The 110,615-nt window shown below is 69.4% G+C and carries 115 protein-coding genes and 1 tRNA gene (2 of these 116 only partly in view); 59 read left to right on the forward strand and 57 right to left on the reverse strand.

Annotated features, from left to right (window positions below):
- The 6 genes from OS889_RS08865 to OS889_RS08890 form a co-directional block, all read right to left on the reverse strand.
- On the reverse strand, positions 1–963 hold the 5' portion of the coding sequence (locus OS889_RS08865; protein ID WP_372389152.1) for an NADH-quinone oxidoreductase subunit D. Its footprint begins 708 nt before the window's first position; 963 of the gene's 1,671 nt are visible here — the first part of the coding sequence; the start codon lies at positions 961–963; the stop codon falls past the left edge of the window.
- On the reverse strand, positions 960–1,670 hold the full coding sequence (locus tag OS889_RS08870; RefSeq protein ID WP_372389154.1) for an NADH-quinone oxidoreductase subunit B: 711 nt from the start codon (positions 1,668–1,670) through the stop codon (positions 960–962). The genes OS889_RS08865 and OS889_RS08870 overlap by 4 nt, the downstream gene beginning before the upstream one ends.
- A complete protein-coding gene (locus OS889_RS08875; protein ID WP_372389155.1) occupies positions 1,667–2,080 on the reverse strand; it encodes an NADH-quinone oxidoreductase subunit A in 414 nt (137 codons plus the stop codon). The genes OS889_RS08870 and OS889_RS08875 overlap by 4 nt, the downstream gene beginning before the upstream one ends.
- 162 nt (positions 2,081–2,242) lie before the next feature.
- The gene (gene purE / locus OS889_RS08880) at positions 2,243–2,893 is read right to left on the reverse strand and encodes a 5-(carboxyamino)imidazole ribonucleotide mutase (protein ID WP_372389157.1); all 651 of its coding nucleotides are present in this window, start codon (positions 2,891–2,893) and stop codon (positions 2,243–2,245) included.
- A 16-nt stretch (positions 2,894–2,909) separates the two neighbouring features.
- Positions 2,910–4,076: a 5-(carboxyamino)imidazole ribonucleotide synthase gene (locus tag OS889_RS08885; protein ID WP_372389159.1), complete on the reverse strand. Its 1,167-nt coding sequence runs from the start codon at positions 4,074–4,076 to the stop codon at positions 2,910–2,912.
- An 88-nt stretch (positions 4,077–4,164) separates the two neighbouring features.
- Positions 4,165–6,177, reverse strand: a complete 2,013-nt coding sequence (locus tag OS889_RS08890) for a flippase activity-associated protein Agl23 (protein ID WP_372389160.1) — start codon at positions 6,175–6,177, stop codon at positions 4,165–4,167.
- Between the two features lie 143 nt (positions 6,178–6,320).
- Between OS889_RS08890 and ribH the strand changes: the two genes are divergently transcribed.
- From ribH to rbcL, 4 genes are all read left to right on the forward strand, one after another.
- Positions 6,321–6,725, forward strand: coding sequence for a 6,7-dimethyl-8-ribityllumazine synthase (gene ribH / locus OS889_RS08895; RefSeq protein WP_372389162.1), 405 nt, complete (start codon positions 6,321–6,323; stop codon positions 6,723–6,725).
- A complete protein-coding gene (locus OS889_RS08900) occupies positions 6,722–7,870 on the forward strand; it encodes a pyridoxal phosphate-dependent aminotransferase (protein WP_372389164.1) in 1,149 nt (382 codons plus the stop codon). The genes ribH and OS889_RS08900 overlap by 4 nt, the downstream gene beginning before the upstream one ends.
- Positions 7,871–8,084: 214 nt before the next feature.
- Positions 8,085–10,046: a DEAD/DEAH box helicase gene (locus tag OS889_RS08905; RefSeq protein ID WP_372389165.1), complete on the forward strand. Its 1,962-nt coding sequence runs from the start codon at positions 8,085–8,087 to the stop codon at positions 10,044–10,046.
- A gap of 45 nt (positions 10,047–10,091) precedes the next feature.
- Positions 10,092–11,363: a type III ribulose-bisphosphate carboxylase gene (gene rbcL / locus OS889_RS08910; protein ID WP_372389167.1), complete on the forward strand. Its 1,272-nt coding sequence runs from the start codon at positions 10,092–10,094 to the stop codon at positions 11,361–11,363.
- 21 nt (positions 11,364–11,384) lie between these two features.
- Here the strand turns inward: rbcL and OS889_RS08915 are convergent, their stop codons facing one another.
- From OS889_RS08915 to OS889_RS08935, 5 genes are all read right to left on the reverse strand, one after another.
- Positions 11,385–12,062 (reverse strand): DUF2238 domain-containing protein, encoded by a 678-nt coding sequence (locus tag OS889_RS08915; RefSeq protein ID WP_372389169.1) that lies wholly within the window; start codon positions 12,060–12,062, stop codon positions 11,385–11,387.
- Positions 12,063–12,126: 64 nt separating this feature from the next.
- Positions 12,127–13,089, reverse strand: coding sequence for a ribose 1,5-bisphosphate isomerase (locus tag OS889_RS08920; protein ID WP_372389172.1), 963 nt, complete (start codon positions 13,087–13,089; stop codon positions 12,127–12,129).
- Between the two features lie 82 nt (positions 13,090–13,171).
- Complete coding sequence (trxA, locus tag OS889_RS08925) at positions 13,172–13,609, reverse strand: thioredoxin (protein WP_372389174.1); 438 nt, start codon at positions 13,607–13,609, stop codon at positions 13,172–13,174.
- A gap of 96 nt (positions 13,610–13,705) precedes the next feature.
- A complete protein-coding gene (locus OS889_RS08930) occupies positions 13,706–13,999 on the reverse strand; it encodes a DUF7521 family protein (protein WP_372389177.1) in 294 nt (97 codons plus the stop codon).
- A gap of 1 nt (position 14,000) precedes the next feature.
- Entirely contained in the window at positions 14,001–14,375 is a 375-nt protein-coding gene (locus OS889_RS08935; RefSeq protein WP_372389179.1) for a helix-turn-helix domain-containing protein, read from the reverse strand.
- Positions 14,376–14,459: 84 nt separating this feature from the next.
- Between OS889_RS08935 and OS889_RS08940 the strand changes: the two genes are divergently transcribed.
- Positions 14,460–15,491, forward strand: a complete 1,032-nt coding sequence (locus OS889_RS08940; protein WP_372389181.1) for a succinylglutamate desuccinylase/aspartoacylase family protein — start codon at positions 14,460–14,462, stop codon at positions 15,489–15,491.
- Between the two features lie 37 nt (positions 15,492–15,528).
- Here OS889_RS08940 and OS889_RS08945 read toward each other — a convergent pair whose 3' ends face one another.
- On the reverse strand, positions 15,529–15,762 hold the full coding sequence (locus OS889_RS08945; RefSeq protein WP_372389183.1) for a DUF8145 family protein: 234 nt from the start codon (positions 15,760–15,762) through the stop codon (positions 15,529–15,531).
- Positions 15,737–16,252 (reverse strand): macro domain-containing protein, encoded by a 516-nt coding sequence (locus OS889_RS08950; protein WP_372389185.1) that lies wholly within the window; start codon positions 16,250–16,252, stop codon positions 15,737–15,739. Before OS889_RS08950 ends, OS889_RS08945 begins: the two co-directional genes overlap by 26 nt.
- Positions 16,253–16,349: 97 nt before the next feature.
- On the opposite strand from OS889_RS08950, the gene OS889_RS08955 reads away from it, so the two are divergent.
- The 5 genes from OS889_RS08955 to OS889_RS08975 all read left to right on the forward strand — a co-directional run bounded on the left by OS889_RS08955 (position 16,350) and on the right by OS889_RS08975 (position 20,667).
- Positions 16,350–17,216 (forward strand): inositol monophosphatase family protein, encoded by an 867-nt coding sequence (locus tag OS889_RS08955; RefSeq protein WP_372389187.1) that lies wholly within the window; start codon positions 16,350–16,352, stop codon positions 17,214–17,216.
- 73 nt (positions 17,217–17,289) lie between these two features.
- Complete coding sequence (locus tag OS889_RS08960) at positions 17,290–17,985, forward strand: YqjF family protein (RefSeq protein WP_372389189.1); 696 nt, start codon at positions 17,290–17,292, stop codon at positions 17,983–17,985.
- A gap of 87 nt (positions 17,986–18,072) precedes the next feature.
- Complete coding sequence (locus OS889_RS08965) at positions 18,073–18,531, forward strand: CopD family protein (RefSeq protein WP_372389191.1); 459 nt, start codon at positions 18,073–18,075, stop codon at positions 18,529–18,531.
- 5 nt (positions 18,532–18,536) lie between these two features.
- Positions 18,537–19,004 (forward strand): PH domain-containing protein, encoded by a 468-nt coding sequence (locus OS889_RS08970; protein ID WP_372389194.1) that lies wholly within the window; start codon positions 18,537–18,539, stop codon positions 19,002–19,004.
- Position 19,005: 1 nt separating this feature from the next.
- Entirely contained in the window at positions 19,006–20,667 is a 1,662-nt protein-coding gene (locus OS889_RS08975; protein ID WP_372389196.1) for a PH domain-containing protein, read from the forward strand.
- A gap of 21 nt (positions 20,668–20,688) precedes the next feature.
- Here the strand turns inward: OS889_RS08975 and OS889_RS08980 are convergent, their stop codons facing one another.
- From OS889_RS08980 to OS889_RS09005, 6 genes are all read right to left on the reverse strand, one after another.
- Positions 20,689–23,175, reverse strand: a complete 2,487-nt coding sequence (locus OS889_RS08980; protein WP_372389198.1) for a DUF2309 domain-containing protein — start codon at positions 23,173–23,175, stop codon at positions 20,689–20,691.
- Positions 23,165–24,658: a proton-conducting transporter transmembrane domain-containing protein gene (locus tag OS889_RS08985; protein WP_372389200.1), complete on the reverse strand. Its 1,494-nt coding sequence runs from the start codon at positions 24,656–24,658 to the stop codon at positions 23,165–23,167. The genes OS889_RS08980 and OS889_RS08985 overlap by 11 nt, the downstream gene beginning before the upstream one ends.
- A gap of 288 nt (positions 24,659–24,946) precedes the next feature.
- A complete protein-coding gene (locus tag OS889_RS08990) occupies positions 24,947–25,411 on the reverse strand; it encodes an Lrp/AsnC family transcriptional regulator (RefSeq protein ID WP_372389202.1) in 465 nt (154 codons plus the stop codon).
- Positions 25,412–25,469: 58 nt separating this feature from the next.
- Entirely contained in the window at positions 25,470–26,129 is a 660-nt protein-coding gene (locus tag OS889_RS08995; protein WP_372389205.1) for a bifunctional 4-hydroxy-2-oxoglutarate aldolase/2-dehydro-3-deoxy-phosphogluconate aldolase, read from the reverse strand.
- Between the two features lie 47 nt (positions 26,130–26,176).
- Entirely contained in the window at positions 26,177–26,938 is a 762-nt protein-coding gene (locus OS889_RS09000; RefSeq protein ID WP_372389207.1) for an ABC transporter permease, read from the reverse strand.
- Positions 26,935–27,891: an ABC transporter ATP-binding protein gene (locus OS889_RS09005; RefSeq protein WP_372389209.1), complete on the reverse strand. Its 957-nt coding sequence runs from the start codon at positions 27,889–27,891 to the stop codon at positions 26,935–26,937. The genes OS889_RS09000 and OS889_RS09005 overlap by 4 nt, the downstream gene beginning before the upstream one ends.
- Before the next feature lie 89 nt (positions 27,892–27,980).
- On the opposite strand from OS889_RS09005, the gene OS889_RS09010 reads away from it, so the two are divergent.
- A complete protein-coding gene (locus OS889_RS09010) occupies positions 27,981–29,405 on the forward strand; it encodes a PQQ-dependent sugar dehydrogenase (protein WP_372389211.1) in 1,425 nt (474 codons plus the stop codon).
- Positions 29,406–29,414: 9 nt separating this feature from the next.
- On the opposite strand, the gene OS889_RS09015 is transcribed toward OS889_RS09010, so the two are convergent.
- Both OS889_RS09015 and OS889_RS09020 read right to left on the reverse strand, forming a co-directional pair.
- Positions 29,415–30,326, reverse strand: a complete 912-nt coding sequence (locus tag OS889_RS09015) for a DUF7547 family protein (protein ID WP_372389213.1) — start codon at positions 30,324–30,326, stop codon at positions 29,415–29,417.
- A 46-nt stretch (positions 30,327–30,372) separates the two neighbouring features.
- A complete protein-coding gene (locus OS889_RS09020) occupies positions 30,373–31,455 on the reverse strand; it encodes an NADH:flavin oxidoreductase/NADH oxidase (RefSeq protein WP_372389214.1) in 1,083 nt (360 codons plus the stop codon).
- Between the two features lie 136 nt (positions 31,456–31,591).
- Between OS889_RS09020 and OS889_RS09025 the strand changes: the two genes are divergently transcribed.
- Entirely contained in the window at positions 31,592–31,759 is a 168-nt protein-coding gene (locus tag OS889_RS09025; protein ID WP_372389215.1) for a hypothetical protein, read from the forward strand.
- 65 nt (positions 31,760–31,824) lie between these two features.
- Here the strand turns inward: OS889_RS09025 and dpsA are convergent, their stop codons facing one another.
- Both dpsA and OS889_RS09035 read right to left on the reverse strand, forming a co-directional pair.
- Positions 31,825–32,373: a DNA starvation/stationary phase protection protein DpsA gene (gene dpsA / locus OS889_RS09030; protein WP_372389216.1), complete on the reverse strand. Its 549-nt coding sequence runs from the start codon at positions 32,371–32,373 to the stop codon at positions 31,825–31,827.
- 202 nt (positions 32,374–32,575) lie between these two features.
- Positions 32,576–33,367 (reverse strand): GTP cyclohydrolase III, encoded by a 792-nt coding sequence (locus OS889_RS09035; RefSeq protein WP_372389218.1) that lies wholly within the window; start codon positions 33,365–33,367, stop codon positions 32,576–32,578.
- Positions 33,368–33,487: 120 nt separating this feature from the next.
- On the opposite strand from OS889_RS09035, the gene OS889_RS09040 reads away from it, so the two are divergent.
- The 3 genes from OS889_RS09040 (at position 33,488) to OS889_RS09050 (ending at position 35,184) form a co-directional block, all read left to right on the forward strand.
- Positions 33,488–34,294 carry an HAD-IIA family hydrolase gene (locus OS889_RS09040; RefSeq protein ID WP_372389219.1) on the forward strand — a complete coding sequence of 269 codons (807 nt, stop codon included), beginning with the start codon at positions 33,488–33,490 and terminating at the stop codon, positions 34,292–34,294.
- Between the two features lie 45 nt (positions 34,295–34,339).
- Positions 34,340–34,930 carry a DJ-1/PfpI family protein gene (locus OS889_RS09045; RefSeq protein ID WP_372389221.1) on the forward strand — a complete coding sequence of 197 codons (591 nt, stop codon included), beginning with the start codon at positions 34,340–34,342 and terminating at the stop codon, positions 34,928–34,930.
- 80 nt (positions 34,931–35,010) lie between these two features.
- Positions 35,011–35,184 (forward strand): hypothetical protein, encoded by a 174-nt coding sequence (locus OS889_RS09050; protein ID WP_372389223.1) that lies wholly within the window; start codon positions 35,011–35,013, stop codon positions 35,182–35,184.
- Between the two features lie 59 nt (positions 35,185–35,243).
- Here OS889_RS09050 and OS889_RS09055 read toward each other — a convergent pair whose 3' ends face one another.
- Positions 35,244–35,642 carry an OsmC family protein gene (locus OS889_RS09055; RefSeq protein ID WP_372389224.1) on the reverse strand — a complete coding sequence of 133 codons (399 nt, stop codon included), beginning with the start codon at positions 35,640–35,642 and terminating at the stop codon, positions 35,244–35,246.
- A gap of 130 nt (positions 35,643–35,772) precedes the next feature.
- Positions 35,773–36,489, reverse strand: a complete 717-nt coding sequence (locus OS889_RS09060; RefSeq protein WP_372391590.1) for a metal-dependent hydrolase — start codon at positions 36,487–36,489, stop codon at positions 35,773–35,775.
- A gap of 118 nt (positions 36,490–36,607) precedes the next feature.
- On the opposite strand from OS889_RS09060, the gene OS889_RS09065 reads away from it, so the two are divergent.
- From OS889_RS09065 to OS889_RS09120, 12 genes are all read left to right on the forward strand, one after another.
- A complete protein-coding gene (locus tag OS889_RS09065) occupies positions 36,608–37,339 on the forward strand; it encodes a fumarylacetoacetate hydrolase family protein (protein ID WP_372389226.1) in 732 nt (243 codons plus the stop codon).
- Positions 37,340–37,391: 52 nt separating this feature from the next.
- Positions 37,392–37,781, forward strand: a complete 390-nt coding sequence (locus tag OS889_RS09070; RefSeq protein ID WP_372389228.1) for a DUF1648 domain-containing protein — start codon at positions 37,392–37,394, stop codon at positions 37,779–37,781.
- Positions 37,782–37,862: 81 nt separating this feature from the next.
- Positions 37,863–38,471 carry a gluconate 2-dehydrogenase subunit 3 family protein gene (locus tag OS889_RS09075; protein WP_372389229.1) on the forward strand — a complete coding sequence of 203 codons (609 nt, stop codon included), beginning with the start codon at positions 37,863–37,865 and terminating at the stop codon, positions 38,469–38,471.
- Positions 38,464–40,077: a GMC family oxidoreductase gene (locus OS889_RS09080; protein WP_372389230.1), complete on the forward strand. Its 1,614-nt coding sequence runs from the start codon at positions 38,464–38,466 to the stop codon at positions 40,075–40,077. The genes OS889_RS09075 and OS889_RS09080 overlap by 8 nt, the downstream gene beginning before the upstream one ends.
- A 191-nt stretch (positions 40,078–40,268) precedes the next feature.
- Positions 40,269–41,366, forward strand: a complete 1,098-nt coding sequence (gene hisC / locus OS889_RS09085) for a histidinol-phosphate transaminase (protein WP_372389232.1) — start codon at positions 40,269–40,271, stop codon at positions 41,364–41,366.
- Positions 41,363–41,890 carry an adenylate kinase family protein gene (locus OS889_RS09090; protein ID WP_372389234.1) on the forward strand — a complete coding sequence of 176 codons (528 nt, stop codon included), beginning with the start codon at positions 41,363–41,365 and terminating at the stop codon, positions 41,888–41,890. Before hisC ends, OS889_RS09090 begins: the two co-directional genes overlap by 4 nt.
- A gap of 2 nt (positions 41,891–41,892) precedes the next feature.
- Positions 41,893–42,513 carry a CDP-alcohol phosphatidyltransferase family protein gene (locus OS889_RS09095; RefSeq protein ID WP_372389236.1) on the forward strand — a complete coding sequence of 207 codons (621 nt, stop codon included), beginning with the start codon at positions 41,893–41,895 and terminating at the stop codon, positions 42,511–42,513.
- A 49-nt stretch (positions 42,514–42,562) separates the two neighbouring features.
- Positions 42,563–42,787 carry a zinc ribbon domain-containing protein gene (locus OS889_RS09100; RefSeq protein WP_372389237.1) on the forward strand — a complete coding sequence of 75 codons (225 nt, stop codon included), beginning with the start codon at positions 42,563–42,565 and terminating at the stop codon, positions 42,785–42,787.
- Positions 42,787–42,951, forward strand: coding sequence for a DUF8143 family protein (locus tag OS889_RS09105; RefSeq protein WP_372389239.1), 165 nt, complete (start codon positions 42,787–42,789; stop codon positions 42,949–42,951). The genes OS889_RS09100 and OS889_RS09105 overlap by 1 nt, the downstream gene beginning before the upstream one ends.
- Positions 42,952–43,041: 90 nt before the next feature.
- On the forward strand, positions 43,042–43,590 hold the full coding sequence (locus OS889_RS09110; protein ID WP_372389241.1) for a multiprotein bridging factor aMBF1: 549 nt from the start codon (positions 43,042–43,044) through the stop codon (positions 43,588–43,590).
- Positions 43,591–43,651: 61 nt separating this feature from the next.
- Positions 43,652–44,296, forward strand: a complete 645-nt coding sequence (tpiA, locus tag OS889_RS09115) for a triose-phosphate isomerase (RefSeq protein ID WP_372389243.1) — start codon at positions 43,652–43,654, stop codon at positions 44,294–44,296.
- A 40-nt stretch (positions 44,297–44,336) separates the two neighbouring features.
- Positions 44,337–45,098 (forward strand): DICT sensory domain-containing protein, encoded by a 762-nt coding sequence (locus OS889_RS09120; RefSeq protein WP_372389244.1) that lies wholly within the window; start codon positions 44,337–44,339, stop codon positions 45,096–45,098.
- A gap of 32 nt (positions 45,099–45,130) precedes the next feature.
- Here the strand turns inward: OS889_RS09120 and OS889_RS09125 are convergent, their stop codons facing one another.
- From OS889_RS09125 to OS889_RS09160, 8 genes are all read right to left on the reverse strand, one after another.
- A complete protein-coding gene (locus OS889_RS09125; RefSeq protein ID WP_372389245.1) occupies positions 45,131–46,930 on the reverse strand; it encodes an ATP-binding protein in 1,800 nt (599 codons plus the stop codon).
- Between the two features lie 95 nt (positions 46,931–47,025).
- A complete protein-coding gene (locus OS889_RS09130; protein WP_372391592.1) occupies positions 47,026–48,312 on the reverse strand; it encodes a DNA polymerase Y family protein in 1,287 nt (428 codons plus the stop codon).
- 289 nt (positions 48,313–48,601) lie between these two features.
- Positions 48,602–49,114, reverse strand: a complete 513-nt coding sequence (locus tag OS889_RS09135) for a CAP domain-containing protein (protein ID WP_372389246.1) — start codon at positions 49,112–49,114, stop codon at positions 48,602–48,604.
- A 338-nt stretch (positions 49,115–49,452) separates the two neighbouring features.
- Entirely contained in the window at positions 49,453–49,881 is a 429-nt protein-coding gene (lrpA1, locus tag OS889_RS09140) for an HTH-type transcriptional regulator LrpA1 (RefSeq protein WP_372389248.1), read from the reverse strand.
- A 159-nt stretch (positions 49,882–50,040) separates the two neighbouring features.
- The gene (locus OS889_RS09145; protein WP_372389249.1) at positions 50,041–50,976 is read right to left on the reverse strand and encodes a thiamine pyrophosphate-dependent enzyme; all 936 of its coding nucleotides are present in this window, start codon (positions 50,974–50,976) and stop codon (positions 50,041–50,043) included.
- 2 nt (positions 50,977–50,978) lie between these two features.
- On the reverse strand, positions 50,979–52,874 hold the full coding sequence (locus tag OS889_RS09150; RefSeq protein ID WP_372389251.1) for a 2-oxoacid:acceptor oxidoreductase subunit alpha: 1,896 nt from the start codon (positions 52,872–52,874) through the stop codon (positions 50,979–50,981).
- Positions 52,875–53,199: 325 nt separating this feature from the next.
- Positions 53,200–54,351 (reverse strand): chorismate synthase, encoded by a 1,152-nt coding sequence (gene aroC / locus OS889_RS09155; protein WP_372389254.1) that lies wholly within the window; start codon positions 54,349–54,351, stop codon positions 53,200–53,202.
- A gap of 102 nt (positions 54,352–54,453) precedes the next feature.
- Positions 54,454–56,052, reverse strand: a complete 1,599-nt coding sequence (locus tag OS889_RS09160) for an aldehyde dehydrogenase family protein (protein WP_372389257.1) — start codon at positions 56,050–56,052, stop codon at positions 54,454–54,456.
- 104 nt (positions 56,053–56,156) lie between these two features.
- On the opposite strand from OS889_RS09160, the gene OS889_RS09165 reads away from it, so the two are divergent.
- Positions 56,157–57,500 carry a class-III pyridoxal-phosphate-dependent aminotransferase gene (locus OS889_RS09165; RefSeq protein ID WP_372389259.1) on the forward strand — a complete coding sequence of 448 codons (1,344 nt, stop codon included), beginning with the start codon at positions 56,157–56,159 and terminating at the stop codon, positions 57,498–57,500.
- Positions 57,501–57,515: 15 nt separating this feature from the next.
- Here OS889_RS09165 and aroA read toward each other — a convergent pair whose 3' ends face one another.
- Both aroA and OS889_RS09175 read right to left on the reverse strand, forming a co-directional pair.
- Complete coding sequence (gene aroA / locus OS889_RS09170) at positions 57,516–58,820, reverse strand: 3-phosphoshikimate 1-carboxyvinyltransferase (protein ID WP_372389261.1); 1,305 nt, start codon at positions 58,818–58,820, stop codon at positions 57,516–57,518.
- Positions 58,821–59,030: 210 nt separating this feature from the next.
- Positions 59,031–60,143 carry a PGF-CTERM-anchored ABC transporter substrate-binding protein gene (locus OS889_RS09175; protein WP_372389263.1) on the reverse strand — a complete coding sequence of 371 codons (1,113 nt, stop codon included), beginning with the start codon at positions 60,141–60,143 and terminating at the stop codon, positions 59,031–59,033.
- Between the two features lie 62 nt (positions 60,144–60,205).
- Here OS889_RS09175 and btuC point away from each other — a divergent pair, with 62 nt between their 5' ends.
- The 3 genes from btuC (at position 60,206) to OS889_RS09190 (ending at position 63,806) form a co-directional block, all read left to right on the forward strand.
- Positions 60,206–61,231: a vitamin B12 ABC transporter permease BtuC gene (gene btuC / locus OS889_RS09180; RefSeq protein WP_372389266.1), complete on the forward strand. Its 1,026-nt coding sequence runs from the start codon at positions 60,206–60,208 to the stop codon at positions 61,229–61,231.
- Complete coding sequence (locus tag OS889_RS09185) at positions 61,228–62,592, forward strand: heme ABC transporter ATP-binding protein (protein WP_372389268.1); 1,365 nt, start codon at positions 61,228–61,230, stop codon at positions 62,590–62,592. Before btuC ends, OS889_RS09185 begins: the two co-directional genes overlap by 4 nt.
- 155 nt (positions 62,593–62,747) lie before the next feature.
- Positions 62,748–63,806 (forward strand): transcription initiation factor IIB, encoded by a 1,059-nt coding sequence (locus OS889_RS09190; RefSeq protein WP_372389271.1) that lies wholly within the window; start codon positions 62,748–62,750, stop codon positions 63,804–63,806.
- 52 nt (positions 63,807–63,858) lie between these two features.
- On the opposite strand, the gene OS889_RS09195 is transcribed toward OS889_RS09190, so the two are convergent.
- Positions 63,859–64,392: a halocyanin domain-containing protein gene (locus OS889_RS09195; protein ID WP_372389273.1), complete on the reverse strand. Its 534-nt coding sequence runs from the start codon at positions 64,390–64,392 to the stop codon at positions 63,859–63,861.
- A gap of 134 nt (positions 64,393–64,526) precedes the next feature.
- Between OS889_RS09195 and OS889_RS09200 the strand changes: the two genes are divergently transcribed.
- From OS889_RS09200 to OS889_RS09210, 3 genes are all read left to right on the forward strand, one after another.
- Positions 64,527–64,796, forward strand: coding sequence for an Htur_1727 family rSAM-partnered candidate RiPP (locus OS889_RS09200; protein ID WP_372389276.1), 270 nt, complete (start codon positions 64,527–64,529; stop codon positions 64,794–64,796).
- Positions 64,793–66,007: a TIGR04347 family pseudo-SAM/SPASM protein gene (locus tag OS889_RS09205; RefSeq protein ID WP_372389279.1), complete on the forward strand. Its 1,215-nt coding sequence runs from the start codon at positions 64,793–64,795 to the stop codon at positions 66,005–66,007. Before OS889_RS09200 ends, OS889_RS09205 begins: the two co-directional genes overlap by 4 nt.
- 105 nt (positions 66,008–66,112) lie before the next feature.
- Complete coding sequence (locus tag OS889_RS09210) at positions 66,113–66,298, forward strand: hypothetical protein (RefSeq protein ID WP_372389280.1); 186 nt, start codon at positions 66,113–66,115, stop codon at positions 66,296–66,298.
- Positions 66,299–66,330: 32 nt separating this feature from the next.
- On the opposite strand, the gene OS889_RS09215 is transcribed toward OS889_RS09210, so the two are convergent.
- The 4 genes from OS889_RS09215 to OS889_RS09230 are packed head-to-tail and all read right to left on the reverse strand — an operon-like array spanning position 66,331 to position 70,425.
- Positions 66,331–66,882, reverse strand: coding sequence for a hypothetical protein (locus OS889_RS09215; protein ID WP_372389282.1), 552 nt, complete (start codon positions 66,880–66,882; stop codon positions 66,331–66,333).
- A gap of 45 nt (positions 66,883–66,927) precedes the next feature.
- The gene (locus tag OS889_RS09220) at positions 66,928–68,625 is read right to left on the reverse strand and encodes a b(o/a)3-type cytochrome-c oxidase subunit 1 (protein WP_372389284.1); all 1,698 of its coding nucleotides are present in this window, start codon (positions 68,623–68,625) and stop codon (positions 66,928–66,930) included.
- Positions 68,622–69,146: a cytochrome c oxidase subunit II gene (locus tag OS889_RS09225; RefSeq protein WP_372389286.1), complete on the reverse strand. Its 525-nt coding sequence runs from the start codon at positions 69,144–69,146 to the stop codon at positions 68,622–68,624. The genes OS889_RS09220 and OS889_RS09225 overlap by 4 nt, the downstream gene beginning before the upstream one ends.
- Before the next feature lie 7 nt (positions 69,147–69,153).
- Positions 69,154–70,425: a halocyanin domain-containing protein gene (locus OS889_RS09230; protein WP_372389288.1), complete on the reverse strand. Its 1,272-nt coding sequence runs from the start codon at positions 70,423–70,425 to the stop codon at positions 69,154–69,156.
- Positions 70,426–70,702: 277 nt separating this feature from the next.
- Here OS889_RS09230 and OS889_RS09235 point away from each other — a divergent pair, with 277 nt between their 5' ends.
- The 13 genes from OS889_RS09235 to OS889_RS09295 all read left to right on the forward strand — a co-directional run bounded on the left by OS889_RS09235 (position 70,703) and on the right by OS889_RS09295 (position 81,926).
- The gene (locus OS889_RS09235; protein ID WP_372389290.1) at positions 70,703–70,885 is read left to right on the forward strand and encodes a DUF8131 family protein; all 183 of its coding nucleotides are present in this window, start codon (positions 70,703–70,705) and stop codon (positions 70,883–70,885) included.
- Between the two features lie 7 nt (positions 70,886–70,892).
- On the forward strand, positions 70,893–71,672 hold the full coding sequence (locus tag OS889_RS09240) for a sulfite exporter TauE/SafE family protein (RefSeq protein ID WP_372389292.1): 780 nt from the start codon (positions 70,893–70,895) through the stop codon (positions 71,670–71,672).
- Between the two features lie 18 nt (positions 71,673–71,690).
- Positions 71,691–74,081: a heavy metal translocating P-type ATPase gene (locus tag OS889_RS09245; RefSeq protein ID WP_372389294.1), complete on the forward strand. Its 2,391-nt coding sequence runs from the start codon at positions 71,691–71,693 to the stop codon at positions 74,079–74,081.
- A gap of 87 nt (positions 74,082–74,168) precedes the next feature.
- Entirely contained in the window at positions 74,169–74,669 is a 501-nt protein-coding gene (locus tag OS889_RS09250) for a hypothetical protein (protein ID WP_372389296.1), read from the forward strand.
- Between the two features lie 75 nt (positions 74,670–74,744).
- Positions 74,745–75,599: a universal stress protein gene (locus tag OS889_RS09255; protein WP_372389298.1), complete on the forward strand. Its 855-nt coding sequence runs from the start codon at positions 74,745–74,747 to the stop codon at positions 75,597–75,599.
- Positions 75,600–75,674: 75 nt separating this feature from the next.
- Positions 75,675–76,673 carry a class I SAM-dependent methyltransferase gene (locus tag OS889_RS09260; protein WP_372389300.1) on the forward strand — a complete coding sequence of 333 codons (999 nt, stop codon included), beginning with the start codon at positions 75,675–75,677 and terminating at the stop codon, positions 76,671–76,673.
- A 47-nt stretch (positions 76,674–76,720) separates the two neighbouring features.
- Positions 76,721–76,793: transfer RNA gene (locus tag OS889_RS09265), tRNA-Thr, on the forward strand.
- A 183-nt stretch (positions 76,794–76,976) separates the two neighbouring features.
- On the forward strand, positions 76,977–77,429 hold the full coding sequence (locus OS889_RS09270; RefSeq protein WP_372389301.1) for an OB-like fold-containing membrane protein: 453 nt from the start codon (positions 76,977–76,979) through the stop codon (positions 77,427–77,429).
- Positions 77,429–77,905: a metal-dependent hydrolase gene (locus OS889_RS09275; RefSeq protein ID WP_372389303.1), complete on the forward strand. Its 477-nt coding sequence runs from the start codon at positions 77,429–77,431 to the stop codon at positions 77,903–77,905. Before OS889_RS09270 ends, OS889_RS09275 begins: the two co-directional genes overlap by 1 nt.
- A 156-nt stretch (positions 77,906–78,061) precedes the next feature.
- Positions 78,062–79,375, forward strand: coding sequence for a sensor histidine kinase (locus tag OS889_RS09280; RefSeq protein ID WP_372389306.1), 1,314 nt, complete (start codon positions 78,062–78,064; stop codon positions 79,373–79,375).
- A gap of 63 nt (positions 79,376–79,438) precedes the next feature.
- A complete protein-coding gene (locus OS889_RS09285) occupies positions 79,439–80,299 on the forward strand; it encodes a geranylgeranylglycerol-phosphate geranylgeranyltransferase (RefSeq protein ID WP_372389308.1) in 861 nt (286 codons plus the stop codon).
- Between the two features lie 250 nt (positions 80,300–80,549).
- Entirely contained in the window at positions 80,550–81,161 is a 612-nt protein-coding gene (locus OS889_RS09290; RefSeq protein ID WP_372389310.1) for an RAD55 family ATPase, read from the forward strand.
- Positions 81,162–81,257: 96 nt separating this feature from the next.
- Positions 81,258–81,926, forward strand: a complete 669-nt coding sequence (locus tag OS889_RS09295; protein ID WP_372389312.1) for an AIM24 family protein — start codon at positions 81,258–81,260, stop codon at positions 81,924–81,926.
- A 63-nt stretch (positions 81,927–81,989) separates the two neighbouring features.
- Here OS889_RS09295 and OS889_RS09300 read toward each other — a convergent pair whose 3' ends face one another.
- Positions 81,990–83,015, reverse strand: coding sequence for a CPBP family intramembrane glutamic endopeptidase (locus tag OS889_RS09300; protein WP_372389313.1), 1,026 nt, complete (start codon positions 83,013–83,015; stop codon positions 81,990–81,992).
- A gap of 234 nt (positions 83,016–83,249) precedes the next feature.
- Between OS889_RS09300 and OS889_RS09305 the strand changes: the two genes are divergently transcribed.
- Complete coding sequence (locus OS889_RS09305; protein ID WP_372389315.1) at positions 83,250–83,690, forward strand: hypothetical protein; 441 nt, start codon at positions 83,250–83,252, stop codon at positions 83,688–83,690.
- Positions 83,691–83,708: 18 nt separating this feature from the next.
- Here the strand turns inward: OS889_RS09305 and OS889_RS09310 are convergent, their stop codons facing one another.
- Positions 83,709–85,118 carry a class II fumarate hydratase gene (locus tag OS889_RS09310; protein WP_372389317.1) on the reverse strand — a complete coding sequence of 470 codons (1,410 nt, stop codon included), beginning with the start codon at positions 85,116–85,118 and terminating at the stop codon, positions 83,709–83,711.
- 89 nt (positions 85,119–85,207) lie between these two features.
- Positions 85,208–85,468 (reverse strand): BolA family protein, encoded by a 261-nt coding sequence (locus OS889_RS09315; RefSeq protein WP_372389319.1) that lies wholly within the window; start codon positions 85,466–85,468, stop codon positions 85,208–85,210.
- 132 nt (positions 85,469–85,600) lie between these two features.
- Between OS889_RS09315 and OS889_RS09320 the strand changes: the two genes are divergently transcribed.
- The gene (locus tag OS889_RS09320; RefSeq protein WP_372389321.1) at positions 85,601–85,849 is read left to right on the forward strand and encodes a hypothetical protein; all 249 of its coding nucleotides are present in this window, start codon (positions 85,601–85,603) and stop codon (positions 85,847–85,849) included.
- A gap of 12 nt (positions 85,850–85,861) precedes the next feature.
- On the opposite strand, the gene OS889_RS09325 is transcribed toward OS889_RS09320, so the two are convergent.
- Positions 85,862–86,185: a ribbon-helix-helix protein gene (locus OS889_RS09325; protein ID WP_372389322.1), complete on the reverse strand. Its 324-nt coding sequence runs from the start codon at positions 86,183–86,185 to the stop codon at positions 85,862–85,864.
- A 167-nt stretch (positions 86,186–86,352) separates the two neighbouring features.
- Between OS889_RS09325 and OS889_RS09330 the strand changes: the two genes are divergently transcribed.
- From OS889_RS09330 to OS889_RS09340, 3 genes are all read left to right on the forward strand, one after another.
- Positions 86,353–87,297 carry an HhH-GPD family protein gene (locus OS889_RS09330; RefSeq protein WP_372389324.1) on the forward strand — a complete coding sequence of 315 codons (945 nt, stop codon included), beginning with the start codon at positions 86,353–86,355 and terminating at the stop codon, positions 87,295–87,297.
- 61 nt (positions 87,298–87,358) lie between these two features.
- The gene (locus tag OS889_RS09335; RefSeq protein WP_372389327.1) at positions 87,359–87,622 is read left to right on the forward strand and encodes a hypothetical protein; all 264 of its coding nucleotides are present in this window, start codon (positions 87,359–87,361) and stop codon (positions 87,620–87,622) included.
- The gene (locus OS889_RS09340) at positions 87,604–88,011 is read left to right on the forward strand and encodes a putative toxin-antitoxin system toxin component, PIN family (protein ID WP_372389330.1); all 408 of its coding nucleotides are present in this window, start codon (positions 87,604–87,606) and stop codon (positions 88,009–88,011) included. Before OS889_RS09335 ends, OS889_RS09340 begins: the two co-directional genes overlap by 19 nt.
- A gap of 37 nt (positions 88,012–88,048) precedes the next feature.
- On the opposite strand, the gene OS889_RS09345 is transcribed toward OS889_RS09340, so the two are convergent.
- The 9 genes from OS889_RS09345 to OS889_RS09385 all read right to left on the reverse strand — a co-directional run bounded on the left by OS889_RS09345 (position 88,049) and on the right by OS889_RS09385 (position 99,366).
- Positions 88,049–89,422 (reverse strand): geranylgeranyl reductase family protein, encoded by a 1,374-nt coding sequence (locus OS889_RS09345; protein ID WP_372389332.1) that lies wholly within the window; start codon positions 89,420–89,422, stop codon positions 88,049–88,051.
- Positions 89,423–89,559: 137 nt separating this feature from the next.
- A complete protein-coding gene (gene thiD / locus OS889_RS09350) occupies positions 89,560–90,945 on the reverse strand; it encodes a bifunctional hydroxymethylpyrimidine kinase/phosphomethylpyrimidine kinase (RefSeq protein ID WP_372389334.1) in 1,386 nt (461 codons plus the stop codon).
- Entirely contained in the window at positions 90,945–91,625 is a 681-nt protein-coding gene (gene tenA, locus OS889_RS09355; protein ID WP_372389336.1) for a thiaminase II, read from the reverse strand. Before tenA ends, thiD begins: the two co-directional genes overlap by 1 nt.
- A gap of 2 nt (positions 91,626–91,627) precedes the next feature.
- Positions 91,628–92,554 (reverse strand): sulfide-dependent adenosine diphosphate thiazole synthase, encoded by a 927-nt coding sequence (locus OS889_RS09360; RefSeq protein WP_372389338.1) that lies wholly within the window; start codon positions 92,552–92,554, stop codon positions 91,628–91,630.
- Positions 92,555–92,718: 164 nt separating this feature from the next.
- A complete protein-coding gene (locus tag OS889_RS09365) occupies positions 92,719–93,804 on the reverse strand; it encodes an ABC transporter permease (RefSeq protein WP_372389340.1) in 1,086 nt (361 codons plus the stop codon).
- Complete coding sequence (locus tag OS889_RS09370; protein WP_372389342.1) at positions 93,797–95,041, reverse strand: ABC transporter permease; 1,245 nt, start codon at positions 95,039–95,041, stop codon at positions 93,797–93,799. The genes OS889_RS09365 and OS889_RS09370 overlap by 8 nt, the downstream gene beginning before the upstream one ends.
- Positions 95,038–96,636, reverse strand: coding sequence for an ABC transporter ATP-binding protein (locus OS889_RS09375; protein WP_372389344.1), 1,599 nt, complete (start codon positions 96,634–96,636; stop codon positions 95,038–95,040). Before OS889_RS09375 ends, OS889_RS09370 begins: the two co-directional genes overlap by 4 nt.
- A 60-nt stretch (positions 96,637–96,696) precedes the next feature.
- Positions 96,697–97,833, reverse strand: a complete 1,137-nt coding sequence (locus tag OS889_RS09380; protein WP_372389346.1) for a BMP family lipoprotein — start codon at positions 97,831–97,833, stop codon at positions 96,697–96,699.
- 147 nt (positions 97,834–97,980) lie between these two features.
- Positions 97,981–99,366 carry a phosphohexomutase domain-containing protein gene (locus tag OS889_RS09385; protein WP_372389348.1) on the reverse strand — a complete coding sequence of 462 codons (1,386 nt, stop codon included), beginning with the start codon at positions 99,364–99,366 and terminating at the stop codon, positions 97,981–97,983.
- Between the two features lie 224 nt (positions 99,367–99,590).
- On the opposite strand from OS889_RS09385, the gene OS889_RS09390 reads away from it, so the two are divergent.
- Complete coding sequence (locus tag OS889_RS09390) at positions 99,591–100,166, forward strand: DoxX family membrane protein (RefSeq protein ID WP_372389350.1); 576 nt, start codon at positions 99,591–99,593, stop codon at positions 100,164–100,166.
- Between the two features lie 110 nt (positions 100,167–100,276).
- The gene (locus OS889_RS09395; RefSeq protein WP_372389352.1) at positions 100,277–100,576 is read left to right on the forward strand and encodes an acylphosphatase; all 300 of its coding nucleotides are present in this window, start codon (positions 100,277–100,279) and stop codon (positions 100,574–100,576) included.
- Between the two features lie 83 nt (positions 100,577–100,659).
- Here the strand turns inward: OS889_RS09395 and OS889_RS09400 are convergent, their stop codons facing one another.
- From OS889_RS09400 to OS889_RS09410, 3 genes are read right to left on the reverse strand one after another with little or no spacing between them, the layout of a single operon-like run.
- The gene (locus OS889_RS09400; RefSeq protein ID WP_372389354.1) at positions 100,660–101,451 is read right to left on the reverse strand and encodes a TrmB family transcriptional regulator; all 792 of its coding nucleotides are present in this window, start codon (positions 101,449–101,451) and stop codon (positions 100,660–100,662) included.
- Positions 101,448–103,994: an efflux RND transporter permease subunit gene (locus tag OS889_RS09405; protein WP_372389355.1), complete on the reverse strand. Its 2,547-nt coding sequence runs from the start codon at positions 103,992–103,994 to the stop codon at positions 101,448–101,450. The genes OS889_RS09400 and OS889_RS09405 overlap by 4 nt, the downstream gene beginning before the upstream one ends.
- Before the next feature lie 3 nt (positions 103,995–103,997).
- Positions 103,998–105,515: a COG1361 S-layer family protein gene (locus OS889_RS09410; protein WP_372389357.1), complete on the reverse strand. Its 1,518-nt coding sequence runs from the start codon at positions 105,513–105,515 to the stop codon at positions 103,998–104,000.
- 329 nt (positions 105,516–105,844) lie between these two features.
- Here OS889_RS09410 and OS889_RS09415 point away from each other — a divergent pair, with 329 nt between their 5' ends.
- The 5 genes from OS889_RS09415 (at position 105,845) to OS889_RS09435 (ending at position 110,254) form a co-directional block, all read left to right on the forward strand.
- Positions 105,845–106,288: a DoxX family membrane protein gene (locus tag OS889_RS09415; protein WP_372389358.1), complete on the forward strand. Its 444-nt coding sequence runs from the start codon at positions 105,845–105,847 to the stop codon at positions 106,286–106,288.
- 89 nt (positions 106,289–106,377) lie between these two features.
- Positions 106,378–107,352, forward strand: a complete 975-nt coding sequence (mvaD, locus tag OS889_RS09420) for a phosphomevalonate decarboxylase MvaD (RefSeq protein ID WP_372389361.1) — start codon at positions 106,378–106,380, stop codon at positions 107,350–107,352.
- A gap of 63 nt (positions 107,353–107,415) precedes the next feature.
- Complete coding sequence (locus OS889_RS09425; RefSeq protein ID WP_372389363.1) at positions 107,416–108,573, forward strand: NAD(P)/FAD-dependent oxidoreductase; 1,158 nt, start codon at positions 107,416–107,418, stop codon at positions 108,571–108,573.
- Positions 108,574–108,872: 299 nt separating this feature from the next.
- Positions 108,873–109,358, forward strand: coding sequence for a DUF3237 domain-containing protein (locus tag OS889_RS09430; RefSeq protein ID WP_372389364.1), 486 nt, complete (start codon positions 108,873–108,875; stop codon positions 109,356–109,358).
- Between the two features lie 125 nt (positions 109,359–109,483).
- The gene (locus OS889_RS09435; protein WP_372389365.1) at positions 109,484–110,254 is read left to right on the forward strand and encodes an IclR family transcriptional regulator; all 771 of its coding nucleotides are present in this window, start codon (positions 109,484–109,486) and stop codon (positions 110,252–110,254) included.
- 286 nt (positions 110,255–110,540) lie between these two features.
- Here the strand turns inward: OS889_RS09435 and OS889_RS09440 are convergent, their stop codons facing one another.
- Positions 110,541–110,615 carry the final stretch of an NAD(P)-dependent oxidoreductase gene (locus tag OS889_RS09440; protein WP_372389367.1) on the reverse strand. Its footprint extends 873 nt past the window's final position, so only the last 75 of its 948 coding nucleotides appear in the window; its start codon lies off the right edge, out of view; its stop codon occupies positions 110,541–110,543.

Consider the following 110,615-nt stretch of genomic DNA (forward strand, 5'->3'; position numbering starts at 1 on the left):
GTTCTGGACCTTCTCGCGGTCCCGCATCGCGTACATAAAGATCGCGGTGAAGTCGCCGTAGACGTCCAGCGCGAACGTCCCGACCGCGAGCATGTGCGAGGCGATCCGGCAGAGCTCGGCGCCCATCGTCCGGATGATCTGAGCGTACTCCGGGACCTCGATGTCGTTGAGGTCCTCGGCCGCGCGGGCGTAGGCCCACTCGTTGAGCAGGCCGGAGGAGGCGTAGTCCCAGCGGTCGGGGTACGGCATAATCTGGTGGCGGTACGTCTTCGTCTGACACATCTGCTCCTCGCAGCGGTGGAGGTAGCCGATGTCGGGGTCGACGTCCGCGACCTGCTCGCCGTCGAGCACCGTCTTCACGTGGAGGACGCCGTGGGTCGCGGGGTGGTGTGGCCCGATGTTGACGTACATCGTGTCGCCTTCCTCCTCGCGGTGGTCGTCGGCGAGGGGGTTCTCCCACTCGTCGAGCGTGACGATCTGCGGCCGGTCCTGGTCGTAGTTCTGCGAGAGCGGATGGCCCTGCCAGGTCTCCGGCAGGAGGATCCGGCGCAGGTCCGGGTGGTCGTCGTACTCGATGCCGACGAGGTCGTAGGCCTCCCGCTCGTGCCAGTCGGCCGTCCGGAACACCGGCGCGGCGGACTCGCTCACGGGATCGTCCTTCGTCGTCGGGACGACGACGCTGACCTCTCGCTGCCGGTCGTCGTAGCTCGTGAGGTGGTAGATCGACTCGTAGCGGTCCTCACGTTCCTCGGCGGTGACACACGAGAGGTGGTCGAAGCCGGCCTCGTCGCGGAGCCGTCGGAGCGCCTCTTGGACCGCGTCGGGCCGGACGACGACGCCGGGCGCGTTGACGTGTTCTTCGGTGTCGACGACGAGGTCGCCGAGCAGGGATTCGATCTCCTCGGCGGCGGTCGGCAGCGCCTCGACGGCGCCGTCGTCGGGTGCCGGTTCCTCCAGGCTCATGGCGAATCAGCCCAGTTGTACCGCATCACCAGATCGTCCGCGTCGATCTGGTCGGCGAGCTTCTCGACGACCTCGTCGCGTTCGAGGTCGTCGAACTGTTCGAGCTCGTAGGGCTTGACGGTCACCGGGCTCGACTCGCCCTCGGCGATGCGCTGCTGGAGCTTTGCGACGCCGTAGATGAGCGCCTCGGGACGCGGGGGACAGCCCGGGACGTGGATGTCGACGGGGATGACCTCCTCGGCGCCCTTGATGACGTTGTAGCCCTCCTGGAACGGGCCGCCCGAGATGGTACACGAGCCCATCCCGACGACGAACTTCGGCTCGGGCATCTGGTCGTAGACCCGCTTCATCCGCGGGGCGAACTTCGAGACGATCGTCCCGGGGACGATGATCACGTCCGCCTGCCGCGGCGACGCGCGGGGGACCCCGGCCGCGAAGCGGTCAAGGTCGTGTTTCACCGAGTAGGTGTGCATCATCTCGATGCTGCAACACGCGATCCCGAACTGCAGCATAAACATCGAGGAGCCGCGGACCCAGTTCATGAACTGGTCGAACTTCGTGAGGATGAATGGCGAGGAGCCGAACGCCTCCCGAAGCTTGGAGTTGAAGCGGTTGTCCGCGCCGCCGCCCGTCATCCGGGCGTCCCGCGTGTCGGTCTGTACTTGCGTGTCGTCCGTGACGAATGGTCTGTCTCGTTCGCTACTCATGCGTTTCTCTCCGTCTTCTGGCGGTTCGCCAGCGGGCTTTTGACCCACTTGACTGCGCCGTTGCGCCACGCCCAGACCAGGCCGACGACGAGCACGCCGATGAACACGAGCATCGGCCACAGCACCGTCATCAGTCCGACTCCCTGGTCGAGGGCGGACCGGTAGATCACGGTCCACGGGAAGATGAGAACGGTCTCGACGTCGAAGATGAGGAACAGCAGCGCGACCATATAGTACTGGATGTTGAACTGGACGCGCGCCGTCCCGGTCGGGACCTCACCGCTCTCGTAGGTGGCGCGTTTACCTTGTTCCGGCACCGAGGGGCGAAGCAACGCTGACACCGCCATCATCCCCAGCGGGATGCCGACGGCGACGACCCCGAGGGCGCCGATTGCGATCCATTCACTCATTCCTAAGTCTCCCTGACGTTCGGCAGTTAGCAGTGCCCCCCCATAAGCGTTGATTTATACTGTCGCTCGGGCACAAGTCCGGCGCCTCGCGCCCCGAGCACTGCGAGATCGTCACACGCGTGGGATGTCCACACAGACGTCCGCGGTGAAAAGAGCGACCCCCTACTCGTCGTTTCGGCTCTCGACGTACCCCGCGACGCCGAGATCGTGGAGGTCGCGCGAGTCGCGCGCGACGGCGCCGACGAGCGACTCGTGGTACTCCACCAACCGCTCCTCCAGGTCCTCGTGCTCGCGCGCGAGGATCTGTGCGGCCGACAGCGCGGCGTTGAAGGACTTGCCGGCGTCGACGGCGACGATCGGCGCGCCGGTCGGCATCCCGATCACCGAGTCGACGGACTTCTCCTGGACCGGCACCCCCACGACGGGGATCGGGTACGCGATCGAGGCGGTCATATTGGGCAAGTCGGCGGACTTGCCGCCCGCGCCCGCGATGATCACGTCGAGGCCGCGGTCGGCGGCGGTCTCGCCGTAGGCGTACATCAGCTCGGGCGTCCGGTGGGCGGAGACGATGTAGGTCTCGTAGGTGAAGCGCGACTCCGGGGCCTCGTCGAAGTCCGTCTGCTCTGCGAAGCCCAGTTCGGAAAGCGCGTCGTGGGCGCCGCGCATCACGTCGAGGTCCGAGTCCGAGCCCATTATGATGCCGATGTCCGGCGTCGTCGCCGGGTCGGCGTCGGCGTCGGCCTCCGCGCGGAGGCGATCGATGAGGTCCTGTACGGTCACGTCGGCGTCGGAATCTGGCGTGTAGTCGGTCATCGGTTGGATCCGTGGATTACTCGAAACGGAGCGCGTCGCGTGCTTCTCTCGCGTGCGCGAGGAGGTCGCCGGGATCGGCTCTCGCGCCGTCGCCGCTGTCGCCGCCCGTCAGCGTCACGTGGCCCATCTTCCGGAGCGGACGGACCTCGTCCTTGCCGTACCAGTGCAGCGAGGCATTTTCATCTTCGAGGACGGCCTCGCCGTTGCCGAGGCGAGCGGGCTTCGGCTCGTCGACGGTACCGAGGACGTTCGCCATCACGGTCGGACAGCGCAGCCGGGTCGAGCCGAGCGGCCAGCCGAGGACGGCCCGGACGTGCTGTTCGAACTGGGAGGTCCGCGCGCCCTCGATGGTCCAGTGGCCGGAGTTGTGCGGCCGCGGGGCGATCTCGTTGACCGAGATCTCGCCGTCCGGGGTCTCGAACAGCTCGATCCCGAACACGCCGCGCCCGTCGAGCGTCTCCAGGACGTCGCGGGCGACTTCGTCGGCGCGGTCGAGCACCTCGTCGTCGGTCCGCGCGGGGAGGATCGTCTCCCGGAGGATCTCCTCCTCGTGGACGTTCTCGCCCGCGGGGAAAGTGCGGACCTCGTCGTCGCCCTGGACGGCGATCACCGAGAGCTCGCGGGCGAAGTCGACGAACGTCTCCGCCATCGCGGGGCCGCCGACGGCCTCCATCGCGTCTTCGGCGTCTGCGGGGTCGGTGACGGGGACGTTGCCGCGGCCGTCGTAGCCGCCGGTGCGGGCCTTCAGCATCACCTCGCCGAACTCCGCGAGCGCCTCGCGGAGGTCGTCGGCGTCGTCGACCCGGCGGAACGGCGGCACGGGCACGCCCGCCTGCTCCAGCTCGCGCTTCTGGACGAGCTTGTCCTCGATGGTCTCCAAGGTCTCGGGCGCGGGGTTCACCGAGAGCCCGAACTCTCCGGCGACCGAATCGAGCAGCTCCGCGTCCGCGAGTTCGATCTCGAAGGTCAGGGCGTCGACGCGGGCGGCGAGCTCGCGGAACGCCTCGGGGTCGTCGAAGTCGCCGACGACCTGGTCGCGGGCGACCGGCGCGGCTGGGCAGTCCGGGGTCGGATCGAGGACGATCACCTCGACGCCGAGGGGCGCGGCCGCCTCGGCGAGCATCCGGCCGAGTTGGCCGCCGCCGACGACGCCGAGCGTGGGGCCGGGTACGGTGACGGTCACGGGCGAGAGTACCGAAGGATGGTGAATAAACCTTGCCGAACGGGTCGGAGAATGTGCAGGGACGTGCGTATCCTCCCGGAGCTCCCGATTATTCGACCGGCTCGCCGCGCTCGGCGTACTCCGGCGCCACCTCGCGCAGGCGCTCCGTGTCGACGAAGACGACGACGCGGTCGTTCCAGAGCCGGAAGTCGTGCTCGAAGGCGGTGTAGCCCGACAGTTCGGCCGCGACCTCGTCGCGGTCGTAGTCCTTCGCGATGACCACCGGCGGAGCGTCCGCGAGCGCCTCGGCGGCCGGCAGGTCGGGCGCCGAACTGGTCACCTCGGCGTCGTACTGCTCCAGGTACCACGGCAACGGCAGGCGGTCGTGCCACGCCGGACCGCCCGGCGGTGCGGTCCGCAGCGACGACTCGTTGCGGACGTAGAACACCTCGCCGTCGCCGCCCGGCGGCCGCGTCCCGACGAAGAGGACGTCCGTCCCCTCGTTTGCGGCCGCGACGTCGCCGACAACCTCCATCGTCGGCTTGAGGTCGTTCGCGGGCTGGGCCCACTGGAGGACCTGCTTGTCCTCCTCGGACGCGGAGTTGAAGTACGCCGCGTTGGCGGCGACGGCGCCGCTGAACGCCGCGAGCACGACGAGCGCGGCGAGGCCGACGCTGACCGCGTCCCGCGAGTCGAGCGCGTCGCGGGCGGACGCGACGACGAAGCCGACGCCCGCGGCCGCCGGAACCGCGAGCGGGAGGATCACGTGGACGGCGGCCCAGGGTGCCTGGATGTCGGTCGCGATCGGGTAGCCGAACAGCGACGCGACGGCCCAGTAGGTCGCGAAGGTGACGATCTCGCGCGGCCCGTCGCCGCGGATCCCGTAGCGGTCGACGGCGATGCCCAGCAGGCCGAACGCGATCACCGCCGGCGCGCCGTAGACCAGCGTCTCGGCGAGGTCGTGGAGGTACGGGAGGTACGGGTGGTCCTGGTGGCTCCCGCCGGCCCAGGTGTCGACGAACTTCTCCCCCGCGCCGACCGTGCCGGAGTCGACGACGCCCGGGATCATCGACGGCGTCGTGAACGCCTGCCAGAGATCGGGCCGCGGCGCGTAGAAGAACAACACGACACCGAGAAAGACGGCCGCGGCGCCGACCGCGGCCCCGACGACGCGTCCGAGCGACGCTCGCGGCGTCGGCCCGTGCGCGAGCAATCGTGAGGTGACGGCAGCACGCCACCGGCCGAACACCGCACGCGCCGACTCGCCGCGGGCCCGCGCCGCGATCAGTCGGTGGTCGGCCAGCAGCGCGCCGGCGCCGAGGAAGCAGAGCACGTAGACGATCGCGTTTTCCTTCGTCGTGAACGCGAGCCCGAGCGAGAACGCCGCGGGGAACGCATAACGGAGCCGTCCGGTGTCGAAGCCGCGGACGACGAAGCCGAGCGCGACGAACGAAAGCGCCGCCACGAGGACGTCGTTGCGCATAAACCGCGAGTAGTAGACCAAGAGCGGATTCAGCGCGAGGAGCGCCGCGAGCGCGACGAGCTCCGTGTTCCGGAGCCGCTCGCGGAACAGCCACACCGACAGCGGCAGGAGCGCTCCGATCACCGCGACCGGGAGGCGCGCCGAGAAGTCCGAGACGGGGAGCAGCGCGAACAGCCAGTCGTTGACGATCGGCAGGAACGGCCCGTGGACGATCGGCCGGTACTCGTGGACGCCCGTCTCGTGGTACCGGAGGATCCAGTAGCCGACCCGACCCTCGTCCCAGTGGAAGATCCGCCCGCCGAGCGCGGCGGTCCGGAGGACCAGCGCGGCGACAGTGAACGCGACCACGCCGACGAGGGTATGCCGCCGGCCGAAGTGGTACTTCTCTCGCGTTCGCGAGACGACCTCCGAAATCGCTGTCGCCTCGCCGACCGTCGATTCGGTGCCGGCCGACGCGTCCGCGGCCGATTCGGTCCGATCGGCCCCGGCCGGATCCGAGAGCGTGTCGTCGCCGGGGCGCGACGGCGTCCCGCGGGCGGACTGGGGTTGCTCGCCGATCTCGTCGGCGGACGAGACGTCGGCGGACGAATCGCTGGAGGGCGGAGCGTCGGAGTCGCGGGGGCCCGCGTCAGGGCTCATCGTCACTGTGTGTCGGCCACGCCGTTACAACTCTTGTGTTTGGAATTCCGAGGGGTCGTGTTTCGACGCCCCGGCCTCGCGGGTGCGGCCTCCGGTCCGCGGCGTGCCGATACCTCTTTGACGCCGCCGTGGGACCGCCCGGTATGGTAACGCTCGGACTGGTGGTGACCGAGTTCAACGCCTCGGTCACCGATCGGATGGCGGAGGCCGCGAAGGAGGCGGCCGTCGAACGCGACGCGACGATCACGGAGACGCTGCGGGTGCCCGGCGTGTACGACTCGCCGCTGGCGGCCGATCGGCTGGCGCGACGGGACGAGGTCGAGGCGGTCGCCGTCGTGGGCGCGATCGTCACCGGCGACACGGACCACGATCAGGTCATCGCCGACGCGGCGGCGCAGTCGCTCACGGAGGTGAGCCTCGACCGCGACGTCCCGGTCACGCTCGGCGTCTCCGGGCCGGGGCAGAGCGGGGCCGAAGCGCGGGAGCGAGTCGACAAAGGTGCGGAAGCGGTAAACGCCGCGGTCGATATGGTGGAGACGTTAGCATGAGTTTCGATTTCGCAGATCGGGTCGAACGGGTGGAACCGAGCGCGACGCTCGCGATCAGCAACAAGGCGAGCGAACTGGAAGCGGAGGGCGTCGACGTCGTCGACCTCTCGGTCGGCGAACCCGACTTCCCCACGCCCGAGAACATCGTCTCGGCGGGCCAGGAGGCGATGGCTGCCGGGCACACCGGCTACACCCCCTCGAACGGGATTCCGGAACTCCGGGAGGCGATCGCGTCGAAGCTCCGCGACGACGGCATCGACGCCGAGTCCGGCGAAGTGATCGTCACGCCCGGCGGGAAGCAGGCGCTCTTCGAGACGTTCCAGACGCTGATCGACGACGGTGACGAGGTCGTTCTCCTCGACCCCGCGTGGGTCTCCTACGAGGCGATGGCGAAGCTCTCGGGCGGCTCGCTCAACCGCGTCGACCTCGCGCCCTACGACTTCCAGCTGGAGCCCGCACTCGACGACCTCGGCGCGGCCGTCTCCGACGACACCGAACTGCTCGTCGTGAACTCCCCGTCGAACCCGACAGGCGCGGTCTACTCCGACGCGGCGCTGGAAGGCGTCCGCGACCTGGCCGTCGAGCACGACGTCACCGTCATCTCCGACGAGATCTACCAGCAGATCACCTACGGCGTCGAGCCGACGAGCCTCGCCACTCTGGACGGAATGGGAGACCGGACGGTCACGATCAACGGCTTCTCGAAGGCGTACTCGATGACGGGCTGGCGGCTCGGCTACCTTCACGCGCCCGAATCGCTGGTCTCGCAGGCCGGCAAGCTCCACTCGCACTCGGTGTCGTGTGCGGTGAACTTCGTCCAGCACGCCGGGCTCGAAGCCCTGGAGAACACCGACGAGGCGGTCCTGGAGATGCGCGACGCGTTCCGCGAGCGCCGCGATATGCTCTCGGACCTCTTCGCCGAGCACGGCGTCGACGTGCCCGTCGGCGACGGCGCCTTCTATATGATGCTCCCCGTCGACGAGGACGATCAGGCGTGGTGTTCGGGCGCCATCGAGGACGCCCACGTCGCGACCGTCCCCGGGTCGGCGTTCGGCTCGCCCGGCTACGCGCGGATCTCCTACGCCGCGAGCGAAGAGCGGCTCCGCGAGGCGGTCGACCGGCTCGCCGAACACGGCTACCTCTGAGGAGCGGGCTCCGGCGTTCGCTCTCGGTCACTCTGGCGGACAGCCGGCACCCGCTCGACCGAACCCGCGCCGGGCGTGCCGGACACCCGCAGGCCGGCGCGGGACGCTGATTACGTCACGGGGGCTCTGCCCCCGTCATCCGGTATAAACGATCGCCTCGATCGCTGGCGATGAGCGCCGCGGCTTTTTATACGATCGCGACCCACTCGCAGACGTGTACGTTCGGGACCTGCCCGTCTCCGCGGCCGTCCGCGAGCACTACCGCGCGGCGGGGATCGAGGAGCTGTACCCCCCGCAGGCCGCGGCCGTCGACGCCGGGATCGCCGAGGGCGGGAACGTCGTCGCGGCCATCCCGACCGCGTCGGGCAAGACGCTGATCGCGGAACTGGCGATGCTCACCGCCGACGGGCCGGCGCTGTACATCGTCCCGCTCCGCGCGCTCGCACGCGAGAAGTATGAATCCTTCTCCGAACTGCCGGGCGTGAGCGTCGGCATCTCGACGGGCGACTTCGACTCGCCCGCAGAGGAACTCGGCGAGGAGGACGTCGTCGTCGCGACCGCGGAGAAGGTCGACTCGGCGATCCGGAACGGCGCCACCTGGGTCGAGGACCTCGCCTGCGTCGTCGTCGACGAGGTCCACCTGCTCGGGCGGCCGCGACGCGGGCCCACCCTGGAGGTGACGCTCGCGACGCTCCAGCGGCGGGCGCCCGGCGTCCAGGTCGTCGCGCTCTCGGCGACGATCGACAACCCCGAGGATGTCGCCGCGTGGCTCGACGCCGACCTCGTTGAGTCGACGTGGCGGCCGGTCGATCTCCGGACGGGCGTCTACTCGGAAGGAGCGGTCGCGTTCGACGACGACACGGCGCTGTCGGTCGACGTCGGCCCCGTCGGCCCGAACGACGACGGGGACACCGAGGTCACGGCCGCACTCGTCGCGGACGCGCTCGACGGCGGCGGCCAGTGTCTCGCCTTCGTCCGCTCGCGCCGCGAGGCCGAGTCGCTGGCGGCGCGGCTCGCCGAGGACGGCCGCGAGAGCGACGCGACCGCGGATCTCGCGGACGAAATCCGCGACGCGGGCGGCACCGAGACCGGCCGACTGCTGGCCGAGACCGTCGAGTCGGGCGTCGGCTTCCACCACGCCGGCCTCGTGAGCGAGCACCGCGCCCTCGTCGAGTCCGGCTTCCGGGACCGGGAGGTGAAGGTGCTCTGTGCGACGCCGACGCTGGCCGCGGGCGTGAACGTCCCGGCGCGTCGAGTCGTCGTCCGCGACCTCAAGCGCTACACCGGCGAGGAGATGGCGTGGCTCTCCACCCTGGAGGTCCACCAGATGTGTGGGCGGGCGGGCCGCCCACATCTCGATCCCTACGGCGAGGCGGTGCTCGTCGGCGACGAGCACACCGCAGAGGAACTGTGGGATCGCTACGTCGACACCGGGCCCGAGGCCGTCGAGTCCCAATTGGCGGCTCGCGAGGCGCTGCGGACGCACGTCCTCTCGGTCGTCGCCTCCGGCTTCGCCGACTCCGAGGACGCGGTATTGGAACTCCTGGACGCGACGTTCTTCGCCCACCAGTCGCCCAACGTCGACCTCTCGGGCGTCCTCGCCGAGGTCGCCGACGAACTGGCGTCGATGGAGCTACTGGAAGTCGGGGCGGACGGCGGGCTCGCCGCGACCGACCTGGGCGCGACCGTCTCCCGGCAGTACGTCCGCCCGGAGACCGGCGCGCGGCTGATCGAGGGGATCCGGACGATCCGAGCGATGGACGAAGACACCGTGACCGCGCTCACGGCGCTCGCGCTCGTCTGCGGCACGCCGGATATGCGCGGGACATACCTCGGCAACCGCGAGCGGGCCGAGATCTACCGCTACGCGACGAGCCACGCCGCGGAGTTCACCACCGGCCCGGACGAGGCCGAGGACTTCGAGGCGTGGCTCTGTGCGGTCAAGCTCGCACGTATCCTACGCGAGTGGAGCGAGGGCGCCGACATCGAGACGCTGGTCGAGCGCTACCGGATCGGCCCCGGCGACGTCGAGTCCCACGTCGAGCGCGCGGCGTGGCTCCTCGGCGCCGGCGACGCGCTCGCGGACACCCTCGACGCCGACGTCGGGATCTTCCGGACGGCGCGCCGCGACCTCGGCGAGTCGGTCTCGGAAGGCGCGGGCGCCAGGCGCCCGTAGGGACCGGCGGCGGCCTTTATCAGACCACGGCGCGAAGATCCGGCTATGGCTGGAATCACCTACGAGGACTTCATCGACCTGTCGTACGAGCCCGCCGACTCGGACCTCGTCTGCGCCTTCCGGATCGCGCCCGCGGAGGGGATGGACGTCGCCGACGCGGCCTCGCGGGTCGCCTCCGAGTCCTCGAACGGGACGTGGGCCGCGCTCCCGACGGGCGAGGGGTTCACCGATATGGGCGCGACGGCCTTCGCGATCGACGACGGCGAGGTCGCCGCGGGCGAGACGACCGAGATCAGAGTCGCCTACCCCGCGGGCCTGTTCGAGCCCGGCAGTATGCCGCAGATCCTCTCGTGCATCGCGGGCAACATCCTCGGGATGAAGGCGGTCGACTCGATCCGCCTCTTGGACTGCGAGTGGCCTGAGGGCCTCGCGACCTCCTTTATGGGCCCGCAGTTCGGCTCCGACGTCCGGGAGGAGATCTTCGGCGTCTCCGACCGGCCGATCCTCGCGACCGTCCCCAAGCCGAAGGTCGGCCTCTCGACCGAGCGCCACGCCCAGGTGGGATACGAGGCCTGGACCGGCGGCGTCGACCTCCTGAAGGACGACGAGAACCTCACCGACCAGGACTTCAATCCCTTCCACGACCGCCTCGTCGAGAGCCTCGCCCAGCGCGACCGGGCGGAAGACGAGACCGGCGAGCCGAAGTCCTACCTCATCAACGTCACCGCGGGCACGAACGAGATGCTCGAACGCGTCGACCAGGTCGCCGCGGAGGGCTGTGAGTACGTGATGGTCGACGTGATCACCTGCGGCTGGGCCGCGGTCCAGGCCGTCCGCGAGCGCTGCGAGGAACTGGGCCTCGCGATCCACGCCCATCGGGCGATGCACGCCGCCTTCGACCGCCTGCCCCATCACGGCGTCTCGATGCGCGTGCTCGCCCAGATCGCGCGCCTCGTCGGCGTCGACCAGCTCCACACCGGGACCGCCGGCCTCGGCAAACTGGCGAACGAGGACACCGTCGGCATCAACGCGTGGCTCCGCGACGATCTCTACGGCCTCTCCGACGTCCTCCCGGTCGCCTCCGGCGGGCTCCACCCGGGGCTCGTCCCCGATCTTTTGGACGCGACGGGCACGAACGTCTGCGTCCAGGCGGGCGGCGGGATCCACGGCCACCCCGACGGCACCCACGAGGGCGCGAAGGCGCTCCGCGCGGCCGTCGAGGCCTACGCCGAGGGCATCTCCCTCGAATCGAAGGCCGACGAGAGCCCGGCGCTCGCGACGGCGATCGACAAGTGGGGCACCGAGACGCCGCGGTAGGGCGTCGCATCCCCGCCGCGATCAGTCCGCGTTCGAGTCCGAATCGTGACCGTCGCCGTCCCCGTCGGCGACGATCTCGTGGTCGTGGGCGGACGCGGCGGCGACGCCGTCGCTTCCGGTCGCGGGCGTGCTGGTCGCCGCCGAGCCGCTCGTCCGTCGGTACAGCTCCGTCACCGCGGCGAACGCGGCGGCGCCGCTCGTGTTGACGAGCAGATCGACGACCGTGTCCTCCACGTAGAAGGCGAGCGACCAGCGGTACCAGAACGTCTTGAACACGAACTCGTAGACCTCGAAGCCGGCGCCGATCGCGACGACGCCCGAGACGAGCCAGACGGGAGAGCGAAGCGTCTGCTCTCGGAAGGTGAACGCGAGGACGGCCGCGACGCCGAAGCCGCCCATCGCGTGCGTGAGGAGGTCCCACCAGGGCACGGCGGTGTAGACGTTGTACAGCACGCCGCCGAAGTGGAGCACCGAGACCAGCCCCGCCCAGAGGCCGATCGAGACCCAGGCGGCCGTCAGGCGGTCGCCGCGGGGGAGTTCGCGGCGGAGCCGAGAGCCGAGCACCGCCGGCCAGGAGCGCAGCGCGTGCTGGTCAGGATAGCCCGGCGTGGTCAGCGTCACCCACGTCGCGAGGAGGGTCAAACAGAGGGCGCCGACGCCGACGAGCAGCTTCGGCGAGAGGTGCGGGGGAGTCGCCATCGCCACGAGAGTGACCGGTCCGACGGTAAAGGCTTTCTGTGGGCCCGCGGGCGCCGATCGGCGGTCACAGCTCCCAGGGCTGGATCGGGCTCTCGCCGAACAGCTCGCGCATCAGCGTGACGATGCTCTCCGGGGGGAACTGCCCGCGCTCGGTGATGATCGCGTCGACGTACCGCGGCGGCGTCACGTCGAACGCGGGGTTGAGTACCTCGGGATCGCCGATCTCGCTCGCAGTCTCGGGATCGATCACCTCCGACTCGTCGCGCATCTCGATCTCGACCGTGTGTCCGGTGAGCGTCCCCGGGTGGAGCTTGATCGTCTGGGCCGCACAGACGATCGGCGTGCCGCGGTCGCGGGCGTTGACCGCGAGCCCGCTCGTTCCGATCTTGTTGATGACGGAGCCGTCGGCGGCAATGCTGTCGGCCCCGACGAGGACGTGATCGACGTCGTTGAGGTAGCGCCGCGCCGCGGAGTCGACGATGAGCGTCACGTCGACGCCCATCTCGCTCAGGGCCTCGGCGGTGATGTGGCCCTGATTCCGCGGGCGGGTCTCCTTGACGTACGCCGACAGCGACTTGCCCTGCTCGACGGCGCCCTCGACGCAGGCCAGCACGTCCGTCGAGTGGCAGTGAGTCATAATCGTGTCGCCGTCGCGGAGGCGGTTCGCGCCCACGCGGCCGAGGTCGTGCTGGGCGGTGTCCAGCCGCTCGCAGAACTCGTCGGCGCTCTCGCGGACGCTCTCGCGGAGTTCCTCGACAGTCGCGCCGCGGACGTCGCGGAAGACGTACCGGAGCGCGTTCGGCAGACTGACCGCGGTCGGGCGGGTGTCACAGAGGACGCGGGCGGCCGCGCGGAGTTCGTCGAGGAACGCCGACGGCGACTCGGCCTCGCTCGCGTCGGCCTGCGCCGCGAGGGCGCGCGCGGCGGCGTCGGCGATCGTGGCCGCGCCGCGGATCTCCATCGTGTCGATGTCCTCGGCGATGCGGCTGACCTCCTCGGCCACCTCGCGTTCGGGAGCGTCGGTCATACCTGACTCTTCGCGGCGACGGCTGAAAAGCGCGGGTGACGATCCGGGCGGAGCCGACGACGTCGGCGACGCGACCGCGGAGTTACAGGTACTGCTCGATCAGCGAGCGCAGCGTCGACTCGTCGCGGACGCCGACGACCTGCTCGACGGGCTCGCCGTCGCTGAACAGGAGCAGCGTCGGGACGCCGCGCACCTGGTACTGCCCCGCGAGCGGCTGATTCTGGTCGATGTCGACCTTCGCGACGGCGGCGTCGGTATCCGCCGCCAGCGACTCGACCGTCGGTTCGAGCATCTTGCACGGTCCGCACCAGTCCGCGTAGAAGTCGACCAACACAACGTCGTAGGTCGAGACGGTCTCTTGGAGCTCCGCCGAGCCGTTTATGTGGATCGGCTCCGACGGCGCGGCGCCGGAATCCGGCTCACTTGGTTCTTCACCGTCCTCGATCTGGGACGCCAGCTCCTCGCGCTTCTGTCGTCTGATCTCGTCGAGTTCGTCCTCTGCGCTTGGTGATTCGCTCATCGACCGTACATTGGACGCCGCCAAATAAAACAGTTTTGCAAGATTAGAACAATACAATCGTGCGGAGTCGTCTTCCTTCGGGCGACCCCGCGTCGGTCAGTCGGCGTACAGCGAGTAGGTGATGACCGCGAACCCGACGAACGTCAGCGCGGCGTCGATGAGGATCCCCGTCGCGAGGTCGACCCCGAGGATGAAGTCCATCGTCCCGCCGAGGAGCGCCCCGAGCGTGATGATCCCGAACCCGATCGCGAGCGCTCGGAGCGCTCGGGTGCCGGTGTTGCGGTACGCTTTCAGTGAGAAGTACGTGATGAGTCCGCCGAGGACGAGGATCCCCGTCTTCACCACGACGATACCCGTTGCGATGCTCGCGGATGCGGTTGTGTGTGGCATATTACGTTTCCTCCCGAACGGCGGTCCAGATGTCTGCGAGCCGGTCTTCGGGGCTCTGCTCCAGTCGGACGACGTCCACGTCGAGGTGCCTGGACTCCGTCAGCGCGATGCGGACCTCCTCGAACGCGACGGCGTAGGTGGTCGTGTGGTGTCCATCGGAGCGGATTTCGGTCCCCTCCTCGAGGAGTTCGGCCTCGGTCAGCAGGTCCAGCTTCCGGTACGTGGTCGAAAGCGGGATGTCACAGTTCTCCGAGAGCTCGCTCGCGGTGTGCGGCTCGTCGAGTGCCCGGATGATGGCTCTCGCGTCCTCGTCGTCGAGCGCATCGAGGACTGACCGGAGATCGGCCGATTCCTCCGCGGACGGCTCGCGCGCCATTATCGGAAGCGAGGAACACCGGATGTATTAATCCCTCGGGATCGGCGGGCAACACCTTTCTGCCTCTCGCGCGAACGCCGGCGCGTGACAGACCCCAAACCCTTCCGGTACGACGCCGAGGTCCCGCCGGGCAAGACCCGCCACCTCCGCTATGAGATCAGCGAGACGTACCTCGGCGACCCCGTCGAGATCCCCGTGACGATCATCAACGGCGAGCACGGGGGTCCGACGGCCTTCCTCTCGGCGGCGCTCCACGGCGACGAGCTCAACGGGGTGAAGGTGCTCCAGGAGGTCGCCGGCCGCTACGACCCCGCGGAGATCCACGGGACGATCGTCTGCGTCCACGTCGCCAACGTCCCCGGCTACCTCGCCCAGCAGCGCTACATCCCGATCTACGACCAGGACCTCAACCGCTCGTTCCCCGGCAAGGCCGGCTCGAACACGGCCGAGCGGATGGCCAACCAGATCTACGAGCGGTTCGTCAAGCCCTGCGACTTCGGCCTCGACTTCCACACCTCGACGCGGAACCGGACCACGATGTACCACGTCCGCGCCGACACGTCGAAGCCCGACGTCGACCGCCTCGCGCGGGCCTTTGCCTCGAACCTCATCCTCTCGGGGGAGGCCGACTCGGGATCGCTCCGCACGGTCGCCACCAACGACGGGATCCCGACGATCACCGTCGAGATGGGGCGCGCACACCGCTTCCAGCCGGCGCTGATCGACCGCGCGCTCGACGGCGTCGAGAGCGTCTTCGCCGAGTACGGACTGCTGCCGGACGCCGAGGTCAGGTGGCCCGGCTGGACCCGCGTCGTCGACAGCGGCGCCGACAAGACATGGCTCCGCGCCGACACCGGCGGCCTGGTCGAGATGCAGTACGGCCCGGTCCCGCTCGTCTACGAGGGCGACACGATCTGCACCATCTCGGATCACTTCAAGGAGCGCGAAAAGCGCGTCGCGGCGCCGTTCACGGGGCTCATCATCGGCTCGCTCCAGAACCCGGTGGCCGCGCCCGGACACCCGCTCTGTCACCTGGTGAGCGTCGACGACGCGACGCTCCGGGAGATCGAGCGGGAGGTCGAGGCCGGGGAGTTCTCCGAGCAGGCGTGGGCGTAGCGGGCGCTCCCGCTCGGGCCCGCATCCGACCCGTCGCTCAGTTCGCCTCGGCCTGCTCGTGGGTGTGGTGGTAAAAGCGCACGCGGGCCGCGCCGTCGACGAGCACCGGATCGAAGCAGACCCGCTGGTACCGGTCGTTGTCGAGGAGGTTCACCATAATCCCCCGGTCGTGCTCGGAGACGGAGTCGTAGTCGGCCTCGCAGACCGGACACTGATCGGGGGCGTCGTCGGGGACGCGCACGGCCTCACGCCCCGTCGATTCCGACCGCATCGACGACCCGCGAGACCGTCTCGTAGCTGTCGTCCCCGTAGGTGATGAAACGGACGTCCGCGAGGGAGTCGGGCTCGAAGGCCCGGATCTCCTCGACGATGAGCCGCGCGCCCTCCTTTAAGGGAAAGCCGGCGACGCCGCACCCGAGCGCGGGGAGCACGACCGATTCGCAGCCGAGGTCGTCGGCGCGTTCGAGGGCGTTCCGCGTCGCGTCGCGGATGCTCTCGGCCGTGGCCTGTCCGTCGCCGTAGTGCGGCATCGCCGCCGCGTGGACGACGTACTCGGCGTCGAGGTCGTAGGCGTCGGTGACGGCGACGGCGCCGAGCTTGATCGGTCCCTTCGCGACGGCGGCCTGATTCAGCGCCTCGCCGCCGGCGCTGCGGAGCGCGCCCGCGACGCCCGAGCCCATCTGGAGGCTCGTCCCGGCGGCGTTGACGAGGGCGTCCGCCGACTGCTGTGCGATGTCGCCCTGGACGACGGTGAACTCCATACCCCTCATTGTGAGTCCATCACAAAAACGTCAGCGCCGTAACGGGAACGGCCGGCGGACCGAACCGCTCTTGTCGGGGTCGGGCCCTTGCGGACGTATGCGCGAGGCATCACCCGACCCCGCGGTGCTTGAGGCGGTCGCGGCGCGCGCGGTCCGCGCCGGCGGCGACTATCTCAGGCGGGCCTTCCGCGATCAGGAGATCGAAGCCGAGTACGGCACCCACGACGTGAAGTCCGCGGCCGACGAGGCGGCCGAGGCCCGGATCGTCGACGTGATCGAAGACGCCTACCCCGACCACGCGATCCACGGCGAGGAGTCCGGCCACAACGGCGAGGGCCGCTACGAGTGGGTCGTCGACCCGCTCGACGGCACCAACAACTTCGCCGCGGGACTTCCCTCGTTCGCGTCGGCGGTCTGTGTCCTCCGCGACGGCCGCCCCCTCGTCTCGGCCGTCTACGAGCCCCTCCCGGACACGACCTACCTCGCGCGGCGCGACGGCGGCGTGACCGTCGACGGCGAACCGACGCGCGCCGAGAGCGACCGCTCGCTCCCCCAGGGCACCGTCTCGTTCGTCGTCGGCCTCCCGGCCGTCCGCGACGAGACGCACCGCGCGACCGCCGAGCGCGTCGAGCGCGCGGTCAGCGCCGAGTGCAAGCGCGTCATCAACACCTGGTCGCCCTGCGTCGACTGGGGGCTCCTCGCCACCGGCCACATCGAGGGCCTCGTCGCCTACCGGCCCGACGTCTACGAGCACTACGCCGGCACGCTGCTCGCCCGCGAGGCCGACGTCGAACGCCGGGTCGTCGACCTCGACGGCGATGGCGACGACGGCGCCGCAGAGCCCGATCCGGCCGACGAAATCGGCGTCGACGGGCTCTACGTCGCCGCGCCCGACCGCGAGAAACTGGACGACCTCCTCGCGGCCGCGACGGGCGTGATCGACGGCGTCGACCGCTCGGGGTAGGGCGTCGCGGTCGCGCCGACCGTGCGGGCGACTCTCAAGGAAGCCGAAAGTGCGTGTGGGCCCTCGCTCCGGTATGGACCTGCTCCAGATGCGGTGGCGCGACGCGCTGTTCGCCCACTGGCCGGTGGACCCCGCGGTCGTCTCCGCGCGGCTCCCCGAGGGGCTCCGCGTGGCGACCTACGACGGCGACGCGTGGCTCGGCGTCGTCGGCTTCGTGATGGCGGACATCCGCCCCTGCGGGGCGCCGCTGGGGCTGTCGTTCCCGGAGCTGAACCTCCGGACGTACGTCACGCGCCCCGGGAGCGACGACCACGGCGTCTACTTCTTCAGCCTCGACGCCGACGACCGCCTCGGCGTGTCGGTCGCGCGGCGGTTCTTCGAGCTCCCGTACTACCGCGCCGAGCTCCGCGTCGACCGAACAGAAGGCGACGACGGCCCGGAACTGACGCTGCGGCACAGGCGGACCCATCCGGACGTCCCGCCCGCGCGGTTCGTCGGGACCTATCGCCCGGTCGGCCCCGAGTCCGTCCCCGAGGCGGGGTCGCTGGAGGCGTTCCTGACCGAGAACTACCGCTTCTACACGGCCGGCGGCGGCCGGCTCTACTACGGCGACATCGACCACCCGCCCTGGCCGCTCGCGCCGGCCGAGGCCGAGATCGAATCGAACACGCTGTTCGCCGCGAACGGCTTCGAGGCGCCCGAGGGCGAGCCGCTCGTCCACTACTCGCCCGGCACCGAGGTCACGGCGGGTCCGCTCCGCCGGATCTGAGGGGGAGTCGAATCGGCCGACCGCGACGGCGCGCCGCGAGGAACCGAACCGCCGGGTTTCAAGCGCCGCCGGTCCCTGCCGTTCGCTATGGTACTCGACACTGTGATGCAGACGCTGCACGTCCTCGTCGGAGCGCTGTGGGTCGGAAGCGTCGTCTTCGTCGCCGGGGCGGTCCTCCCGTCGGCGGTCGAGGGCGCGCTCGACGCCGCGCCGCTGGAATCGATCGCCGATCGGCTCGTCTACCTCTCCCGCGGCGCCTCCGTGGTGATGCTGCTTACCGGCGGCCACCTCGCCGGGACGGGGTACACGGTCGCGAGCCTCACCGGGACCTGGCGGGGCCACCTCGTCCTGGCGATGCTCGCCCTGTGGCTCGTCCTGACCGCGCTCGTCGAGATCGGTCGGAGCCGACTCGTCGACGGCCTCCGCGAGAAGCGGGTCCGAACGCCCGCCGAGGAGACGGCGACGATCTTCCGAGCGGCCGCGGTCGTCGGCGTGTTGCTCCTCGTCGACGCCGGCCTGCTTGCCTCCGGGTTCGTCCTCTACTGAGTCAGATGAACCGCCTCCATCCCCGCATTCGACTGCTCTGGATCGCGCGCGCCCTGATCACGGCGGCGGTGCTCTCCGGCGTCGCGCTCGCCGCTCGCCTGACCGTCGCCCCGCCGTGGGTTCCGGCCTGGACTCCGGCGGCCGTCTTCGTCGTTTTGGCTACCCTGGGTGTCGCAAGCGCGGTCCTCCGGTACCGCGTGTGGCGCTACGAGGTCCGCGAGGACTCGCTGTACTTGGAGCGGGGCGTCCTCACTCGCGTCCGGACGGTCGTCCCGTTCGTGCGGGTCCAGCACGTCGACACCTCCCGGTCGCCGACCGAGCGGGCCGTCGGCCTCGCGAGCACCGTCGTCTACACGGCGGGCTCCCGCGGCGCCGACGTGTCGGTGCCGGGGCTCGCGCTCGACGACGCCGACGACCTCCGCGAGCGGCTGAAGCGCCTGGCGATCCGCTCGGAGGGCGAAGACGCGGTCTGAGATGGCACGGAGCCTCTCGCCGCTGTCGGTGCCGTACCGGGTGTTCCAGCGCGGGAGCGGCGTCGTCGTCGCCCTCGCGTTCGCGCTCGTCGGCGGCTTCGACCTCCCGGGGATCGGCCCCGCGGGCCCGCTCGTCGTGGCCGCGCTCGGACTCCTCGCGGCCGGCGTCCTCGTCGGGTACGAGATCGCCTACGTCCGGCGGTTCAGCTACGCGCTCTCCGCGGACTCCCTCGACATCGAATCCGGCGTGCTCTCCCGACGGAGCCGGGAGATCCCGCTCCGGCGGATCCAGAACGTCGACATCTCGCGGAACGTGCTCCAGCGCGTCCTCGGCATCGCGGTCGCGTCCTTCGAGACCGCCGGTGGCGGCGAGACGGAGGCCGAACTCCGGTTCGTCTCCTTCGAGGAGGCGAAACGGCTCCAGCGCGAACTCGGCCGGCTGAAGCGCGGCGAGCCCGAGCCGGGCGAGGAGGGCGAAAGCCCACAGAGCGGCCCGGAGACGACGGAGCTGTTCGCACTCGACCGGAGCGAGCTGGCCATCTTGGGCGCCTTGTCGGTCGATCTCCGCGTTCCCGGGCTCCTCTTCGTCGCCGTCTCGACCCTCGGATCCAGCGTCGTCGCGGGCTATCTCTCCGCGCTCCAGGGGATCGCCTTCGCCGCCGTCACCGGCGTCGCGCTCGTCGGGCTGGCGCTCGCCTCGTGGGTCGTGGGCGCGGCCGCCTCCGTCGTCGAGTACTACGACTTCCGGCTCGTTCGCTCCGGCGACGAACTCCAGTACGAGCGCGGGCTGCTCCAGCGCTACGACGGGTCGATCCCGTTCGACAAGATCCAGACGCTGACGATCAGGGACAACCCCCTGAAGCGGCGGTTCGGCTACGCGACGCTGTACATCGAGACTGCCGGGTACGCGGCCGGCGGCTCGGACGGGCGCTCGCGGGGGTCGGAGGCGGCGATCCCGATCGCCGAGCGCGACCGCATCCTGGATCTCGTGGAGGCCCTAGAGCCCGTCGGCGACGTGGACTTTGAGCGCCCGCCGACCAGGGCGCGGCGGCGCTACCTCGTTCGGTACCTCCTCGTCGTCGGCGTCCTCGCGGCCGCGCTGTACGGGGCGCAGATGCTGCTGTCGCTTCCCGTTCCCTGGTGGCCGCCGCTCCTCCTGGCGCCGGTCGCGGTGTGGTTCGCGCACGCGACCTGGCGGCACCGGGGCCACTGGCTGGGCGACACCCACGTCGTCACGCGGAACGGCGTCCTCCGGCGGGAGACGAAGATCGTGCCCTACTACCGGATCCAGACGGTCATCGACTCGCGGAACGTCTTCCAGCGCCGCCTCGACCTGGCGACGGTGACGATCGACACCGCGGGCTCGCTGTCTTTGACCGGACAGGACGCCGCCGCGGTCGACGTCGCGGGCGCGCGGGCCGACGATCTCCGAGCGGAACTGGAAGCCCGACTCGGCCGCGCCGTCGACGCCTACCGGGCCGGCCGGGCGGGGATCGGCTTCGAAGACGAGGACCCCGCGGAATCGACAGCGGAAGACGGGAAGGCTGAGGAGAAGGACGACAGACCGACTGACGACAGCGAAGACGTCAGTTCGCCGAACGGTCCCGACAACTCGGTGGCGAGTCGCGATCAGAACGGAAACGGCGGGCCCGACGTCGAATAGTGTCTTCGGGCCGCGTCGGCCTCAGTCGTCGGCGGCCATCGGCGTCTGCACCGCCGCGGGCGACTCTTCGACGGTCGGCTCGCTCGCGTCCGCGAGGCCCGTCCATTCGAGGTTCTCCTCGTACTGGAAGGCGTCGTGGCCCCGCGTGGGGTCGACGACCGTCAGGGAGAGCCAGTCGTTGTCGAGCAGTTCGGCGAGGGTCTCGTGCTCGGCGAGGATCTCGGTGACGCGCTCGACCGGCGCGTGGATGACCGTCGAGAGCCGGAGCGGCTGGTGGTAGGGGTCGTCGTCCGCGGCCATCACCGACTGGAGCGGCAGGCCGCGCATCAGGTCGCCGCCGTTGCCCTGGTAGACGCCGACGTTTCCGACGGGGTTGTGGGTCACCTTCGAGCCGCTGCCGTAGACGCCGGTGTCGACGGTGGCGAAGTAGTACTGGGCGTTGATCCACTGGGTGACGACCATCGGCCCGGTGAGGATCGCTTCCAGCGCGTCGCCCTCGTCGTCCGTGCGCCAGTCGTAGGAGTGCAGGAACGAGCGGCCGTCGAGGTCCAGGTCAGCGGTGAGCTCCCGCGGGCCGATCACGAACCCCGCGTTGCCCGCGAGGCCCCATTCGGGACGCGTCTCGGCCCAGTCGGCGGCGCGGCGCTTCGTCTCGCTTTCCGCGGCGCCGGCGTCACCTCCCATCGTCTCGACGCGCTCGGTCGCGGCGCCGGTGGTGGCGTCCGCGAGGTCCGCGCGCAGGCGTTCGAGGTCCTCCGCGTGGCTCTCGGGCACGCCGGAGTCGAACAGCGTGATCTCGTCGGTCGTGGTGTTGTGCTCGGCGGCGACGAAGACGGTGTCGTCGGGGACGTCGATGCCGCGCTCGGCTAACGCCTCGCGGACCTCGTCGTCGTTGCAGATCGACGCCAGGACGCGGGCGTTCGGGCCGCCGGGGTTGCCGGCGCAGGCGCCGCAGTCGAGGCTCGATCCGAACGGATTGTTCGCGGTCTCGCTGGCGTGGCCCGTGAACACGACGACGCGTGCGAACTCCTCCCAGCCCATCAGCTCGAAGGCCGCGGCCGCGTACTCGACGCGCTCGTCGAAGCTCAGCCCGCTCGGCAGTCCGCCGTCGGTCGCCGCGTGCATATCGCGGTCCAGGACCGGACTGCAGAACTCGTGGGCGCTCGGGATCCGCGCGTCGAGCGCGTCGAGCGCGTCGTGGACGCGACCGGGCGACAGCGTCCGCGCGGTGAGCGCGGCGCCGTACCCGCTTCCGGCGGTCTCGACGAGGCTGAACGCGGTCGCGGCGTTGGACTTCAGGGTTTCGAGGACCGTCTCGCCGGCTTCGAGCACGCTCGTCCACCGCTCGTGGTTCGCGTGCCGGTGGTCGTGGCCGTCCGCCGGCCGCTCTTCGATGCGGTGGGCGGCGTCGACGATCGGCGGGCAGGCGTCGCTGCCGACCTCGGAGCCGTAGCCCTCGTACTGCATCGGGACGCCGAAGAAGCCGGCGTAGCCGTGGGTCTCGTAGTCGCCGGCGGACTCGACGTGCCGGCGGATGATCTCCGAACGCGTGTCGATGCAGAAGACGAGCTGGGCGTCCGGGCGGCCGTCGCTCTCGCCGCTCTCGCTGTCGGCCTCGCGGGCGGCGCTCTCGGCGGCGACGGCGTCGACCAGTTCCTCGCGGTAGGTCGCCTCCCAGGCGTTCAGCCACGCTTCGGCCAGCGGGACGTCGGCGTCTTCGCTCCCGCTCGTAGTCGTCGACGCGGCCTCGACATCCGCCTCAGCGGGGGCGATCGGCGCGCCGAACTGCTCGGCGAGCGTCAGCCGGGCGGCCAGGTAGCCGACGAGCGTGATCGGGTGCTCCGACTGCCAGACGTCGCCGTCGTCGATGCGCTGTCTGATCAGGCCGGTCCAGCCCGGCAGCGCCGTGAGGTGGTGCTCGAAGATCGCCGGCCAGCGGTCCCGCGGGAACGCGTCGAGGCGCGCTTCGAGCGCGTCGATCGGGTCCTCGGGGAGGTCAGCGATCGCTCCCGGATTGGGGATCTCGCGGTCGTGGCGCGCGACCGCCCGGAACGCCCGGTAGAACCCCTCCGAGCGGTCCGGCATCGACCACTTCGCGCTCCCCTGGTCGAGGAACGCCGCGAGCCACTTCGTCAGGACGGCGTCGACCCGGTCCGACGGCGACTCTCCGGGTGCGTCGCCGCCGCCCGATCCGGTGCTGTCGGCTTCGGCGGCCGCCAGCCGTTTCAGCTGCGCCTCGGGATCGGCGTCGTAGCCGCGCTCCGACAGCTCCTCGCGGAGGATCTCGCCGTCGATCTGACCACCTTCCCAGGCGCGGCGGAAGACCTCCGCGCTCGGGTAGCCGTCTCCGCCGTAGAGCCGCTCGCCGTGCTTCACGGCCACGTGGAAGGGGCGGTCTTCGAACCCGGCGAGGGGGTTCGCGGTCACGAACGAGTGGAGCGGCCAGACCCGCCCCACGGCGCTTTCTGCCTGTTCGATGCTGTCGCGGATCGCGGTCTCAGTACTCATTGTAGTCCTCCGTGGAAGTAAGCACGGTCGTCGACGGTGGCTGTGCGGCGTTCACGAGCGCCACGTAGAGGCGCCGACTGTGCCGGTACGCGCCCGATTCGATCGCGGCGTAGGTCGCGAGGAACGCGGCGGCCACGAGGAGGTGCCCGACGGTCAGTTCGGCCGCCGCGGTGACGATCGGCAGGCCGTGCAGGACCTCCTTGACGGCGAGGTAGACGGCGCCGTAGAGGGCGATCGCGGGGAGGAACACGAGCGGAACCGCTCCGACCCGGGCCCACGCGGGGAGGTCGGTGTGGGCGATCGTCGTCCGCACGGCGTGCAGAGTGGTGACGACGACGACCAGCGTCAGGATGAGGCCGCTGTTCAGCCCCGCGCCCTTGCCGGTGATGGCGACGAAGACGCCGCCGCCGGCGACTGCCGAGAGGAGCGTGATCGCCGCGCCGACGGCGCCGAGCGAGGCGGCGTCGGACCCGGATTTCGGCCCCGTGTGCTCGATCCGGCTCCCCGACGAGAGGAACTTGTAGGCCTTGTAGAAGCCGTGGAGGATCAGGTGCGTGATCGCGGCGCCGAAGAAGCCGAGGCCGGCCTGCATAATCATGAATCCCATCTGGCCGACCGTCGAGCAGCCGAGCCGGCGCTTGACGTCGGGCTGGACCGACTTGAGGAGCTTCCCGCCCAGGGCGCTGACGGCGCCCACGAGCACGATCGCGAGCATCACCGAGGGCTCCGCGGTGACGACGGGGGCGAAGCGAAGCAGGAGGATCCCGCCGGCGTTGACAAAGCCCGCGTGCATCAGCGCCGAGGCCGGCGTCGGCGCCGTCATTGACCCCAGGAGCCAGCCGTGGAACGGCAGCAGCGCCGACTGGACCATCGCCGCCAGGACGAGCGCGCCGGCGACGGCGAACACGGTGGTCGAAGAGAGCGAGCCCGCGGCCGCGACCGCGCCGGAGACGGTCGTCGCGCCCGTCTGCCACCACAGGACAGCGAGGGCGACGCCGAGGAGCGCGGTGCCGCCGACGAAGTACCGGCGGGCGAGGCTCGCGGCGGCCTGAGCCTGCGGCCAGCCGCGGACGTGGCCGATCAGGTCGGCCATCACGAGGCCCATCCCGAGCCAAGCGGCCGCGAAAAGCAGGAGGTGATCGGCCGCGACGAGGACCATCACGGCCCCCACGAAGCCGAGGACCCGGCCGAAGAAGCGGTCGATCCCGCGCGTGCCGGCCATATACCGCCGCGAGTAGCTGGCGACGATGCCGCCGAAGAAGGTCACGACGACCCACAGGAGCAGGGTCAGCCCGTCGACGGCGAAGAGCCCGAACGCCGTCCCGGTCGGCGCCCACCAGCCGAGCAGTCGGCCGGCGAGCACACCGAGGGACGCGACGAACAGCGCCCACGTGAGTCGGGTGACGGCCGTCGGCACCGCCGTCGACTCCGATTCGCCGCTCGGTAGCTCTCCGATCGCCGTAGACTGCAACTTCCCTGACATCCTTTGATCCGTCTCGGTCGGACGCCCGCCCGCGACGTCGCCGCCGCGCGGACGATGCCCGACCATCTCATCCGTTTCAAGAACAGAATAGATAATAAATCCATCTATCTCGAACGTATCGTTCGTTCTAATCCGAATTATAGAACATTATGTTCTCGGATTCGTGGAGGGGCCGACAGTCGCCACGGCAGTCCGAGTGCTGATCGTGCCCGAGATGGCGAAACGGAGAAAACGGATCGAGAAGCCGCGTTGATGCGGGTGGGGACTGGCCCGCGACAGTCCGAAGGGCTACGCCGAGTCGAACTCGCCGAACGGCTTCGTCTCGTGGCTGCGGACGAGCACCTCGTCGGCGACGGTCAGCCCCATCTCCAGCAGTTCCTGGGCGACCGGCGTGATGTCGTCGTCGGTCTGTCCGACCACGGTGACGAGCAGATTCTGCTCGCCCGTGACCAGCTCCTGGACGGAGACGACGCCGTCGATCTCCAGGATCTCGGGGATGAGTTCGCCGCGTTCGGGGATCGAGGCCGTACAGAACAGCAGCATCCGGAGCGGATAGCCCGAGGCCTGGTAGTCGACCTCGGCGCTGTACCCCTTGATGATGCCGTCGGACTCCAGCCGTTGGATCCGCTTTCGGACGGTGCTGTCGGACGTCCCGGTCCGCTCGGCGATGTCGCCCGACGACATGTTTCGGGCGTCCTCCTGGAGGGCGTGGAGGATCGCTCTGTCGACGTCGTCGATCTCGGAGTCGGCCATAGCGGATGCACGCGGGTCAGCGACTAAGGAACTTCGGCTGTTCGGCTGCTCGGACCGCTCAGTCGCCTCGCGCGTCCTCGATGATTCGGGTGAACTCCCGCGCGGTCTCGGTGATCGACTCGAAGTCGCCCGCGGCGATGGCCTCGGCGTCCATGATCGCGCTCCCGGCGCCGACGACGGCCGCGCCGGCCTCGATGTAGTCGGCGACGTTGTCGGCGTCGATGCCGCCGGTCGGCATCAGCGGGATCTGGGGGAGCGGCCCGGCGATGGCCGAGAGGTGGCCCGGCCCCATCGACGACGCGGGGAACACCTTCGCGATATCGGCGCCGGCCTCGTAGGCCTCGATCGCTTCGGTCGGCGTGAGGACGCCGGGCGCGACGAGCGTCCCGTAGCGGTTGCAGGTCTCGACGACCCCGCGGTCGAACGTCGGGCCGACGACGAACTCCGCGCCGCTGCGGATGGCCGCCTGCGCCGTCTCGGAGTCGAGGACGGTGCCCGCGCCGACGATCGCCTCCGACTCGTCGAACGAGGCCGACACCTCCGCGATGAGTTCCATCGCGTCGGGGTTGTCGGCGGTGATCTCGTAGGCAGTCACACCGCCGTCGTGGAGCGCCGTCGCGACGTCGATGACCGTGTCCGCGTCGGCGCCGCGCATCACCGCGACGACCCCGCTTTCGGCCAGCCGCTCGAAATCGGAACTCGGATCCGAAGTACTCATACTTCGGGCTCGTCGCGAGGGGAAATAAAAGTCCGCGCTCCGGCACGTCAGTCGGTCCGCGGGACCGCGTACGCGCCCGCGAGGAAGAACACGAACGCGAGCACGACGACGACGGCGAGGTTCGGCACCGCCGCGGTCGTCGCGTCCGGATACGTCACCGCGCGGATGCCGCGCGCGACGTAGGTGAGCGGCGAGAGCCCGAGCGCCGGGCGGAACCACGCCGGCAGCAGATCGGGCGTGACGAACGTCTCCGAGAGGAAGAGGAGCGGAAGCGCGATGGCGTTCGACGCCGCGATGACGCCGTCCTGGGAGTCGGCGACGCGGCCGATGATCGCACCCAGCCCGCAGAAGAGCACGACGCCGAGCGCGACGAACGGCACGACGAGAAGCGTCGCGGGCGCGAGCGGGACCGCCGTCCCGGTGACGAGCACCGAGAGCGCGAGCAGCAGGAGTGCCGCGGCCCCGATGACGGCGACGTTCACGAGCGACTGCGCCAGCAGCCACTCGCCCCGGGTGAGCGGCGTCGTCGCCAGCTTCTCGAAGCGGCTGCCTTCGCGGTGGCGCGCGACCGTGCTGCCGACCCGCGACAGCGGCGTGAACAGTACGACGACGGCGAGGTACCCCGCGACGTAGTAGCCCTTCGGCTCGGCGAAGAGCCCGCCGCCGGTGGGCTGGGTCTGGACCAGGGCGCCGAAGATCACCACGATGATCGCGGGGAAAAAGAACGTGAAGAACACCGCGGTCCGCCGGCGGAGGAACGCGTGCCAGGCGGCGACGAACTCCGCGCGGATCCGACTGAGGCGGCTCACCGCGCGTCACCTCCCCGCGTCGCCGGGGCCGTGCCGGAGTCCACTTCCGATCCGCCGCCGGCGAACGCCTCGCCGGTGAGTTCCAGATACACGTCTTCGAGGTCGGGCTGTTTCCAGGTCAGCGATCCGAACTCGACTCCCGCCTCGTCCAGTGCGTCGACGACGGCGCCGATGTCGCGGGGACCGATCCCCTCGACGACGAGGTCGTCGCCGCGGGTCGACGTCTCGTAGGCGAGCCCGACGTCGGCGAGCGCCGACGGGTCCGCGTCGGTCGCGACGAGGAGGCGGCTCTGCCCGCCGTGGGTCGCCACGAGCTCCCGCGGCGCCCCGACGGTGACGAGCCGCCCCGCGTTCAGGAAGCCGACGCGGTCCGAGAGCCGCTCGACCTCGGCCATCGAGTGGCTGGTGAGAAAGACCGTCGTCCCGCCGGCCGCGAGGTCTTCGAGCAGTTCCCACAGGGCGCGTCGCCCGGCGGGGTCGATCCCCGTCGTCGGCTCGTCGAGGAAGAGCACCTCGGGGTCGTTCACGAGCGCGATCGCGACGCAGACGCGGCGCTTCTGGCCGCCGGAGAGCTCCTCGTACCACTGCTCGGCCGCGCCGCCGTCGATCCCGACGTCCGCGAGGACCGCGTCGGGGTCGCGGGCCGCGTCGTACCGCCCGGCGTACTGCGCGAGCAGTTCGCGCGGCGTGAGCCGCGAGGCCGGCGCGAACGACTGCGGGAGCAGTCCGATGCGGGCGGGGTCGACCTCCGTCGGGTCCTCCCCGAGGACCGAGGCGCTCCCCTCGACCGCGGTCGTCCCGGTGAGCGCGCGGACGAGCGTGGTCTTTCCGGCGCCGTTCGGTCCCACGAGCCCGAACACTTCGCCCCGATCGACGGAGAGCGAGACTCCGTCGAGGGCCGTCACGTCGCCGTAGGATTTCCGCACCGAGTCGGCGACGAGTGCGGCAGTCATACGCGGGACTGCGACCCCTCGGGTGGTAAGCGGTTCGGATTCCACACGTCCAGGGGGTGATACTTGTGGGTCCGCGCCCAACCGACGGTATGGAACGCCTCCGCAGACGACGACTCCTCCGCGCGGGCGGGCTGGCCGCGCTCGCGTCGGTGGCCGGCTGCAGCGCCCCGTCCGGTTCGGGCGGCGACGGCGACGCGGGCGACGCGAGCGAATCGGACGACGCGGACGCGACGAGCACCGACGGGAGCGACGCGGGGACTCGGGTCCCGACGCCGACGGAGACCGGCGGCCCGCGGCCCGACCTCGACGGCGCCGACGTCGCGCTCGAACCGATCGCCTCGGGGTTCGCCGCCCCGGTCGATTTCGTCGCGCCGACGGACACGGACCGCCGCTTCGTCGTCGATCGCGACGGGCGGATCTGGGAGATCGGAGACGACGGCCGCCGCGAGACGCCCTTCCTCGACCTCTCCGATCGGATCGTGCTCGGGAGCGAGCGCGGGCTGCTCGGCGCCGCGGCCCACCCGGAGTTCGCGAGCAACGGCCGGCTCTACGTCCGGTACAGCGCGTCGGCGCGGGCGGGAACGCCCGACGGGTACAGCCACACCGCCGTCCTCGCGGAGATCACCGTCGATCCGGACGCCCGCGTCGCTGGCGACCCACAGGAGCGGACGGTACTGGAAGTCCCGCAGCCGCAGGGCAACCACAACGCCGGCGCGGTCGCGTTCGGCCCCGACGGGTACCTCTACGTCCCGTTCGGGGACGGCGGCGCCGCCAACGACGTCGGGCGCGGCCACGCCGACGACTGGTACGACGCCGTCGACGGCGGCAACGGGCAGGACACGGAGACGAATCTGCTCGGCAGCGTCCTCCGGATCGACGTCGACGGGCGCGGCGGCGTCCCCGGGAGCGACGCGGGCGCGGACAAGCCGTACGCGATCCCCGCGGACAATCCGCTCGTGGGTCGGTCGGGGCTCAGCGAACAGTACGCCTGGGGGTTCCGCAACCCCTGGCGGCTCTCCTTCCACGGCGCGGACTGCTACGTCGCGGACGTGGGACAGGGCGCCTGGGAGGAACTGAATCTGCTCGAATCGGGCGGCAACTACGGCTGGAACGTCCGCGAGGGCGCTCACTGCTTCCGGCGCGACTCCTGTCCGACGACGGCGCCCGACGGCGAGCCGTTCGTCGACCCCGTCGCGGAGTACCCGCACGACGGCGGCGACGTCTCGGGCATCTCGATCATCGGCGGTCACGTCGCGACCGGCGACGCGGTCCCCGCCCTGCGCGGCGCGTACGTCTTCGCCGACTTCGTCGCCCGCGGCCGCCTCTTCGCGGTGGATCCGAGCGCCGACCCGCCGTGGGGGATCCGGACCGTCCCGGTCGTCGGCGAGACCGATCTCGCACAGTACGTCCTGGGGTTCGGCCGCGACTCGACCGGCGACCTCTACGTGTTGACGACGTCCGAGACCGGCGGCGGGGGGACCGCGGGGCGCGTGTCGCGGCTCGTCGCGCCCTGAGGGAGACGGCTACGACGTCCCCGACCGGCCGCTCTCGTCCGGATTCTCCTCGTCCCCGTCGTCGTCCGCGCTCTCGTCGTCGGTTTCGTCCCCGTCGGCCGCCGATTGGTCCGCCGATCGTCGCTCCACCTCGTCTTTGATCGACGCCAGTTCGGCCTCGACGTCGACCTCGGGCGGCTCGGCGTCCGAGGTTTCTGTGTCGTCTGTCGCTCCGTCGGTGCCCGAGTCCTCGCCCGCGCCAGTGACGTCGATCTCGACCGCGCCCGACTGAGAGGATGAGCGCTCCGACGCGCGGGCGTCGCGACGCTCGCGTTCTTCGCGCCGCCCGCCACCTCGTTCGCGGCCCTCCGCGGTCGCCGAGAGCCGATCGGAGACCTCCTCGGAGAGGCGGCGAGCGTCTTCGAGCAGTTCGCGGGACGTCTCGTCCTCGGGCAGTTCGGTTTCGGAGAGCGCGGTCTGGAGTTCCGAGAGGGCGCGTTCGACCCCCGAGACGGCCCCGCGGCCGAGGCCCGACACGCCGCTGCCGAGCCGTGCTGCGGGCGACGCGTCGCGCGCGTCCCGGCCGTCGCGGTCGAACGCCGACCGGTCCGGGTCGGCGAGCCGGAGCATCCCCCGGAGGAGCTCCAGCGACTGGATCGCCGCTTCCAGCGTCGCGACGACGGTCGGGATCGTGTACTGCTCGGTGAAGCGGAACAGCTCCGAGACGGACGGCGGCCGGGGCGAGCGGGGCGGGCGGAACGGACTGCGGTCGCGACGTCGTCGAGTCCCTCCTCGTCGGTCGACGTCGCTCCGAGACGCGCCCTCGTCGCGCCGTTCGAGCTCCGTGCGGAGCTCCGAGAGCGTCCGATCGAGGTCGTCCAAGAGCGCCGGGAGGTCCTCGCGGTCGCGGTCGTCGCGGTCGTCGGGGCTGCGGGGAGCCATAGTCGGTGTTTGGCGCGAACGGCCAAAAGTGTGCGCCGGAGGTCGGCTATCGGAAGCGCCCGCGCTCGTACTGCTTGGGCCACTCCACGTCGGCGCCGAGTTCGTGGGCCGCTTCGAGCGCGAAGTAGGGGTTCCGCAGGTGTTCGCGGGCGAGGAACACCAAGTCCGCGCGGTCGTTCCTGATCAGCTGGTCGGCCTGTTCGGGCTCCGTGATCCCGCCGACCGCCCCGACGGCGGCGTCGGTGGCCGCCTTCACGCGCTCGGCGTAGGGGACCTGATAGCCCGGGCCGCTCTCGGGCACCTGCTGGTCGGGGTGGATGCCGCCCGAACTGACGTCGATCAGGTCCGCGCCCGCCTCGGCCAGCAGCGGGGCGAGTCGGGCCGAGTCCTCGACGGTCCAGGAGTCCCGCTCGGGCAGCCAGTCGGTCGCGGAGATGCGCACGAACACCGGGTCCTCGTCGGGCCACACCTCCCGGACGGCCTCTGTCACCTCCCGGACGATGCGCGCGCGGTTCTCGAAGGAGCCGCCGTACTCGTCGTCGCGGTCGTTCGTCACGGGAGAGAGGAACTCGTGGAGCAGGTAGCCGTGGGCCGCGTGGACCTCGGCGATCCGAAAGCCGATGTCGCGGGCGCGCTCGGCGGCGCGGCGGAACTGCTCGATCACGCGCTCGATGTCGTCGCGGGTCATCCGCTTTGTCGGGACCTCGCCCGACTCGTGGGGGTACGGGATCGCGCTCGGGGCCAGGGTCTCCCAGGCCTCGTCGGTGGCGACGGGCCCGCCGCCCTCCCAGGGCGGTTTCGTGCTCGCCTTCCGGCCCGCGTGAGCAAGCTGAATCCCGGGGACGCTCCCGCGCTCGCGGATGAACGCCACCGTGTCTCGGAGCGCGTCGGCGTGGTCGTCCGACCAGATGCCCAGGTCCTGCGGCGTGATCCGGCCGACCGGAGAGACCGCCGTGGCCTCGCTCATCACCACGCCCGCGCCGCCGACGGCCCGGCTCCCGAGGTGGACGTGGTGCCAGTCGGTCGCGTAGCCGTCCGGCGCTGAGTACTGACACATCGGCGACACCGTGATCCGGTTCGGAAGCTCCGTCTCCCGGAGCGAAAGCGGCGTGAACAGCGAATCCGTCATCGAGGAACCTTCCGGGCCCGACAGCCATATACTGCCTGTTCCCGGTCCGTTCGTCCGCGTCTTCTATATGGTGTGTGATACGTGTAGTTTAGGCGTACCAAAAACGTTATGTCCGGCTGGCGATCACTGGCGGGTGATGGACGCGAACAACGCCGGCGAGCGAGTCGCGGTCGAGGACGGCGAGGCCCGAGAGCGGGTCTCGGCGCACCTATCCTCGCCCGACCGGGTCGTCTTCACCGAGGCCGACAACCGCGACGGGTGGATCGCGCTCGACGCGGACGCGGCTGTCGCTGTCGAACGGTAGCCTCCGAAAGCCGAATCGAATCAGATCGAAAGGAGTCGCGGATCGGTTTCCGTGCGGGGTGTCCCTTACTGCGTCGCCGACTCGAGGACGAGCGTGTCGTCTTCGAGGTAGTGCTCGATGTGGTGGGCGGCGTCTTCGACCTCGATGAGGTTCTCACGGAGCATGTGGGCCGTGGTGTGGTCGCCGAGGTTCTCCGCGAGTTCGACGTGATCGCGGAGCGTCTCGATGATGTCGCCGTACATCTCCATATCGTTCCGCAGCGACGTCCGGATGTCGTAGACGTCCTCGTCTTCGGGCTCGACCGTGGCCTGTTCGAGGAGTGCGTCCATCCCCGAGACGGGGACGCCGCCGAGCGCCTGGGCGCGCTCTGCGAGCTCGTCGGCGAATTCCTCGGCCTCTCCGGCGGCCTCGCCGAGGAAGAGGTGGAGGTCACGGAACTCCGAGCCCTCGACGTTCCAGTGGTGCTTCTTCAGTTGGTGGTAGAGGACGTACGTCGAGGCGAGATCCGTGTTCAGCGCGTCGACGATCTGGCTCGCCTTCTCGGCGTCCATCCGGAGCGCTTCGCTACCTTCGACTTCGCCGGCACGCTGTCGGACTGTCTCTTGGGTACTCATTGCGCTCTAATATTGCTCGGCAGGTAACTTAGTTCTTTTCACGAAAAGATATCTTTCTCATATCGAAAAACCTCTCGGGAAACTGTCTCCCTGAGAGGGGCTCGCACGATCCGTCGGTCTCATAGTGATTACTCTCACTGTTTACCGCCGAACGCCACCCCTGGCGACGGCGTTCGGCGGTAAGAGACGAGAGTAGTCACTATCAGTCGGTCGCGACGCCGACGTCGTCGTGGGGGACGCCGAGCTCGACGGCCGTGCCGCGGTGCCGACACGCTTCGAGCGCGTGTTTGGCGTCCATTCCGGCCTCGTGAGGCGTTTCGGCGACGCCAACGCCGACTTTCAGTTCCACGCCGGCGTCGGCCTCGACGTGCGCGATCGACTCGTGGTAGTCGTCGGCGCTCATCGCCGGGCAGATCGAGATGATGTTGTCGCCGCCGACGAAAAAGGAGAGCGCGCCGTGTTCCTCGCGGAGGTACCGCATCAGCGTCGCGTACCCCTGTTCGATCTGGATGAACGAGTCGAACTCGTTGAGCTGGTCGGTGTACTTCCCGGTCGCGTCGTTCACGTCGAAGTGCGCGATCTGGACGTCCTCGGGGGTCCGCTCGGACGCCGAGAGGAAGTCGCCCGAGAGCACCTCCCGGCGGTCGCCGTCCTGGGCGGAGCCGGCCCGCTGGAGCCCCGCCGTCGCCGATTCGAGCGCCACGATCGGCGAGGCGTCGATGCCCGTCCCGAGGCTGATCGTCACCGGATAGCGGTTGCCGATCGTCTCCTGGAGGAGCTCGTGGTCCGTGCGGTCGAGGCCGTTCGTGATCGCGACCATGTTGTCGAACCGCGTGAAGAAGACGTAGCCCCCTCGGCCGCCGATGAACTGCGCCAGGTCGGCGAAGAGCCGGGACTGCATCGTCTGGAGGTCCATCTCGCGCCGCGGATCGGGAGTGACCGTCCACGGCCCGTAGTTGTCGATCTGAACGAGAGTGAGCTGGGCGTTCGTCACGTTCGGATCCTGGGACCTGTTGTATATGCCTCTTTCCGTATCAGATGAGTTTCGCGTCTCAGTTTCGTTATGGAGGCCTCGCCCGCTACGTTCAACAGGCCGCCGTCCCACTATCACCCAATGGACGTTCGCGGCGTCATCTTCGATGTCGACGGCACGCTGGTGCGGGGCGACGAACCGATACCGGGCGCGGCGGCGGGACTGGACGCGGCCGAAGCGGCGGGCCTCCGTCGCCTCTTCGTCTCGAACAACCCCACGAAGCCCCCCGAGGCCTACGAGGCGCGGCTGGCCCGGGCGGGCATCCACGCTGACGCCGACGAGGTGCTCACCGCGGGGACCGTCACCGCGCGGTACCTCCTTGATCGACACGCCGCCGATTCGATCGCAGTCGTCGGTGAACCGGGACTCGTCGATCTGCTCGGCGAGGCCGGCCTGTCGGTCGAGCGCGTCGGCCGCGACGGCGACCTGCGCGTCGATCCCGCGGTGCTCGTCGCCTCGCTCGATCGGCGGTTCGGCTACAAAATGCTCCGCGCGTGCTTAGACCTCCTCGCGGACGGCGACGTCGCCTTCGTCGGCACCGATCCGGACGTCGTCATCCCCGCCGCCGAGGGCGACGTCCCCGGATCCGGGGCCATCGTCGACGCCATCGCGAACGTCGCCGGGCGCGAGCCCGCCGCCGTCCTCGGGAAGCCGAGCGAGACGGCCCGCGAGATGGCGCTGGACCGCCTCGACCTCCCGCCCGAGGACGTCCTCGTCGTCGGCGACCGGCTCGATACTGACATCGCGCTCGGCGCGCGCTCGGGGATGACGACGGCGCTCGTCACCACGGGCGTGACCGCGGCGGAGGACGTGGCGTCGTCGCCGATCACGCCGGATCACGTCCTCGACTCCCTGGCCGAACTGGAGTCGCTGCTCGCCGAGCCCTGACTAGTCAATAAATTCATCATTCTCGCCGCCGACGTCTTAGATGGTATGGGCAAAAAGATCCTGATGATCGTCGGCGACTTCGGCGAGGACTACGAGACGATGGTACCGTATCAGGCCCTGGAGATGGTCGGCCACGACGTCGACGCCGTCTGTCCCGAAAAGGAGGCGGGCGAGACGGTCAAGACCGCCATCCACGACTTCCGGGGCGATCAGACCTACCTCGAAGAGCGCGGCCACGACTTCGAGGTCACGGCCACCTTCGCGGATGTCGACCCCGCGGACTACGACGCGCTCGTCGTGCCCGGCGGGCGCGCGCCGGAGTACCTCCGGACCTACGAGGAGGTCCTTGACGCCGTCCGGCACTTCTTCGAGGCGGACAAGCCGGTGGCGGCGCTCTGTCACGGCCCGCAGATCCTCGCGGCCGCGGGCGTCCTCGACGGCTACGAGATGACGGCCTACCCGGCGGTCCGCCCGGAGGTCGAGGCCGCCGGGTGCTCGTGGGTCGACGAGGTGACCGTCGACGATAACCTCGTCACCGGTCAGGCGTGGCCGGATCACCCCGAGTGGCTCGCGGCGTTCCTCGACCTCCTTGGGACCGAGATCGACGCCGGCCCGCCCGCGGTCGCCGGCGAGTGATACGGCTCGCCCGGGGCCGATTATGAGGTGTGATACCGTCTGACAAAGTTTTATATGCGACCGTCGCGTCCGTTCCTCGTATGGAGAATCAGCCGAACAGTCCATACGTGTACTCGGAGGAGATCTCCGAGCCCGCCGACCCGTACGTCTCCCACGACGAAGTCGAAGAACCGGACGTCCCGGACCCCGAAGGGCGGGACGTCGTCATCGCCGACGGTCGGGCGATGAGCTACCGGGCGTACCACCGGCGATAGCGGGTCGCCGCCGCCGACCGCCGGCGGTGGGGGTTCGCTACTCGCCGCTCGCTGCTCGCTTAGAACGCGTCGCCGTGCGCGGCGATCTCGGCGCGGAGCCCCTCGCGGAGCGCGCTCTGGACGTGGCAGATGTCCTTGGCGCGCTCGACGATCTCCGCGAGCTCCTCGTCGTCGACGTCGGCCTCGACGTAGACGTCGAAGCGGATCGCTTCGAGGTCGTCGTCGTCGTCGAGATCGGCGTCGGCGTCGATCTGGATCTTTCCGAGGTCGTCGTGGCCGCGCTGTTGGCCGCCGACGCGGAACGCCGGCAGGTAACAGGAGGCGTACGTCGCGACCAGCGCGGCGTTCGGGTTCGGGCCCTGTTCGTCTGTCGCGTCGATCGTGAGCTCGAAGTCGCCGACCTGGCTCGTGCTCGCGAAGCCCTCTTCGCTGACCGTGGAGGTTTCGATGTCGCTCATTCCGCTTGCACGGTCGGTCGCGGGCGTCCTAAAGGTTGCTCACCCGGACGGCTGGGCGGGTGATCGAAGTCGGTCGACCGCAGAAAAACGGATCCGCCGAGCCGCTACGCCGCCGGGCGTCGCGCCGCGATCACTCCAGCGTGAACGTCTCGTCGCCGTCGAGGACGTGGACCTCGGCGTCCGAGCCTGTCGCCTTCACCTCGCGGACGACGTCGTCGGTGTCGATCTCGATCGGCGGGAAGGAGTCGTAGTGCATCGGCAGGACGTGGTCGACGTCGAGCCAGTCGGCCGCGATGGCGGCCTGGGTCGGCCCCATCGTGTAGTGGTCGCCCACCGGCAGCGCGGCGGCGTCGGGTTCGAGGTACGGGCCGATGACGTCTTTCATCTCGGACATCAGCCCGGTGTCGCCCGCGTGGTAGAACGTCGTCGCGTCGGGGTCGGCCTCCTGGGTCGGCTTCTTGTCGCTGATGACGAACCCGACGGGCATCCCGAGGCTGTACTCGTAGTCCGTGTTGAGGCCGTTCGTGTGGTCGGCGCGGTGCATCGTCACGAACGCCTCGCCGCACTCGACGGTGCCGCCGATGTTCATCCCGATCGCCGACTCGAAGCCGACGTCCTCTTCCATATAGGTCGTCAGCTCCGGGACGGAGACGACCGTCGCGTCGGTGAACGCGCCGGCGTCGGCGACGTGGTCGGCGTGGCCGTGCGTCAGGAGGACGAAGTCGGGCGTCTCGACGTCCTCGGCCGACAGCTCCGTCTTGGGGTTCTGGAAGAACGGGTCGATCAGGAAGGTCGTGCCGTCGACGTCGACGTGCCACGTGGAGTGGCCGTGCCAGGTGAGTTCCATTGTCATCGTCCGGTCGTATCTTCTCCCGGATCGACAATAAAGCGTGCTATCGAGAGAGATTCACACGCGGACGACGGAGATGGAAAGAACGAAGCGCCGGGGCTCCGAGGGGCCGCGTATGCACATCGTCAGATTCAGAGATCCCGCCGGATCGGTCCGCACGGGCGAGTGGCACGGCGACGCGGTCTCGTTCGCCGGCGAGACCTACGACCTCGACGCGGTCGACGTGCTCGCGCCCTCGGAGCCGACGAAGATCGTCTGCGTCGGCCGCAACTACGCGGACCACGCCGCGGAGATGGACAACGAGATCCCCGATCGGCCGCTGCTCTTCCTGAAGCCGCCGAACGCGGTCGCGGGCCACGGCGACACGGTTACGCTTCCGTCCGGCAAGGAGCGCCTCGACCACGAGGCCGAGATCGCGGTCGTGATCGGCGAGCAGGCAAAGCACGTCGACGCCGCCGACGCGATGGACTACGTCGCCGGGTTCACCTGCCTGAACGACCTCTCGAACCGCGACGACCAGCGCCAGGAGACGAACTGGGTCCGCGGGAAGGCCTTCGACAACGCCGCGCCGATGGGGCCGGTGCTCGCGACGCCCGACGAGGTGCCCGCCGACGCGTCGATCGAACTCCGGGTGAACGGCGAGACGCGGCAGTCGTCCTCCAGGGACCACCTCGCCTTCTCCGTGCCCGACCTGATCGAGGAGATCACGACCTACCTGACGCTCGAACCCGGCGACGTCGTCGCGACCGGCACGCCCGGCGGCGTCGCGCCGCTCGAAGACGGCGACCGGATCGAGGTCGAACTCGAAGGCGTCGGCGTCCTCGAACACGACGTCCGGATCCCGTAGGCCGGTCCACGCGAACACACGCTTTTTTCGGTCGGCGGTCCAGTGCTCGCGTATGCGGCACTCCCGCCTCGACGTCCTCTCGGCAGCGGTCCTCGTCGGCGCTGCCGTCGTCGGTATCGCCCTCCTCCCGTCGCTCCCGGACCGCATCGCCGTCCACTTCGGCGCGGGCGGTTCGCCGGACAACTACCTGTCGGCGCCGCTCGGCGTCGTCCTCGTGCCGGCGATCGGACTCGTGACGCTCGCGGCCGTCCGGGGGCTGCTTCCCCTCGGAAACGACGTGCCCCCGCCGCCGTGGTTCGGGCTCGCGCTCGCCGGATTCTTAGCGTACGTTCACGGCGTCGTGCTCGCGTGGAACCTCGGATACCGGGTCAACGTCACCCTGCTCGTGCTCCCGGCGGTCGCGGTCATCGTCGTGCTCGCCTTCGTGATCGAGCGGCGGTGACCTCGGCGGCCCGTCGGAACGGAACCACTGGCGACGACCGGAAAGGCAACCCATAAGTTTAGGTGTGCCTAATCCGGGTGCGTGGAACTGACGCGACGCGACGCGCTGGCGGCGCTGGCGACCGCCGGCGTGACGGTCAGTGGCGGGGTCCTCGCGGGGCGCCTCGAACCACCGACGGCGGACGGGGACGCCGGAGGGGTCCCGTCCGCGGGAGCCTCCGGGACAGACCTCTCGACGCCGCTCTTGGACCTGCTCGACGGCGTCGCCGAGGTCCTGTACCCGAGCGGCGTCGACGGACGCCGCGAGTTCGTCGAGTCGTACGTCCTCGGCCGGATCGACGACCGACCCGACTACCGCGACGGGATGCGCGAGGCGGCCGCACAGCTGGACGCCGTCGCCCGCGACTGGCGCGGCGACGCCTACGCCGCTCTCGGTGTGGACGAGCGCGACGCCCTCCTCCGGGATCTCGGCGTCGATACGGCCGATCCCGAGCCCGACGGAACGATCACGGAACGGATCCGGTTCTACCTCGTCAACGACCTGCTGTTCGCCTTCTACGCCTCACCGACCGGGGGCCGACTCGTCGGTATCGAGAACCCGATCGGCCACCCCGGCGGGATCCAGAGCTACCAGCGCGGATCGATGCCGAGCGCCGCCGACACGTCCCGGGAGCGATTCGACGATGGCTGAGGCGAGCGACGGGGGCGTGGGCGACGGGCGCGATCGGACTCCAGCCGCGCGCGCAGACGTCTGCATCGTCGGGTCCGGTCCCGCGGGCGCGCTCGTCGCGCACCGACTCGCCGCGGCCGGCGCCGACGTCGTCGTCCTCGAAGCGGGCCCGCGCTTCGACTTCGACCGCCGGGTCGAACAGCAGGAGGCGTTCATCCGTCCGGGGATGGACGGCCCGTGGGAGATGGGCGGGCCGCGCGACGCGTACACGACCGGCGGACGCGGCTACCCGCTCAACGCGGCGCGCGTGAAGGGGATCGGCGGCTCGACGCTCCACTGGCAGGGGATGGTGATGCGGCTCCACGAGCGCGACTTCGAGATGGAGTCCCGGCACGGCGTCGGCGTCGATTGGCCCATCGCCTACGACGACCTCCGACCGTACTACGCCGAGGCCGAGCGCGCCCTGGGGGTCGCGGGCGCGATGGACAACCCCTACGCGCCGCCGCGCGAGGAACCGTTTCCCCTCTCGGCGTTCCCGCCGTCGCACTCGGACTCGCTCTTCGCGGACGCCTGCGAGCGCCTGGGGATCGATATGCACTCCGTCCCGAACGCGCGCAACCCCGAACCGTACGACGGTCGACCGGCCTGCCAGGGGTACGGCACCTGCAAGCCGATCTGTCCCTCGGGCGCGAAGTACACGGCCGAATCGCACGTCGAGAAGGCCGTCGAGGCGGGCGCACGCGTGATCGACCGCGCGCCGGTCCAGCGGCTCGAACACGACGCCGACGGCGAGCGAGTCGAGACCGCGGTGTACGCGACCCCGGACGGAGAGGAGCACCGGCAGTCGGCACGGCGCTTCGTCCTCGCCTGCGGCGGCGTCGAGAACGCCCGACTGCTGTTGCTCTCGGAGTCGGACCGGTACCCCGACGGCCTGGCGAACACCTCCGGCGCCGTGGGTCGCTTCTTTATCGACCACCTCTTCGCCGGCGCCGGCGGCCGCCTGGACGAGCCGACCAGACAGAACCACGTCGGCTTCAACACCAGCGAGTGTCACCAGTTCTACGACGACGCGGACCCGGTCGAGGGGCTGAAGCTGGAGTTCCTCAACTACGCCGGGCCGTCGCCGGTGATGGAGGCGCTCTCCGCGGAGACGTGGGGCGACGACCTCCTCGACCGACTGCGCGAGTCCTACGGGACCCACATCGCGATGGGGGCGCTCGTCGAGCAGCTCCCGAGCGCGGAGAACCGCGTGACGCTCGATCCGAGCCGGCGCGACGACCACGGCAACCCGGTCCCACACGTGGAGTGGTCACTCGACGAGCGGACCGAGCGCGCCATCGAGCACGCCAACGCGATCCAGCACCGGATCCTGGAGGAACTCGGCGTCGACATCGAGTGGACGGTCGGCCCCGACGCCACCGGGCCGGCGTTCCACCAGATGGGGACGACGCGGATGGGCGCGGATCCGGAGGCGAGTGTCGTCGACGCCGACGGCCTGACCCACGACCTCTCGAACCTCTGGATCGTCGGCTCCTCGACGTTCCCCACCGGCGGCGCGATGAACCCGACGCTCACCATCGCCGCGCTGTCGCTGCGGACGGCCGACGCGCTGGAGGCGTCGCTGTAACGGGGCGAGCAGTCGGCACGCTTCCCTCCCGCGCCGGTGCGCCGAGCAACCGCTGGGCGGCGCGGGGTGGCTGTCAGATCACGGCATCGCTGACCTCGCGTTCGTATATAAACGCTCGGGGCGGAGTCGAAGCCCCGGCCGTCCGGCTCCGAGACGTACCCTTCAAGACCCGCGGGCGACTGCGTACGCGTATGCAACCGAGGGATCTCTCCGCGCACGAGGCCTACGTCCCCGGACGGGGGGCCGAGGAGGTGGCCCGCGACCTCGGGATGGACCCCGAGGAGCTGACGAAGCTCTCGTCGAACGAGAATCCGCACGGCCCGAGTCCAGAGGCCGTCGCCGTCGTCGAGGCCGCCGCACCGGACGTGAACGTCTACCCGAAAGCCTCCCACACCGACCTCACCGAACGGATCGCCGAGAAGTGGGGCCTCGATGACTCACAGGTCTGGGTGAGCGCGGGCGCCGACGGCGCGATCGACTACCTCTCGCGGGCGTTCCTCGAATCCGGCGACGAGATCCTCGCGCCCGCACCGGGCTTTTCGTACTATCCGATGTCGGCGCGCTACCACCACGGCGAGGCGTCGACCTACCGAATCTCGAAGGACGACGACTTCGAGCAGAGCGCCGCGGGCGTCCTCTCGGCGTACGACGGCGAGCGCATCGTCTACGTGACGACGCCGCACAACCCCACCGGCTCGGTCCTCGACCGCGCGGAGATCCGCGCGCTCGCGGAGGGCGTCCACGATCAGACCCTCGTCGTCGTCGACGAGGCCTATGCGGAATACCACGACGCCCCCTCCGCGATCGACCTCCTCGACGAGTACGAGAACCTCGCGGTCCTCCGGACGTTCTCGAAGGCCTACGGCCTCGCCGGCCTCCGGATCGGCTACGCCGCCGTCCCCGAGGCCTGGGCGGACGCCTACGCGCGGGTGAACACGCCCTTCGCCGCCAACGAACTCGCCTGCCGCGCCGCCCTCGCCGCGATCGACGACGACGACCACCTCGAACGGTCGGTCGAGACGGCCCGCTGGGCGCGGGAGTACTACCGCGAGAACCTCGACGTGCCGACGTGGCCCTCCGGCGGCAACTTCGTCCTCTGTGAGGTCGGCGACGCCACCGCCGTCGCCGAGGCGACCCAGGAGCGCGGCGTCATCGTCCGCGACACCTCCAGCTTCGGACTGCCCGAGTGCGTCCGGATCTCCTGCGGCACCCGCGAGGAGACCCAGAGGGCCGTCGAGGTCCTCAACGAGGTCGTCGCCGACCTCCGGCCGGAGGCGACCGAGCCGTGAGAACGATCGCGCTCACCGGGACGCCGGGGACGGGCAAGACCACCGTCTCGGAGCTCGTCGCAGAGCGGCTCGACGCCGAGGTGCTCCACCTCAATGACGCGATCCGCGAGGCCGACCTCTTCGCCGAGCGCGACGTCGAGCGCGACTCGCTTATCGCCGACCTCGACGCCGTGCAGTCGTGGGTCGACGCGGAGGTGTCGGCCGATCGGACCACGGTCGTCGAGTCCCACCTGGCGCACCTGCTCGACGTCGACGGGGCCGTCGTCCTGCGGTGTCACCCCAAAGAGCTGAAACCGCGGCTCCGAGAGCGCGGCGAGTCCGAGGACTCGGTCGCGGAGAACGCCGAGAGCGAGGCGCTGGACGTGATCCTGGCCGAGGCAGTCGAGCGCCACGGCGAGGAGTCCGTCTGGGAGATCGACACCACGGACCGCTCCCCCGAGGCCGTCGCCGACGACGTGGCGGCGGCGATCGACGGCGAGATCGAGCCCCGCGTGGGTGTCGTCGACTTCATCGACTACCTGTAACGATGACGCTCGATCAGTACCGCGACCTGGCGGACCGCCTCCTGGGCCCCTTCGTCGCCGCCGCGGACCGGCTGGGCCTGACGCCCGACGGGGTCAGCGTCGTCGCCTTCGGCTTCGCCGTCGCGGCCGGCGGCGCGTTCTACCTCGGGACGCCCGTCTGGTACGTCCTCGGTGCCGCCTTCGTCTTCCTGAACGGCTGGCTCGACCTCGTCGACGGCGCGCTCGCCCGCGCTCAGGGCGTCGACAGCGACGGCGGCGACCTGCTCGATCACGTCCTCGACCGCTACGCCGACATCGCGATGCTGGTCGGGCTGGCGGCCGGGATCGACGCCTACGGGCTCGGTCTCGCCGCGGTCACCGGCGTCCTGATGACCTCCTACCTCGGCACACAGATCCAGGCCGTCGGCCTCGGCCGCGAGTACGGCGGCCTCGTCGGCCGCGCCGACCGCCTCGCGATCATCGGACTCGTCGCCATCGTCGCGGCCGCGACGCTCGCCCTCCCCGCGCTTCCGGTCCGAGCGCTCGGGCTGACGGTCGTCGGCTGGCTGCTCGTCTTCTTCGCCGTCGTCGGCCACCTCACCGCGCTCCAGCGGTTCTGGGGCGCGTGGCGCGACCTCTCGTGAGGGTGCCTTCGGGACAAAACTGATTACGGTCGCGCGGGAGCCCCCGAGTATGGTCCCCGAACCACCCTCCGCCTCCGACCGCGGCTGTCCGAAGTGCGGCCACACCGAGACCGACGTCGGGACGATCTCGACGACCGGCGGCGGCCTCTCGAAGATGTTCGACATCCAGACGAACAGTTTCAAGGTCGTCTCCTGTACGAACTGCGGCTACTCGGAGCTGTACCGCGATACGACCTCCGGCACCAGCGACATCGTCGACGTCTTCCTCGGCTGATGGCCGGGTTCGGATTCGCGTTCCTCCTCTTCGCGCTGTTGGCCCTCGTCGCCCCGCTCGGGCTCTACTACCTCGTCCGGGCCGAACGCGACGACCGGGAGACGATGGACCGCGACGAGGCCGAGCGGGCCGCGCGGCGTGACACCCGCGACGGGCGGCGGTAGCGACGCGAATCCGTCTCCTGGTCGGTCGCGTCGCATCGGCGCATCTCCCCCAGCGTGTGCTTTATACCCCCGCCTCGACTACTGCGGGGTATGCCCCAGTGCGAGATGTGCGGCAGTGAACGGCCGTCCCTGACGACGGTCAAGGTCGAAGGGGCCGAACTCGAACTGTGCGACGACTGCAAGGAGTTCGGCACCGAGGTCCGCACTGAGTCGAGTTCCTCGCAGTCGACGAAGTACTCGACGTCGAGCTCCTCCGGGACGTCCGGATCCGGCGGGTCGTCGGGGTCGTCTTCGACGAGCGGCACCGCGAGCAGTTCCTCGGGCGGGTCGAGCCGGCGCCGGCGCGATATGTTCGACGACATGGACGAGATCGCGACCGATTACGACCAGCGCATCCGCGAGGCGCGCGAGTCCCGCGGCCTGAGCCAGGAGGACCTCGCGAAGTCGCTCAACGAGAAGGCGAGCCTGATCCGCAAGCTCGAACGCGGCGACATCCTCCCCTCCGACGAGGTCCAGCGGAAGCTCGAACGCGAACTGGAGATCTCCCTCGTCGAGGGCGAAGACACCGAAGACAGCGAGTGGTCCGGCGGCTCTTCGACCACGACGACGCTCGGCGACGTGGTCAAGCGGAAGGACTGACCGGTGTCCTCGGCGTCGCGGAGAGCAACCTATTTCGGCCAGTAGCATCGTACTACGGTCCGTGTTCATCCTCGTCAATCTGAAGGCGTATCCGTGTGATCCCATCGAGGTAGCGACCGCCGCGCGCGACGTCGCCGAGGCGTCCGGCGTCCGGATCGCCGTCTCGCCCCAGGCGGCCGACGTCGCCCGCGTCGCGGACACCGGCGTCGAGACGTGGGCCCAGCACGTCGATCCGAACGGCCACGGCAGCCACACCGGCAGCACCCTCGCCGAGGCGGTCGCCGAGGCCGGCGCGACGGGCACCCTGATCAACCACTCCGAGAAGCGGCAGACGCTGGCCGACATCGACGGGGCCGTCCGCGCGGCCGAACGCGCCGGCCTGGAGACGTGCGTCTGCGCGAACAACCCCGCACAGATCGGCGCCGCGGCGGCGCTCGGCCCCGACAGCGTCGCGGTCGAGCCTCCGGCGCTCATCGGCGGCGACGTCTCCGTCGCGACCGCGGACCCGGGGATCGTCGAGGACGCCGTCGCCGCGGCCGCCGCCGTCGACGACGACGTGGACGTCTACTGCGGCGCGGGCATCTCGTCGGGCGACGACGTCGCGACCGCCGGGGAGTTGGGCGCGACCGGGATCCTGCTCGCCTCCGGCGTCGCGAAGGCCGACGACCCGCGGTCCGCGCTCGAAGCCCTGGTCGAACCACTCTAAGCGAGGCTTTACCCGTGTTGGTAACCCACATAGGTAGTGTATGACGCTCCGAGAGTTCCTCGACGCGGCCGAAGACCCCGATCGGTCGCTCGTCGTCCTCAACCGGACGGCGCCCAATCCGGTGCAGAATATGCTCGAAGGGCTCTTCGGAGGGCAGTCGATCGACGTCGACGAGATCGAACTCCCCGACGCCGAGGCTGATCAGGTGCTCGTCGTCGAGGACGATCAGGTCCTCGCGAGCTCCCCCCTGAGCGACCTCCAGGACGCGATTCTCTTCATCAACTCCGATCTGTTCATCACCGGGACCCGGGACCTCGAAGAGATCGAACTCCCCGAGGCGCTGGAGCAGCTCGACGAGATCCCATTCTACCTCCGCGGGTATCCCGAGTCGCATTCGGAGAAGCTGCTCCTGATTTTGATCTCCCGGTACATCGAACGGCGCGCCTGGGAGGAGGGCGAGGGGACGCTCCGGACGTCGTTTCAGAACCTCTCGCGGATCGAAGACGAGGTCGGGACCCACCAGGTCTACGGGCGGCTCGACGAGTCGCCCGTCGACGTTCACGTCTACGGAATGCCGGGATGGCGACCGGACCCCGACTCCAGCATCACGATCCACGCGGGCTACAGCCGGGACTTCAGGGAGTCGTGGTTCGTGGTCTACACGCCGCCCGAGGACCGCGACGCCGACTCACACGTCGCGCTGCTCGCGCTCGAAGAGGCGCCGAACGAGTGGGTCGGCTTCTGGACGTTCCGCCAGTCGGTGGTCGAAGACCTGAATCGATACATCGAGAAACATCTGTGAGCCGCAGTCGTGCCGCGGTCGTGGCCGCGGACTCACTTCTCCGCGACCGGCGTGTCGACCGTCGGTTTCGCCTCGTCGTCATTCATCCCCTCGCTCGCGTCGGCGGCCTCTGAGTCGTCGCTCCCGTCCCGCCCGTCGTCGAGGTGGTCCGACAGATCGGGGCGGAACGCCGCCTCGACCGCGGTCACGACCTCCCGGAGCTCCGATTCGGAGAGCCGATCGGCGAACTCCGACCGGACGAGGTCGGGCAGCGCGTAGGCGTAGCGGCCCCGCCCGACGTGTTCGACGAATCCGGCGCGACGGAGCGGGCCGTTCCGGCTGTACGCGAGCTGTTTGTCCCCGACCTCGCCGGCCGCGACGTGGGCGTCGACGGGGTCGCAGGATTCGATCTCGCGGTAGAACGCGAGCATCCGGCGCGAGGCGGGCGGCAGCGACGCGATCACGTTTCGGAGGCGCTCGATGACGTCCTCGCGGCCGGTCAGCCCCGCGGTGTGTTCGTGGGCGCGCTCGGGCTCGATGTCCGCGTCCGTGGGGCCGACGTGACCGTCGTCGCCGACCTCGATGTCCGTATCGAGTCCGGGATACGCGGCCGCCGCGGCCGCGGTGACCGCCTCCTCCTCGTCGGCGTCGGGGTCGGTCTCGGCCGCGTCCGCGTCAGCAGTCGCCGCCGATTCCTCGACGGTTCCATCCGCGGCGGCTTCGTCGTACTGATCGAGCGCCGCCTGGCGCTCCTCGGGGCGGTTCAGATTCCGCCCGTCGCCGCCGCGATACGGCGCTTCGGCCGTCTGGAACATCGCCTGAGCGAACTGTTCGGCCATCTGTGAGAGGTCCCTGGCCTCTTCGAGTTCCCGTTCCAACTGCTGGATTCGCTGTTCTTTCTTCTCCAGTTCCTGTTTGAGGTCTGCGATCTCGCTCTCGCGACGCGCCTTCTCGTCGGAGATGTCCTGCAGCTCCGAGACGAGGTCGCCGTCGACGGACTTCAGATCCGGGCGCTCGAAGTCTTCGAGCCCCGGCGTCGCGCCCGCGTCGAAGGTCTGCTTCTTGTGGAACTTCACCCGGCGGAGGGACTCGGACCAGTCGGTGACGAGGAACGCCTCGCCGTCGTCCATCTCCTCGATCGCGTCGGCGTACTCCGAGCCGAGGATCCGACCCACGACCTTGGTGTCGTTGTTCCAGGTGAGTCGGTGCCAGACGAGCCAGTCGCACTGCGTGATGAAGTCCTTCTTGACGTCGGCGGGGCGCTGGGAGATGCCGACGATCCCGAGGCCGTGCTTGCGGCCGCGCTTGCCGATCTTGATCAGCATCTTGCCCGCTTCGGTCATCCCGCCGCCCTCGGGGATGTACTCGTGGCACTCCTCGACGAGCATCAGGAAGGGCTTCTTGAGCTTCTTCTCCTTCGCGAAGAGGTGGCGCGCGACCGCGGTCAGGAGCTCCTGGGCCTCGTCGTCGTCGAGGTAGCCCGAGACGTCGAGGATGATGGGGACGTTCTGTTCGAGGGCGAGATTCGCCAGCTTCTCGGCGTGCTCGGGGCTGACGACGATGTCGCACTCCTCGTCGGCGCCGGCGTGGAGCAGTTCGAACTGCTCTTTCAGTCCGTAGTACTCGCCGTCGGTGTCGACGATGAGCACGGGAAAATTGTTCGAGAGGAGGTTCTCGATCACCACCGAGGCCGTGTTCGACTTCCCGGACCCGGACTTTCCGGTGATGAAGCCGCGTCCGGTGAGGATGTCGACGACGGGCAACTCGACGGGCGTCCCCGGCGCCGATTGCCCGTCGCCGCCCGGCCCCTCGCTGACGTTCGCGACGGCGATCGTCTCGGTATCCTCGGTCATCTATCGGGTCGTCGCCCTCCCGCGGCATAGTTCCTTCTCCCCGTGTGACGGACGTCTGACGCCGCGGAGGCCCGAGAGCGCGTCGCCGGCGGCGACTACTCGCTCTCGTCGAACTGGTCGAGCGAGGCCTGGCCCCGACCCGACGGCCGTCCCGCCCGTCGACGGCCGTCGCGCTCGTCCGACCGGCGGCCGCCGTCCCCCGCGGCTTCCGCAGTCTCCGCATCCTCCGCGGTCTCGGCGCCCTCCCACCCGTCGAGCCGGGCCTGCTCGCCGTCCGCAAACGAGAGGTTCGAGACGCGGACGCCGAGCTTCCGGACGGCGTCGTCTTCGAACTCCGCGAGCAACTCCAGGGCGACGGACTCCACCAGATCGGGGTCGTCGACGGGCCCCGAGAGCGACCGCTCGCGGGTGTTGATGTCGTACGGCGGCAGCACGGCCTTGATGCCGATGGTCCGGTAGGTCGCCCCGCGATTCTGCGCCCGCGAGGCGACGTCGGCGGCCAGCGCCGCGACCCGCTCGCGCTTCTCCGCCGCGCTCTCTGTCGCCTCCGCGAACGCCGACTCCCGCGAGAGGCTCTTCGGCCGGCCCGTGGGCGTCACCTCGCGGTCGTCGACGCCGCGGGCGCGGTCGCGGAGTTCGGGCCCGCGGGAACCGAACGCCGACCGGAGTTCTGCGGGGTCCGCGTCCGCGAGGCCGCCGGCGGTCTCGATGCCCATCTCTCCGAGGCGGTCGGCCGTCACCGGCCCGATCCCGTGGACCGATTCGACCGGGAGCGGCGCGAGGAACTCCGCGACCCGTCCGGGCTCGACGACGACGAGGCCGTCGGGTTTGTCGTGGTCGGAGGCGATCTTCGCGGTCGACATATTCGATGCGACGCCGACGCTGGCGGGGACGCCGACCTCGCGGGCGATCCGCTGTTTCACGTGGCGGGCGTACCCCTCGGCCAGCGTCCGCTCGCCGTCCGGCCCCCGGTCCCAGGAGGTGCGGTCGGTGACGTCGAGGTACGCCTCGTCGATGCTCACCTCTCGGACGACGTCGGCCGAGTCGTGGAGGATCTCTTTCACCTCCCCCGCGACCTCGCGGTAGAACTCCAGGTCGACCGGGCGGTAGTGGCCGACCGTGTCGGCGTCGGTCTCGGATTCTGACTCGGATCCCGATTCCGACTCGTTTCCCTCGGCCGTCGCTTCCGCTGCGCGCGGCAGCCGTTCGAGCGCCTGCGAGATCGGCTGGGCGCTCTCGACGCCGTATTCTCGGGCCTCGTAGCTCGCGGTCGCGACCGCCCCGAACGTCTCGCCCGCTTCGTAGCCCATCCCGACCACGACCGGCTCCTCGCGGAGTGCGGGCTCCCGCAGGCGCTCGCAGGAGGCGTAAAAGCAGTCCATATCGACGTGGAGGATGATCCGCGAGGAGGGGCCGCGGCTCACGTCGTGAGCATATTCGTCCAGATTCACACCGGCTCACCCCCCGGTGTGGGCCACAGCAGTACGTCCTCGCGGAGCGCGCGTAGGTACGAAGCGGACACTATGGCGTTCGAGCTTCGGAATTCGCCGATGGCCGATCTCGAACCCATCACGCACGCGAGCCCTTAGAGACGTACTGTGAAGACATTGGCGGGGAATTTCCTCGCGTACGGCCGGACAGTATCACCCACCAAGCTCGTCGGGTGAGGTCTTACCCGCACACCGCCTGTGTGACGTAGACGCGTCGTCCGTCGTCAGTCTCGGCCGTCGCGACGCCGATCCCTTCGCTTTCGAACGCGTCCTCCAGAATGACATCCTGATTGCCCGGCGAATTCATCCACTGACGGACGATCCCGTGGGCGATCTTCGTCTCGTTCCCCTCGTAATTCACGTAGTCGTCCTCCACCGCGATGCGCTGATTGGCGTACGTGTACGCGACGTTTTCGCCGACGGTTTCACACTCGTACTGTGATTCGGGATCCGATCCCTGCAGTCGGCGCCGCTCGGCCATCGTCTCGGTGTGTTCTTCCGCACGCTCTGCAATGTGCTGGGAGTACTGCAGGCGGTCCACTCGACGGTCAGCCCGGATCTCGTTGATTCGCGCGTGTACTGTCCGCCTGATCTCGGTCTCGTTGAGGGTGTCCGCGGACGAGGCGTCCGAAAATCCGCTCTCGGCCTCTTCAATACTGTCTGTGACCAGTTCGTTCACGCCGATATCCGCCACTTGAACGGGACCGATCGGTGTCACTACGACAACGACAGTGCTCACAAGCAGAACGACCGTGAGCAGTCGTTTCACGCGAAATAAAATTAAATGCAGGTGTAAAAAATTATTGGTGAATTAACACTTAATTGGTCGTGCGAAGACACACGGAATGTTGTCTTGCTCGATGACCACGAGCAAAACTGCGGTAGCGATGGCTAGAAACAGTGGGACACCGTCACGACGGTCCGTTCGGAAGGGTGGTGGCCGGAGCGGCCACTATGGCGTTCCCGAACCGGAGTGAATGTGGATCCGACGGATCGACGGACGTGGGGCGTCGCTCGGTCGCGCGGGCGGCCTTACTTCAGCCGTTCCTGGAGGAACGACGGGTGGGCTGCGGTGATCCCCTCGATCGAGAGGATCGTCTCGGAGATGACGTCGCCGAGGGCGTCGCCGTCGCGGGCGCGGACCTCCGCCATCAGCATGTGGTCGCCCGAGGAGGTGTACAGCGACTCGACGGCGTCGAGTTCCTTGAGCTCGCGGGTCGCCTCCACGTAGCGCTCCGAGGAGACGTCGAGCCCGACCAGCGCGATCGAGGTCTCCGAGAGCTTCTTGGGGTCGACGTCGGCGGAGTAGCCGACGATGATTCCCTCTTCTTCCATCTTCCGGATGTACTTCCGAACCGTGGGCTTCGAGACGTCCGCGCGTTCTGCGATCTCCGAGTACGACGCCTGGGCGTCCTCTTCGAGCACGTCGAGGATACGCCCCTCCGTCGATGTGGTCTCCATACCCGTACGTTTTGGTCGATAGAAAAAATACCTTCCGAATAAACAAAGCGAACTCGCGAGGATGAAATACGTCGGCCGCGGCGCGTCAAAACGCCGGAATCCGGCCGGGAACTTCCCGCGGCCGGGGGCCGCAGTCTGCCGATCTGCGGCCGTGAGGCGTTACTTGTGCTTGTCGAGGAACGAGTCGTAGACGCGTTCCCACTCGTAGTCGTCGTCGAAGTACCGCTCCGCGAGCGGCTCGTCGGGGATCTCGCCGATGCGCTGTTTCTCCTGCTGGTAGGAGGGGCGGTCGTCGACGTAGTACCGGCCGGTGAGGACGGTCCCCTCGTGGAGCGCGTTCTCCGTCTCGAACATCATCTCGGAGGCCTCCGAGCGGTCGGTGTTGTCGAACTCGTAGTCCTCGGAGTCGTTGACGTCGATGTAGGGGACGTACTGCTTTGCGTCCTTGTTCCAGGTCGGACACTGGGTGAGGAAGTCGACGTGCGAGAAGCCGTCGTGTTCGATGGCCTCGACGATGATCTCTTTGGCCTGGTTCGGATTGACGGCGGCCGTCCGGGCGATGTAGGAGGCGCCGGCGTTCAGCGACATCGACAGCGGCCGGATCGGATCCTTCGCCGACCCGTGGGGCTGGGTCTTGGACTTGTGGCCCTTCGGCGACGTCGGGGAGGTCTGGCCCTTCGTCAGCCCGAAGATCTCGTTGTTGAACACGATGTAGGTGATGTCGTGGTTCTCCCGGGCCGTGTGCATGAAGTGGTTGCCGCCGATCCCGTAGCCGTCGCCGTCGCCGCCGGCGGCGACGACGGTCAGGCCGGGGTTCGCCAACTTCGCCGCCCGCGCGATCGGGAGCGAGCGGCCGTGGATCGTGTGGAAGCCGTAGCTGTCGAAGTAGCTGTTCAGCTTGCCCGAACACCCGATGCCCGTGCAGACGAGCATCTCCTCGGGCGAGAGGCCGAGTTCGGCGGCCGCGCCCTTCAGAGCCTTCAGGACCCCGAAGTCGCCGCAGCCGGGACACCAGGTGGGCTGGGGTTCGAGGCCGGGGGTGTACTCGTTGCGGTCGCGTTCGACGTCTTCACCGATTGCACTGAATGCGCTCATTGTTAGTCACTCGCTGCGGGGACGAATTTGGTCTCGTGGCCGGGGAGCGTCCCGTCCTCGACGATGCTCGTGACGAACCCGTCGACGATCTCGCCGGGCTCGAAGGGGTTGCCGTTGTACTTCAGCAGGCTCGAGAGCTTCTCGCCGTAGCGACCGAGTTCCTTCTGCGTCAGGCCGCGGAACTGCGCGGAGGCGTTCATCTCGACGACGAGCACCTCGTCGACGCTCTCGATGAACGCCGAGACCTCCTCGACCGGGTAGGGTGCGAGTTCGGATACGCCCAGCGACTTCACCGAGTGTCCCTGCTCGTTGAGTTCGTCGACGGCCTCCTCGACGGTGCCCTGCTGGGAGCCGAACGTCATGATCCCGTACTCGGCGTCCTCGGGGCCGTGGTGGGCGTTCGTGCCCTCGTCGGCGTCGAGGTCGGCGCGGATGGCCTCCATCTTCTCCATCCGGCGATCGACCTGATTGACGCGGTTGTCGGGGTCCTCGGAGATGTGCCCCGCGGGCATGTGTTCGTTGCCGGTCGCGAGGTAGCGACCACCCTCCTGGCCCGGGATCGACCGGGGGCTGACGCCGTCGTCGACGTCGTGCTGGAAGCGGTTGTACTTCCCGGAGGGGTCGTGCGGCGCGTCCGCGAGCTCAGCCTCGGTGACGACCGACCCGAGGTCGGGGTTGGGTTCCTCGTCGAAGACGCTGGCCGGAACGTTCTGGAGTTCGCCGCCGTTCTTCTGGTCGTAGAGGACGATCGCCGGGATCTGGTACTCGTAGGCGATCTGGAACGCCCGGCGGGTCTGGCGGTACGCCTCCTCCGCGCCGGCGGGCGCGAAGACGACGCGGTGGGAGTCGCCCTGGGAGGTGTAGAGGACGTGTTCGAGGTCGGCCTGTTCGGGCTTGGTCGGCATCCCGGTCGAGGGGCCGGCGCGCATCGCCTCCACGAGGACGACGGGCGTCTCCGTCATCTCGGCGAGGCCCAGCGGCTCGGACATCAGCGCGAAGCCGCCGCCCGAGGAGCCGGACATCGCCTTGACGCCGGCGTGGGAGGCCCCCAGCGCCAGCGCGGCCGCGGCGATCTCGTCTTCGACCTGCTCTGAGATGCCGCCGACCTCGGGGAGGTTCTGCGACATGATGGTGAAGACCTCGGTCCAGGGGGTCATCGGGTAGCCCGCGATGAACCGACAGCCCTCGTCGAGCGCGCCGTAGGCGATGGAGTCCGAGCCCGAGATGAGGACCTGGTCCTCGTCGTGGTCGCCCTCCGGCACCGAGATGTCGGGGGCGTCGGCGTCGAACTCCTCCTGGACGGTCTCGTAGGCGTCGTCGAAGACCGACATATTCGGCTCGAACACCTTCTCGGGCATCGTGTCCTCCATCAGGCTCTTGATGACCCGCGGTTCGATGTTCGCGATGGCGCAGGTGACGGCGACGCCCGCGGTGTTCCGCATGACCTCGCGCCCGTGTTCGCGCGCGATCGTGCGGAGGTCGATGTCGTAGACGTGCCAGCCGTTATCCGCGACGCGCTCGTCGAAGTCCGGGATGTCCTCGGTGTCGAGGAGCCCGGAGTCGTAGACGATGACGCCACCCTCGTTCAGCTCGTCGAGATTCTCGGACAGCGGCTTTACCTCCTCGTTGCCGTAGTAGGCGTTCTCCTGGGGGTTCCGGGCGAAGGAGTCGCCCAGCGCGAGGAGGAAGTTGTACCCGTCACCGCGCGACTTCACGGGGTCCTCGGAGACGCGGACCTCCGTGTAGGTGTGACCACCACGGATGCGCGACGGGTAGTGACGATGCGTGAATACGTGTAGGCCCGCTCGCATCAGGGCCTTAGCGAAGTTCTGGCTCGTCGAGGCGATCCCGTCTCCGGAACCACCCGCGATTCGCCAGATGAGTTCGTCGTCAGTCATATCTGAGCTCACGGCCCGCGTGGGCCACTACCGAACACTTTCGAAAGGACTCGATTAAAGCCTTTGCTATACGTTACCAAGGAAAGATGATGATAGACCTAATATATGGACGTAAGATGCACTATATCGAGATATCGTGGAATAATATAAAGAATGAGTGAGAATTACAATTCGTATGTTTAGTTTAGATGTATTGTATCGACGGAACAGAACTGCACCCGTCCGGAGATTTCGGATACGTCCGACAAAGCCGGATCGAATCCAAGTTATATCCGATATACTCGAAATCTATAGTGTTCGGCCGCGGACCGACCGCCCCCGAGGGTTACTCGTTGTCGGGGCTGGAGGGGTGGTAGTCGGTGTCGTACTCGCCCGGCTGGTCGTCGAGCCGATCGGGGTTGATCCGCCCGCCGAGGAGCATAAAGTCGAGGATTGTGAGGTTCAGCATCGCCTCGACGACCGGGACCGCACGCGGCGGCAACACGGGGTCGTGGCGGCCGACGACCTGGATTTCCTTTTCCTCGCCGGTCTCCCAGTCGACGGTCTTCTGCTGTTTCGGGATCGACGTGGGGGCGTGCCAGGTGACCTCGCCGTAGATCGGCTGGCCGGTGGTGATGCCGCCCTGAAGGCCGCCGTGTTTGTTGCCCTCCGGGACGGGATCGCCCTCGTCGCTGAACTCCCAGTCCTCGTTTCGGTCCTTGCCGGTCCACTCGCGGGCCTCCTTCCCGAGGCCGAACTCGAACGCGGTGGTCGCCGGGATCGACATCATCGCTTGGCCGAGCCGCGAGGGGAACGAATCGAACCGCGGCGCGCCCAGACCGCGCGGGACGCCCTGCGCCTCGAAGTAGATCGAGCCGCCGATCGAGTCACCCTCCTGCTGGTACTCGTCGATGAGGTCGCGCATCTCCTCGGCGGTCTCGGGATCGGCACACCGGACTTCGTTCTCCTCCGTGTGTTCGAGCATCTCCTCGAAGGTGACCTCGGGGGCCTTGATGTCGCCGATCTGATTGACGTGGGCTTTGACCTGGACGCCCTCGGTTTCGAGGACCTTCTTCGCGATCGCGCCGGCGGCGACCCAGTTCACCGTCTCCCGCGCGGAGGAGCGCCCGCCGCCGCCCCAGTTACGCGTCCCGAACTTCGCCGAGTAGGTGAAGTCGCCGTGGCTCGGCCGCGGGGCCGTGACGTACGGCTCGTACTTGCCCGAGCGGGCGTCCTTGTTCTCGATGACCATCCCGATCGGGGTGCCCGTCGTGTAGCCGTCCTGGATCCCGGAGTTGATCGAGACCGCGTCGGGCTCGCCCCGCGAGGTCGTGATCATCGACTGTCCCGGCTTTCGCCGGTCCAGTTCCGCCTGGACGTCCTCCTCGTCGAGTTCGAGCCCCGCCGGACAGCCCGAGACGGTCACGCCCATCGCGTCGCCGTGGCTCTCGCCGTAGGTGGTGACCTGGAAGAGCCGGCCGAATCGGTTGCCGTTCATTACCTCGCCGTCGTGGTTCCGTCCATATATACGTTGCAGAAAGTGGTGGGTCTCGGCCGCGGACGGCGCGTTCGACCCCTACGGACCGTTCAGACGCCCCGCTCACCACGGCCCGGCGTCGCCGACGACGGTCCGGGTCTGCTCGCGCATAAACTGCGGCAGGTACCAGTAGCCGCCCGCGAACTTGCTCGTCGTGCCCGAGGCCTTCCAGCCGCCGAACGGCTGGGCCTGCACGAGCGCGCCGGTCGTCGCGCTCTGTGACCGATTGACGTAGCACATCCCCGACTCGATCCGGTCGAGCCACGTCTCGATCTCGGCGTCGTCCTCGGAGAACAGTCCGGCACAGAGGCCGTACTCGCTGTCGTTGGACTTCCGGATGCCCTCGTCGAGACCGCCGACCGGATGGATCGTCACGAAGGGAACGAAGTGCTCCTCGCGCGCCACGTCGTGGTCGTGCGGGACGTCGACGGCGACCGTCGGCCGCACGTACCGCCCGGCCGCGCCGTCGACAGCGCCGACGACCTCGCCGCCGGTGAGCACGCGCCCGACCTCCCGGGCAGTCTCACAGACCTCGCGGTACCGTTCCACGGCGTCGTCATCGACGAGCGGCGCGACGACGGCCCCGGGATCGTCGGGCGCGCGGTCCGGGATTTCCTCTGTGGTCTCGACGAGCCGTTCGGTGAACGCGTCGGCGACGTCCTCGTGGACGTAGACGCGGGAGGTGGCCGAGCACTTCTGGCCGCCGAAGCCGAACGCGCCGTAGCGCACGCCCTCGACGGCCTTCTCCAGGTCGGCCTCGGCCGTCACTGTGACGGGGTTCTTCCCGCCGAGTTCCGCGATCACGGGCCCCGGCTTCTCCCGTTCCACGAAGCTCCGCTCGATCTCTCTGCCGACGGCGCGGGAGCCGGTGAAGGCGACGCCGCTCACGTCTTCGTGTCCGACGAGCGGCTCTCCGACGGTCCGGCCGCCGCCGGTGACGAGATTGAGGGCGCCGTCGGGGACGCCCGCGTCCGAGAGGATCGAGACCGCCTCGTGGGCGATCAGCGGGGTCGCGCTCGCCGGCTTCGCGACGACGGTGTTACCGGTGATGAGCGCGCCCGTCGTCATCCCGACGAAGATGGCGAAAGGGAAGTTGAACGGCCCGACGACCCCGAAGACGCCGTACGGTTCGAGGACGTTCCGACAGCGCTGGCCGGGCGTCGGCTCGCCGGTATCGAGGCGGTAGCCCTCGTTGCGTTCGAGTTCGCGGGCGTAGAACCGCAGGAAGTCGATTCCCTCGTCGACGTCGGCGACCGCCTCGAACCGGTTCTTCCCTGCTTCCAGGGTGAGGACCGCCGCGAGCTCGTACCGGCGGTCGCGGGCGCGCTCTGCGGCCTCCCGGAAGATCGCCGCGCGGTCGCGCCAGTGGGTGTGCCGCCATTCGTCGAAGGCGTCGGTCGCGGCGGCGACCGCGCGGTCGACGTCGCCCTCGTCCCCGCTCGCGAACTCGCCGACGAGGAGGTCCGTCTCGCCGGGGCTCTCGACGCTGAACCGCTCGTCGCGCTCGACCGCCGCGCCGTCGATCACGAGCGGGTGCGACTCCCCGAGGTCGTCGCGGACGCGCTCGACGGCCGACTCGTAGCGGTCGTGAAATTCGTCGAGCGTTCCCTCGCGCCGGTGGGTGAACGCCGTCTGTTCGTTCTCGAAGGGTTGCGAGCGCATACGGAAACTGAGGGGCCGCGACACCATAACTGTGACACCGACCCGCACACAGCAGGTGGGGCGTCCGCCCGTGGAGTTATGCGGTCCGGCGGCGACCATCCGCTATGGACCGAGCGGTCGTCGAACCCGACGTCGATGCTGTCCCCGGAGCGAAGGCCGAACGATGGGTCACCCACCACCACGAGGTCGCGGCCCCGAGCACGGCCGCCTACGAGTTCGTCTGGGATCTGACCGAGGAGGCGATCGGCCCCTTCTGCACCGACGTCGACGGCAACGTTTTCTTAGATTTCACGAGCCACGTCGCCTCGTCGCCGCTGGGGTACAACAACCCGACCGTCCGCGAGAGGATGGCGGCGCTGGACCTCCCGTCGCCGACCAAGATCGCCGGACAGAGCTTCTACGCCGGTACGGGCTGGCCGCCCGAGGACTCGGATCTGCCGGGACCGACCCAGCTGATGGACCGGCTCACGGAGCTCGGATCGGGGTACGATCTCGACACCGTGTTCCTCTCGAACTCCGGCGCCGAGGCGGTCGAGAACGCCATCAAGATCTGCTACGACCACCGCGGCGGCGCCGGACAGGCCATCACGTTCGAGGGCGCCTTCCACGGCCGGACGCTCGGCGCGCTGTCGCTGAACCGCTCGAAGGCCGTCCACCGGCGGGACTTCCCGGAAATCCCCGGCGTCCACGCCGTGCCGTACTGCGAGGACCGGACCTGCACGCCCGAGTCGTGCTCGTGTGGGTTCTTCGCCGGCGACGGCTCGCGCCTGCGCTCGATGCTCGACCCCGACCGCGGCTACGTCGACCCCGACGACCTCGCGTACCTGATCATCGAGCCGGTCCAGGGCGAGGGCGGCTACCGCTTCCCCAGCGAGGCGTTCGCCGAGGAGATCGCCGATGTCTGCGAGACCCACGACGTGCTCTTGATCGCCGACGAGATCCAGACCGGCGTCGGCCGGACGGGCGAGTGGTGGGGCTCGGACCACTACCCGTTCGAGCCCGACGTGATCGCGAGCGCGAAGGCGCTCCAGGTCGGTGCGACGCTCTCCCGCCGGGAGATCTTCCCCGAGGAGAAGTCGCGGCTCTCCTCGACGTGGGGCGCTGGCGACGTGCTCGCGGCGCTCCAGGGGGCGGTCACGATCGACGTCATCGAGTCCGAAGGGCTCCTGCGGAACGCCCGCGAGAAGGGCGACCGGCTGATGGGTCGGCTCCGCGAGGCCGACCTGGCGGATGTCGACAACGTCCGCGGTCGGGGACTGCTCGTCGCGTTCGACCTCCCGACGAAGGAGCGACGCGACGCCGTGATCCGGGCGGCGCTGGAACGCGGCCTGCTCACCCTGGGCTGTGGCTACCGGTCGATCCGGCTCCTGCCGCCGCTCGACGTCACCGAGCGGGAGATTGATCTCGGCGCGGAGCTGCTGATCGAGGCCGTCGAAGCCGGCGAGTGAGGCGTCGGGGACCCGCTACTCGTGGCGGTCGACCGCCGCGCCCAGCGACTCCATCGCGTCGAAGAAGTCCGGGAAGGACACGTCGACGTGTTCGGCGCCCTCGATGACGGTGTCGCCGTCAGCGGCGAGCCCCGCGACGGCCAGCGACATCACGATGCGGTGGTCCGCGCGGCCGTCGACGCGCGCGCCCACGAGGTCGGTGTCGCCGCCGTGGACGGTCAGCCGATCCCGCTCTTCGGTCACCGAGGCACCCATCTTGCCTAACTCCTCGGCCATCGCGCTCACGCGGTCGGTCTCCTTGTACCGGACGTGCTCGCAGTTCTCGATGACCGTATCGCCGTCCGCAACGGCCCCGAGCGCGGCGATCGTCGGCAGCAGGTCGGGCGTGTCGCCGACGTCGACGGTGGTGCCCGACAGCGACGCCCGCGGGACGGCGATCTCGCCAGCGTCGCGGTCCCAGCCGACCGCAGCGCCCATCGACTCCAGGATCTCGACGATCGCGCTGTCGCCCTGGGCGCTCGGGCGCGCGCCCTCGACGAGGACGCGGTCGCCCTCCGCCGCGGCGACGGCGCCCGCCGAGAGCAGGTACGACATCGACGAGAAGTCGCCGGGGACGGCGTACTCGCCGCCTTTGGGAGCGTAGGACTGGCCGCCGGGGACGGAGAAGCCGTCGTCGGTCTTCGTCGCATCGACGCCGAAGTCGTCGAGGACTTCGAGCGTGATGTCGACGTACGGCGCGGACTTCAGTTCGGTTTCGAGTTCGACGTCGATGCCCTCGTCGGTGACGGCGCCGGCCATCAGGAGCGCGGTGATGTACTGCGAGGAGACGTCGCCGGGGATCGACACCGCGCCGCCGTCGATCGACTCGCCGACCACGAGCGGCGCCTGGCCGTTCCGCCGGGTCGACTCCGCCCGCCCGCCGAGCTGTCGGATCGCGTCGAGGAGCGGCCCCTGCGGGCGCGAGCGGAGGGAGTCGTCGCCGGTGAACACGCAGAGCCCGTCGGCGAGCGCGCCGCAGGCGGTGACGAGCCGCGTGGTCGTCCCCGAGTTCGCGCAGTCGACGACGTCGTCCGGCACCTCGGGGCGGCCGTCGAAGCCGGAGATCGAGAGCCGCGCGTCGCCGTCGGCGTCGCGGTCGACCGAGCCGCCGAACGCCTCGACCGCGCGCATCGTCGCGCGGGTGTCGGCGCTCACGAGCGGGTCGGCGACGACCGCCTCCGCGCCGTAGCCCGCGGCGAGGATCGCTCGGTGGGTGTAGCTCTTCGAGGGCGGCGCGCGCACGCGCCCCGCCACGCGGGACTGCGAGATGGTGACGTCCATACGGTCCGTTCGCGCTGGCTGGGGTATGATACTTACTGTCGAATCCGACCGCGAGCCTTTATATCGCAGAACGGGGGCAGGGCCGCCGTGACCTGGGTTCGGTCCCGCGTCGTGCCGCGGTTGCCCGGCACAGCGACGCGGGCGCGGCCGTGCCGGCTGTTCGCCACATTCGACGTGCAAACGCTACGATAGCCACCTCGACGGACGACGCTATCGACGTCGCGCCAGCAGCGCGGCCGCCGCGAGCGCGGCGGCGGCGGTCACGACGCCGAAGCCGGGCGTTCCGGTCTCCGTTCCCGGACGTTCGGTCTCCACGGTCGTTCCCGTGGGCGTCACCGTCATCGGAGTGTCGGCTATCGTCGACTCCTCAGACGCTTCGAGGTCCCGGTACTCCGCGTAGGCGTCGGGGTGGATCGCCTCCAGGATCGTCTCCGCCGCGAGCACGGAGCGGGGCGCGGGCTGCTGGAGGTAGTTCGTGTTCACTCTCACGACGTTGCCCTCCTGCACGGCGGTCGTGCTGTTGTAGGCCGCGTTTCTCGGGATCGAACTGCCCTCGGGCGTGACGATCCACGTCGGACTCATATTCGCGACCGTCTCGTCGTTGATCGGCTGGAAGCCGGAGATTCCGACTTCGGCGGCGCCGTTCCGGAGCCCCGCCGTCTCCATCACGTCGCCGATGAAGGTGTCCGCGCCCGAGGTGTACCCGTAGAAGACGTTGAGCCCGACCGGCCGCTCCTCGCCGTCGAGCGCCTGTCGCATCAGGTCCAGCGAGCGGCGCATCTCGTCGGCCCGCTCGACGCCCGCCTCGCAGTTGCCGGTGAGCCGGCCGATTCGCTCGGTCTTCTCCGCGACGAACGAGAGCGACGTCGCCTCTCCGAAGACGTAGACGGGGATTCCCGCGTCGCGGATCTGCTCGACGCGCTCGGCGGCGAAGCCGTAGGTGCTGTTCGGGACCAAGACGAGATCGGGCTCAGCGTTCAGGACCACCTCCACGCTCGGGCCGTTCGCCCCCGAGACGTTCGCCTTCTCGTTCGCGCCGTCGAGGTACGTCGCGTACCGCGAGACGCCGACGACCTCGTCCCGCGCGCCGATCTCCCACATCGTCTGGGCCGCGCTCGGATTGAGCGTCACGACTCGTTGGGGGTCTTCGGGAACCTCGACCTCGGTACCCGTCGCGTCAGTCGTCGCGTAGGGGAACTCGCAGGTCGTCGCGTCGCCGCCGTGCGATTCCACGGGGCCGCCGTCCGCGGCGGTGGCGGCCGCCGCGGGACCGGCGGCGACGGTGACGAGTAGGACAGAGAGCACGAGCGCCTTGCGGAGCATACCGTGGGCTGGACGCCATTGCAACAAGTATTTGCCTAATCCAAGTGAGATTGGGTACTACCGTGACCGTCAGGACGCGCACCGTCGGCTGGTCGGCCGCGCTGACGGCCGTCCTCGCGCTGACGGTCGTCCTGAGCGCCGGCGTCGGCCCGGTGTCGATCCCGGCGCCGACCGTCGCGAAGATCCTGCTCTCTGCGGACCCCTCGCCGCTGGCGTTCGAGCGGGCGATCAGCCGTACGAACCGGCTCATCGTCCTGAACATCCGGCTGCCGCGGATCGTCCTGGCGGCCCTCGTCGGCTTCGCGCTCGCGACCGCGGGCGTGGTGATGCAGGGGTTCTTCCGCAATCCGATGGCCGATCCCTCGATCGTCGGCGTCTCCTCGGGCGCGGCCGTCGGCGCCGTCGCGACGATCGTGCTCCCGTTCGCGTTCCCGTTCGGCCTCGAACTCCAGGGCGCGGCGTTCGTGACGGCCGTCCTGACCGCCTTCGGCGTCTACCTCATCGCCACTCGCGACGGCCGGACGCCGACCGCGACGCTGCTGCTCGCGGGCGTGGCCGTCCAGACGTTCCTGGGGGCGGTCATCTCGCTGTTGCTCCTGCACAGCGGCCAGAGCCTCCGCCGGGTGGTCTACTGGCTGATGGGCCACCTCGGCGGGACGACCTGGGGCGACGTCCGCGCCATCGCCGTCGTCCTCCCGCCGCTCTTCGTCCTCTTGCTCGTGTACGCCCGCGACCTCAACGTCCTCCTCCTCGGCGAGGAGGACGCCCACGCGCTCGGCATCGACGTCGAGCGGACGAAGCGGGTATTGCTCGCGGCGTCGAGCGTCGTCACCGCGGCCGCGGTCGCGGTCACTGGCGTCATCGGCTTCGTCGGGCTCATCGTGCCCCACGCGATGCGGTTGGTCGTCGGCCCCGACCACCGCGTGCTGCTCCCGACGAGCGCGCTCGCGGGCGCGTCGTTCCTCGTCGCCACCGACACGCTGGCGCGCTCGGGCGCGGCGGAGGTCCCGGTCGGGATCGTCACGGCCGCGCTCGGCGCGCCGTTCTTCCTGTATTTGCTCCGCTCGCGGGAGGTGACTGGCCTGTGAGCGATCCGCTCGTCTCCGTCGAGGATCTCCGAGTCGCGTTCGGGTCGCTGACCGTACTCGACGGTATCGACGCGACCGTCGAGCCGGGGTCCTTCGTCGGTCTCGTCGGTCCCAACGGGGCCGGAAAGACCACGCTCCTCCGAACGCTCAACGGGACGGTATCGCCCGACTCGGGCACCGTCTCCGTCGCGGGCGAACGCATCGCGGATCTCTCGTCGAGGGCCGCGAGCCGGCTCGTCGCGACCGTCCCCCAGGACACGAGCGTCGCCTTCGAGTTCGACGTCCGGCAGATCGTCGAGATGGGACGCAACCCCCATCGATCGCGGTTCGGCGGCTGGTCCCGCGCCGACGCCGAGGCCGTCGAGCGCGCGCTGGACCGCGCGGACGTTCGTGAGTTCGTGGAGCGCTCGATCACGACCCTCTCGGGGGGCGAGCGCCAGCGCGTTCTCCTGGCGCGGGCGCTCGCCCAGGAGACGCCGCTGTTGCTCTTGGACGAACCGACCGCGAGCCTCGACATCAATCACCAGGTCCGCACGCTCGAACTACTGCGGAGTCTCGTCGCCGACGGCAAGACCGCGATCACGGCGATCCACGACCTGAACCTCGCGGCCCACTACTGCGACGAACTGCTCCTCCTCTCCGACGGGAAGGTCGCCGCCCAGGGGCCGCCGGAAGCGGTGCTCACAGAACGGGCCCTGGAGGACGCCTTCGACGCCAACGCGGTGGTCTCGCGGCACCCGGTCACGGGGTCGGTGTACGTCACCGCCCTCCCCGACGGGAAGCCGGTCGACGGCACGGACCGCTCCGAACCCGCGGGAGGCGACTCCGAGCGACCCGGCCGCGTCCACGTGATCGGCGGCGGCGGGACGGCCGCGAGGCTCCTCTACGTGCTCGATGCGGCGGGATACGAGGTCACGATCGGGGCGCTCAACGAGGGCGACACCGACACCGAGACCGCTCGGTCTATCGGGCTCGATCCCGTGACCGTTGAGCCCTTCGCCGGCGTCGACCCCGAGACGCGGGCGGCGGTCGAGCGGCGCATCGACGCCGCCGACTGCGTCGTCGTCGCGGACGTCGAGATCGGGACCGGGAACCTCCCGAACCTCCGGGCGGCCACCGCGGCCGACCGAGTGGTGCTCGTCGAGGACCGACCGTTCGACGAGCGGAACTACGTCGGCGAAGAGGCCGCGCGGGTCTACGAGTCGCTCCGGGAACGCGCTCGAACCGTCGCGTCGAAAGACGTCTCGACCGCCGTGGTGGATCTGATCGACCGCGATATGCCTGTTCACAGTGACGGTACCGGAGGCGAGACGGCGGAGCCCGCGCCCCGAGATCGACGGCCGAGCGAGCGATCTCGGTGACCCTCGCCGGGGAGTCGCGTCGCTACGGATTCCGGCGAACGTTTCGGCTCGGTATTGTGTTCGCACACGGCCGACAGATTTTTTATGCGCGGAGTACAAGTGTGGGGTGAGAACGAGGCGGTGGTTCGGTTCTCACCGTCCTCCCGTACCACAAAATGAGTGATGCCCTTCACGCGCGCACGCGCGAGAACGACGAAGAGCGAACGTGGCGCGACCACAGCGCCGACGAGAGCCGTCGCGCTGACCAGAACGAGACGCGGGACCAGGAGTCGACCGAAGAGGAGTCGCTCCAGTGCCCCGAGTGCGGTTCGACAGACCTCGTCACCGACGACGAGCGCGGCGAGACCGTCTGTAACGACTGCGGCTTGGTCGTCGACGAGGACTCGATCGACCGCGGCCCCGAGTGGCGCGCCTTCGACAGCGCCGAACGCGACGAGAAGTCCCGGGTCGGCGCGCCGACGACGAACCTGATGCACGACAAGGGCCTGTCGACCAACATCGGCTGGCAGGACAAAGACGCCTACGGCAACTCCCTGTCGTCGAATCAGCGCCAGAAGATGCAGCGGCTGCGGACCTGGAACGAGCGGTTCCGCACCCGCGACTCGAAGGAGCGCAACCTCAAGCAGGCGCTCGGCGAGATCGACCGGATGGCCTCCGCGCTCGGCCTCCCCGAGAACGTCCGCGAGACCGCGTCGGTCATCTACCGCCGCGCGCTCGACGAGGACCTGCTGCCCGGCCGTTCCATCGAGGGAATCGCGACCGCATCCCTCCACGCGGCCGCCCGGATGGCGCAGGTGCCCCGGAGCATCGACGAGGTCGCGCGGGTCTCCCGCGTCGACGAGGACGAGTTCGAGCGGGCGTACCGCTACGTCGTCCGCGAGCTCTCCCTGGAGATCCAGCCGGCCGATCCCGCCGAATACGTCCCGCGGTTCGCCTCGGATCTTGACATCCCCAAGGAGACCGAGCGGACGGCGAACGACCTCCTGGAGAACGCCAAGCGACAGAACGTCCACTCCGGGAAGTCGCCGGTCGGCCTCGCGGCCGCCGCGCTCTACGCCGCCGCACAGTTGACCAACGAGGAGCTGACCCAAGCGGACGTGAGCGAGGTGACCGACATCTCGGAGGTCACGATCCGCAACCGCTATCAGGAACTGCTCGAAGCCTGGGACCTCGACTCGCCGCACGGCGGTCGAAGCGGCGCCGCCGAGGCTTAGGCCCGACAAATCCGTTTGTCGTCGACGGCGACGCATCGAAACCGCGCGGCCACTACTCCTCGACGACCACGACGCCCTTCATCCCGAGCGTCTCGTGGGGCGTGCAGTAGTACTTCACCGTGCCGGCTTCCTCGAAGGTCTGTGAGAACGTGAAGCCCTCCTCTTGGGTCTGCTCCGACTCGAAGGAGCCGTCCTCGGCGACGACGTTGTGGAGGCTCCCTCGGCCGGTCCACTCCCAGACGACGGTCGTGCCGGTCGAGACGCGGATCGCCGCGGGGCCGTACCCGTAGTAGGCGCCGTTGGCCTCGACCCCGACGTCGACGGTGACCTCCGACTGGCCGGTCCGGTCGACGACGCCGTCGTAGTTGGACGTCTCCGAGAGGTAGCCGTCGAACGAGGGCGTGCCGCCGCCTCCGCCGCCGGAGCCCGAATCGCCGTCGGATCCCGAGCCGCCGTTCGAGCCCGAGTCGCCGTCGGACCCGCCGGACCCGCCGGAGCCGCCCGAGCCGGAACAGCCGGCGAGACCGACACCGGCCGCGGTTACTACGCCGACGAATCCCCGCCGTGTGAGGTGGGTTCGCGTCATCGGCCGAGTTTGGGACCTGCCTCATAAGTCGGTGCTGACTCGTTCTCAGTTTCCGAAAACGGCCGGAACCCGTTCGGGGATGGGCCTACGTGTGTACGACGATGAGTGAGACGAGTGAGGAACGACGGATGCGCATGACCGAACCCCGCGGCGACACGACGCCCGAGTGGGAGGTGTTCTGCCGGTCCGCAGAGAGCGAGCCGCTCAGCCACGTCGGGAGCGTGTCGGCGCCGACAGAAGAGGTGGCCCGCGAGCAGGCGGAGTCGCTGTTCGGGTGGACGGCGCACACGCTCTGGCTCTGTCGCGCCGACGACGTCGCCCGATTCACCGCCCGGGACCTGGGTGCCGAATCCGACGCGGCGGCCAACGCCGACGCGGAAACCGCCGGAGGTGAGTCCCGATGATCTCGATCAGCAAACTCCTCTGTGACCTCGACGCCGAGGGCGACGGGCTCCGCTACGACGACGGCCGCGACTCCGCGAAGGAACAGATCACAGAAGAGCGGACGACGAAGCCGGTCGTCGTCTGGAACCTCACGCGGCGCTGCAACCTCTACTGCGAGCACTGCTACGCCGGGGCCGACCTCGACGCCGCGCCCGGCGAGCTCACGACCGCCGAGGGCAAGCAGCTGCTCGACGAACTCGCGGACTACGGCGTCCCGGTCGTGCTCTTTTCGGGCGGCGAGCCGCTCGTCCGCGACGACCTCGAAGAGCTGGTCGGCCACGCCGCTGACCGCGGCATCCGCCCCGTGCTCTCGACGAACGGCACGCTCGCGACGCCCGAGCGTGCTCAGGCGCTCCGCGCGGCCGGCCTGAAGTACGCGGGCGTCTCCGTCGACGGGATGCCCGAGCGCAACGACGCCTTCCGCGGCGAGGAGGGCGCCTTCGACGCCGCCGTGCGGGGCATCGAGAACTTCCTCGACGCGGGGCTGAAGACCGGGCTCCGGTACACCATCACCGAGAAGAACGCCGCCGATATGGAGTCGGTCGTCGACCTGCTCTCGGAGGTCGGCCTCGATCGCTTCTGCTTTTACCACCTCGATTACGGCGGCCGCGGCGGCGAGATCGCGGACGCGGACCTCTCGCCCGAGGAGCGGCGCCGGGCGGTCGAGCGGCTCTGTGAGATGACCCTCGACTACCACCGGAACGGAGAGGAGATCGAGACCCTGCTCGTCGGCAACTACTGCGACGCCGCGTTCCTCGTCGAGTACGCCCGCGAGCACTTCGGCGAGGCGAAGGCCGACGCCGTCCGCCGGTACCTCGAAGTGAACGGCGGCGACCCGACCGGCGAGCGCGTCGCCGACGTCGACTACCAGGGCAACGTCCACCCGACGCAGTTCTGGCAGGGGTACAGCCTCGGCAACGTCCGCGACCGGCCGTTCGGCGCCATCTGGGAGGACGAGTCGAACCCCCTCCTGCGCGCGCTCCGCAACCGCGAGGCGCACCTCTCGGGGCGCTGTGCGAGCTGTCAGTACCAGGACATCTGCCGCGGCGGCTCCCGGCTCCGCGCGATCGCCGCCGAGGGCGACGTCTTCGGTCCCGACCCGCAGTGTTACCTGACGCCGCGAGAGCGCCTCGGACCCGCCGCCGACCCGAGCGGCTCCGCGGCCGACTGACGAAATCGCAGAATCGACCGCCCGGACCGTTTTGCGACCGCTCGCGAGTCGACGTAGCGCCGTCGGCACAAGACTTAGATACTGTGTCGCGGTAACACAGACCAAATGACCGACAGCGACCTCACGTTTCCGGCGTGCTGTTCGGTCTGTCCGTACCGGAGCGCGTTCACGGCGTCCTGTACGCACGACCTCCGGCAGGCCGTGGTCGCCGAGATCGACGAGTCGCGTCCGTGTCCGATCTACGCCGAGGAGAAGACCGACGCGATGCGGCGACTGGCCGAGTCGTTGTAGCCCAGCGAGCGGAGTCCGGCGACGGCGGACCGTCAGCTCTCGGCCGGGACGTTCTCCAGTCGCACCGTCCGGTCGGTGACGGTCGCCCCCGACTCCCGGTACGTGACGGCCGTGACCGCCAGGCTCGCGGGCGATTCACCCGTCGGCAGTTCCCAGGTGTTCGTCAGCTCCCGCGTCTCTCCCGGCGGGATCTGCCCGGACGAAGCGCGCTCCTCGACGGTCGTCCCGTCGTCTGTCGTCACCGTGCTCAGGCGGAGTTCGTAGGGCGCCTCGCCCGCGTTCTCGACGTCGACGACCAGCTCGAACGTCCAGGAGCCGTCGTCGCTGATGTGGACGACCGCGTCGGTCACGATCTCGGTCGGCGCCGTCTCGGGCAGCAGTTCGTCGCCGATACCGACGCCCTGGGGCGGCGACGTCGTCGTGGTCGCCGTCGCCTCGCTTTCGCTTCCGTCGCCGCCGAACAGCCGCTCTCGGATCAGCCCGAGGAAGGTCGTCGCCTCGATCGCGATCGGGATGCCGATCCCGAGGCCGACCAGGATGCGGATCAGCCACCGCCGGCTCACGTCGTCGTCAGCGTCGCTCATCCGTGCGTTGGTGTGCGGTCGCCGAAAGCGGTCTCGTCGGGCAGGTCACGTCGGGAAGGGGACGCTTCCGGGCGTGAGGATCCCGTTCTCGATCATCCCCCACAGCGGGAGCCCGTAGGCGATCACCACGAGCACGACCGCGATGGCCGCCCACAGACGGAGGTTGTCGAGCACGCGCGGTCCGTCGTCTGCCCCGGACAGCGGCGCCGGAATCGAGCCGTTGACCCGGAGCTGGCCGGCGCCGCGGCGGGAGAGCCACGTCCCGAGCATCACGACCAGGAACATCGCCAGCCCGAGGAACAGGAGCGTGCCGCCGATCGCGATCTGCAGCTGCATCTCGGCGATGCTCCCGAGGACCGGATCGAACGCGCCCGCGCCGGCGTCGCCGAACAGCGGCTTAGCGGTCCGGCGCGGCAGTCCGGCGAGTCCGCCGCGGTGCATCGCGTTCGACATCAGCGTCATCCCCAGGAACCACACGTAGGGCTGGGCCATCGCGATGCGCCGGTGCTGGAGGCGCTTGCCCGTGAGCTGCGGGTAGAGCCAGTAGGCCGACGCCATCGCCGTCAGCGCGAACGCGGTGCCGACGGTGAGGTGGAAGTGACCGGGCACCCACAGCGTGTTGTGGATGAGGTAGTTGATGTTCATCCCGGCGTTGATCATCCCCGAGAAGCCGCCGGCGGCGAACATCAGCCCCGCGAGCGCCATCCCCGAGAACGCCGGCTTGTCCCAGGGGAGCGCGCGGAGCCAGCCGAGGTAGCCCTTGCCGCCGCGCTGGCGCGCCCCGTGTTCGAGCGACGCCACGACGGTGAACGCCGTCAAGAGCGAGGGGAGCAACAGCATCATCGTGTTCGTCATCGCGATGAACTTGAAGCCCTCGGCGATGCCGGGGTCGACGTACTGGTGGTGGAACCCGACCGGCGTCGACAGCAGGACGAACAGCACGAACACGACCCGCGCGAGGGGGTCGCTGAACAGCCGGCCGCCGGCGAGCTTCGGCAGCACCGTGTACCAGGCCAGATAGCCCGGCAGGAGCCAGAAGTACACGACGGGGTGGCCGAAGTACCAGAACAGCGTCCGCGTCAGGAGCGGGTCGATCTCGCTGATCCACCCCAGCGACCACGGGATCAGGAAGACGACCACCTCGATGGCGACCCCGAGCGTGGAGAGGTACCACATGATGAACGTCGTCAGCACCATGAACGTCTGCAGCGGGATCCGCGAGTCCGGGTTCTCCCGCCGCCAGTCGCGGTACATCATGAAGTACTCGACCCCGACGATCCAGGAGCCGACGATGAGGAGCGCGGCGCCGACGTAGAACGCCGGGCTCGCCTTCAGCGGGACGTAGAAGGTGTAGAGCACGTCCGCGGAGTCGAACGGGAGGCCGGGGGCGAAGCCGTTCAGGATCGAGATCGCCGCGAGCGCGGTCCCGACGAACATCGAGCCGAACCCGAGCCACGCCAGTTTCGGGTTCGACATCGGCCGGTCGAGGCTCCGGGTGACGGCCCAAAGGAAGAACCCGCAGATGAAGAACGTCGTGAACACGAGCGCCAGCAGGACGCCGTGGCCGGTCAGGACCGTGTAGTACTGCGAGGCGTTGATCGGGAGCAGCGACCGGAGCGTGTTCGTCCGGTAGAGCGCCTGCAGGAGCCCGAAGAACCCCCCGAGCGCGAGCGCGACGAACGCGACCGCGAAGTGCCATCTCGTGAGCCGTGCGACCTCCGGATAGTCGTCGACGAACGTCATTGGTCGGTCACCTCCTGTGACTCCATATCGAACTGGTCGCGGGGGACCACCTCGACGGTGCCGCGCATCGTGTGGTGGGCCGCCCCGCAGTACTCGTTACAGACGATGTGGTACGTCCCGGGCTCGTCGAAGTTGACGGTGACCTCCGCGACCTGCCCCGGGATGACCATCGTGTTGACGTTCGTCCCGGCGAGGTTGAAACCGTGGGTCACGTCCGGGCTGCTGACGTAGAAGGTCACGTCGGTGTCGGCCGGGACGCGGATGGGCGAGTTCGTTCCCGGCTGGAACGCGAACTGCTGTGCGCGGACGTAGACGTCGTAGCCGCCGTCGTCGGCCTCGTAGACGCCCGGCTCGCGGAAGTTCTCGGAGTCGGTCAGCGCCGACGGATCGACGATGCCGCCGGAGTCGTCGACCATCGCGACGCCGGGGCCGACCGCCCCGTAGACGATCGTCGCGATCAGGACGACGATGAGCAGCAGCGATGCACCAAACCAGAGTTTCTCGAATCTGTGTATCTCCATCGTTGTCTCACCCGATTACCGTCGGTCCGTTCCCGAGGAACTCCACGAAGTATATGAACACCCACAGCCCCAGGAGTATGAGGAAGTACACGACGATGAGCGACGCCGTCCCGACGGGGTCGTAGTCGTCGTGACCGATCTCGGCGACCGGCTCCTCCGGGGGTGCTTCGGGCGTCCCCGTGCCCGTCTCCTCGTCGTCCTCGCCGAACGACGGTTCGTACTCGACCTCCCCGGCGTCTTCGCCCCGGTAGAAGCTCGCGATGATCGGCGCGAGCATCCCGAGGAGGATCGTCCCCGAGAAGAGGACCTCCCAGAGGGAGATCCCGCCGCCGACCGTGCCCGTGGGGCCGCCGTCGCCGCCGGCCCCGCTCGGTGCCGGCCCCACGACGACGGCCGCCTTCATCCCGAGCGAGAGGTGGGGCTCGCAGTAGTACTTGTAGATGCCCTGCGTCTCGAAGGTGTGGCTGTAGGAGAACCCCTGATTCTCGATGGCCTCGTAGCCCTCCCAGCCCGCCCCGTCGGGCTGTGACTCGACGAGGATGTTGTGAGTGTTCGAGACCCACTCGAAGTTCACCGTGGTCCCGGGAGAGACGCGGACCGCGGCCGGCCCGTACGCGAAGGAGCCACCGTTGCCCTGGGAGCCGACTTGGATCGTGACCTCGTCTTGGCCCGTCCGGTCGACGGTCGTCCCGTCGTAGTTGCTCACCGCGCCCCCGGACGCGTCGCTCGTGAACCATCCGTCGTAGTTTCCGACGGCGACGCCGCCGCCGCTTTCCCCGCCGCCGGAGCCGGAACCGGAGCTGACGACGATGGCGGCCTTCATCCCGAGCGAGAGGTGGGGCTCGCAGTAGTACTTGTAGATGCCCTCGGTCTCGAAGGTGTGCGTGTAGGAGAACCCCTGATTCTCGATGGCCTCGTAGCCCTCCCAGCCCGCGCCGTCGGGCTGGGACTCGACGAGGATGTTGTGGGTGTTCGAGACCCACTCGAAGACGACCTCGGTCCCGGGCGAGATCTCGACGGCGGGCGGCCCGTAGGCGAAGGAACCGCCGTTGCCCTGGGAACCGACCTGGATCGTGACCTGATCCTGGCCCGTCCGGTCGACGGTCGTCCCGTCGTAGTTGTCTACTGCTCCGCCCCTGGCGTTGCTCGTGAACCATCCGCCGTACTCCTGGGCCGTGGCCGCCCCCGTCGCCGCCGTCCCCGCGGCGACGGCGGTCGCGGATCCGGCGGCCGCACGGAGGAGCCCGCGGCGCGAAACGCTCGTGTCTTTGCCTATCATAGTGCTATCTCGACTGATCGAAAGCGACTACCGAAGCAGTCCGTGGCAAACGGTCGCATACAGAACACCGGCCGGACGGATCGACGACCGACGCCGCCCGTTCGGTCACGGCGCGTGACCGATCCCGGCCGTCTCTGACGGCCGTAGCGACCGACTCCCGTGCTACGCTTTCGTCCACGCCCGACGTTCCTCGCGTGTGGGTTAAAAAGGGATACTATATTCTCAGTCGGTGAAAACAGCGTCAACTACTAAGCCCGCGGGCCCCACACCGGAGTGTATGAACCTCGGGCCACAGTTCGTCGCCGCAGTCCTGTTGCTCGCGCTCGTCCCGGTGGCCGCGTTCGCGCTCGCGCAGACGGGGATGGCCGCCGTGGCGCTCGTGAACGTGCTGCTGATCTTCGGCTGCCTGTACTACGTCCTCTCGGTTCGGGACGAGCCGCTGTCGCCGGTCGGGGAGTAGTCCCGCGATGACCGCCGGGACGACGGGCGCCGCGGTCCCGGACGTCGGCGTCGCGGCGCTCTTCGTCGTCGGCCTGTTCGGCGGCGCGCACTGCTTGGGGATGTGCGGACCGCTGGTGACGATGTACGGCGAACGGTTCGAGAGCGACGGCCGCGGACCGACCGCCCGGGCGCTCCGCCAACACGCGCTGTTCAACGCCGGCCGCACCCTGAGCTACGCCGCCATCGGGGCCCTGCTCGGCGCGCTCGGCGGCGCGGTCGTCAACGCGGGCGCGCTCGTGTCCGCCGGGACGCTCGTCCGGGGCGCGGCGGGGATCGTCGTCGGCGCGGTCGTGATCGCCGTCGGCGTCAGCTACGTGACGGGCGGCGGCATCGATCTTGCAGGCGGGTCCGTCCCGGTCGTCGGCGACGTCTTCGCCGCGGTCTCCGCCCGGCTCACGGCGCGCGTAGACACGTGGGCGACGGGACCGAAGATCGCCGGCCTTGGGGCGATGCACGGACTGCTCCCGTGTCCGATCCTCTATCCGGCGTTCCTCTACGCGCTGTCGACCGGCTCGGCCGTCTCCGGCGGCCTGGCGCTCGGCGCGCTCGGGCTCGGGACGTTCCCGTCGCTGTTCGTCTACGGGACCGTGCTCGATTCGGTCGGCGCGCCGCTCAGGCGACGGCTCCACCGCGGCATCGGCGTCGCCTTCGTGATCGCCGGGACGATCCCGCTCGCGAAGGGGCTGACCGCGCTCGGGTGGGCCGTGCCGCACATCCCGCTGCCGATGCCGCCGATGCCGACCTGACGACGACGAACCACACCGATGACCTGCACGCTCTGTGACCTTCCGACGCCCGATCCGCCCCTCACCGACCCCGAGGTCCCCGGCGAGTACTGCTGTCGGGGCTGTCTGGAGGTCGCGCGGACGGTCGAGGACCCGACGGACGTCGACGGCGAGACGGCCGCCGAGCCGGTCGACGCCGGCCCCGACGACGCCGAGGGGGAGACCGCCTTCCTCTCGGTGTCGGGGATGCACTGTGCGACCTGCGAGGCGTTCATCGAGTCCCGCGCGACCGACCGCGCGGGCGTCCGGTCGGCCTCGGCGAGCTACCCGACCGAGACGGTCAAGGTGACCTACGACCCCGACGAGACCGACCGCGAGGCGATCGCGGCCGCGATCAGCGGGCTGGGCTATCGCGCCGACGCCAGGGACGTCGGCGACGACGCGGACGAGACGGTCTCGACGGGGCGCCTGCTCGTCGGCGGCTTCTTCGGGATGATGACGATGCTGTGGTACCTCCTCTTCCTGTACCCCGTCTATCTGGGGGTCTCGCCGGAGCTGTTGCTGTTCGACCTCTCTGGCTCGGCCGGCGCGTACCTCGTCGCGAACGTCTGGCTGATGGCGACGGTCGTGCTCAGCTACACCGGCTACCCCCTGTTCCGCGGCGCCTACGTGAGCCTCCGAGCCGGCCACCCGAATATGGATCTGCTGGTCGCGCTCGCGGCGGCCGCCGCCTACGCGTACAGCACCGTCGTCGCCCTGGTCGGCGGGATGGAGGTGTACTTCGACGTGGCTGTGGTGGTGGTGCTCGCGGTCGCCGTCGGCAACTACTACGAGGGGGCAATCAAGCGCCGCGCGGCGGGGCGACTCGCCGACCTGACCGCCGAGCGCGTCAGCGAGGCGCGCCGACGGACCGACTCGGGCACCGAGGTCGTCGACGTCGAGTCGCTCGCGCCCGGCGACGAGGTCGTGGCGACGGCGGGCGACCGCGTCCCCGTCGACGGGCCGGTCGTCGAGGGGCGGGCGACCGTCGACGAGTCGCTCGTGACCGGGGAGTCGACGCCCGTCGCCAAGGAGCCCGGCGACGAGGCCATCGGCGGCGCCGTCGTCGTCGACGGCCGCCTCGTCGTCGCCGTCGAGGCCGGCGAAGAGAGCACGCTCGACCGCGTCGTGCGGACGCTCTGGGACGTCCAGAGCACGCGCCCCGGCGCCCAGCGGCTCGCGGACCGCATCGCGGCCGTCTTCGTGCCGCTCGTGTTCGTGCTCGCGGGGATCGCGACGGCCTGGCAGCTCTTCGCCGGCGCCCGGCCGGGGGCCGCGCTGCTCGTCGGCCTCTCCGTGCTCGTGGTGTCGTGTCCGTGCGCGCTCGGCCTCGCCACGCCGCTTGCGGTCGCCCGCGGCGTCCGCGAAGCGCTCGACGCCGGCGTGGTGATCACGGACGCGTCGGCCTTCGAGGCGGCGCCCGACGCCGACACCGTCGTCTTCGACAAGACCGGGACGCTCACGACGGGCGAGATGCGGATCCTCGACCGCGTCGGCGACGACCGCGTGCCCGCCCGCGCGGCGGCGATCGAGCAGTACGCCGACCACCCCGTCGCGGCGGCGATCGTCGACGACGTCGACGACGCCCTCCCGTCGGTCGCGGACTTCGAGCGCGCGCCCGGTCGGGGCGTCACGGGACGATTGGACGCTCGGACAGACGGCGCCACGCAGCGGACCGACGAGACGGCACGGCGCGCCGACGGCGTCGCGGTCGCCGCCGGGAGCCTCGACCTCTTCGAGTCGCGGGACTGGGAGATCCCCGAGACGTACGCCGAGCGCGCCCGCGAGGCCAGCGCCGAGGGGAACGTCCCTGTCCTCGTCGGCTGGGACGGGCGCGTCGAGGGCGTGCTCGTGGCCGGCGACCGCCCGCGCCCGGAGTGGAAGGCCGTCGTCGACGACCTCGCCGCGGACAGGCGGGTCGTCGTGCTGACCGGCGACGACTCGGCGGCCGCGGCGCGCTTCCGGGCGCACGACGGCATCTCAGAGGTCTTCGCGGGCGTTCCGCCGGAGGGCAAGACGGCCGTCGTCGAGCAGTTCGCCGGCGACGGGACCGTCGCGATGGTCGGCGACGGCGTCAACGACGCGCCCGCGCTGGCCGCCGCCGACCTGGGCATCGCCCTGGATCACACGGCGCTGGCCGCCGGCGCAGCCGACGCCGTCGTCACGACCGAGGACCTGACGGCCGTGCCGGCGGTGTTCGACCTGACCGCGGCGACGAACGGCCGCATCAAGCAGAACCTCGGCTGGGCGTTCGTCTACAACGCCGTCGCCCTCCCGCTGGCGGTCGCGGGGGCGCTCAACCCCCTGCTGGCGGCGGTCGCGATGGGGACGAGCAGCCTCCTCGTCGTCCTCAACTCCTCGCGCTCGCTCTTATCCGAGACGGAGGAGTGACTCGGCCAACGGGCAGGGAGATAGCGGAGCCCGGTACGGGGAACCGGGAGCTACAAGTCGCGAGCGCCCAAGGATCGGATAGCTCCGATGATCGAGGAGGCCCCCTCCGCGGACCTCGACGGCTTCCGCCCCGGCGACCCGTACGACCTCGACCTCCCCGAGCGGTGGTCGGCGCAGTACCGGGACCGGACGGCCGTCTACGAGAACGACCGCGGCGACCACCGCGTCCGCATCGTCGAGTTCTCGAAGGGGCTCTCGCTGTACTGGTGGGTCGACGTGTACGTCGGCGACGAGGAGTGGCGCCGTCAGGAGGTCGGCCTCGGCGAGAGCTACACCGACCCCGACGACGCCGTCGCGGCCGTCGAGTCGTACCTGGCGGTCGTCGCCGAGACGGCCCCCGATTCCGATTCCGATTCCGGTTCCGGCTCCGGACTCGATGACGCAACGGCCTCGAACTCGGACGCGCTCGCGAGGACGCACCTGCCGGGCCCCGAGGGCTGGACGCTTGAGGACGCGGTCCCCGACGGTGCCGGCGAGTCGGCCAGAGAGGGGAGCGACGGCCCTGACCGCACCGACTCCGAGCGGTAGGCGTCGGCGAGACGTCGCAGCGCTCGCACCGCGGGAGGGGCGGAATTTTTCCCGGCACCCGCCGAACGGTCGCGTATGACCCGAGAGCCGCCGATCGACGTCGGTCGGATCCTGGTGCCCATCGACGGGCGCGAGAGCGCGCTCCCCGCGCTCGATCACGCCGTATCGCTCGCGGACGAGACGGGGGCGAGCGTCCACCTCCTGGCCGTGGTCGATCCGTACGGCCTGTCGAGCGTCACAGAGCGGACGGAGGTCGAAGCGGACCTCGAAGACGCCGTCGCCGACGCCGCCGCCCGGGTGCAGGACGCGGGCGTCGCGGTCCGCACCGCCGTCGAGTCCGGGTTCCCCCACGAGGAGATCCTCGAATACGTCGACCGCGAGGGGATCGACTTAGTCGCGATGGGCACCCACGGCCGCACCGGGCTGGACCGCTACCTGCTCGGCAGCGTCGCCGAGAAGGTCGTTCGCCTCTCGCCCGTGCCCGTTCTCACCGTCCGGCCGGACGCCGCCGGCGAGCGGCCCTACCGCGACGTCGTCGTGCCCACCGACGGCAGCGACGCTGCGGCCCCCGCCGAGCGCTGGGGTGTCGGCGTCGCCGCTCGGTCCGAGGCCGCCGTTCACGCCCTCTCGGTCGTGCCGCGGGAGCCGATCCGGTCGAGCGAGACGCGCGCCGCGTACGAGGACGCCGCGGAGGCGGCGATCGAACGCGTTCGGGCCCGCACCGACGACATCGGCGTCGCGTTCGACGGCGCGGTCGAACACGGCGTGCCGCACCGCGGGATCCTCGACTACGCCGACCGGACCGGCGCGGACCTCGTCGTGATCGGTACCCACGGCCGCACCGGCGTCGAACGGTTCGTCCTCGGGAGTGTCGCCGAGAAGGTCGTGCGGCTCTCGGAGACGCCGGTGCTCGTCGTGCCCTCCGAGTGACGGCCCGTACGAGCCGGAGATGAACGCACCGCCGCGAAACGTCACGCTTACTCCCGTCGCTCGCAACGCTCGGGTATGGCCGTCCCCTGCGTCCGCGTGCCGACGAGCCGGGGCGAGGAGACCCGGAGCGCCCTCGCCAAGCGCGATCTCCTCGACCGCGAGCGCGAGATCACCGCCGAGGGAGGCGCGCTCTACATCCCCGTGACGGACCCGGCGGCCGTCCCCGACGACTTCGAGGTCGTCGACTACGACGCCCCGCAGCGGGAGACACAGACCTCCCCCGCGGACCTTCTCGGCTTCGAGCCGTCCTACGAACGGCTCGGCGACATCGTCATCCTCGACGAAGACGACGACGAGCGCGCTCGCCGAATCGCCGACGCGGTCGTCGAGTCCGACCTCCGCGCGGCGACGGTCGTCAACCGCGCCTCCAAGGTCCGGGGGGAGCTCCGGGTCCGCGACTGGGACGTGCTGGCGGGCGAGTCGACCGAGACGGTCCACCGCGAGTACGGCTACGAGTTCGCCCTCGATATCGCCGAGGTGTACTTCTCGCCGCGTCTCGCGACCGAACGCCACCGGGTGATCGAGCAGGTCGGAGCCGAAGAGCGCGCCGTGGATATGTTCGCCGGGGTCGGCCCCTTCGCGGTCCCGATGGCCGGCCGCGGCGCCGCGGTCGTCGGCTGCGACCTCAATCCGGCGGCCGTCGAGTACCTGCGGGAGAACGCCCGTCGGAACGGCGTCGACGAGCGGCTCACCGCCATTCACGGCGACGTCCGCGCGCTCCCCGACGAACACGGCTACGCGGACTGGGCCGACCGCCTGGTGATGAATCTCCCGCACAGCGCCGACGACTTCCTGGACACGGCGGTCGCGCTCGCCGGCGAGGAGTGCGTCCTCCACTACTACGACATCCAGCACGAGGACGACCCGTTCGGACCGGGCGAGCGGGCGATCCGCGCGGCCGCCGAGGCCGCCGAACCAACCTACGACGTCGCCGTCGAGACCGAACGCGTCGTCCGCTCGTACGCGCCCCACGAGTACAACGTCTGTCTCGACGTCCGCCTCACGGCGCGGTGATTCGGAAGCCTTTTCTTCGTCATCGAAGTACGGTTGAGTGCGTCCGTGCCGGAGTAGCTCAGCTGGCAGAGCGATTCCTTCGTAAGGAATAGGCCGAGGGTTCAAATCCCTCCTCCGGCTCTTCTGACGGAACAAAGCGGAGTTGGAGAGCCGCGAGAGGGATTTGAATCAGGCAGGAGCTCCGCTCCGACCGTGGTTCAAATCTCCACCTCTGACTCTCTCTGCGCCGACGTGATAGCGTGAATCCGCGGCCGTCACGTCAACGATCGAAACATACAGGTCCTCGCCCGAGTAGGGCGAACTGTGCGCCGTCTCTCGATCGCGTTCGTGCTCATTCTGGTGCTCTGCGCCCTGACCGTCGGCTTCGGCGTGCAGTTCAACGGCAGCGACGTATATCCCGATGCCGCGGCCATCGACGCCGACTACGCGGCTCACGTCGGCGAGCGCGCGCACCTCTGGACGGAGGCCGTCGGAACCGAGAACGGGAGCCTCCTCGTCGAGACTGAGGGGCTCCATCTCCGTGTTTCAGATCCGTCACCGGCGGCCGTCGAGATCGGCGATCACGTCCAGATCTACGGGATGCTCGGTCCCGATCGACAGTTCGAGACCGAGAACTACCACGTACAGTCCGCCGGCGGCGTCTGGTATATGTACGGCGTCTCGGTCGTCGGGATCGCGCTCGCGGCCGTGCTGTTCCTGCGGCGGTGGCGGATCGACCTCGACCACTGGCGGTTCGTTCCCCGCGGAGGCGAGTGATGCCGGACCTCCTCACTCACGTCCTGCTGGCGTACGCCGCCGCCGGCCTCCTCGCCTGGCGGACGCGGTTCCCGGAGCGGTACGTCCCGGTCGTCTGCGTGGGCGCGACGATGCCAGACGCGATGAAGGCCGCCGTCGTCGCCGACGTGGCGAGCGGCAGCGCCTTCGGCGTGCCGTACTCGTTCTGGGGGCTGCACACGCTCGGTGGAGTGGCGGTTCTCGGCGGGATCGGCGCGCTGACGATCCGGAGCGCCGATCGGCGGGCCGCGCTGGGCGCGCTCGTCGCCGGCGGCATCGGCCACCTCGTCCTCGACCTGTTCGTGATCCGCGTCGACGGACTCGGGCCGCCGTACCTGTTCCCGCTCACGGGCTGGCTGCCGCCGGCCGGCAATCTGTACGCCAGTTCGGATCTGTGGCCCGTCGCCGTCGCCCTGGCCGTGGCCGTGCCGGTCTGGATCGCCCGCGAGGTGTGGTGATCGTCGGACTACTGGATATCGTATTTAATATCTAAGCAGATCGATTTCAAGCCTGCAGAATGCATTCTATCGAGGTTTGAGTAATATTCCACACCTGATTATCTGTTTTGATATTACTATGCCAACACATAAACGGCATTGCGAGTAAATACCGATATGAACGACTGGTCGGGAGCGGCGGACGCGTTCGATTCGCACCTCCCCCAGTTTGTGCAGGGCGTCGGCGTCGCGATCGTCTTTGCCCACCTACTGCTGTACGTCGCCGCCGTCGAGTCGCCCAGAGCCACGACTTCGGTCGAGGGGTTTCTCGTCGGCGCGGCCACGGTCTATCCCTTCGCCGCGGCGACCGTGTACGGCGGCCGGCGGCTCCAGCGCGGCGACCTCCCGCGGGAGCACTACGGGCGGATCCGGAACTGGTTTCTCGGCGGCCTCGTCGGTTTCCTGGCGCTGAATCTGGCGATGATCGCGACCTGGCCTGCCGGGTCGGTGTTCAACAACGTCGGCTGGGCGCTGTTCGCGGCGGCCGTCGGCGGGGCGATGGGGCTGGGCGTCGGCCTGATGGAAGCCCGCCGGATCTGGCAGGCCGTTCGGGCCGATCGGCAGCGGCAGCGTCGCCGAGAGATCGAGGCGCGGAACGAGCGACTGGCGGACTTCGCGGAGTCGGTCGCACACGACCTCCGGAACCCGCTCAACGTCGCCGCCGGTAATCTGGAGCTCGCGCGACGGGAGCCGAAAGAGCGGTACTTCGCGAACATCGAATCCGCGCACGATCGGATGGCGACCCTCATCGATCAGTCGCTGAGACTGGCCCGGAGCGGCCGTGAGATCGACGAGCTGGAGTCGGTCGAACTGACGACCTTCGCCGAGCGCTGCTGGTCGAACGTTCCGACCGACGACGCCCGGCTCGACCTCGGCGCCCCGACGACCATCGACGCCGACCCCGAGCGGCTCACCCAACTCCTCGAAAATCTGTTCCGGAACGCCGTCGAGCACAGTTCCGAAAGCCCCTCGTCGATGTCGGGAGCGCGCGCCGGGGGCGATAGCGACGGTCGGGGGGACGACGGCGACTTCTATCGGGGGGCCGCGAGCGCGGCTCCGAACGCCGGAGTCGACGCGGGCGAGGGCACCGGTGCCGGAGACGAGGCCGACGCTTCTGCGGCGGACGAGGGCGCCGGAAGCGATGCCGACGCGTCCGCGGCGGACGAGGTGAGTGAGAAGCGCGGCGTGACGGTGTCTGTCGGCCCGCTCCCCGACGGTGCGGGCTTCTACGTCGCGGACGACGGTCCCGGGATCCCGGAGGCCGAACGCTCGAAGGTGCTCGAATCGGGCTACTCCCAGAGCGACGACGGGAGCGGGCTCGGGCTGGCGATCGTGAGCCGGATCGCCGACGCCCACGGCTGGTCCGTCGAGATCAGCGAAAGCGACACCGGGGGCGCGCGGTTCGAGTTCCACGTCACTGAAGACGAGTGAATCCGGGCGCTCGGCGGGTCGACTCCGCGCCCTTTATTTCGGAGCCGCGGGCACCGAGTAGGTATGGACACCGCCGGCTCGCACGGGACTGCGCGGGGCCTCCTCGATCTCACCCGTCCCGGTAACGCGGTCGCGGCCGGGGTGCTCACGTTCACGGGCGCGTTCGTCGCCGCCGGCTTCGACGCGGCTCCGGTCGCGGTCGCCGCTGCGGTCGCCGCCACCGTCTTCGCGACCGCCGCGGGCAACGCGATCAACGACTACTTCGACCGCGACATCGATCGCATCAACCGCCCCGAGCGGCCGATCCCGCGCGGGGCGGTCTCGGCCCGCGGCGCCCTCGCGTTCAGCGTCGCTCTGTTCCTCGGGGCCGTCGTGGCGGCGTTCGTCCTCCCGCTGGCCGCCATCGCGATCGCCGTGCTGAATCTCCTCGCGCTCGTCGCCTACACGGAGCTGTTCAAGGGGCTCCCCGGCGTCGGCAACGTCGTCGTCGCGTACCTGACCGGGTCGACGTTCCTCTTCGGCGCCGCCGCGGTCGGGATGCTGACCCACCCCGCCGCGCTCGTGTTGTTCGCGCTGGCGGGCCTGGCGACGGTGACCCGCGAGATCGTGAAAGACGTCGAGGACGTCGCCGGCGACAGGGAGGAAGGGCTCCGGACGCTGCCGATCGTGATCGGTGAGGGGGCGGCGCTGTGGGCGGCGCTCGCCGTGCTCGTCGTCGCCGTCCTCGCCAGCGCGGTCCCGTATCTGATGGGGACCTTCGGGCTTGCGTACGCGGTCCTTGTCGTGCCCGCCGACGCAGTGATGCTCGACGGCGCGCGCCGCGGGTTCACAGACCCCGCGACGGCACAGCGGCGCCTGAAGCGCGGGATGTTCCTCGCGACGGCCGCGTTCGTGGTCGGGCGGGTAGTCACGGCCGTCGCCTGATTCCGGCGAATCCCACGACGGCGCAGAGCTGTGACGGCCGCTACGTGGCCGATAGGGCCTCGGGAGACACAGCGACCTGTCCTACGGTGTCGCGGGCGGGGACGATGCCGTCACGCGATCGACCGACGCAATCAAAAAGAATATTATCTGCACCCAATATGGTCTATTCGTCTAATGACTCCCGGCGAGTCGATACAGCAGATGACCGACGACCCCCTTCTAGCCGGCGGTTTGACGCCGAGGACTCCAGATGTATGACCTCGGCCCGGACCTCGATCGGGAGGTCCCTCCGGGAACGAACGTCCTGGTGAGCGGTCCACCGCTGTCCGGCAAGCGGTCGCTTTGTCTGGACATCCTCGCGTCCGGAACCGAGAAAGGCGAGGGCGCCATCATCGTCACCACCAAAGACGGCGCGGACCGCGTTCTGAACGACTACGAGAAGCGCACGGCCTACGAGGACCGTCCCGTGGCGGTCGTCGACTGCGTGACCCGCCAGCAGGGCGTCGGCGACGTCCGCGACAGCGACCGGATCAAGTACACGTCCTCGCCGGTCGATATGACCGGGATCGGGATCAAGCTCTCGGAGTTCCTCCAGTCGTTCTACCAGAATCAGGGGATCGAGCAGAATCGGGTGATGCTCCACTCGCTTTCGACCCTGCTTATGTACTCGGACCTCCAGACGGTCTTCCGGTTCCTCCACGTCTTCACCGGCCGCATCCAGAGCGTCGACGGCCTCGGCGTCTTCGCGATCGACGCCAGCGCCCACGACGACCAGACGATGAACACGCTGAAACAGCTGTTCGACGGGATCATCACGACCCACGAAGACGAACCGCCGTCGGTCCGTCTGGCGGGCGACTGATCCCCGTGACACATTTTCGGCCCGGGAGCGTCGCTGAAACGGCGATTTGAGTCACCACCGGGATTTTGTCGATCCGAACGGTACCGAGACCTCACGATGGAACTCGAAGAGTTCACGCGGTCGAACGCGCCCGAGGAGGGCGGCACCGGATTCCAGAAGGAAAACGCCAGACTGCTCGACGTCCCGGTCGATGGGACGGTGATGGTGAAGGCGGGGACGATGATCGCCTACACCGGCGAGATGACGTTCACCGGAAAGTCCTCCGCGGAGGGCGGCATCACCGGCTTCGTCAAGGAGGCGGTCAGCGGCGAGGGCACGCCCGTGATGGAGGCCGAGGGCTCCGGCCATCTCTACGTCGCCGATCAGGGCAAGAAGGTCCAGGTCCTCGACCTCGACGCCGACGAGTCGATCTCGGTCAACGGCAACGACGTCCTCGCGTTCGAGTCCCGGATCGACTACGAGATCAACACGATCGGGAGCCTCTCCGGCGCCGCCGCGGGCGGGCTGACGAACGTCTACCTCTCCGGCCCCGGCCAAGTCGCGCTCACCACCCACGGTGATCCGCTCGTGATGACGCCGCCGGTCTACACGGACCCCGACGCCACCGTCGCCTGGAGCACGAACCTCTCGCCGTCGATCGCGACGAACAAGACGATCGAGATCGGCCAGACCTCCGGCGAGGGGATGCAGATGGAGTTCACCGGCTCGGAGGGCTTCGTGGTCGTCCAGCCCCACGAGGAGGGCGGCCAGACCCACGGCCAGTAATCTGTTCTGCCGTTGCCCTCGCCAATCACGATATCACTCCACGCGCGCTGATCGACGCCGACGTCACTCGGCGGGCGCGTCGCCGTCCGTCGGCGCTCGCCGGAGCTCCGGCTCGGCCACCGACGCGTCGATTTCGAGCCGTCCGTACCGCCACTGCACCCACCCGGCGGTGAGGGCGGTGCCGAGGAGGATCGCACCGACGCCGACGAGCCCGGCCTCCGGGCCGAACGCGCCGCCGGTGAACAGCCGCGGCCCGGACTGCTCGACCGCGATGAGCGAGACGCCGCCGCCGGTCCCGCTGACGGGGAAGCCGTAGACGACGCCCTGGAAGAAGTTCCAGGTGATGTGTAAGCCGATCGGGATCGCCAGTTCGCCCGTCAGCACGTAGCCCGCGGCGAGCATCACCGCGCCGAGGACGATCCCGAGCACGCTCGCGACGCTGGCGTTCGGATTCGCCGCGTGGGCGACGCCGAAGAGGAGCGACGTCGCGAGAGTCGCGAGCCCGACGGCGCCGATCGGGCTGATCCGATCGAACCACCGGAACCCCTCGGCGAGGTTCGTGAGGAGGTAGCCGCGGAACAGCAGTTCCTCGTAGACGCCGACCGCGACGAAGGTGAGAAGGCCCCACGCGAACCACGGCCAGAAGGCGAACCCGGCGCGGGCGACGACGAACCGGTCCCGAACCGCGACCCACCCGACCGAGAGCTCGAACAGGAACACGAGCGTCATCAGCAGGGCGCCGAGCGCGAGGCCGAACCCGAGGTCGAGCCACCACGCGCGGTCGGTCCGGATCCCGAAGTCGCGGAGTCGACGCCGGTCGACGAACCGACCGACGAGGACGACCGCGCCGGCGATCACGAGCGTCTGCGCGGCCAGCGATGCGACGTTCCGGATCGCGACCGCCGACTGCTCGGTCGACGCGACCGGCCCCAACACGGCCCGGATCGATCCCGACGTGGCCGCGGCGAAGACGAGGGTGCCGAGATAGCCCAAGAGAACGATCGTGAGGACCAATGCGGCGATCCGCCAGGGCAGTCGCGGCCGCCGCGCGTCGTCGTTCCAGAGAACGCGTCGTACCCGCGGGCGCATGTCTCTCACCTCGCGGAACCGCCCGTTAACTCTGTCGCCGAGGCGGTCCGAGCCGGCCCCCACGGCGTCGGCCTGTCACTTATTACCAAGGATGTCCCAGAGTCGACGTATGTTCCGACCCTCCACGGTAGTCCCTCCGCACGCTCGCGATTCCGCAGATGGGAGCGACTCCGCAGACGGGAGAGTGAGCAAAGCGACTCCCCGGCACGCGACAGCCGATCAGCCGACGGAGCGATGACTGAGCCCCGCGTCTCCGAGCACGTCCGGGTCGACGGCGACGAGCACCCGCCCGGCGTCTACCGAGTCGTCGGCGTCGACGACGAGACGGTGACGCTCCTCCGCGTGAGCGACGCCGACGGGGCACGCGCCCACACCGGCGAACTGCTCACCGTCGACACGGGTGATTTCGCGGACTTCGAGCCGGCGACGGAGCCGCCCAGCGACGCGAGCGTCGCCTCCAGGCTGGCGTCGCTCGCCGAGACGGCTTACTGGTCGGTCCGCGCCTTCGGCCAGCAGTTGGCGGCGCACCCGCTTCCCGCGGCGGCGGCCGGGCTCGTCGTCGCTATCGGAGCCGTCGGCGACGCCTTCGTCTCCCTCCCGGATCCGGTGTTCGGCGGCCTGATCTTTGTGGGGAGTCTTGGGCTCGCGTACGTCGGAAACGGGCTGTCGCTGTGACGGGAGACGGCGGTCCGGTCAGTCGTCGCCGAGGATGCCGCGGTGGGTCATCGTCTCGGGGTCGAGGACCTCGTCAGCCTCCTCTTCGGTGAGGTAGCCCTTCTCGACGACGACCTCCCTGACGGTCTTGTCCTCTTTGAGCGCCGTCTTCGCGACCTCGCTGGCCTTGTCGTAGCCGATCGTGGGGTTCAGCGCCGTGGCGAGGGCCATCGAGCGCTCGACCTGCTCTTCGCAGACGTCCTCGTTGGCTTCGAGCTTCGCGACGAAGCGCTCGGCGAACACCTCCGAGGCGTTCGCGAGCAGTTCGCTCGACTGCAGGAAGTTGTGGGCGATGACGGGCTTGTAGAGGTTCAGATCGATCTGGCCCTCGGCGGCGCCCGCGGCGACTGCGGCGTCGTTGCCGACGACCTGCTTGTGGACCTGATTCACCGCTTCGGCGACGACGGGGTTGATCTTGCCGGGCATAATCGAGCTTCCCGGTTGGTTCTCGGGCTGTTCGATCTCGCCGAGCCCGTTACGCGGGCCCGACGCCAGCAGCCGGAGGTCGTTTGCGATCTTGTTCAGCGAGCCCGCGACGGTGCGGAGCGCGCCGTGCGCTTCGTTCATCGCGTCGTGGGCGGCCTGGGCCTCGAAGTGGCTGTCTGCCGGCCGGAAGTCGAGGCCGGTCTCCTCGGAGATGTACTCCGCGGCGCGCTCGGGGAACTCGGGGTGGGTGTTGAGCCCCGTTCCGACGGCGGTCCCGCCGAGCGCGAGCTCGCCGAGGTGGTCGGTGACGCCTTCGGCGCGCGCGATGCCCTTTTCGACCTGCGTGCGGTAGCCCGCGAACTCCTGGCCGAGGCGGATCGGCGTCGCGTCCTGGAGGTGGGTGCGGCCGGTCTTGACGACGCCGTCGAACTCGTCTTCCTTCTCCGCGAGCGCGTCTTCGAGCGTTTCGAGCGCCGGGAGCAGGTCCTTCCGCACGGCTTCGAGCGCGGCGACGTGCATCGCGGTCGGGATCACGTCGTTGGAGGACTGCCCGTAGTTGACGTGGTCGTTCGGATGGACGACCCGGTCGCCGATGGATTCGCCGAGGATCTCGGCCGCCCGGTTGGCGATGACCTCGTTGGCGTTCATATTCGAGGAGGTTCCCGAGCCGGTCTGGAAGACGTCGACCGGGAACTGGTCGTCGTGGTCGCCCGCGATGACCTCGTCGGCGGCGTCGACGATGGCGCCGGCGGTCTCCTCGTCGACGAGGTCGAGGTCGCGGTTCGCCTGCGCGGCGGCCTTCTTGACGACGCCGAGCGCGCGCACGAAGCGCCGGCCGAAGGCGATCCCCGAGATGGGGAAGTTCTCGACGGCGCGCTGGGTCTGGGCGCCCCAGTACGCGTCTTTCGGTACCTGCATCTCTCCGAGGCTGTCCCGCTCGATGCGGTACTCGTCGTCGGACATACTCGGACCGACGACCGGCGCCCGCGTAAAACCCGTCGGTCTCGCTCAGTCGTCGCGGCCGTCGCGGCCGCCGGGACGGTTGCCCCCACTCACTGCCGGTCCTCGTACTCCTCGGGCGTGTAGGTCTTCATCTCTAAGGCGTGGATCTCGGTCGTCATCGCCTCGCCGAGCGCGTCGTAGACCATCTGGTGCTGTTCGACGAGCGTCTTCCCCTCGAAGGCGGGCGAGACGACGACCGCCGCGAAGTGGGCGTCCTCGTGGTCCTCGTCGGGGACGCGGGGGAGCGTGACGCTGGCGTCCGCGTCCTCGATCCCCGCTTCGATCAGGCGTTCGACTTCCTCGGTGTCCATACCCGTCCCCTGGGTCGGCGCGGAATAAAATGCGCCGCTTTGGGACGCTTCGGAGGACCGCCCGACGCCGTGACTAAAACGACTGTTCGCCCTTACGGCGCTTTTGAGTCGCCGGCGGCCGTCGGATCACGTATGTCCCCGCGAACGGACGCCAACCCCCTCCCCCACCGAACCGACGCCGTCGACCCGCCCGGATTCCCGACCGGCTCTGAGAGCGATCGACCGCCCGCAGCTCGACTCCGCTCGCGACTCGCTTCCGTCTCCGGACTCGTCGCGTTCGGTTGCCTGCTCGTCGTGTACGTCGCCGCGCTGGCCGCGATCGGGCTTCGCCGCGCCCTCGGAGGACTGGCCCGGTGGGCGCTCCCGACGAGCGCTCGGTGACGGTCCGGCCGGTCACATCTGGTAGCGGCGCTCGTCGTCGCGCTGCGGGTACTGGTCCTGGCCGGTCATCTCCTCGTAGGTCATCCCCGAGAGGTACTCGTCGTAGGTCACGTCGTAGTCCTGCCGGAGGTGGAAGTCGAGTGTGCCGCGGTCGACCGTGGTCTGGAACAGCAGATGCACCGCCCGACGGAGCAGTTCGTCGGTCTCCTCGGTGCCGAAGGCGGCCTTGAGCATCGCCAGTTCGTGTCGCGTCTCCCGATCGAGCGAGACCGGCTGCTCTGCGTCAATGTCGGTGTAGGCGGATTCGACGTCGCCGGTGAGTTCGTCGAGGCTCATACCACGGACTCTCGGGAGGCGCGTGCAAACGGCTTTCGCCTTCGGTCTCGTTTCGCTCTCGCTCCGCCTCTTCGGCCTTCGTCGTCGCCGTTTCTTCGGTCCCGCCGTCCGCGACGGCTTCGGTCGAGACCAGAACCCCCAAGCCGCACCGGTCCGAGGTTCCGACGATGACCGACGGCGACGCCGGAAACGAGGCTCGGTCCGAGCCGGACGAGGCGCTCCCCGAAGACCTCGACGCCGTCCGCGACGCGCTCGTGTCGTGGTACGAGGCCGACCACCGATCGTTCCCCTGGCGCGAGACCGACGACCCCTACGAGATCCTCGTCTCGGAAGTGATGAGCCAGCAGACGCAGTTGGACCGCGTCGTCGACGCCTGGCGGGACTTCCTCGACCGCTGGCCCACGGCCGCGGCGCTCGCGGACGCCGACCGGGCCGACGTCGTCGCCTTCTGGAGCGACCACTCGCTCGGCTACAACAACCGCGCGAAGTACCTCCACGAGGCGGCCGAGCAGGTGCTGACCGAGTACGGCGGCGACTTCCCCGAAACGCCCGACGAACTCTCGGAACTGATGGGCGTGGGCCCCTACACCGCGAACGCGGTCGCGTCGTTCGCGTTCAACAACGGCGACGCCGTCGTCGACACGAACGTGAAGCGCGTGCTCTACCGCGCCTTCGACGTCGAAGACGACGACGGCCGGTTCGAGCGCGTCGCCGCCGATCTGATGCCCGCGGGCGAGTCACGCGTCTGGAACAACGCGATAATGGAACTCGGCGGCGTCGCCTGCGGGAAGAAACCGCGGTGCGACGAGGCGGGCTGTCCCTGGCGCGAGTGGTGCCACGCCTACGAGACGGGCGATTTCACCGCGCCGGACGTCCCGACCCAGCCGGAGTTCGAGGGGAGCCGCCGCCAGATGCGCGGCCGCGTGATCTCGACGCTCAAGGAGTACGACGAACTCGGCCTCGACGAACTGGGACCGCGGGTCCGGGTCGACTACGCGCCGGACGGCGAGTACGGGCGCGAGTGGCTCGCGGAGTTGCTTTCGGATCTGGAACGCGACGGACTCGTGGAGTTCGATGGCGGCGACGAGCCCGTCGCGCGGTTGCGGCGGTGACTCCGCGACCGCGACCGACGTAACAGTTTATTCGCCTCGGCGTTTACCTTCAGGTAGCCAGATGAGCCCGACCGTGAAGATATCCCAGGAGGATGGCGAATACACCGCCGTCGACTCCGAGACCGGCGAGGTCGGCGTCGGCAGCACGCGGGCGATGGCGCTGGCCGAACTCGCCGTCCGCCTCGGATCGGCGGAGCAACAGCCCGACGCGGACACCGAGGACGAGGTCAGGAAGCTCGTGGCCCGCACACGTGCGCGGTTCGACCGCGAGGAGGTCACAGAAGACGACGTCGAGGACGCGATCGAATGGGCACGGTCGGAGTAGTCCTGGATACGAACGTGCTCGTCTCCGCGCTCGGATTCGGCGGTCCGCCGCTCGAAGCGTTGCTCCGCGCGCTCGAAGACGACGTACGGCTGCTCGCCTCGGAGTCGACGCTGGACGAGCTCGATCGGGTAATGCAGTACGACCGGCTCCCGTTCACGGACGCTGATCGGCACCAGTACCTCTCGATTCTCCGGCGTGAGGCGTCTCTCGTTCAGCCGATCGAGGGCGTCGAGGTGGCTCGCGACCCCGACGATGACAAATTCTTGGGTGTCGCGATCGCCGGCGACGCGGATTACGTCGTCTCCGGAGACGGCGATCTGCTCGATATCAGATCGTACCGGGGCGTCGAAATCGTCGCACCCGATGCGTTCGTCGATACGATCGCGTAGACTCCACTGGGGAAGAATGGACTGTGGACTGCGGCCGTCAGTACTTCGCGTCGGCGCCGGTGACCTCGTAGATCTCGTCCATCAGGCGGTCGCGCTCGTCCTGCCAGACCGACAGCGTCTCCGGGCGGGTCGGGTACCGCTCGTAGTGGCGCATCAGCTCGTCCGCTAGGCTCTTCGTCCGGTAGAAGTTCAGGATCTGGCCCCAGTAGCCGAAGGAGTCCTTCACCGTCTTCGCCAGGAGCGTCGGCCCGAACGAGGTCGTCCCGGAGTACAGCGCCTCCGCGAGCTTCTCGCCGGGGAGCGACGCGAGCAGGCCCATCAGGTCGTCGACGTCGACGGCCGTCGAGAGGATGTTGTAGACGTCGAGGCCGGCGTAGCGCGCGCCGAAGTGGTCCATCACCCGCTCGTTGTAGCGCCACAGCGACGCCTCGCTCACGTCGCCCTCGGAGATGGCCTTCACCGCCTGCTCGGCCGCGTAGGTACCGGCGTAGGCCGCGCCGGCGATCCCGCCGCCGGTCGTGGGGTTGACGTGGCCGGCGGCGTCGCCCGCGGCGAGGAAGCCGTCGGCGACGGCGGAGTCGTAGGGGCGTCGGGTCGGCAGCGCCGCGCCGAGCTTGTCGGTCACTTCGGCGCCCCGGAACTCGGGGCGGTTCCGGAGGTCGCGCTTCAGGTCCTCGACGAGCTTCATCGGCTCCTCGTTCATCTGGAAGCCCAGCCCGGCGTTGATCGTCGTCTCCGTCCGCGGGAAGTACCAGAGGTAGCCCGCCGCGCGCTCGGTGGGCTTGAACACCAGCGCGTCGTCCCACTCGACGGGCTCGGGGACCTCGACGATCTCCCGGTAGGCGGAGCAGAACTGCGAGTAGGAGACGTTCGTGTCGAAGGTCGACTCCGAGAGGTCGGCCTTGTCCTGGAGGAGCGACAGCGACCCGGCGCCGTCGAGGACGACGTCGGCCTCATACTCGACGACGTCGCCCTTCCGCGTGCCGCGGATTCCCGTCACGGTGCCGTCGTCGTCCTGGGTGACGTCCTGGACGACGGTGTCGTAGTGGAAGTCCGCGCCGGCGTCGGACGCGCCCTCGATGATCAGCCGACCGTACTCCCAGCGGTCGATGACCGCCAGTTCGCCGGGGACCGGGATGTCGAGGACGGTGTCCTCCTGGGGGATCTCGAAGCGGCCGTGGTCGACGCCCGTGTTCGTGAACGCGCCCTCGATCCGGGACTTCGGGATCGCCTCGGGGAAGGCGTCCGCGCCCTTGAGCGCGTCGCCGCAGGCGATGTGGCCCGCCTCTTCCTCGGACTTCCGCTCGACGACGGCGACGTCGAGGCCCTCGTTGGCGACGGTGGCGGCGGCGTAACAGCCCGCCGTCCCGGCGCCGACGACGACGACGTCGTACTCGTGGGAGGTACTCATCGTTCCGTCTCTCGCGTGCGAGCGGAAAACTCTTTTTCCCTCGGAAGGCCGCGGTCCGCGGGCGTCCGGTCCTGGCATTCGGTGGCCGACGTCCGATGTCCCGCGTCCACTATCCCGCACCCCGCATCGGGTGAGCCCTACGGATCCCTGTCAGCCGCGGCTTCGTCGAGCAGGTGCTCGACCGTCGATGCGAGCCCCTCGGCGGTCTCGCCGACGACCCGGACCATCGGCTCCTTGCCGACGGCGCCCTCGTCGGCGACGGCGCGCGGCGGCTCGTCCGCGCGGTCGAAGACGCGGTCGGCGGCCCAGTTCATCGTGGCGGCGTCGTCCGGCTCTGCGGTCCGGTCGAACCACGCGACGGGGGCGTCCAGCGTCTCCAGCCCGTGACGCGTCCCCGGGGTGAGCCGGCAGTTCGTCGCGAAACGGAGGCCGGGATCGTGCTCGCGGGCCGCGAGCAGGAAGCGCGCGAGGTGGCTCGACGCGCCGAACCGGACTTCGGAGTTGGGTTCGACGCCGTCCAGCGTGCGGGTGATCCGGCCCTCCACGGCCGCGATCTCGTCGACGGCCTCGGCGTACGGCGCCGCGCCGACGACGTTCATCCCGACCTCGGCTAGGAGCGGACTCACGTCGATCTCGACGAACCGCTCGACGAGGTCACGGACGGCGTCCAGCGTCGCCCGCTCTCCGGCCGCGTTGCGCGCGTCGACCAGCGGGTGGACGGCGCCCGGCCCCTCGCCGACGTCGTGCGGGTAGCGGACGGCTCGGGCGGCGAAGTCGACCGCCTCCGCGACCGCCGCTTCGAGGTCGAGGCCGCGGCTCAGATTCGCCGCGATCGCCGCCGACAGCGTACAGCCCGAGCCGTGGGTCGCGTCGGTGTCGACTCGCGGATGCGCGAACTCCCGGGCCCCGTCGGCGGTCACGAGCACGTCGCGGACGGTCGCGCCGTCGCCGTGGCCGTCGGTGACGAGCGCGGCGTCGGCTCCCATCTCGACGATGCGTTCGCCGGCTTCGCGGGACGTCAGATCCGCGTCGTTTTTATCTCCATTCCCGACGAGGACGGCCGCCTCGTCGCGGTTCGGCGTGACGAGCGTCGCCTCGGCGACGAGGTCTTCGTAGGTGCGCTCGCCGGCGGGCTCCAGGAGGCGGTCGCCGGACGTCGCGACCATCACCGGATCGACGACGAGCGGGAACGGAGCGTCGGCGACGCACTCTCGGACGGTGCGGACGATCTCGGCGGTCCCGAGCATCCCGGTCTTGGCGGCGGCGACCTCGAAGTCCGCGGCGACGGCCTCGTACTGGGCGCGGACGTCGGCGGGATCGAGGACCGTAGAGCGCTCGACGCCCCGGGTGTGCTGTGCCGTTACGCTCGTCACGACGCTCGTCGGGAACGCGTCGTGGGCCGCCATCGTCCGGACGTCCGCCTGGACGCCGGCGCCGCCGCCCGAGTCGCTGCCGGCGATCGTGAGCGCGACGGGGAGCGAGACCGGCGCGGGGATGCGCCGTTCCGTGCCGGTCCCGGCCATCAGGCGGACACCTCCCACGACTCCCGCGTGTAGGCCATCTCCCAGAAGCGGTGTTCGAGCCGCGCGCTTGTCAGGAACGCCTCCCGCATCGCCTCGCGCTCGCCGGGATTTGCCTCCGCGCAGCGGTCGACCAGTTCCCGCATCCACGACACCGACTCGCGGAAGGCGTCGCTCGTGTACTTCTCGATGAACGGCGTGTAGCGGTGCTCCTCGTCGGCGAGGTCTGCCATATGCTCGGCGACGTCCAGGTACCCCTGGCCGCAGGGGTAGATGGCGGCGGCGACCTCCGGGAACGATCCCTCGTGGGCGGTCCGCAGCAGGAAGTTCGTGTAGGCGACGCAGGTCGGCGCCTTCTCGGTCGACTCCAGATCGGCGGGCGCGAGCCCGTAGTCCTCGGCGAACTCGCGGTGGAGGTCCATCTCGTAGTCGACGACCGTGTGGGCGACGTCGAGGAGCCGGCGCATCCGGTCTTCGTCCGCCGCCTTCGTCCCCGCGATGGCGAACACGCGGGCGTAATCGAGCAGGTAGCGGTAGTCCTGGGTGACCCAGTGGCGGAAGGCGGCCTCGTCGAGCGTCCCCGCGGCGAGCTCGCGGACGAAGGGGTGGTCCTTCTGGGCGGCCCAGATCGCCGCGCCGTCGTCGAGCAGCCGGTCGCTGAAGGCCGCGCCGTCGTCGGCCATCGTCAGTCGTCGGCGGAGGCGGGCGCGTCGCCCGGGAGGTCGACGACCGGCGCGTTCGAGCCGAGCTCGTCGAGGGCGACCTGCGCGGCGCGCTTGCCCGACAGCAGCATCGCCCCGAACGTCGGCCCCATCCGGGTGAGGCCGTGGGTCGTCGCCGTCGACAGGCCCGCAGTAATGAGCCCGTCGTGGATCTTCCCGGTCTTTTCGACGACCTTGTCCTCGCTGTCCTGGGCCCACATCGAGTCGTGACCCGGGGAGTCGTGGCCGGGCGCGCCGTACTCGCCTTCTTCGGTCGTGTCCATCCCGGTCGCGTGCGTCTCGGCGTGCTCGATCCCCGGTGCGTCGATGGCGCCGCGCTCCTGGAGCTTGGAGACGACGACGGCCTCGTGGCCCGTCGCGTCGACGACGAGATCGGACTCAACGGCGATCGGGTCGACGCAGGTGAGTTCGCGGGGGAGCGCGTGGACGGGCGACCAGTTCATCACGATGCCCGCGACGCGGTGGCCGTCCCGGACGACGACGTCCGTGAACTCCGTCATGTTCTGGATCTTCGCGCCGGCGTCGCAGGCGGCCTTGATCAGCGCGGAGCAGGCGTGGGGGCCGTCCGCGAGGTGGAGGCCCGGAGTGTCGGACTCCTCGTGGGGGACGTCGAGCTCGTCGAGCACCTCGTCGGCGGGCTCGCGGACGGTGAGCTTGTTCATCAGGAAGCCACCGAGCCAGAAGCCGCCGCCGAGGTAGTTGTTCTTCTCGACGACCATCACGTCGATGCCGCGCTCGGCCAGTTCCTTCGCGGTGACCAGTCCCGAGGGGCCGCCGCCGACGACGATGACCTCCGTGTCGGTGAAGTCGAGGAACTCCTCGCTCCAGGACTCCGCGATGGCGTTCGTGACCTGTGCGTCCGTCGCGTCGCTGAATCCGCTGAACGACATATAACCTAGTGATATCACTTAGTAATTAGTCGTTGCGGTCGACGGTCAGTAAGTCGGCGGGGTCGAGGAACGGGACCCCAGAAGAAACCGAGCGGCGGTGCGGCCGCTCTACGGGGCAAAAATCGGAGAAACGAGAGCCGACGGGAGTCCGAGCGCGCCGAGGCCTACTCCTCGCCGGACTCGTAGTACTCGCCGGCGGCCTCGGGGATGCGCGTCCGGCCGACGAGCGCGAGGACGACGATGACGATCACGAACGGCGTGATCCGGATGAGCTGCCGCGGGATGCCGATGCCGCGGAGCTGGAGGACGGTCTGCATCGCGTCCAGTCCGGCGAAGAGCAGCGTCGAGAAGAACGCGCCCACGGGGTTGTAGTTGCCGAAGAGGTACGCGACGATGGCGATGAAGCCCTTGCCGTTGACCATCGTCGGGCCGTTGCCGGTGAACTGCCCGAGGTCGAGCGACAGCGCGGCCCCGCCCATCCCCGAGAGGACGCCCGAGAGCAACACGGCGGCGTAGCGGACGCGCGCGACGCTCACGCCCGCGGTGTCGAGGGCCTTCGGGTTCTCGCCGCTGGCGCGGACCCACCGGCCGAACGCCGTCCGCTCGAAGACGTACCACGAGAGCGCGACCGCCAGGAAGAGCAGGTAGACCGACGGCGACGCCGAGAAGAGCGCGCCGAAGAACGGGATCTGCGAGAGCACCGGCACCGAGATCGAGCCCGGCGTCGCCACCGTCGGCGTGTTCGGCCCGTTGTAGATCACCTGCGAGGCGAAGGGCGCCAGTCCCAGAGCGATGAGCCAGACCGCGAGCCCGGCGATGATCTGGTCCGCCCGGAACTCGATCGTCACGATGGCGAACAGCCCCGCCAGGAGCGTGCTCGCGACCACGCCGCCCGCGAAGCCGATCCAGACGCCGCCCGTGACGTCGGTGACGTAGATCGCGGAGAACGCCGAGATGATGAGCAGGCCTTCGAGGCCGATGTTGATCACGCCAGACTTCTCGGCGAAGATGCCGCCGAGCGCGGCGAAGGCGATCGGCACGGACAGCCGCAGGGCCGACGCGAGCGTGTTGCGGCTCGTGATGACGTCCGCGATCGTCCCCGCCAGCGAGCGGGGGAAGAGCCAGCCCGCGACGAGCAGAACGACGAGGCCCGCGACGGTCGCGCCGGCGATGAGCGCCCGCGTCGAGTACCGCTCGACGAAGGACTCCTCGGCGTCGGCCTCCCCGCCGGAGGGGCGTGCCTCACTCATCGGCGTCACCTCCCTCGGACTCGCTCCGGCCGCCGTCGGTCGCGACGGCCCTCGACTCCCGGCCGCCGACGAACCGCCCGCCGAGGAGCCGGAAGAACTCCGGCATCGCCACGAAGAGGATGATCAGCCCGCGGAGGACGCCCACGAGCTGCGGCGGCACGTCGGTCGCGAACTGCACGACCGTCGTCCCGCTCTTGAGGATCCCGAACAGCAGGGCCGCGATCCCGACCCCGAGGGGGTTGTTGCCGGCGAGGATCGAGACCGTGATGCCGTCGAACCCGTAGGCGGGGAGGCCGGTCTGGAACGTCCCGAGCACCATCATCACGTACATCGCGCCCGCGACGCCGCCGAGCGCGCCCGACAGCGTCAGGCTCGTGACGATCGTGCGCGCGGAGTCGACGCCGCCGTACTCCGCGGCCCGCGGCTGGATCCCGCTGGTCCGGACGTCGTACCCGAACGCCGTGTGTTCGAGGACGTAGTAGAGCGCGCCGATGGCGACGAGGCCGAACGCGAGCGCGACGAGCGAGAAGTCCTGGCGGGCGCCGAACGCGATCGACGGGAACCGCGCGTACTCCGGCAGCGGGACGGTCTGGTTCGCGGCGCTGTTGGGGTCTTTGAACGCCCCGCTGACGAGATACAGCGTCACGCCGGTCGCGATGAAGTTGAGCATAATCGTCGTGATGACCTCGTTGGCGTCGGCGTAGGCCTTCAGCAGGCCGGGAATCGCCCCGTAGAGCCCGCCGAAGACCGCACCGACGAGGACGCCGAAGGGGAGCAGAAGCACCGTGCCGACGACGCCGGAGACCAGCGAGGACGCCCAGAGGACGCCGATCCCGGTCGCCAAGGCGCCGACGACCATCTGGCCCTGCGTCCCGATGTTGAAGATGCCCGCGCGGAAGGCCAGCGCGACCGACAGGCCTGTAAAGAGCAGCAGCGTCGTCTCCCGGAGCGTGACGGCGAACTGGCCGTCCGGCGACCAGCCTCCGCGGAACGGCTCGCCGAGCGCGCCGAGGAACAGGCGGTCGAAGACGGTCACGGGGTCGTAACAGAAGCCGGTCCCGAAGTAGTACACGGCGTCGGTCGGCGCACAGGTCGTCATCCGTCCGGCGACGAGGACCAAGAGCGCTCCCAGTATGATCGAGATGACGAGCGCGGCCGTGCTGATCAGGAGCCGCTCGGTCGCCGACGCGGACACGAGCCGTTCGAGCGCGTCGCGGGCGCGGTCGGCGGCGCTCACGCGCGCTCACCGCCTTCGTGATTCGCCCTGTCGGTTCCGCCGTCGGCCGCCGCGTCGGCCTCCGCCGCGCGGTCGCGCTCGTCCGGCCGCTCGCCGGCCATCAGCAGGCCGAGTTCTTCCTCTGTCGTCTTGGCGGGGTCGACGACGTCGATGAACTCGCCCTCGTAGACGACCGCCAGGCGGTCCGAGAGCCCCTGGACCTCCTCCAGTTTCGAGGAGACGAGCAGGACGGCGACGCCCTGGCGCCGGAGTTCGAGCAGGCGCTCGTGGATGAACTCGATCGAGCCGACGTCGACGCCGCGGGTCGGATGCGAGGCCACGACCAGTTCGGGGTCGCGCTCGAACTCCCGGCCGACGATGAACTTCTGTTGGTTGCCGCCCGAGAGCGACTCCGAGGTGGCGTCGGGGTCCGGCGGGCGGACGTCGTACTCGTCGATGATCGCCTCGGCGTGCTCGCGGGTCGCCGGCCAGTCGATCCGCCCGTTCGGGCCGAACTCCTCGCTGTGTTGGCTCCCCAAGAGCGCGTTCTCGACGAGGTCGAAGTCCATCACGAGGCCGCGCTCCTGGCGGTCCTCGGGGATGTAGGCCATCCCGGACGCGATCCGCTCGCGCCGGGACGCCGTGGTGACGTCCTCGCCGCGGAAGCGGATCGTCCCCGACTCGGGCTCGCGGAGCCCGGTCAGCGCCTCGACGAGCTCGGACTGGCCGTTGCCGTCGACGCCGGCGATGCCGAACACCTCGCCCGCCCGGACGTCGAAGGAGACGCCGTCGACCGCGCGGACGCCGCGGTCGTCCTCGACGACGACGTCCTCGACGGCGGCGACGACGTCGCCCGTCTCCGCGGGCTCGCGGTCGACGTCGAGGAGGACCTCCCGGCCGACCATCAGCTCGGCGAGGTCCTCGCGGGTGGTCGCGTCGGCGTCGACGGTGCCGACGTTGCGACCGTCTCTGAGGACGGTGATCTCGTCGGCCGCGCGCATCGCCTCGCCGAGCTTGTGCGTGATGAAGATGATCGTCTTGCCCTGGGCGGTGAGCTCTTCGAGGACGCCGAACAGCTCTTCGACCTCCTGGGGCGTCAGCACGGCCGTCGGCTCGTCCAGGATGAGGGTGTCGGCGCCGCGGTACAGCGCTTTGAGGATCTCGACGCGCTGTTGCTCGCCGACGGAGATGTCCTCGACGCGGGCGTCGGGGTCGACGTCGAAGCCGTAGCGCTCCGAGAGGTCGACGACCGCCTCGCGGGCGGCCGCCCGGTCGACCGCGAGGCCGCCCCACTTCCGCGGCTCGTTCCCGAGGGTGATGTTCTCGGTGACCGTCATCGGGTCGACGAGCATGAAGTGCTGGTGGATCATCCCGACGCCGGCGTCGATGGCGTCCCGCGGGGAGTCGAACGAGCGGGGCTCGCCGTCGAGGTGTACCCGCCCCGACGTCGGTTCGTAGAGGCCGTAGAGAACGTTCATCAGCGTCGTCTTGCCGGCCCCGTTCTCGCCGAGGAGCGCGTGGACGGTGCCGCGCTCGACTTCGAGGTCGACGTCGTCGTTCGCCACGACCCCGGGGAACCGCTTCGTGATCCCCTCGAGGTGGACGGCAGTGGCCATAGGTCTGTTACCTCCTGGTTCGAGGATAAACGAATAGGTTTGGATGTGCGTCGCCGGTCGCTACTGCGGCGCGGTCGGGACCGAGATGTCGCCGCCGATGATGCCCTCGCGGGCGCTCTGGACCTCGCTTCTGACGTCGTCGGGGATCTCCGAGCCGAGCTGGTCGCCGTAGACGAGCGCGACGCCCTCCTGTTCGAGCCCGAGGGAGACCGCCGTGCCGCCGGGGAACTCGCCGTCGACGACCGACTCGATGGCGTTGAACACGGCCGTGTCGACGCGCTTTACCATACTGCCGAGGATCACGTCGGAGTAGGAGGGCTTGGTGATCGACTGGTCGCGGTCGACGCCGATCGCGAACCGCCCCTGCTCTTGGGCCGCCTGGAAGACGCCCGTGCCGGTGTTGCCCGCCGCGTGGTAGACGATGTCGGCGCCGCTGTTGTACATCGCGGTTGCGGCCTCGCGGCCGCCCGCGACGTCGTTGAAGCCGCCGACGTAGTTCGTCAGGACGTCGACGTCGTCGCTGCCGGCGGCGACGCCGGCCTCGAACCCGGCCTGGAACTTCTTGATCAGGTCGGACTCGACGCCGCCGACGAAGCCGACGTTCGTCGAGTCACCCGCGGTCGAGCCGGCGCCCGCGGAGTAGTCACGCGTCGTGAGCATGCTCGCCATCAGGCCCGCGAGGTACGAGCCCTCGTGCTCCTTGAACGTGTAGCTCGCGACGTTCGGCGCGTCGACGACGGAGTCGACGATCATCAGGTTCTGATCAGGGTACGTCTCGGCGGTCTGGCCGACCGAGTCGGCCTGGAGGAACCCGATGCAGCAGATCAGGTCGTAGACCGGGTCCGTCGACTCGGCGAACTGCTGCTGGAAGGTGCTGAACTGCGACACCTGATCGGGCTGGGCCTCGTTGAACGCGATGCCCAGTTCCTCTTCGGCCTGCAGCGCGCCCTGCTGGGCCTGGTCGTTGAACGACCCGTCGCCGAGGCCGCCGGTCGCATAGACCATCCCGATGTTGGCCGTCGGGCCGCTCGCGGTGGTCTCGGCCGCGGTCGTCTCCTCGCCGCCGCCGTCGCCGCCCGCGTCGGTCGGCGCTTCGGTCTCCGTCTCGGTCGAGCCCCCGGAGGGACCGCCGCTACAGCCGGCCAGTCCCGCGATTCCCGCCACGCCCGTCGCCTTCACGAAAGTACGTCTATCCATTACTATGGACACCTACCCAGTAAGGGACGCGATATGTGCATAAATTCGTCGCTTCCGACCCCGCACACCCACTCCCGGGTGTGAAAACTGGACGGGCATTGGAAACCCGACCGCGGGCCGGCGGGTCGGGGCGAAGCTACCGACGGCTCAGTCTGCGTCCTCGACCGCGGCCTCGACGACGGTCGTCACCTCGTCGACGAGGGCGTCGACGTCGTCGGCCTCCGCGTAGACGCGGACGTACGGCTCCGTCCCGGAGGGGCGGACCAGCGTCCACGACGCGTCCGCGAACTCCAGGCGGACCCCGTACTCGGTGTCGACGTCGGCGTCGGGGAAGGCCTCCGGAAGCGACGACTCCAGGCGGGCCATCGCCTCGGCTTTCCGCTCGTCGGGACACGGGACGCTCACTTTCCGGTAGGGACGCTCCGTGACCGGCGCGCGGAGGCCGTCGAGCCCCGACTCGGCGACGAGTCGCGTCAGGACGGCCGCCGAGGCGACGCCGTCGATCCAGCCGCCGTGTTCGGGGTGGATGTGCTTCCAGGGCTCGGCCGCGAAGACCACGTCCCCGCCGCCGGCGCGGGCGGTCGCGATGCCCTCGTGGAGCGCGCCGAGCCGGACCCGCTCGACGCGGCCGCCGGCCGCGCGGACCCGCTCGTCGATCCGCCCCGAGGCGTTCGGCGTCGTCACGACCACGGGGTCGTCGGCGTCGGCCGCCTCGGTGAAGCGCTCGGCTAAGATCGCCACGACGGTGTCCTCGTGAACGACCTCGCCATCGCCGTCGACGATCACGATCCGGTCGGCGTCGCCGTCGTGGCCGATCCCGAAGTCGAAGTCGCCGTCGCGGACGAACGCCCGGAGGTCCGCGAGGGACTCGGGGGTCGGCTTCGACTCCCGGCCGGGGAAGTGGCCGTCGACCTGGCCGTTGAGGGTGACGACGCGCGCGCTGAGCTCCCGGAGGACGCCCGGCGTCCCGAGCGCGCCCATCCCGTTGCCGCAGTCGACCGCGACGTCGAGGCCGTCGGCGTCGGCGCCGTACTCGCGGGCGTAGGCGACGACCGCCTCCCGGTAGTCCGGGAGCACCGTCTCCTCGGCGGAGTCGCCCCAGGCGTCCCACGTGGCGGGCCGCTGCTCGCCCGCGACGCGCGCCTCGATCGCCTGTTCGAGGTCCCTGTCGTACTCCTCGCCGTCGACGAACACCTTGATGCCGTTGTCCGTCGGGGGGTTGTGCGACGCCGTGAGCATCACGCCGCGGCGGCCCCGCGAGGCGTACGCGAGCGCCGGCGTCGGGACCACGCCCGCCCGGCGGACGTCGACGCCGGCGGATTCGAGCCCCGCTTCGGCCGCGGCCGCCAGGGCCGGGCCCGTCGTTCGCCCGTCCCGTCCCACGACGACGGTCGGCGTGTCGTTCGCCGCTCCCCCGTCCGGTTCGGTCCCGGTGACGTCGGTGCCGACGGCGCGACCCACCGCGAGCGCGAGTTCGGGCGTCACCCGCTCTTCGGCCGACCCGCGGATCCCAGCCGTCCCGAAAAGGTCCATACCCACAGTGGGTCCGCCGATCCCCTATAACTTCACGCTTGCCCGCCGGCCGTCGGCGATGTTGCCTGATGGTGTGAAGATCACACATACAGATATCCAGATAGGTCGAGAATCCGTGACGTCTATATGTCCGGAGAATCCGCGTACGCTGGTTCCTGCCCAGTAGGATCCACCCGTAATTATATATTAACTGGTGGGTATCCTCCGAACGGAGGACGAGACGCATGTCATCAAGCACGCGAAAACTGGACGCGGAGATTCTGGGTCGGACGACCAACTTCGAGTACTCCGAGCACTGGATCGGCTACGCCATCCTGATCCTTCGGGTCGTGATGGGCTGGACCCTGTTCCAGGGCGGCATCACGAAGCTCGTCACGTATCTCGACGCGAACCCCGAGAACAACTGGACGGCCGCGGGCTACCTCGCGAACGCGATCCCGCAGGCCAATCCCGCTCGGGAGCTGTTCATCTCGATGGCGGGGAGCCCGCTCATCGACATCCTCAACATGTGGGGGCTGACGCTCACCGGACTCGGGCTCATCGTGGGCGCGCTCGTCCGCTGGAACGCGTTCTGGGGCGCCGTGATGATGCTGTTCTACTGGCTGGCGAGCCTTCAGGGCGGCCTGCTCGCGGGCCTGCCGCTGGCGCACGGCTGGGTCGTCGACGACCACATCGTCTACGCGGCCCTGCTGTTCGGCCTCGGCGCCATCGGCGCTGGCCGGATCGTCGGCGTCGACGAGTACCTCGAAGAGACCTCGATCGTGCAGAGCAACCCCTGGCTCAGGTACCTCCTCGGCTGACTCCCGGCTCCGGATTTTTCGCGGTGGCGACGCGGTCTCGGAGTCGGACGGTTCGACCGCGAATCTCCCGGACCGCCATCTTTTCCGTTCGGCGTCCGTACGTCGATTCGATGACCGACGACGCCAGCGACGCAGCCGACACCGTCAGAGCGCACGTCTTCGTCAGCGGGACCGTCCAGGGCGTCTACTACCGCGCGTCGACGCGCGATGCGGCCCGCGAGCGCGACGTCGACGGCTGGGTGCGGAACCTCGACGACGGTCGCGTCGAGGCGGTGTTCGAGGGCCCCGAATCCGCCGTCGAGGAGATGGTCGAGTGGTGCCACACCGGGAGCCCGGCCGCCTCGGTCGAAGACGTCGCGGTCGAGTACGAGACGCCCGAGGGCGAGTCGGGGTTCCGCGTGCGGTGGTGAGTGCGAGTACGAGTACGGACCCGAGCCCAAGCCCGAGAGCGTGAGCGTGAGCGGAAGCGAGCGCGGGTCCCCGCCTCGCCCGCTCACTCCTCGCCGAACGACCCGTTGAGGAAGGAGTCGATGCTGTTCTCGATGACCCGCGCGAGGATCTCGGCCATCGCCGTGTCGGCCGACCAGATCGCCGTCTCGTCGGCGCCCTCGCCGGGCGGCGTCGCCGAGAGCAACACCACGCGGTCGTCGACGATGAGGACCCGGCCCGGGTGGTCCATCGGCGGGTCGATCGCCTCGGCGACCTCGACGCCCTCGACGTCCGCGAAGATCGCTCTGACGTCCGCGTCCTCGCTGAGGACGCGAGCCGACGCCCCGGCTGCGATCCGCGACTGGAGGGTCGCCGGGAGGTCCGGCGGCACGAACGCCGGTGACGGCGCCGCAAACAGGATCGAATCCGTCGCCTGGCGGGCGAGTTCCTCCACGCGGTTGTGGACCGGCTCGCGCCCGTGGATCGTCCAGACGTCGTCGCGGGTCTCCCGCTCGATCCGGGCCTCGCGCTGGGCTTCGAGGAACGAGAACGCGCGGTCGGCCTCGCGCTTCATCCGCTCTGCGAGCTGTCGCCGCGCGGTGTCCAGACCCACCGGCCGGTAGCGCTTCGGCGTCGACTGCTGGAGTTCGACCAGTCCGAGGTCGAGCAGCTCCTCGGCCGCGCCGTAGACCTGCGAGCGCGGCACGTCGGTCTCCTCGTGGATCTGCTTGGCCGTCGCGACGCCGAGGCGCTGGAGCGCGACGAACACGCGCGCCCCGTAGTTCGAGAGCCCGAGGCGTTCGAGCGCCTCGACGGCCTCGTGCTCGGAGACGTCGGTGTCGACGTCCGGGCTCATACTGACCCCCCGTCGACGTTCGTTCCGTCGAGCGGTTCGTCAGCGGCGGCCTCGCCCCCGGCGTCGCGGGGCCCCATCGCGGTGGTGGGATCGCCGTTGACCACGCGGTCCCAGGCCACGAGCGCCGACGGCAGGACGAGAAGCGACGCCAGGAAGGAGTAGACGATCGAGATCGCCGTCAGGATGCCGAACTGCCCGAGCACCGAGAGGACGGCCAAGACGAGCACGCCGATCCCGAACGCCGTCGTCGCCATGCTGCCGAGGAGCGCGCCGCCGGTCCCGATGACGGTGCGTTCGAGCGCCTCGACCAGCGGCCGCTCGCGGCGCTCGTCGATGAAGCGGTGGACGACGTGGACGGAGTAGTCGATCCCCAGCCCGATCGTCAACGAGAGGATCGTCGCGGTGAAGGCGTTGAACGAGATGCCGAGCACGCGCATCGTCCCCGCGACGGCCGCGACCGCGACGACGATCGGCACGAGGTTGGCGATCCCCAGCGACGGCAGGCCCTCCAGGACCCAGTAGACGAACACGAGGAACAGCACGGTCGCGCTCAGCGCGATCGAGAGGCTCGTGATCGCGGACTCGAAGATCAGGTCCGAGACCTGCTGGAAGACCACGGTGTTGCCCGTCGCGGTCGCGTCGGTCCGGAACCGGTCTGCGATCTCGCGGGCGGCCGCGGTCGCCTCGTCGTCGGAGGCGTCGGCGGTCGTCGAGTAGACGATCCGGACGCTCCGGTGGTCGTCCGCCAGGTACTCGGAGGCGCGGTCGCCGACCGGCGACCGCTCGAGCTCGCGGTAGATCGTCGCGAGGTTGTCGTCCGGCACGCCGTTGTCGTTGCGGTCGTTCCGCTCGACCAGCTCGGCGAACTCCGGATCGCGGTCCGCGTAGTCCTGGATGATCGTGACGATGCTCGTCGACTCCGCGCGGCGGTCGCCCGCGTCGACCAGCGCCTCCGGCGGATTCTCCCCCGCGCGGTAGATGCGTTCGAGGGCGGCGTCGTTCTCCATCCGCCCCTCGACGTAGACGGTCACTGATCCCCCCTGGGTCCGCGTGAATTTGTCTTCGAGGAAGTTCAGCGTCGCGACGACGCCGTAGTCGCTCGGGGCGAACGGCTCCGGGAGCGACTTCAGGAACGGCGAGACCTCCTCGGGCGGGAGGAAGTCCTCCTGGGAGAACGAGGTGTCGACGCCGGTCGCATAGCCCGCGGCGCCCGCGCTGAACAAGAGCCCGAGGACGATGACGACGACGGGCGCCTTCCGCGCGAGGAACACGCCCACCGAGAGGACGCGCCCGAGGCTCGACCCCTCGCGGCCGAGCGGGCTCTGGCTGAAAGTGGGGATGGGCCAGCCGTCGCGGCGGCGGTCGAGCCACACCTTCGCCGCGGGGAGGAAGATGCCGAAGATCAGGAAGGTGAACGTGATCCCGACGCCCGCGACGATCCCGAAGTCGCGGATCGGCGGCAGGTCCGAGGCCAGGTTCGACAGGAACCCGATGACGGTGGTGCCCGTGACGATGAAGAACGCGACGAGCAGCTGGTCGGTCGCGACCCGCATCGCCGAGTCGACGTCGAGTCCGGTCGCGCGGTCCTCGCGGTAGCGGTTGATCGCGTGGATGCCGAAGTCGATCCCGACCGCCAAGAGCAGGGGCGGGACAGAGATCATAATCTGATTGAACGGGATCCCCGCCAAGCCGAGGAACCCGAACGTCCAGACCACCGCCATCAGGAGCGAGACCACCCCCAGGATGAGGTCCAGGAGGTCGCGGTAGGCGACGATGAGGAAGCCGACGATGAGGAGCACGGCCGCGGGCGTGACGATCAGCAGCGAGTCGGTGATGACCGTCCCGAACTCGTCGGCGATGATGCCGCTGCCGAAGACGGTGATGTCCGCCGACAGCTCCGCGTCGATGATCCGCTGGGCGTCGATCTGGATTGACGTCATCGGGCTGTCGCCCGACTGGCCGGTCCCGCCGCCGACGTCCTGCGGCAGGTCGTGGGTCACGACGCCGATCGTCGCCGAGGCCGACGCGGCCTTCCGGTTGAAGTCGTTGCTCAGCGTGCCGGTGAACCGCGGATTGTCCGCGTTCTCGCGGACGGCCTGCCGGACCTCGGTCGGGGTCGCCCGCTCCAGGGCGACGATCTGTTCTTCTAGCGTCGTCGCCTCGGGGTCGATCGTCTGAGCGATGACCGTCGCCGCGGACGAGGTGTCCGAGACGTACATGTCGTCGCGGTCTTCGAGCGCCTCTTGGGCCCGCAACATCGCGAGCATCGACTGCTTCGAGAGGACGTTCGCGTTCCGCTGGACGAGCTGGGTGCTTCCGGTGCCGGATTCGAACACCGGCAGGAACTCGTTTTCGATGCGTTCGAGCGCGTCCGCGGCGGGGATGTCCTCGGCGAACTGCTGGGTCCCCGACTCCGTCGAGACGTTGCCCAGGCCGACGCTGAAGACCAGCGTGACGAGGACGAACGCCAGCATCACTTTCTTCGGACGGTTGACGATGTTGTCGTCCGCCCAGTCGACGAAGCGCTGGTAGTCGACTGCCATCGGTCAGCCCTGCCGGCGGTAGTAGAGGTACCCGCCGCCGACGACGAGCACGAGCACGACGCCGACGATGGGCAGCACGGGCGGGCCGCCGCTCCCGGAGCGCTCTGTCACCTCGACGGGCACCTGGTAGGTGTCGGAGATGATGGTGTCGCCGTCCTCGTCGTCGTACTGGAAGTCCATCTTCACGGGGTAGGTCTTCGCCGTGGCGCCGCTTCCGGCGCTGAGCTGGAAGCGGATCGTCGCCGACTCGCCGGGTTCGAGCGTCTCGACGAACGCCTCGTCGTCGGACGACGACAGCGGCGAGTCCATGTAGATCTTCGCGGAGATGTCGGAGACGGCGTGGTCACGGGTGTTCGTCAGCGTCAGCTCGAAGGTGCCGCCCGAGCCCGCGCTGTACGTCGCGTTCACGGGCTGGACGTCGAACTCCGGCGACTGCTCGCCGATCTCGACCCGTCTGGGCACCGTCTCGGCCTGCTGTTCGGTGTTGTCGCGGTCGCGGTAGGTGACGCCGAAGTCGAACTGTCGCGGGCCCGAGGAGGCGCTGCTGGTCACCTCGACGTCGAACGAGAACGGCGCGGACTCGCCCGGCTCGAGGGATCCGACGGCGACGGAGTCCTCGACCGGCGTGATCGTCGGACCGGGGTCCTGGAGCGTCACGACGGCGTTGTCAGCGGCCATCGGCCCGGTGTTCGTGACCGTGCCCGAGACCGCGCCCTCCTCGCCGACGCGGAGCGAACTCTGGAGGTCGGAGATGTCGAAGGTCATCTCCGGGAGCGCGCGGACGGGAACGGTCAGCGACGGCGTCGAACCGGTGGTCCCGTCGGGCTTCTCGAAGTCGATCTGGGCCGCAAGCGAGTAGTTGCCGACGGAGGCGCTGTCGCTGAGGGTCGCCTCGAACTCGAAGGTGCGGTTCTCGCCGCGCTCCCAGGCGTCGACGAAGCGCGTGCTGGAGGTGTCCGAGCCGAGCGTGACGTCGGGGGCCGACGACGACAGCGACACCGTCGAGTCGTAGGCGGCGGTGTCGCCGACGTTCTGGATCGTCACTTCGAGCGTCCCCGACCCGCTCACGGTCGCCGTCGAGGCCGTGTCGACGACGTCGAACTGCGGGCCGGACTCGACGCGCACGGGGAGGTAGATCGTCGTCTTCCGCTCGACGTCGTTGCCGGCGCCGTTGTCGTACTCGTAGGTGAGCCGGAGCGGGATCCGGTAGGTCCCGCTATCGATGTTCGCCGGGACGTCGAGGTCAAGTGACAGATCCGCGGGCTCGCCGTCGGGAAGCGACTGGACGTAGAGCTCGCGCGTCTCGACTTCGATCGGACCGACGCGGCCCGCCGGCCGGACGTGGACGTTGTACGCGTCGCGCGTCTCGTCCTCCGCGCCGGTGCCGTCGTTCAGGAGCTTGAACGAGAGCTCGTTGACGCTGCCCGGCTGGAGCGTGGGGTTCGACGTTACCGTCTGGATGTTGGGGTTCGAGGTCAACGCGACCGCGGGTACCGCGCTCGCGAGGAGCGATGCGACCATCAGAGCGGCGAGTAGCTTGCGTTTCATGGGTATTCCCACGCCGCGCCGCGGCCGATCGGCGGCGGTCCGCCCCCGCGACGGACGTGGTCGTTACCGCGGTCATAGAACCCCTAGTATAAAAGGTATTGTAAATTTCTACAAACACCGTGTGCGTTCTCGGCCGTCCGGCGGGCACGTCGACGGTCGCCGCGACGACGCGACCGCGACACTGTCAATTATTCGTCAGAACACCATAAAAGTGGCCCAAAACCCCGGTTACACCGCTGTCACCCGATATCATCGGCGTTCGCAAACTGATATAACAGTTCGTATCGATACCAACTAACGAGATGATACCAGATATCTCAACGACGGTGCTACAGCTCGACGCCGGATCGAACGGACTCGCGTTCCTCTTGGGACGCCTGCTCTTCGGTCTGGTGCTGGCCTTCATGGGCCTGAATCACTTCCAGAGCGCCGACCAGTTGGCCGGCTACGCCGAGGCGAAGGGGATTCCCGCGGGCCGCGCGTCGGTCCTCTTCAGCGGCGGAATGCTGCTCGCCGGCGGCCTCGGAATCGCGATCGGCGCGTTCCCCGCCCTGTCCGCGGGCGCGATCGCGCTGTTCCTCGTCGTCTCGACGCCGACGATCCACGACTTCTGGGCCGTCCCCGAGGAGCAACAGCAGTCCGAGATGACGAACTTCCTGAAGAACGTCGCGCTGCTCGGCGGCGCGCTCGTCTTCCTGGCGCTGTCCGGGACCGCGTGGCCGTACGCGCTCAACGTCGGCATCTGAGTCGATAGCCGACGAAGCCGACGCGCCCGGCCCCCGTGTGGTGGCGCGCCATCGGGACGTTTAACCTCGCGTCCCTCCCGCGTTGAGGTATGAAAGCCACCGCCAGGGCGCACCCGATCCAGGGCGTGATCAAGTACCACGGAATGCGGGACGACGAGCTCCGCCTCCCGTATCACGACAGCATCAGCGTCTGCACCGCGCCGAGCGCGACGACGACGACCGTCGAGTTCCGGCCGGACGCGGCCGACGACGTCTACCGGATCGACGGCGACCGGGTCGACGGCCGCGGCGCAGAGCGCATCGACGGCGTCGTCGACCGCGTCCGCGACCTCGCGGGGTTCGACCACCCCGTCCGGCTCGAATCCGAGAACTCCTTCCCCTCGAACATCGGGTTCGGCTCCTCGGCCTCGGGCTTCGCGGCGGCGGCGATGGCGCTCGCGGAGGCCGCCGGGCTCGACCTGACGCGCCCGGAGGTCTCGACGATCGCCCGCCGCGGCTCGGCCTCGGCGGCCCGCGCGGTCACCGGCGCCTTCTCGCACCTCCACTCGGGGATGAACGACGAGGACTGCCGCTCCGAGCGGATCGAAACCGACCTGGAGGACGACCTCCGGATCGTCGCCGCGCACGTGCCCGCCTACAAGGAGACTGAGGAGGCCCACCGCGAGGCCGCCGAGAGCCACATGTTCCAGGCCCGGATGGCGCACATCCACCACCAGATCGACGCGGCGCGGGACGCCCTCTACGACGCCGACTTCGACCGCGTCTTCGAGCTGGCCGAGCACGACTCGCTGTCGCTGGCGGCGACGACGATGACCGGCCCGGCCGGGTGGGTCTACTGGCAGCCCGACACCGTCGCCGTGTTCAACGCCGTGCGCGAACTCCGGACCGACGAGGACGTGCCCGTCTACTTCTCGACGGACACGGGCGCGAGCGTCTACGTCAACACGACCGCCGAGTACGCCGACCGCGTCGAGGAGGCGGTCGCGGACGTCGGCGTCGAGACCGACGTCTGGGAGGTCGGCGGCCCCGCGGAGATCCTCCCGTCGTCGGAAGCGCTGTTCTGAGAAAAGTCGATTCCGGCCCGCGGCGGCCGTACGACATTTGCGCGTTCGCCCCGTGGCTTCCGTATGCGAGTGGCTGTCCTCGGTGCCGGCTACGCCGGCGTGACGCTGGCCCACCGGCTGGAATCGGCGCTGCCGCCGGACGTAGACCTCGTCGTGGTCGACGAATCGGAGACCCACCTCGTCAAGCACGAGGTCCACCGGGTCATCCGACGCCCGAGCGTCGCCGACGCGATCCGGGTGCCCCTGACGGAGCTGTTCGACCGCGCGGACGTCCGGACGGCCCGCGTAGACGGCATCGACCGCGAGCGACGGACCGTCCGCTTCGCCGACGGCGACGCCCTCTCGTACGATTACGCCGCGGTCTGCCTCGGCTCGGACACCGCCGACTACGGCATCCCGGGCGTGGCCGACCACGGGCTTCCGCTCACCTCGGTCGCGGACGCGACGGCCATCCGCGAGTCGTTCTTCGATGCCGCCGCCGAGACGGATCCCGGCGAGTCAGTCGACGTCGTGGTCGGCGGCGCGGGGCTCTCGGGGATCCAGACGGCGGGCGAACTGACCGCCCTCGCCCGCGAGGAGGACGTCGCGACCGACGTCACCGTCCTCGAACAGCAGTCCGTGGTCGCGCCGAACTTCCCCGCGAACTTCCGGGCCGCGGTCCGCGATGAACTCGAATCCCGCGGCGTGGCGGTCGAGACCGACACGACCGTCGAATCGGCCACCGCGGACGCCGTCGAGACCGACCGCGGACGATTCGCCGCCGACGTCTTCGTCTGGGCGGGCGGGATCCGCGGCACCGACGCGATGGAGCGGGACCGCCCCGTCGTCCGGCGCGACCTCCGACTCGACGAGCGGACCTTCGCGGTCGGCGACGCCGCCAGGGCCATCGACGCCGACGGCGAGCCGGTGCCCGCCTCCGCCTCCGCCGCGATCCGCGAGGCGCGGACCGTCGCGGACAACCTCGCGCGGTTGGTCACCCACGAGAAGTCCGGCGAGGGCGGGTTCGAGCCGCGGTTGAATCCCTACCGCTTCGAGGTGCCCGGCTGGATCGTCACGGTCGGCGACGGCACGGTCGCCCAGATCGGTCCGGAAGTGGTGACCGGCGCGCCCGCGAAGGCGATGAAGACCGCCGTCGGCGCAGGTCACCTGAGTTCGGTCGGTGCCGTCCGAAACGCGGTGGAGCTGGCCGAAGCCGAGTTTAAAGGTAAGATAATATTTTAATCTGTTTAGTAGTAAAATAAAATTTATGAACTGATTCCAGGATACAGTCTATTTAACTGCTCTATCGACCTAATAACGAAGTACACTCTGAATACTAAATTCAGTATAGAATATATTTATACCGATATTATTGGGTGAGAATGGGACTCGGTTTCTCCCAACACAGAGCGATTCGAGCGGGTCGCGACCGCTCGATTGGATAACACTGGTACATATGTTATTGGGAGCGCGCCCAACCGCCGGACGGCGATGGCGAATCCACACACAACGATTATGTTGATTCGGTCGTCAGTGGGCGTATGGCCGACGACTGGCAGAGCGACGATCCGAACCTCGAACTGGGCCTCGAACGGGTAATGGAACTGGACGTGGAGGTCGAATCCCCGATCGAGATCGGCGACACCGGCGACGGACAGCGGCGCATCATCCCGATCCTCGGCGGCACCGTGACGGGGAAGATCGAGGGCGAGGTCCTCGATGCGGGCGCGGACTACCAGATCTACCGCGACCGACGCCCCAGCGAACTGGTCGCGAAGTACGCCATCGAGACGACCGACGGCGACCGCATCTACGTGGAAAACCGCGGAATGCGATTCGCCGATCTGGAGGTCAGCGAGCGGATCCGCGAGGGGAAGCCGGTCGACCCCGAGGACGTCTACTTCTGTTCGGTTCCGGAGTTCGAGGTCGCCACGCCGGAGCTCGAATGGCTCGAAAACAGGATCTTCGTCGCGACCGGAACGCGTCAGCCGAAGGGCGTCCGACTGGCGATCTACCAGGTCGGATAGCCCGTCCCGGTCGCGGCGTCCGACCGATCTGTCCGGCACCGCCGGAGCACTCCGCGCTTCGGAAGAACTGCATCCATTTCCTTCCGAACGATAGTTATAATATCCCGAACGATCCTTCATATCCTATGGACGCCAGCCCCCCGGAACCGAACACGCCCGTGAAGACAGCACAGACGACGTTCCGGATCGTCGAGGCGCTGAAGTCCCTGGACGGCGCGACGGTGACAGAGTTGTCCGACCACCTCGACATTCCGAAGAGCAGCGCGCACAACTACCTCCGCACGCTCGAACACGCGGGGTACGTCGTCCAGCGCGATCAACGGTACGAGGTCGGCCTTCGCTTCTTCGATCTCGGCGGGTACGCGCGCTCCCGCGAGCGACTGTACTCGATCGCCATCCCGGAGATGGAGCGCCTCGCGGACGCGACGGGCGAGTACGCCAACCTCCTGGTCGAAGAACACGGTCTCGGCGTGTTCCTCGCGCGCGAGCGCGGCGACGACGCCGTCAGCCTCGACTCCTACACGGGCCAGTCGGTCCGACTCCACACGACGGCGCTCGGCAAGACCGTCCTCGCGTACCTCCCCGAAGAACGCGTCGACGAGATCATCGACCGCCACGGCCTCCCGGCGAAGACCGAACACACCATCACAGATCGCGAGGAGCTCTTCGAGGCGCTCTCGGAGATCCGACAGCGCGAGTACGCCTACGACCGCCAAGAGCGGATCAAGGGGCTGAACTGCGTTGCCGTGCCGATCCTCTGCGACGGCGAGATCGCGGGGTCGCTTTCGGTCTCCGGTCCGGTCAGCCGGATGGACGAAGACCGCATCGACTCCGAGATCCTGCCGGAACTCCGCCGGGCGGCGAACATCATTGAACTCAATCAGACGCACTCGTAGCCGGGGTTCCGATCGGCGTCTCGCGGCGAACCTCAGGATCGTTAATCATAGATTTCGAACCCGCTTTCGTCGTCTCCGAACAGCGTCGGACCGCGACGCCGACACACGAGCGTTCACGCTCGGGGCCGCGGAATTCGCGTGACGTGGAACTGGCGTATGCGGCGGTATATTCGTCTTCTACATTATCTAGTTCGTAATATACGAAAGAAGACACATATCTCGGGAACTTTTCACCGAGCGTTCGCGAAACTCGAACGCCTCGAAGCTCGGTCGATCGGACCGCGCGTCAGACGATGCGGTTCCACGGCGTCCCGTCGTCGTCGAGGCGCCCGAGGTTCGTCTCGACAAGCTCGGCGATCCG

It is taken from the genome of Halobellus sp. MBLA0158, from assembly GCF_041477585.1.
GTDB lineage: Archaea > Halobacteriota > Halobacteria > Halobacteriales > Haloferacaceae > Haloquadratum > Haloquadratum rubicundus.

Excerpts from the sequence above, each read along its gene's own strand:
- OS889_RS08870 (WP_372389154.1), bottom strand. The coding sequence starts at position 1,670 with ATGAGTAGCGAACGAGACAGACCATTCGTCACGGACGACACGCAAGTA.
- OS889_RS08875 (WP_372389155.1), bottom strand. The coding sequence starts at position 2,080 with ATGAGTGAATGGATCGCAATCGGCGCCCTCGGGGTCGTCGCCGTCGGC.
- purE (WP_372389157.1), bottom strand. The coding sequence starts at position 2,893 with ATGACCGACTACACGCCAGATTCCGACGCCGACGTGACCGTACAGGAC.
- OS889_RS08890 (WP_372389160.1), bottom strand. The coding sequence starts at position 6,177 with ATGAGCCCTGACGCGGGCCCCCGCGACTCCGACGCTCCGCCCTCCAGC.
- ribH (WP_372389162.1), top strand. The coding sequence starts at position 6,321 with ATGGTAACGCTCGGACTGGTGGTGACCGAGTTCAACGCCTCGGTCACC.
- OS889_RS08900 (WP_372389164.1), top strand. The coding sequence starts at position 6,722 with ATGAGTTTCGATTTCGCAGATCGGGTCGAACGGGTGGAACCGAGCGCG.
- rbcL (WP_372389167.1), top strand. The coding sequence starts at position 10,092 with ATGGCTGGAATCACCTACGAGGACTTCATCGACCTGTCGTACGAGCCC.
- OS889_RS08915 (WP_372389169.1), bottom strand. The coding sequence starts at position 12,062 with ATGGCGACTCCCCCGCACCTCTCGCCGAAGCTGCTCGTCGGCGTCGGC.
- OS889_RS08920 (WP_372389172.1), bottom strand. The coding sequence starts at position 13,089 with ATGACCGACGCTCCCGAACGCGAGGTGGCCGAGGAGGTCAGCCGCATC.
- trxA (WP_372389174.1), bottom strand. The coding sequence starts at position 13,609 with ATGAGCGAATCACCAAGCGCAGAGGACGAACTCGACGAGATCAGACGA.
- OS889_RS08930 (WP_372389177.1), bottom strand. The coding sequence starts at position 13,999 with ATGCCACACACAACCGCATCCGCGAGCATCGCAACGGGTATCGTCGTG.
- OS889_RS08935 (WP_372389179.1), bottom strand. The coding sequence starts at position 14,375 with ATGGCGCGCGAGCCGTCCGCGGAGGAATCGGCCGATCTCCGGTCAGTC.
- OS889_RS08945 (WP_372389183.1), bottom strand. The coding sequence starts at position 15,762 with ATGCGGTCGGAATCGACGGGGCGTGAGGCCGTGCGCGTCCCCGACGAC.
- OS889_RS08950 (WP_372389185.1), bottom strand. The coding sequence starts at position 16,252 with ATGGAGTTCACCGTCGTCCAGGGCGACATCGCACAGCAGTCGGCGGAC.
- OS889_RS08955 (WP_372389187.1), top strand. The coding sequence starts at position 16,350 with ATGCGCGAGGCATCACCCGACCCCGCGGTGCTTGAGGCGGTCGCGGCG.
- OS889_RS08960 (WP_372389189.1), top strand. The coding sequence starts at position 17,290 with ATGGACCTGCTCCAGATGCGGTGGCGCGACGCGCTGTTCGCCCACTGG.
- OS889_RS08965 (WP_372389191.1), top strand. The coding sequence starts at position 18,073 with ATGGTACTCGACACTGTGATGCAGACGCTGCACGTCCTCGTCGGAGCG.
- OS889_RS08970 (WP_372389194.1), top strand. The coding sequence starts at position 18,537 with ATGAACCGCCTCCATCCCCGCATTCGACTGCTCTGGATCGCGCGCGCC.
- OS889_RS08975 (WP_372389196.1), top strand. The coding sequence starts at position 19,006 with ATGGCACGGAGCCTCTCGCCGCTGTCGGTGCCGTACCGGGTGTTCCAG.
- OS889_RS08980 (WP_372389198.1), bottom strand. The coding sequence starts at position 23,175 with ATGAGTACTGAGACCGCGATCCGCGACAGCATCGAACAGGCAGAAAGC.
- OS889_RS08985 (WP_372389200.1), bottom strand. The coding sequence starts at position 24,658 with ATGTCAGGGAAGTTGCAGTCTACGGCGATCGGAGAGCTACCGAGCGGC.
- OS889_RS08990 (WP_372389202.1), bottom strand. The coding sequence starts at position 25,411 with ATGGCCGACTCCGAGATCGACGACGTCGACAGAGCGATCCTCCACGCC.
- OS889_RS08995 (WP_372389205.1), bottom strand. The coding sequence starts at position 26,129 with ATGAGTACTTCGGATCCGAGTTCCGATTTCGAGCGGCTGGCCGAAAGC.
- OS889_RS09005 (WP_372389209.1), bottom strand. The coding sequence starts at position 27,891 with ATGACTGCCGCACTCGTCGCCGACTCGGTGCGGAAATCCTACGGCGAC.
- OS889_RS09010 (WP_372389211.1), top strand. The coding sequence starts at position 27,981 with ATGGAACGCCTCCGCAGACGACGACTCCTCCGCGCGGGCGGGCTGGCC.
- OS889_RS09015 (WP_372389213.1), bottom strand. The coding sequence starts at position 30,326 with ATGGCTCCCCGCAGCCCCGACGACCGCGACGACCGCGACCGCGAGGAC.
- OS889_RS09020 (WP_372389214.1), bottom strand. The coding sequence starts at position 31,455 with ATGACGGATTCGCTGTTCACGCCGCTTTCGCTCCGGGAGACGGAGCTT.
- OS889_RS09025 (WP_372389215.1), top strand. The coding sequence starts at position 31,592 with ATGGACGCGAACAACGCCGGCGAGCGAGTCGCGGTCGAGGACGGCGAG.
- dpsA (WP_372389216.1), bottom strand. The coding sequence starts at position 32,373 with ATGAGTACCCAAGAGACAGTCCGACAGCGTGCCGGCGAAGTCGAAGGT.
- OS889_RS09040 (WP_372389219.1), top strand. The coding sequence starts at position 33,488 with ATGGACGTTCGCGGCGTCATCTTCGATGTCGACGGCACGCTGGTGCGG.
- OS889_RS09045 (WP_372389221.1), top strand. The coding sequence starts at position 34,340 with ATGGGCAAAAAGATCCTGATGATCGTCGGCGACTTCGGCGAGGACTAC.
- OS889_RS09050 (WP_372389223.1), top strand. The coding sequence starts at position 35,011 with ATGGAGAATCAGCCGAACAGTCCATACGTGTACTCGGAGGAGATCTCC.
- OS889_RS09055 (WP_372389224.1), bottom strand. The coding sequence starts at position 35,642 with ATGAGCGACATCGAAACCTCCACGGTCAGCGAAGAGGGCTTCGCGAGC.
- OS889_RS09060 (WP_372391590.1), bottom strand. The coding sequence starts at position 36,489 with ATGGAACTCACCTGGCACGGCCACTCCACGTGGCACGTCGACGTCGAC.
- OS889_RS09065 (WP_372389226.1), top strand. The coding sequence starts at position 36,608 with ATGCACATCGTCAGATTCAGAGATCCCGCCGGATCGGTCCGCACGGGC.
- OS889_RS09070 (WP_372389228.1), top strand. The coding sequence starts at position 37,392 with ATGCGGCACTCCCGCCTCGACGTCCTCTCGGCAGCGGTCCTCGTCGGC.
- OS889_RS09080 (WP_372389230.1), top strand. The coding sequence starts at position 38,464 with ATGGCTGAGGCGAGCGACGGGGGCGTGGGCGACGGGCGCGATCGGACT.
- hisC (WP_372389232.1), top strand. The coding sequence starts at position 40,269 with ATGCAACCGAGGGATCTCTCCGCGCACGAGGCCTACGTCCCCGGACGG.
- OS889_RS09095 (WP_372389236.1), top strand. The coding sequence starts at position 41,893 with ATGACGCTCGATCAGTACCGCGACCTGGCGGACCGCCTCCTGGGCCCC.
- OS889_RS09100 (WP_372389237.1), top strand. The coding sequence starts at position 42,563 with ATGGTCCCCGAACCACCCTCCGCCTCCGACCGCGGCTGTCCGAAGTGC.
- OS889_RS09105 (WP_372389239.1), top strand. The coding sequence starts at position 42,787 with ATGGCCGGGTTCGGATTCGCGTTCCTCCTCTTCGCGCTGTTGGCCCTC.
- OS889_RS09110 (WP_372389241.1), top strand. The coding sequence starts at position 43,042 with ATGCCCCAGTGCGAGATGTGCGGCAGTGAACGGCCGTCCCTGACGACG.
- OS889_RS09120 (WP_372389244.1), top strand. The coding sequence starts at position 44,337 with ATGACGCTCCGAGAGTTCCTCGACGCGGCCGAAGACCCCGATCGGTCG.
- OS889_RS09125 (WP_372389245.1), bottom strand. The coding sequence starts at position 46,930 with ATGACCGAGGATACCGAGACGATCGCCGTCGCGAACGTCAGCGAGGGG.
- OS889_RS09130 (WP_372391592.1), bottom strand. The coding sequence starts at position 48,312 with ATGGACTGCTTTTACGCCTCCTGCGAGCGCCTGCGGGAGCCCGCACTC.
- lrpA1 (WP_372389248.1), bottom strand. The coding sequence starts at position 49,881 with ATGGAGACCACATCGACGGAGGGGCGTATCCTCGACGTGCTCGAAGAG.
- OS889_RS09145 (WP_372389249.1), bottom strand. The coding sequence starts at position 50,976 with ATGAGCGCATTCAGTGCAATCGGTGAAGACGTCGAACGCGACCGCAAC.
- OS889_RS09150 (WP_372389251.1), bottom strand. The coding sequence starts at position 52,874 with ATGACTGACGACGAACTCATCTGGCGAATCGCGGGTGGTTCCGGAGAC.
- aroC (WP_372389254.1), bottom strand. The coding sequence starts at position 54,351 with ATGAACGGCAACCGATTCGGCCGGCTCTTCCAGGTCACCACCTACGGC.
- OS889_RS09160 (WP_372389257.1), bottom strand. The coding sequence starts at position 56,052 with ATGCGCTCGCAACCCTTCGAGAACGAACAGACGGCGTTCACCCACCGG.
- OS889_RS09165 (WP_372389259.1), top strand. The coding sequence starts at position 56,157 with ATGGACCGAGCGGTCGTCGAACCCGACGTCGATGCTGTCCCCGGAGCG.
- aroA (WP_372389261.1), bottom strand. The coding sequence starts at position 58,820 with ATGGACGTCACCATCTCGCAGTCCCGCGTGGCGGGGCGCGTGCGCGCG.
- OS889_RS09175 (WP_372389263.1), bottom strand. The coding sequence starts at position 60,143 with ATGCTCCGCAAGGCGCTCGTGCTCTCTGTCCTACTCGTCACCGTCGCC.
- OS889_RS09190 (WP_372389271.1), top strand. The coding sequence starts at position 62,748 with ATGAGTGATGCCCTTCACGCGCGCACGCGCGAGAACGACGAAGAGCGA.
- OS889_RS09195 (WP_372389273.1), bottom strand. The coding sequence starts at position 64,392 with ATGACGCGAACCCACCTCACACGGCGGGGATTCGTCGGCGTAGTAACC.
- OS889_RS09200 (WP_372389276.1), top strand. The coding sequence starts at position 64,527 with ATGACCGAACCCCGCGGCGACACGACGCCCGAGTGGGAGGTGTTCTGC.
- OS889_RS09205 (WP_372389279.1), top strand. The coding sequence starts at position 64,793 with ATGATCTCGATCAGCAAACTCCTCTGTGACCTCGACGCCGAGGGCGAC.
- OS889_RS09210 (WP_372389280.1), top strand. The coding sequence starts at position 66,113 with ATGACCGACAGCGACCTCACGTTTCCGGCGTGCTGTTCGGTCTGTCCG.
- OS889_RS09215 (WP_372389282.1), bottom strand. The coding sequence starts at position 66,882 with ATGAGCGACGCTGACGACGACGTGAGCCGGCGGTGGCTGATCCGCATC.
- OS889_RS09220 (WP_372389284.1), bottom strand. The coding sequence starts at position 68,625 with ATGACGTTCGTCGACGACTATCCGGAGGTCGCACGGCTCACGAGATGG.
- OS889_RS09225 (WP_372389286.1), bottom strand. The coding sequence starts at position 69,146 with ATGGAGATACACAGATTCGAGAAACTCTGGTTTGGTGCATCGCTGCTG.
- OS889_RS09230 (WP_372389288.1), bottom strand. The coding sequence starts at position 70,425 with ATGATAGGCAAAGACACGAGCGTTTCGCGCCGCGGGCTCCTCCGTGCG.
- OS889_RS09235 (WP_372389290.1), top strand. The coding sequence starts at position 70,703 with ATGAACCTCGGGCCACAGTTCGTCGCCGCAGTCCTGTTGCTCGCGCTC.
- OS889_RS09240 (WP_372389292.1), top strand. The coding sequence starts at position 70,893 with ATGACCGCCGGGACGACGGGCGCCGCGGTCCCGGACGTCGGCGTCGCG.
- OS889_RS09245 (WP_372389294.1), top strand. The coding sequence starts at position 71,691 with ATGACCTGCACGCTCTGTGACCTTCCGACGCCCGATCCGCCCCTCACC.
- OS889_RS09250 (WP_372389296.1), top strand. The coding sequence starts at position 74,169 with ATGATCGAGGAGGCCCCCTCCGCGGACCTCGACGGCTTCCGCCCCGGC.
- OS889_RS09255 (WP_372389298.1), top strand. The coding sequence starts at position 74,745 with ATGACCCGAGAGCCGCCGATCGACGTCGGTCGGATCCTGGTGCCCATC.
- OS889_RS09260 (WP_372389300.1), top strand. The coding sequence starts at position 75,675 with ATGGCCGTCCCCTGCGTCCGCGTGCCGACGAGCCGGGGCGAGGAGACC.
- OS889_RS09275 (WP_372389303.1), top strand. The coding sequence starts at position 77,429 with ATGCCGGACCTCCTCACTCACGTCCTGCTGGCGTACGCCGCCGCCGGC.
- OS889_RS09280 (WP_372389306.1), top strand. The coding sequence starts at position 78,062 with ATGAACGACTGGTCGGGAGCGGCGGACGCGTTCGATTCGCACCTCCCC.
- OS889_RS09285 (WP_372389308.1), top strand. The coding sequence starts at position 79,439 with ATGGACACCGCCGGCTCGCACGGGACTGCGCGGGGCCTCCTCGATCTC.
- OS889_RS09290 (WP_372389310.1), top strand. The coding sequence starts at position 80,550 with ATGTATGACCTCGGCCCGGACCTCGATCGGGAGGTCCCTCCGGGAACG.
- OS889_RS09295 (WP_372389312.1), top strand. The coding sequence starts at position 81,258 with ATGGAACTCGAAGAGTTCACGCGGTCGAACGCGCCCGAGGAGGGCGGC.
- OS889_RS09300 (WP_372389313.1), bottom strand. The coding sequence starts at position 83,015 with ATGCGCCCGCGGGTACGACGCGTTCTCTGGAACGACGACGCGCGGCGG.
- OS889_RS09305 (WP_372389315.1), top strand. The coding sequence starts at position 83,250 with ATGACTGAGCCCCGCGTCTCCGAGCACGTCCGGGTCGACGGCGACGAG.
- OS889_RS09310 (WP_372389317.1), bottom strand. The coding sequence starts at position 85,118 with ATGTCCGACGACGAGTACCGCATCGAGCGGGACAGCCTCGGAGAGATG.
- OS889_RS09315 (WP_372389319.1), bottom strand. The coding sequence starts at position 85,468 with ATGGACACCGAGGAAGTCGAACGCCTGATCGAAGCGGGGATCGAGGAC.
- OS889_RS09320 (WP_372389321.1), top strand. The coding sequence starts at position 85,601 with ATGTCCCCGCGAACGGACGCCAACCCCCTCCCCCACCGAACCGACGCC.
- OS889_RS09325 (WP_372389322.1), bottom strand. The coding sequence starts at position 86,185 with ATGAGCCTCGACGAACTCACCGGCGACGTCGAATCCGCCTACACCGAC.
- OS889_RS09330 (WP_372389324.1), top strand. The coding sequence starts at position 86,353 with ATGACCGACGGCGACGCCGGAAACGAGGCTCGGTCCGAGCCGGACGAG.
- OS889_RS09335 (WP_372389327.1), top strand. The coding sequence starts at position 87,359 with ATGAGCCCGACCGTGAAGATATCCCAGGAGGATGGCGAATACACCGCC.
- OS889_RS09340 (WP_372389330.1), top strand. The coding sequence starts at position 87,604 with ATGGGCACGGTCGGAGTAGTCCTGGATACGAACGTGCTCGTCTCCGCG.
- OS889_RS09345 (WP_372389332.1), bottom strand. The coding sequence starts at position 89,422 with ATGAGTACCTCCCACGAGTACGACGTCGTCGTCGTCGGCGCCGGGACG.
- thiD (WP_372389334.1), bottom strand. The coding sequence starts at position 90,945 with ATGGCCGGGACCGGCACGGAACGGCGCATCCCCGCGCCGGTCTCGCTC.
- tenA (WP_372389336.1), bottom strand. The coding sequence starts at position 91,625 with ATGGCCGACGACGGCGCGGCCTTCAGCGACCGGCTGCTCGACGACGGC.
- OS889_RS09360 (WP_372389338.1), bottom strand. The coding sequence starts at position 92,554 with ATGTCGTTCAGCGGATTCAGCGACGCGACGGACGCACAGGTCACGAAC.
- OS889_RS09365 (WP_372389340.1), bottom strand. The coding sequence starts at position 93,804 with ATGAGTGAGGCACGCCCCTCCGGCGGGGAGGCCGACGCCGAGGAGTCC.
- OS889_RS09375 (WP_372389344.1), bottom strand. The coding sequence starts at position 96,636 with ATGGCCACTGCCGTCCACCTCGAGGGGATCACGAAGCGGTTCCCCGGG.
- OS889_RS09380 (WP_372389346.1), bottom strand. The coding sequence starts at position 97,833 with ATGGATAGACGTACTTTCGTGAAGGCGACGGGCGTGGCGGGAATCGCG.
- OS889_RS09385 (WP_372389348.1), bottom strand. The coding sequence starts at position 99,366 with ATGGACCTTTTCGGGACGGCTGGGATCCGCGGGTCGGCCGAAGAGCGG.
- OS889_RS09390 (WP_372389350.1), top strand. The coding sequence starts at position 99,591 with ATGTCATCAAGCACGCGAAAACTGGACGCGGAGATTCTGGGTCGGACG.
- OS889_RS09395 (WP_372389352.1), top strand. The coding sequence starts at position 100,277 with ATGACCGACGACGCCAGCGACGCAGCCGACACCGTCAGAGCGCACGTC.
- OS889_RS09400 (WP_372389354.1), bottom strand. The coding sequence starts at position 101,451 with ATGAGCCCGGACGTCGACACCGACGTCTCCGAGCACGAGGCCGTCGAG.
- OS889_RS09405 (WP_372389355.1), bottom strand. The coding sequence starts at position 103,994 with ATGGCAGTCGACTACCAGCGCTTCGTCGACTGGGCGGACGACAACATC.
- OS889_RS09410 (WP_372389357.1), bottom strand. The coding sequence starts at position 105,515 with ATGGTCGCATCGCTCCTCGCGAGCGCGGTACCCGCGGTCGCGTTGACC.
- OS889_RS09415 (WP_372389358.1), top strand. The coding sequence starts at position 105,845 with ATGATACCAGATATCTCAACGACGGTGCTACAGCTCGACGCCGGATCG.
- mvaD (WP_372389361.1), top strand. The coding sequence starts at position 106,378 with ATGAAAGCCACCGCCAGGGCGCACCCGATCCAGGGCGTGATCAAGTAC.
- OS889_RS09425 (WP_372389363.1), top strand. The coding sequence starts at position 107,416 with ATGCGAGTGGCTGTCCTCGGTGCCGGCTACGCCGGCGTGACGCTGGCC.
- OS889_RS09430 (WP_372389364.1), top strand. The coding sequence starts at position 108,873 with ATGGCCGACGACTGGCAGAGCGACGATCCGAACCTCGAACTGGGCCTC.
- OS889_RS09435 (WP_372389365.1), top strand. The coding sequence starts at position 109,484 with ATGGACGCCAGCCCCCCGGAACCGAACACGCCCGTGAAGACAGCACAG.